Below are 115343 nucleotides of genomic sequence, written 5' to 3'. Positions count from 1 at the left end.
GCGAGACCCCGACCATCACCCAGCTGTAGAGGACGATCTGTCGGGCGACGACCTTGTTGCCCGCCACCGCCGGCAGCATCGGCACGCCGACCCGCTTGTAGTCCTCCGTGACCTTCATCGACAGCGGCCAGTAATGCGGCGGCGTCCAGAAGAAGATGACGAGGAAGAGGATGAAGGAGGCCCAGGAGACGGTGTTGGTCACCGAGGACCAGCCGATGAAGACGGGCATGCAGCCCGCGATGCCGCCCCAGACGATGTTCTGCGTCGTCCGCCGCTTGAGGATCATCGTGTAGACGACGACGTAGAAGAGCAGCGCCCCGAGGGAGAGCATCGCCGACAGCGGGTTGACGAGGTACCAGAACCACGCCGTGGAGCCGACCGCGAGGACGGTGGCGAAGACCAGGCACTCGCGCGGCGAGACCATGCCGGTCACCAGCGGGCGCTGGGAGGTGCGGTCCATCATCGCGTCGATGTCGCGGTCGAGGTACATGTTGTACGCCGCGGCACCACCGGCGGACAGGTAACCGCCGATGCAGGTGGCCAGCACCAGCCACAGGTCCGGCACACCGCCGGCCGCCAGGAACATCACCGGCACCGTCGTCATCAACAACAGTTCGATGACCCGCGGCTTGGTCAGCGCGATGAACGCCTTGACGCGGGCCCCGAACGGCCGGTTACCGGGACTCCCGGGGACCTGAGAGAGCCCCCCCGCAGGACGGGTTTCGACGGCCGTCACGCACACCCCTGGAAGTAACGTCTGCGGCCTGAGCCGCGGAGATAAGGCCAGCAAGCTCCGCCGGCGGTGAACACCCGGTAAAGGCTTGCGCTTACCACGCCACTTTAGACGTTGGCCATACGGCGACTCTCGCGGGGGTGGGGTCGTGTTGGGCGCCCGGCCGCGGGCCGGCGGTGGCGACAATGCGGGCGGGCCCGGCGACGGTTCGTCCGGAGCTCTCCCGGCCCGTTCACCCGGCGTTCGGGAGGCGGAGGCGCCCAGGGCCCGGCAGTCTGGTGCGTAGGGCGCTACCCGACGCCAGGAATGCCCCGAGCGCCGCTTTGGTTGCCCTAAGCGATAGATGATCCCGTGACAGCGACACCGCCCGCCGAGTGAGCGCCAGGACCGCCGACTGAGCACCGACTGAGCGTCGAAATCGCCGACTGAGCGTCGAAAAGGCGGGCGCATTCGCGGGGGTAGGCTCGACACCGCCTGGGCGGACATGCCGTCCGCGTTCGACATGTGGAGAGGAGCCCTGACTCAGGGTGAGCACCAAGCCGACCACCACAGTTTTCGAGTGGACCGAACTGGACCAGCGGGCTGTGGATACCGTCCGAGTCCTGGCCATGGATTCCGTGCAGAAGGTCGGTAACGGCCATCCGGGTACGGCCATGAGCCTGGCGCCCGCCGCCTACGTTCTCTTCCAGAAGCTGATGCGGCACGACCCCGCCGATGCGGACTGGACCGGCCGGGACCGGTTCGTCCTCTCCGCGGGCCACTCCAGCCTGACCCTCTACATCCAGCTCTACCTCGCCGGTTTCGGCCTGGAGCTGGACGACCTGAAGAGCTTCCGCACCTGGGGCTCGAAGACCCCCGGTCACCCGGAGTACGGCCACACCACCGGCGTGGAGACCACCACCGGCCCGCTGGGCCAGGGTGTCGCCAACGCCGTGGGCATGGCGATGGCGGCCCGCTACGAGCGCGGCCTGTTCGACCCCGAGGCCGCGGCGGGCACCTCCCCGTTCGACCACATGGTGTACGTCATCGCCGGTGACGGCTGCCTCCAGGAGGGCATCGCCGCCGAGGCGTCCTCCATGGCCGGCCACCAGAAGCTCGGCAACCTCGTCATGCTGTGGGACGACAACCACATCTCCATCGAGGGCGACACCGAGACCGCGGTCTCCGAGGACACCTGCGCGCGCTACGAGGCGTACGGCTGGCACGTCCAGCGCGTCGCGCAGCTGCCCAACGGCGACCTGGACCCGGCCGGTCTGGCCGAGGCCCTGGAGGCCGCCAAGGCCGAGACCGAGCGCCCGTCGTTCATCGCGGCCCGCTCGATCATCGCCTGGCCGGCTCCGAACGCCCAGAACACCGAGGCCGCGCACGGCTCGGCGCTGGGCGAGGAGGAGATCGCCGCCACCAAGCGCGTCATGGGCTTCGACCCGGAGCAGACGTTCGAGGTGGCCGACGAGGTGCTGGCACACACCCGTGGCGCCCTGGACCGCGGCCGCGAGGCCCGCGCCGAGTGGGAGAAGTCGTTCGCCGCCTGGCGCACCGCCAACCCCGAGCGCGCCGCCGAGTTCGACCGGATCGCCGCGGGCGAGCTGCCCGAGGGCTGGACGGACCACGTCCCGTCGTTCGAGACCGGCAAGTCCGTCGCCACCCGTGCCGCGTCCGGCAAGGTGCTGCAGGCGCTGGGCGCGGTCATCCCCGAGCTGTGGGGCGGCTCCGCCGACCTCGCCGGGTCGAACAACACCACGATCGACAAGACCTCGTCGTTCCTGCCGAAGGGCAACCCGCTGCCGGGCGCCGACCCGTACGGCCGCACCATCCACTTCGGCATCCGCGAGCACTCCATGGCCGCGGAGATGAACGGCATCGCGCTGCACGGCAACACCCGCATCTACGGCGGCACCTTCCTGGTGTTCTCCGACTACATGCGCAACGCCGTCCGGCTGTCCGCGCTGATGCACCTGCCGGTGACGTACGTGTGGACGCACGACTCCATCGGCCTGGGCGAGGACGGTCCGACCCACCAGCCGGTCGAGCACCTGGCCACGCTGCGCGCCATCCCGGGCCTGAACATCGTGCGCCCGGCCGACGCCAACGAGACCGCCCTCGCCTGGCGCGAGATCATGCGCCGCTGGACGAAGGAGTTCGGCGTGGGCGCCCCGCACGGCCTGGCGCTGACCCGTCAGGGCGTGCCGACGTACGAGGCCGACGAGAACACCGCCAAGGGCGGTTACGTCCGCTTCGAGGCCGAGGGCGGCGAGCCGCAGGTCGTGCTGATCGCCACCGGTTCCGAGCTGCAGCTGGCCGTCGAGGCCCGCGAGCAGCTCCAGGCCGAGGGCGTGCCGACCCGCGTGGTGTCGATGCCGTCGGTGGAGTGGTTCGAGGAGCAGGACCAGGCGTACAAGGACAGCGTGCTGCCGCCGTCCGTGAAGGCCCGGGTCGCCGTGGAGGCGGGCATCGGGCTGACCTGGCACCGCTACGTCGGCGACGCCGGTCGGATCGTGTCGCTGGAGCACTTCGGTGCCTCCGCCGACGCCAAGGTCCTCTTCCGCGAGTTCGGCTTCACCCCCGAAGCGGTGGCCGCCGCCGCCCGGGAATCGCTGGCCGACGCCGCGCGCTGACGCCCGTATACGACAAGTAGGAGATGCAGAACCCATGACAGACGCACTCAAGCGCCTCTCCGACGAAGGCGTGGCGATCTGGCTGGACGACCTGTCGCGCAAGCGCATCACGTCCGGCAACCTGGCCGAGCTGATCGACCAGCAGCACGTCGTCGGCGTCACCACCAACCCCTCGATCTTCCAGAAGGCGATCTCCTCGGGCGACGGCTACAGCCAGCAGCTGGCCGACCTGGCGGCCCGCAAGGTCACCGTGGACGAGGCGATCCGCATGATCACCACGGCCGATGTCCGGGACGCCGCCGACGTGCTGCGCCCGGTCTTCGACGCCACCGGTGGCCAGGACGGCCGGGTCTCCATCGAGGTCGACCCGCGGCTGGCGCACAACACCGTGGCGACCATCGCCGAGGCCAAGCAGCTCGCGTGGCTGGTGGACCGCCCGAACACGCTGATCAAGATCCCGGCCACCAAGGCGGGTCTGCCGGCGATCACCGAGGTGATCGGCCTGGGCATCAGCGTCAACGTCACGCTGATCTTCTCGCTGGAGCGCTACCGCGAGGTGATGGACGCCTACCTCGCCGGTCTGGAGAAGGCCAAGGCCGCGGGCCTGGACCTGTCCAAGATCCGCTCGGTGGCGTCGTTCTTCGTGTCCCGCGTGGACTCCGAGATCGACAAGCGCCTGGAGAAGCTCGGCACCGACGAGGCCAAGGCCCTCAAGGGCAAGGCCGCCCTCGCCAACGCCCGCCTGGCCTACCAGGCGTACGAGGAGGTCTTCTCCTCCGCGCGCTGGGCCGCCCTCGACAAGGCGGGTGCCCACAAGCAGCGTCCGCTGTGGGCCTCGACCGGCGTGAAGGACCCCGCGTACAAGGACACCCTGTACGTGGACGAACTGGTCGCCCCGGGCACGGTCAACACCATGCCGGAGGCCACCTTGGAGGCCACCGCCGCCCGCGGTGAGATCACCGGCGACACGGTGCGCGGCACCTACGCCGCCGCCCAGGCCGACCTCGACGCGCTCGGCGCGCTCGGGATCTCGTACGACGACGTCGTGCAGCTCCTGGAGGACGAGGGCGTGGAGAAGTTCGAGGCGTCCTGGAACGACCTGCTCAAGTCGACCGAGGCGGAGCTGGCGCGCCTCGCTCCCTCGGAGGGCTGATCCCCTTGACCGCTGTTCATGGAGCGAACCCGCTCCGTGACGCCGCGGACCGACGGCTCCCGCGCATCGCGGGGCCGTCGGGCCTGGTCATCTTCGGCGTCACGGGTGATTTGTCACGCAAAAAGCTGATGCCCGCGGTCTACGACCTCGCGAACCGGGGTCTGCTGCCGCCGGGCTTCTCGCTGATCGGCTTCGCCCGTCGCGAGTGGGAGGACGAGGACTTCGCGCAGGTGGTGTACGAGGCTGTCAAGCAGCACTCGCGCACCCCGTTCCGCGAGGAGGTCTGGCAGCAGCTGGTCCAGGGCTGCCGCTTCGTCCAAGGCAACTTCGACGACGACGTGGCGTTCGAGACCCTCAAGGACACCATCAACGAGCTCGACAAGGCCCAGGGCACCGGCGGCAACTACGCCTTCTACCTCTCGGTGCCGCCGAAGTTCTTCCCCAAGGTCGTCCAGCAGCTCAAGAAGCACGGGCTGGCCGAGCAGAAGGAAGGCTCCTGGCGCCGCGCGGTCATCGAGAAGCCGTTCGGCCACGACCTGAAGAGCGCCCAGGAGCTCAACCAGATCGTCCACGAGGTCTTCCCGCCCAACGAGGTCTTCCGGATCGACCACTACCTGGGCAAGGAGACGGTCCAGAACATCCTGGCGCTGCGGTTCGCCAACACGATGTTCGAGCCGCTGTGGAACCGCTCCTACGTCGACCACGTGCAGATCACGATGGCCGAGGACATCGGCATCGGCGGCCGGGCCGGCTACTACGACGGCATCGGCGCGGCCCGCGACGTCATCCAGAACCACCTCCTCCAGCTGCTCGCGCTGACCGCCATGGAGGAGCCCGCCTCCTTCGAGGCGGACGCGCTGGTGGCGGAGAAGACCAAGGTGCTGGGCGCGGTCCGGCTGCCCAGGGACCTGGGCAAGGAGACCGTCCGGGCGCAGTACGCCGAGGGCTGGCAGGGCGGCGAGAAGGTCGTCGGCTACCTCCAGGAAGACGGCATCGACGCCAAGTCGAAGACCGACACCTACGCCGCGATCAAGCTGGGGATCGACAACCGCCGCTGGGCGGGCGTCCCGTTCTACCTGCGGACCGGCAAGCGCCTGGGCCGTCGGGTGACCGAGATCGCGGTGGTCTTCCAGCGCGCTCCGCACTCCCCCTTCGACCACACCGCCACCGAGGAGCTGGGGCAGAACGCCCTGGTCATCCGCGTCCAGCCGGACGAGGGCGTGACCGTGCGGTTCGGCTCCAAGGTCCCCGGCACCTCCATGGAGGTGCGCGACGTGTCGATGGACTTCGCGTACGGCGAGTCCTTCACGGAGTCCAGCCCCGAGGCGTACGAGCGGCTGATCCTCGATGTGCTGCTCGGCGACGCCAACCTCTTCCCGCGGCTGGAGGAGGTCGAGCTGTCCTGGAAGATCCTCGACCCGATCGAGGAGTTCTGGGACAAGCACGGCAAGCCCGCACAGTACCCGTCGGGCACCTGGGGCCCCATCGAGGCGGACGAAATGCTCGCACGAGACGGACGGAGCTGGCGTCGGCCATGAAGATCGATCTGACGGAAACCACGGCCAGCGCGATCAACAAGGCACTGGTCCAGGGCCGCCGCGCCATCGGTACCCCGGCCATCGGCATGGTGCTCACCCTCGTCATCGTCACCGACGAGGAGAACGCCTACGACGCCCTCAAGGCGGCCAACGACGCGTCCCGCGAGCACCCCTCGCGCACCCTCGTCGTCATCAAGCGGGTCAGCCGGACGCCGCGCAACCGCGCCAAGGCCCGGCTCGACGCCGAGGTGCGGGTGGGCACGGACGCCGGCACCGGCGAGACGGTGCTGCTGCGGCTGTACGGTGAGGCGATCGACCACGCCCAGTCCGTGGTGCTGCCGCTGCTGCTGCCGGACGCCCCGGTCGTGGTCTGGTGGGCGGTCAACGCCCCGCTGAACCCGGCCAAGGACCCGCTCGGCGCGCTGGCCCAGCGCCGCGTCACCGACGCCTACGCCGCCGAGCAGCCCATCGCGGAGCTGACCGGCCGCGCCGACACCTACACCCCCGGCGACACCGACCTGTCCTGGACCCGGATCACCCCCTGGCGCTCGATGCTGGCGGCGGCGCTCGACCAGTCGCCGTGCAAGGTGACCTCGGCCGTGGTCGAGGGCGAGGAGTTCAACCCCAGCTGCGAGTTGCTCGGCATGTGGCTCGCCGGCCGGTTGGACGTGCCGGTGACCCGTACCGTCTCGCCCGGCCCCGGGCTCACCGAGGTGCGCCTGGAGACCACCGCCGGAACGATCGTCCTGGGCCGCCCGGACGCCTCGTTGGCCACGCTCGCCATGCCCGGCCAACCGGACCGGGCGGTGGCGCTCAAGCGCCGGGAGACCGCCGAGCTGCTCGCCGAGGAGCTGCGTCGGCTCGACCCGGACGACATCTACGCCGCCGCGCTGAAGTACGGCGTGGACCGGCTCCAGCTGCCGGGCGCCGGGACGCCCGCCGCCGACGGGCAGCCCGCGGCACAGGCCGGGGACGCGCCCGCCAAGCCGGCGGCGAAGAAGGCGCCCGCCAAGAAGGCAGCCGCCAAGTGAGCACACCCCAGGTCGTCGTCCACCGCGACAAGGAGCTGATGGCGAAGGCCGCCGCGGCCCGGCTGATCACCAAGATCGTCGATGCCCAGTCGGCCCGCGGCTCCGCCTCCGTCGTGCTGACCGGCGGGCGCAACGGCAACGGGCTGCTCGCGGCCCTGGCCGAGGCGCCCGCCCGGGACGCGATCGACTGGTCCCGGCTGGATCTGTGGTGGGGGGACGAAAGGTTCCTGCCCGACGGCAACCCGGAGCGCAACTACACCCAGGCCCGCGAGGTGCTGCTGGACAGCGTCCCGCTGGACCCGGACCGGGTGCACCCGATGGCGCCCTCGGACGGCCCGTTCGGTCATGACGCGGACGCCGCCGCCGAGGCGTACGCGGCCGAACTCACCGCCGTCGCGGGCCCGGAGGACCACGGCGCGGTGCCGTCCTTCGACGTCCTGCTGCTGGGCGTCGGCCCGGACACCCATGTCGCCTCGCTCTTCCCCGAGCTCCCCGCCGTCTACGAGCAGGAGCGGACGGTGGTCGGGGTGCACGGTGCCCCCAAGCCGCCGCCCACCCGGATCTCGCTGACCCTGCCCGCGATCCGCGCGGCACGGGAGGTCTGGCTGCTGGCGGCCGGCGAGGACAAGGCCAACGCCGCGGCCATCGCGCTCTCCGGCGCCGGCGAGGTGCAGGCCCCGGCGGCCGGCGCCCGCGGTCGCAGCCGGACGCTGTGGCTGCTGGACGAGGCCGCCGCAACCCGGTTGCCGCGCGACCTCTACCCCCCGGCGTCCTCCTGAGCCGGACGGCGCGCCGGCCCCACCGGCGCGCCGCGCACACGCCGACGGCCCCACCCCCGCGGGGGTGGGGCCGTCGGCGTCTTCGACTCAACGTCCGCGCAGCTCACGGTACTTGGCGACCAGCCCGGCCGTGGAGGCGTCCAGGCCCGGCACGTCCCCCGCCGCGCCAGCGGCCGAAGTCGACGTCTCGGTGAGCGCCGGCTCGACGCGCTTGGCGAGCACCTTGCCCAGCTCGACGCCCCACTGGTCGAAGGAGTTGATGTTCCACACCGCGCCCTGGACGAACACCTTGTGCTCGTAGAGCGCGATCAACTGGCCCAGCACCGACGGGCTGAGCTCCGACGCCAGGATCGTGGTGGTGGGGTGGTTGCCCTGGAAGGTGCGGTGCGGCACCAGTTCCTCGGCCACGCCCTCGGCGCGCACCTCGTCCGCCGTCTTGCCGAACGCCAGCGCCTGGCCCTGCGCGAAGAGATTGGCCATCAGCAGGTCGTGCTGGGGGACCAGATGCGGCTGGAGGTCCTCGACCGGGCGTGCGAAGCCCAGCAGATCGGCCGGGATCATCTTGGTGCCCTGGTGGAGCAACTGGTAGTAGGCGTGCTGGCCGTTGGTGCCGGGGGTGCCCCAGACGACCGGGCCGGTCTGCCAGCCGACCGGACGGCCCTCGCGGTCCACGGACTTGCCGTTGGACTCCATGTCCAGCTGCTGGAGGTAGGCGGTGAACTTGGAGAGGTAGTGGCTGTAGGGCAGCACGGCGTGCGACTGGGCGTCCCAGAAGTTGCCGTACCAGATGCCCAGCAGGCCCAGCAGCAGCGGGGCGTTCTCCTCCGGCGGGGCGGTCCGGAAGTGCTCGTCGACCAGGTGGAAGCCGGCCAGCATCTCGCGGAACCGCTCCGGACCGATCGCGATCATCAGCGACAGACCGATGGCGGAGTCGTACGAGTAGCGACCGCCGACCCAGTCCCAGAACTCGAACATGTTGTCCGTGTCGATGCCGAACTCGGAGACCTTCTCGGAGTTGGTCGACAGCGCCACGAAGTGCTTGGTGACGGCTTCCTGGCCGGCCCCGAGGCCGCTCAGCAGCCAGTCGCGGGCGGAGGTGGCGTTGGTGATCGTCTCGATGGTGGTGAAGGTCTTCGAGGCGACGATGAACAGCGTCTCGGCGGGGTCCAGATCGCGGACCGCCTCGTGCAGGTCGGCGCCGTCCACGTTGGAGACGAAACGGAACTGCATGTCCCGGTGGGTGTAGGCGCGCAGCGCCTCGTACGCCATCGCCGGGCCCAGGTCCGAGCCGCCGATACCGATGTTGACGACCGTCTTGATCCGCCGGCCGGTGTGGCCCTTCCAGTTGCCCGAGCGGACCCGGTCGGCGAAGGTGCCCATCCGCGTCAGGACGTGCTGCACGGCGGGGACGACGTTCTCCCCGTCGGTGGCGATGACCGCCGAGCCCGGTGCGCGCAGCGCGGTGTGCAGCACCGAGCGGTGCTCGGTGATGTTGATCTTCTCGCCGCGGAACATCGCGTCCCGCAGCCCGGCCACGTCGGTCGCGGCGGCGAGTTCGCGGAGCAGCCGCAGGGTCTCGTCGGTGACCAGGTGCTTGGAGTAGTCCAGGTGCAGATCGCCGACCTGGAGGGTGAAGCGCCCGGCGCGGCCGGGGTCCTTGGCGAACAGCTCGCGCAGATGCACCTCCCCCATCTGCTCGCGGTGCTTGCTCAACGCGGTCCACTCAGGCATCTGGTCGAGCCTGCCGCGGCCTTCTGCGTTCATTCGGACATCAGCCTTCTTCATCTCGTTAGCGGCCCCGCCACCCTCCAACCTAATTGATCAGAGCGCGGTATGAGGTATCTGTCCGCTGTTGGACGAGGTGCTGTCGCCGCCCCGAACAACCGGTATCAGCACCACGGCGCCCACCCCCAGCAGCGCGGCGGCCACCAGCGCCGGGGAGTTGGGCCCCCAGGCCGCCGCGGCCCCGCCGCCCAGCAGCGCCCCCAGCGGGGTCCCGGCTATCGAGACCGTGCGGAACGCGGAGCTGATCCGGCCCAGCATGGCCTCCGGTGCGCGCTGCTGCACCAGCGTGGTCTCCAGGACGTTCCACACCGTGCCGGCGAAGCCGAACAGGCCCAGCGCCAGGGCCGCGGGCCACAGCGCGCGCACCGTGCCGAACGCCACCAGCACCACGGCCTGTACCACTCCGGCGAGCAGCAGGGTGCGGAACCGGCCGCCCAGCGCTGCGACGACCCGGCCGACCAACAGCCCGCCGAGCACGGTGCCGGCGCCGTATCCCGTCGTCACCGCGACATAGCCGAAGTCCCCGGCGCCCAGCCAGTCCTTGACGACCACGACCAGCTCCGCGATCAGCGCGCCCACGCCGACGTTGCCCAGCGCCACCAAGAGGCAGAAGCCGCGCAGCACCCGGTCGCCCCACAACGCCCGTATGCCCTCGGCGATTTCCCGCCGCAGGGTGCGCCCGGAGTCGGCCGGCGGGCGGGGCGGGGCGCCGGTGCGCAGCGAGGCCACCAGGGCGGCGGCGATCAGATACGTCGCCGCGTCGACCGCGAAGGGCAGCGCGAGGCCCACCCCGATGAGCAGGGGCGCCACCGGTCCCCCGACGAACCGGCCGACGACCTCCTGGCCGGTCATCAGACGGGCGTTGGCGGAGGTCAGCGCCTCTCTGGGCACCACCGCCGGCAGCAGGGCCGTGGCGGCGTTGTCGAAGAGCGTCTGGAGGGTGGTGAGCGCGAAGGCCAGCGCCAGCAGCAGCCCGATGCCGGCCGCGCCGGCCGCCACCGCCAGGGCGAAGCCACCCATCAACAGCCCGCGCAGCACATCGACCGCCCACATCGCGCGCCGCTGGTCCACCCGGTCGGCGACCGCGCCGCCGAGCAGTCCGAAGAGCAGCCACGGCGCGAAGCCGCAGGCGGTGACCAGCGCGATCAGCAGCGGATCGGCCGTCAACGCATGGGCGAGCAGCGGGAGGGCGGTGCCCCTGAGCGCGTCGCCGAAGCGGGAGACCACCGCGGCGGACCACAGCCGCCCGAACCCGCCGCGCGGGCCGAACACGCCGACTCCCGTCGCACCGCCCACGTCCGTACGCGCCATCCCCGCCCCCGTACCGCGCATCCCCCGGAGCGGGATCCGCCTCGTGCCCACCGTACGGTCGGCCACTGACAGCGGGCCTGGGGCAACCTCCCCATCCCGCTCCTCAGATGCCGTGGGACGCGGCCGGGGAACGCGAACGGCCCGACGGGAAGGACGCGGTGTCCCTCCCGGCCGGGCCGGTGATGTCGAGCGAGGTGATCGTGCGGTGCGGTTCCGTCAGATCTCGCCGCGGAGCTTGGCGAGCGCCTCGGCCAGGATCGCCTCGCCGTCGGCGTCGCTGCGGCGCTCCCGGACGTAGGCGAGGTGCGTCTTGTACGGCTCGGTGCGCGGCGGGTCCGGCGGGCTGTCCCGGTCCTTGCCGGCCGGAAAACCACAGCGGGGGCAGTCCCAGGTGTCCGGCACCTGGGCATCGCCGGCGAAGCTGGGCTGCGTCTCGTGCCCGTTGGAGCACCAGAAGGAGATGCGGATGCGCGGCGCGGACTCGCCGCGCTCGGCCTCCCCCATCGGCCCCGCCCCGACCCGACTTCCTCGGATCGCGTTGCCACTTGCCACGGTCGTAACTCCCTGCGTAATGGTGCCGCGTGCCTCTCACAGCGACTGCGCTGCGGGCGCCCCAGTCTACGTAAGGCCCAACGCGCGTCCAGTGACACGAGTTACCGTCCCGGGACGCTGCCTTCATGATAGGCCGCGCCCCCGACGCCGTGTCAGCTGCCGAGCTTGACCAGGATGCCGAGCACCACGATGCAGGCGAACCACAGCAGACCGATCACGATGGTGATGCGGTCGAGGTTGCGCTCGGCGACCGAGGAGCCGCCGACCGAGGACTGCATGCCGCCGCCGAACATGTCGGACAGACCGCCGCCCTTCCCCTTGTGCATGAGCACCAGCATCATCAGCAGCACGCTGAAGACGATGAGGGCGATCGAGAAACCGATGACCACGGCTGGACCAACTCTCTGAGGACTTTCGGACGGAACGTGCCGACCGGCCGACGGGGCCGGACGGTGCGGGGCCGGGCGGTGCGCACGACACCGGACCCGGCCCCGACAGGGTACGACGGGCCGGGCCCGTCGTCATAGCTGCTACTGATCGCGGAAACGGACGATCTTCACGAATTCGTCCGCGTCCAGGGCAGCGCCGCCGACCAGGGCGCCGTCGACGTCCGGCTGCGCCATGATCGCCGCGACGTTGCCGGACTTGACCGAGCCGCCGTACTGGATGCGGACCTTGTCGGCCAGCTCCTGGCTGTAGAGCTCGGCGAGGCGGCCGCGGATGGCACCGCAGACCTCCTGCGCGTCCTCGGGCGTGGCGACCTCGCCGGTGCCGATGGCCCACACCGGCTCGTAGGCGATCACGATCGTCTCGGCCTGCTCGGCCGGGACGTCCTTCAGGCCGCCGTCGACCTGGGCGAGGGTGTGCGCGACCTGGTTGCCGGCCTTGCGGACGTCCAGGCCCTCGCCGACGCACAGGATCGGGGTCAGGCCGTGCTGGAACGCGGCCTTGACCTTGGCGTTGCAGATCTCCTCGTCCTCGCCGTGGTACTGGCGGCGCTCGCTGTGGCCGACGGCCACGTAGGCGCACTTGAGCTTGGCCAGCATGGCGCCGGAGATCTCGCCGGTGTAGGCGCCGGAGTCGTGCGCCGACAGGTCCTGGGCGCCGTACTTGATCTTGAGCTTGTCGCCGTCGACGAGGGTCTGCACCGAGCGCAGGTCGGTGAAGGGCGGCAGGACCGCTACCTCCACCTGGTCGAAGTCCTTGTCGTTGAGGGCGAAGGCGAGCTTCTGGACGTGTGCGATGGCCTCGAGGTGGTTGAGGTTCATCTTCCAGTTGCCCGCCATCAGCGGGGTGCGGTCACTCACGGTTGTTCAGTCCTCCAGAGCGGCGAGGCCGGGGAGCGTCTTGCCCTCGAGGTACTCGAGGCTGGCGCCGCCGCCGGTCGAAATGTGGCCGAAAGCATTCTCGTCGAAGCCGAGCAGGCGCACCGCGGCGGCCGAGTCACCACCGCCGACGACGGTGAAGGCGTCCGAGTCCAGCAGCCCCTGGGCGACGGCCTTGGTGCCGTTCGCGTAGTCGGGGTGCTCGAAGACGCCCATCGGGCCGTTCCAGAACACGGTGCCCGCGTCGGCGAGCTTCGCGGCGTAGAGCTCGCGGGTCTTCGGGCCGATGTCCAGGCCCTCCTTGTCGGCCGGGATGGCGTCCGCGGCGACGAGTTCGGGGTTGGCCGGGGCCTTGGTCTTCAGGTCCGGGAAGTCGGCCGACACCAGGACGTCGACGGGGAGCACGAACTCCACGCCGCGCTTCTCGGCCTCCGCCAGGTATTCCAGGCAGACCGGGATCTGGTCCTTCTGCAGCAGCGAGATGCCGACCTCGTGGCCCTTGGCCGCCAGGAAGGTGTACGCCATGCCGCCGCCGATCAGGATGCGGTCGGCCTTCTTGAGCAGGTTGTCGATGACGCCGAGCTTGTCGGAGACCTTGGCGCCACCGAGCACCACCACGTAGGGGCGCCGGACTTCCTCGGTGAGCTTCTTCAGCACGCCGACCTCGGTGGCGATCAGGTCGCCGGCGGCGTGCGGCAGCCGCTTGGGCAGGTCGAAGACCGAGGCGTGCTTGCGGTGCACGGCACCGAAGCCGTCGCCGACGTAGAGGTCGGCGAGCGCGGCGAGCTGGTCGGCGAAGGCGCCGCGCTCGGCGTCGTCCTTGCTGGTCTCGCCCGCGTTGAAGCGGAGGTTCTCCAGGACGGCCACCTCGCCGTCGGCCAGACCCGCGACCACGGACGCGGCGGACTCACCGACCGTGTCGGTGGCGAACGCCACGTCCTGACCGAGGAGTTCACCGAGCCGCCGGGCCGCCGGGGCCAGCGAGAAGGCGGGGTCCGGGGCGCCCTTGGGACGGCCCAGGTGGGAGGCGACGATCACCTTGGCGCCGGACGCGGCGAGCTTGGCGATGGTCGGCTGGACGGCGCGGATCCGGCCGTCGTCGGTGATGGTGCTGCCGTCCAGGGGAACGTTGAGGTCAGCGCGGACGAAGACCCGCTTCCCCGCAACGCCTTCCTGGACGAGATCGTCGATCGTCTTCATGTGAAGTGACTCCGTTGTAGTCCGTCAAGGGACTCTATCCGTCATGGGACGGGGCCCGTACGACGCGTTCCCGCGCCCTACGAGCCCCGTCTTCACGTTCCGGTGCCGTACCCGATGTCGGGCAGGCTCAGAGCTGGCCGCCGACGAACACGGTGAGGTCCACCAGGCGGTTGGAGTAGCCCCACTCGTTGTCGTACCAGCCGACGACCTTGACCTGCTTGCCCTGGACCATCGTGAGCTGCGAGTCGAAGGTGCAGGAGGCCGGCCAGTTGACGATGTCGGAGGAGACGATCGGGTCCTCGGTGTACTCGAGGATGCCCTTGAGCTGGCCCTCGGCGGCCTTCTGGAAGGCGCCGTTGATCTCGTCCTTGGTGACCTCGCGGTCGAGCTCCAGGACCAGGTCGGTGACCGAGCCGGTCGGGACCGGGACGCGCATGGCGATGCCGTCCAGCTTGCCCTTGAGCTGCGGGAGGACCAGGGCGGTGGCCTTGGCGGCACCGGTCGAGGTCGGGATGATGTTCTCCGCGGCGGCGCGGGCGCGGCGCAGGTCGGAGTGCGGGAAGTCCAGGATGCGCTGGTCGTTGGTGTACGCGTGGACCGTGGTCATCATGCCCTTGACGATGCCGAAGTTCTCGTCGAGGACCTTCGCCATCGGCGCCACGCAGTTGGTGGTGCAGGAGGCGTTGGAGATGACGTGGTGGTTGGCCGCGTCGTACTTTTCCTGGTTGACGCCCATCACGATGGTGATGTCCTCGTTCTTGGCCGGAGCCGAGATGAGGACCTTCTTCGCGCCGGCGGCCAGGTGCTTGGCCGCGTCCTCACGCTTGGTGAAGATGCCGGTGGACTCGATGACGATGTCGGCGCCGAGCTCGCCCCAGGGGAGGGCGGCCGGGTCGCGCTCGGCCATCGTCTTGAAGGTCATGTTGCCGACAGTGATCGTGTCGTCGGTGTGGCTGACCTCCTGCTTCAGACGACCCAGGATGGAGTCGTACTTCAGCAGGTGCACCAGGGTGGCATTGTCGGTCAGGTCGTTGACACCGACGATCTCGATGTCCGCGCCCTGCTCCAGGAGCGCGCGGAAGTAGTTGCGACCGATACGGCCAAAGCCGTTGATGCCTACGCGGATCGTCACGAACCGATCTCCTCGTTGGTACGCCGGTTTTGGATACCGGCGAGCTGTATGGGCTGTCCCCGACCGTCTACGACCCTACCCCCTAGAAGAGACGTACGTGACATTGACATCGGCGCCCAAAGATGCTCAAGTGAGCGGCTTCGAGCCCCTCTGACGCCCGCCCCTGCGCGGCGCCGCACGGCGCCCGCATGCACGCGCCCCCGACACCCTGTGTGGGTGCCGGGGGCGCGTGCGTGCGGAGGGCCGCCGTGGTTCAGCCGACCATGCCGTCCGCGAGTTCCTCGGTGAGGTTGGACTCGGTGCCGGGGATGCCCAGGTCCTGGGCCCGCTTGTCGGCCATCGCCAGCAGACGGCGGATCCGGCCCGCGACCGCGTCCTTGGTGAGCGGCGGGTCGGCGAGCGCGCCCAGCTCCTCCAGGGACGCCTGCTTGTGCTCCATGCGCAGCCGGCCGGCGGCGGCGAGGTGCTCGGGGACCTCCTCGCCGAGGATCTCCAGGGCGCGCTGGACCCGGGCGCCGGCGGCGACCGCGGCCCGCGCCGAGCGGCGGAGGTTGGCGTCGTCGAAGTTGGCGAGGCGGTTGGCGGTGGCCCGGACCTCGCGACGCATCCGCCGCTCCTCCCAGGCGAGCACCGACTCGTGGGCGCCGAGCCGCGTCAGCAGCGCACCGATCGCGTCACCGTCACGGACGACCACGCGATCGACGCTGCGCACCTCGCGGGCCTTGGCGCCGATGCCGAGCCGGCGGGCCGCGCCGACCAGGGCGAGGGCGGCCTCGGGGCCGGGGCAGGTGACCTCCAGGGAGGACGAGCGGCCGGGCTCGGTCAGCGAGCCGTGGGCCAGGAAGGCGCCGCGCCAGGCGGCCTCGGCGTCACAGGTCGCGCCGGAGACCACCTGCGGGGGCAGGCCGCGGATCGGGCGCCCGCGGCCGTCCACCAGGCCGGTCTGCCGGGCCAGCTGGTCGCCGCCGGCCACCACCCGGACGACGTAGCGGCTGCCGCGCCGCAGCCCGCCGGGGGCCATCACCACCAGGTCGGAGGAGTGCCCGAAGATCTCCAGGATGTCCTTGCGGAGCCGGCGGGCGGCGATGCCCGTGTCGAGCTCCGCCTCGATCACAATGCGGCCGCTGACCAGGTGCAGACCACCCGCGAACCGCAGGATCGACGAGACCTCCGACTTCCGGCAGCAGGTCCGGGTGACGGGGAGCCGGGAGATCTCATCCTTCACCGCAGCCGTCATCGCCATGGGCCGATCCTTCCATGCATCCGAAAAATACGGTCGTACGCGGCTGCCAGCAGTTCCGGATCGTGCCGGTCGGGGGCTCCCCCGGCGGACCGGGCGTCGTCTCCGCGTGCGGCGACCGCAGCCAGCTCGACCTCGCTGCCCACCAGTTGCTTGGCGGCAACCGTCAGACTGTCGACGTCGGGCACCGCGGCCTCGTCGGCCAGCACCACGTCAAAGGCGAGTTTAGGGGCGTGTCGGGCCAAAACCTCCAAATGACGCTGCGGGGAGAACCCCTCGGTTTCGCCCGGCTGGGGCGCGAGGTTGAGCGAGAGCACCTTCCGGGCCTGGGTCTCCTCCAGGGCCTCGCGCAACTCGGGCACGAGCAGGTGCGGGATGACGGAGGAGAACCACGAACCGGGACCCAACACCACCCAGTCGGCGTCGCGGACCGCGGCGACCGCCTCGGGGACGGCCGGCGGGTTCTCGGGGACGACGTGGACGGACTGCACCTCGCCGGGGGTGAGGGCGACCGTGGCCTGGCCACGGACCGTGCTGATCTCGTCCGGGTGATCCTTGTCCAGCCCCTTGACCTGGGCCTGGAGTTCCAGCGGCACCGCCGACATGGGCAGCACCCGGCCGTGCGCGCCGAGCAGCTTGCCGACCAGGTCGAGGGCCTGGACGTGGTCGCCGAGCTGCTCCCACAGCGCGACGATCAGCAGATTGCCCACCGCGTGGTCGTGCAGCTCGCCCTCGCTCTGGAAGCGGTGCTGGATCACCCGGGCCCAGGTCTGGCCCCAGTCGTCGTCGCCGCACAGCGCGGCCAGCGCCTTGCGCAGGTCGCCGGGGGGCAGCACGCCCAGCTCGTCGCGGAGCCGGCCGCTGGAGCCGCCGTCGTCGGCGACGGTGACCACGGCGGTCAGGTCACGGGTGATCCGGCGCAGCGCGGCGAGCGAGGCGGACAGGCCCATGCCGCCGCCGAGCGCCACCACCTTGGGGGTGGCGCCCCTCGTCGCGCGGCCACTGGGGACGAAGCGGCGGACCCGGCGCAGCCGCGGTGTACGGGAGGTCACTCGCGCCCCATGTCCCGGTGCACGACGACCGTTTCGACGCCCTCGGAGACCAGTCGGCGGGCCAGCTTCTCGGACATCGCGACGCTGCGGTGTTTGCCGCCGGTGCAGCCGACCGCGATCGTCACATAGCGCTTGCCCTCGCGGCGGTAGCCGGCCGCGACCAGCCGCAGCAGCTCGGTGTAGCCGTCCAGGAACTCCTTGGAACCGGGCTGGTTGAAGACGTAGTTGGAGACCTCGTCGTTCAGGCCCGTGAAGGGGCGCAGCTCGGGGACCCAGTGCGGGTTGGGGATGAAGCGGCAGTCGATGACCATGTCGGCGTCGACCGGCAGGCCGTACTTGAAGCCGAAGGACATGACCGTGGCGCGCAGCTCGGGGACCTCCTCCCCGGCGAACTGGGCGTCGAGCTTGGCGCGGAGTTCGTGGACGTTGAGGCTGGAGGTGTCGATGACCAGGTCGGCGTCGCCACGCAGTTCGCGCAGCAGGTCGCGTTCGGCGGCGATGCCGTCGACGATCCGGCCGTCGCCCTGGAGGGGGTGCGGGCGGCGGACCGACTCGAAGCGGCGCACCAGGGCCTCGTCGGAGGACTCCAGGAAGACGATGCGGCGCTTGACGTTCTGCGCGTCGAGGGTGGCCAGCGACTCCTTGAGATTGGCGAAGAAGCGGCGACCGCGGACGTCGACGACCACGGCGATCTTGGCGACGTTGCCCTGCGAGCGGGCGCCCAGCTCGACCATCGGCGGGATCAGCTCGGGCGGGATGTTGTCGACGACGAACCAGCCGAGGTCCTCCAGGCACTTCGCCGCCGTGCTGCGGCCGGCGCCGGACATGCCGGAGATGATCACCAGCTCGGGGATCGCGGCGCTCTCGCCCTGGTCGGCTTCGCGCATCGTGCCCGTACTCACCTGTGCACCGTCTCTCTCGGGTTCCTGCGTGTCGTGCGGTGTGCTCATCGGTCCTGCCCCCGTTCTGCTGACAACGCGGCCGGTGGGGCCCCGTCATCCTCAATGATCTCTCCTGTGGCGGTGTTCACCGCAGGGGCGGACGGAGCCGCGGTGGCCAGCGCCGCGGCGACCGTCTCGGCGGTCTTCCGGCCGACGCCCGGGACCTGGCAGATCTCCTCCACCGTGGCGGCCCGCAGCTTCTTCAGCGAGCCGAAGTGCTTCAGGAGCGCCTGGCGGCGGGTCTCGCCGAGCCCGGGGACGGCGTCGAGCGGGGAGGACTTCAGCCGCTTGCCGCGCTTGCTGCGCTGGTAGGTGATCGCGAAGCGGTGCGCCTCGTCGCGGACCCGCTGGAGGAGGTAGAGCCCCTCGCTGCTGCGCGGCAGCACCACCGGGTCGTCCTCACCGGGCAGCCAGACCTCCTCCAGGCGCTTGGCCAGGCCGCAGACCGCGACGTCGTCGATGCCCAGTTCGTCCATGGCCCGGCGGGCCGCCGCCACCTGCGGGGCGCCGCCGTCGACGACCACCAGCTGGGGCGGGTAGGCGAAGCGCTTGGGGCGGCCGTCCTCGTCGGTGAGGCGGTCGGTGGGGTCCGTGGAGTCGACGTCGGAGTCCACCGCGGGGTCCGCGACGGCGGCCGGCCCGGTGGCGGCCGCCACCCCGGCGGCCCCCGCTCCGTCGACGCCCTCGGTGGGCTCCTCGGTCCACTCCCCCGACTTCTGCTTCTCCTGGAGGTAGCGCTTGAAGCGGCGGCCGATGACCTCGTGCATGGAGCGCACATCGTCCTGGCCGGCGAATCCCTTGATCTGGAAGCGGCGGTATTCGCTCTTCCGGGCGAGGCCGTCCTCGAACACCACCATCGAGGCGACGACGTCCTCCCCCTGGAGGTGCGAGATGTCGAAGCACTCGATGCGCAGCGGGACGGTGTCCAGGTCGAGGGCCTGGGCGATCTCCTCCAGGGCGCGGGAGCGGGTGGTCAGGTCCGAGGCGCGCCTGGTCTTGTGCAGCGCGAGCGCCTGCTGGGCGTTGCGCTCGACCGTGGCCATCAGGTCCTTCTTGTCGCCTCGCTGGGGGATGCGCAGCGAGACCTGGGAGCCGCGGCGCTGGGTGAGCCACTGGGCGACCGGCTCCACCGGCTCGGGCAGCGCCGGGACCAGCACCTCCTTGGGGACCGCGTCGCCCTGCTCCTCGCCGTAGAGCTGCTGGAGGGCGTGCTCGACCAGATCGCCGGTGGTGACCGCCTCGACCTTGTCGGTGACCCAGCCGCGCTGGCCGCGCACCCGGCCGCCGCGGACGTGGAAGATCTGGACGGCGGCTTCGAGTTCGTCCTCGGCGAGGGCGATCAGGTCGGCGTCGGTGGCGTCGGCGAGGACCACCGCGCTCTTCTCCATGGCGCGCCGGAGCGCGCCTATGTCGTCCCGCAGGCGGGCGGCGCGCTCGTACTCCATCTCCTCGGCGGCCTCCTGCATCCCACGCTCCAGGCGGCGGAGGTGGGCGCCGGTGCGGCCGGCCATGAAGTCGCAGAACTCCTCGGCGAGTTCGCGGTGCTCCTCGGGGGAGACCCGGCCGACGCAGGGGGCGGAGCACTTGCCGATGTAGCCGAGCAGGCAGGGGCGGCCGATCTGGGCGGAGCGCTTGAAGACGCCGGCGGAGCAGGTCCGCACGGGGAAGACCCGCAGCAGCAGGTCGACGGTCTCGCGGATGGCCCAGGCGTGGGCGTAGGGGCCGAAGTAGCGCACGCCCTTCTTCTTGGCGCCGCGCATCACCTGGACGCGGGGGAACTCCTCGCCCAGGGTCACCGCGAGGTACGGATAGCTCTTGTCGTCGCGGTACTTGACGTTGAACCGCGGGTCGAACTCCTTGATCCAGCTGTATTCGAGCTGGAGCGCCTCGACCTCGGTGGAGACCACGGTCCACTCCACCGAAGCGGCGGTGGTCACCATCGTGCGGGTGCGCGGGTGGAGACCGGCCAGGTCCTGGAAGTAGTTGGCCAGGCGCTGGCGCAGGCTCTTGGCCTTGCCTACGTAGATGACCCGGCCGTGCTCGTCGCGGAATTTATAGACCCCCGGCGAGTCGGGGATCTGTCCCGGCTTGGGTCGGTAGCTACTGGGGTCTGCCATGCCCTCCACCCTACTGACCGCCACCGACAATCAGGGCCGAGGCGGCGGAGCCCGCCCCTCCGACACCCGGCGAAGGGGCGGAAGGACGGGCTCCGGTGGGGCGTCCGGTCAGCGGGTGCGGCGCCGGCGCACCGCCGCCCTGGTCGACAGGCCCAGGGCGAGCACGGCGGCGGCCCCCGCGACGGTCGAGGCGGCGGCCACCGGGAAGGTGTCGTCGGCCGTGGTGTCCGCGGTGTCCACCGGGCCGGCCGCGTCCGCGGCGAGCGGGTGCGGGGCACGGCCGGTGTCGGGGCCGGCCGGTGCGGCGCCGGGCCCGAAGCCGCCGGCCTCGCCGCGCTTGTCGTACGCGGAGCCCGGGAGCTTGTCGCCGTAGTCGTGGGCGACCCGCTTCTGGTAGGCGGCGACGGTGGTGCCGTGCGCGCCCACGGCCTTGCGGGCCGCGTCGTCCAGCGGCTCCACGCGGTCGCCGCGCTGGACGTACCAGGCGTCGATCTGCGGCTCGTGGAAAACCGTTCCGCCGCCCTGGCCGGCGCCGGCCGCGGCGTAGCGGGTCTCGTCGTCGCCGGTGGCGATGTTGACGACCTTCCAGGACGCGCCGCGGTGCGCGGTCCACACCGACGCCGTGCGGCCGTCGCCGGCGACGGCCTTGGTGGCCATGAACTCCAGCCGGGCGACGGGCGCGTCGGCCCTGCCGCGGACGAAGTCGGGCGAGAGGACGTAGACCGGGACGGTGGCGCCCTCGACGTGCGGGGCGGTCCGGGCCGGGGCGGCGAGTCCGGCGGCGCCCTTGCCGTCCTTGCCCGGGGCGGCGGCGAAGAAGCGGGCCAGGGTGTCCAGGGTCGCCGGGTCGGCGGCCGCGTCGTGGGCGGCGGCCACGCTGGTGCGGGCCGGGGCGGGCGGGGCCGGCACGGCGGCCAGGGCGGCGTGCGGGGCGAGGGCCAGGAGGGCGGCGGCGAGGGTGCCCGTGGCGGCGGCGCGGACGACGATGCGCTTCGTCATGCCTCAGGCTCCTATCTGGTAGAGGGAGTGGGTCCAGGAGAAGGAGCTTCCGTTCACGTAGTTGTCGAAGTCGCCCCAGTTGTAACGGTTGTTGGTGGCCCAGGGGTCGCCCCAGTACACCCAGTTGCGGGACGTGTCGAAACCGTAGATGACGTGCATGTGGCCGCCACCGGACGACCACTGGATGCGGGTCTCGATGGGCCGGTTGGCGTTGATCTCGTTCTGGACGGTGCTGTACCGGAGCCAACCGGTCACATATGAGCCAGGATTGATGCCCATCCAGTCGAGTGCGTTCTGCACATTGCCCAGCGTGGCCTGGTTGTTGGGGCAGGTGGTGCCCTGTTGGCGGTTGAATGCGGCGTTGCAGAACTGGTTCTGGCTGTAGTTCCGGCCGTACCAGGTCGCGATGGTGTTGCCCGAGCCGGCCCAGCACCAGTTGGTCTTCTCCTGGGCCTGCATCGTGATGTTCAGGCGGTTGGCCGACTGCGGGGCGGCGTTGGCGGCGCCGGGCAGCCCGGCCAGCGCCACGACGGTCAGCGCCGCGGCCGACAGCCATCTGCGGCGCCCGCGCGGGGCGAACAGAGAGTGGAGCATGGCGTTCCTCCCGTGAGGGGTGAGGGGGGGAGAGGAGCGCATCCGGATGCTGTTGAGGAGCATCAGGTGTTGTCGCAGGCAGGTCAACACGCTTCAATGCGAGGTGACATGGGGGTGTGGACGAGCGGGCCCGGATGTGAACGGCTGGTGCCCGGCGTCCTGCAGTGAACGAGCAGGGAGAGCGCGCGCCGTGCGTTCCGGTTGTGAACATTCACCGCGCGCGCCGGAGGATTGAGGCAATGGCACAGAACACTCCCGATACCGCGCAAAACCCTCACGTTTCGGCCGAACTGGCCCAACTGCTGCGGACCGGCCCGTTCCATCTCGCCCTGCGCAGCGCGCTCACCGCCCGCGGGCTGGCCCTCACCCGCGTCCAGCACAAGCTCGCCCAGCGCGGCATCACCATCGGCGTCACCAGCCTGAGCTACTGGCAACAGGGGGCCCGGCGCCCCCAGCGCCCCGAGTCGCTGCGCGCGGTCCGCGCCCTGGAGGACGTCCTCGGCCTGCCCGACCGGTCGCTGCACCGGCTCCTGGTGCCCGAGGGCGGCGCCCGCCCGGAGACCGAGCGGCCACCGGCCCGCTCGTACCGCTCCCTGGTGGCCCCGGCCGACTGCCTGCAACAGCTGTTCGCCGAGTTGGAGACCCCCGCGGACGGCGGGGTGCACACCGTCGGCCACCACGAGCGGGTACGGATCGGGGCCCGGCGCGAGCTGAGCGAACGCGAGTCGCTGCAGGTGGTGCGCGCCCACCGGGACGGGGTGGACCGCTATGTCGCCATCCACCGGGGCGACCCGGGCTGCGACCCGTCCCGGGTGCGGGTGCGGGCCATGGAGAACTGCCGGCTGGGACGGGTCCGCGGGGACGCGGCGAACGGCGTGATCGTCGCCGAGCTGCTCTTCGACACCCGGCTGCGGGCCGGCGACACCCACGTCTTCGGCTACGCCTTCGAGGACGGCAGCGGCGGCCCCAGCGCCGAGTACGTACGCGGCTTCAGCTTCGCCGGCGGCCAGTACGTCCTCCAGGTGCGGTTCGACGACGCGGCGCTGCCGGTGCGCTGCTACCGCTTCACCCAGGCGTCGGCCGGCGCCCCGCGCGCCGGCCGCCAGGAGCTGACGCTGAGCGGCCGGCACCACGCGGTGCACGTGGTCGAGCAGGGGGTGCGGCCCGGAATCCTGGGGATCGCCTGGGACTGGGGGTGAACGGGGCGACGGCTCAGCCCGCGACCAGCTTGCCGCCCTCGACCTTGACCGGGACCTCCTCCAGGGGGCTGGACGCCGGGCCCTGGGCGACCTTGCCGGTGGCCACCTCGAAGTGGCTGCCGTGCAGGGGGCAGACGGCCTGGCCCTTCTCGATCTTGTCCAGCGTCCCGCCCATGTGCGTGCATACGGCGCTGAAGCACTTGAACGCGCCCTTGGTGGGCTGCGAGACCAGCAGGCGCTGCGCGGCGTAGAGCTTGGCGCCGCCGACCGGCACCTCCGCGGCCGGGCCCAGCTCGACCGGCGCGTCCGAGGACGGCCGGGCGCCCGACCCCTGCTCCCCCGCGGCGCAGCCGGCGGCTCCGAAGCACGCGATGCCGGCGAGCGCGGCCCCGCGCAGCACGGTCCGGCGGTCCGGGGACGCACTCATGGGGAACCTCCTGGTCAGTGGGCGACGTCGGCCCCCGACGATACCGGGGCGGTCCGCTCGGCCGGACGGCGGTCCTGCCCGCCCCGGAGCAGCTCCGCCTCGATCTCCTCCAGGCTGCGGCCCTTGGTCTCCGGCAGCAGCCGCTGGACGAAGAGATACGCCAGCAGCGTCGTACCGGCGAAGAAGAGGAAGTTGACCCCGGCGCCCCAGGAGTGCAGCAGGGAGGGGAAGACCAGCGCCACGACCATGTTGAACAGCCAGTTGAACAGCACGCACAGGCTGACCGCGGCGGCCCGGATCCGCATCGGGAACAGCTCCGGCAGCATCACCCACTGCACCGGCCCCCAGGAGACCGCGAACGAGGCGATGTAGAGCGCGATGCCCAGCAGCGTCAGGGTGGAGAGCAGCGCGCCGTAGCCGAGCCCGGAGAGGTTGGTGGCGGCCAGCACCACCATGGCCGCGCACATGCCCAGCGCCCCGATCCGCAGCAGCGGCTTGCGGCCCCGGCGGTCGATCAGCCGCATCGCCGGCAGCGTCATCAGCATGTTGAGCAGGCCGATGCCGACGTTGGCGAGGATGGCGCCGCCGGACCCGAAACCGATGTCGGTGAGCAGGGTCGGTGCGTAGTAGATGATCGTGTTGATGCCGACGAAGTTCTGGAAGAACACCAGCAGCATCCCGACCGTGAACACCGGCCGCAGCTGCGGCGACAGCAGCCGGCGCAGGCTCAGCGGCTCGCCGGCCTCCCGTTCGGCGCGCTCGGTCCGCTCGATCTCGGCCAGTTCCTCGCCCGCCGCCGCGGCGTCCCCGCGCAGCCGCGTCAGCACCTCGCGGGCCTGTCCGCCCCGGCCCTTGCCCACCAGCCAGCGCGGGCTCTCCGGCTGGGTGAGGATGCCCAGCGCCAGCACCGCGGCCGGGACCACGCCCAGGCCGATCATCCAGCGCCAGGCCCCGGAGTCGGCGAGCAGGTAGTCGGTGACGTAGGCGACGAAGATGCCGACCGTCACCAGCAGTTGCATCAGCGAGGTGAGCCCGCCGCGCAGGTGCTTGGGCGCAAGCTCGGTGAGGTAGAGCGGGACGACGACGGAGGCGATGCCCACGCCGACCCCGATCACGAAGCGGAACGCGATCAGCGCGGCGGCCCCGGTGGCGCAGGCCGCGCCGAGGGTGCCGAGGATGAAGACCCCGGAGGCGACCAGGATCAATCGGCGGCGCCCCCAGGAGTCGGAGAGCCGCCCCGAGAGGCCGGCGCCGAGCATCGCCCCTACGAGGAGGCCGGAGACCACCAGCCCCTCCAGGAGCGGGGTGAGCGCGATATCGCGCTTGAGGAAGAGCATGGCGCCGGAGATGACACCGGTGTCGTAGCCCCAGAGGATGCCCCCGAGGGCGCCGAAGACCCAGATCAGCACGTTCTTGAAGGATGCGGGCACAGCCTTGACGGATGCGGGCACGGCGCTCAGCCCTTCTGCGGGGCGATGTGGATCTTGCGGCCGGTGCCGGCCCGGAAGCGGGCCACCGCCTCGTCGAAGTCGTCCAGCCCGTAGACGTCGGAGACCAGCGGGTCCAGATCGAGGCCGGCGGCCAGCAGGTCGACGGCCGGCTGGAAGCTGTTGTGCACCGCCATCGAGCCGATGATGTCGATCTCCTGGCTGTAGACGCGGTACGGCGAGAAGGACGCGCCGCGGGCCGGGTCGGCGACGCCGAACTGGAGGAAGGTGCCACCGCGGCGCACCCGGCCCAGACCGTCCTCGATGGCCGCGATCACCCCGGTCGCGTCGATCACCACCTCGAAACCGGGGGTCCGGTCGAGGGCGTCGGCACCGGTCACCGCCGCGTCCACGCCGAAGGACCGGGCGAACGCCAGCCGTTCCTCGTTGGGGTCCACGACGGAGACCGAGGCGGCGCCCGCGGTCCGCACCAGCGCGGCCATCATCAGGCCCATGGTGCCCGCCCCGTAGATCAGGTAGTGCTCGCCGGGGCGGCGCGGCAGCCGGTTGAGGCCGTGCACGGCGCAGGACAGCGGCTCGACGAGTCCGGCGGCGGCCTCCGAGAGGTGGGCCGGCAGGACGTAGCAGCAGCGGGCCGGGACGGCGACCAGTTCGGCGAAGCCGCCGGCCCGGGTGACGCCGATCGCGGTGTAGTCCTCGCAGAGGTTGCCGCGGCCGATCCGGCAGTAGTGGCAGGCGCCGCACGGCATGTTGGGGTCGACCGCGACCCGCTCGCCGACCGCCCGGTCCCGCACCGCCGAGCCCACCGCGACGATCTCGCCGGTCAGCTCGTGGCCGGGGACCAGCGGGTAGCCGACGACCGGCAACTCGCCGCCGAGGACGTGCATGTCGGTGCCGCACAGCCCGCAGGAGGTGACGCGGACGACCACCTCGTCGGGCTCCGGGCGGGGATCGGGCAGTTCGGTGACAGCGGCGGTGCCCCGGGGGCCCGGTGCGGTGACCACGAGAGCGCGCATCGGCGCCTCCTCACGACGTCGTGCGGATTGCGATGGCGGGGACACTACAGAAGAACCGCCATAACGTAAACGCTTACGCAAGCGTTTACGTTTGGCCTTCGGCGGACGTACTGTGATGGACTGCGGCGGACGGGCACGGAGGCCGACCGCCGGGAGCCGGCGCACTGAGCACCGGGGCGGCGGGGAGGAAAGAGCCGGATGACGACGATGGTGGATGTGGCACGGCGCGCGGGCGTCTCGGTCGCCACGGTCTCGCACGTGGTGAACGACACCCGGCCGGTGCGTCCGGACACCCGGGCCGCGGTGCTGGCCGCCATCGAGGAGCTCGGCTACACCCACAACACCCTCGCCCGCTCGCTGGTCACCTCCCGCACCCGCTCCATCGGCCTGGCGGTCTCGGCGATCAGCAACCCGTACTTCACCGAGATCCTCCAGGGCGTGGAGGCCGGCGCGCTGGAGGCCGGATACAGCCTGCTGATCGCCGATCCGCACGACGATCCGCGGCACGAGCGCAAGGTCGTCCAGCTGCTGCACGAGCGGCGGGTGGACGGCATGATCGTCGCGCCGTCCGCGGAGCCGGCCGAGATGGTCGACTATGTGACGAAGCGTCAGGTTCCTACGGTCTTTCTCGACCGGCTGGTCGGCGACGGCTTCGACCAGGTCTGCGCGGAGAGCGCCGGTCCGGTCCGCCGACTCGTCGAGCACCTGGCCGACGCGGGCCACACCCGGATCGGCCTGGTGGCGGGGCTGCCCGGGCTCAGCACCACCACCGAGCGGGTCCAGGGCTACCGCGAGGGGCTGCGCGCCCGCGGACTGCCGTTCACGCCCGAGCTGTTGGCCGGCGGCAACTCCGAGGCGGAGGGCGCCCAGGACGCCACCCGGCACCTGCTCGCCGCGCCGGAGCCGCCCACCGCGATCATCACCGCCAACAACGCGATGACCATCGGCGCCCTCCAGGCGCTGCGCGACCTGGGCCTGGAGGTGCCCCGGGACATCGCCCTGGCCTGCTTCGACGACTTCTCCTGGGCGGACCTCTTCACCCCGCGGCTGACCGCGATCGCCCAGCCCAGCAAGGAACTCGGCGCGGCGGCGGTCCGGCTGCTGCTGGAGCGGCTGGACGACCCGCACCGGCCGCCGCGCACCGTCCGACTGCCGTGCGCCTTCGTGCACCGCACCTCGTGCGGCTGCCCCGAGACCGCTTAGCGGCAGTCCGGTGGGCCGGGCACACCGCCCCGCCGGACGGCCCCAGGGCCCGGACGGGCCCCGCCCGCCACGCCCCGGCCGGCCCCGGCCGCCGCAGGAAAGGACCCGCACCCCGTGATCGTCGTCGCCGGCGAGGCCCTGATCGACCTCGTCCCCAGTCAACAGCCCTCCCCGGACGGGACGTTGCCGACGCTGCTGCCGCGGCGCGGCGGCGGGCCGTACAACACCGCGCTGGCGCTGGGGCGGCTGGGCTCGCCCGCCGCGTTCTGCTCGCGGGTCTCCACCGACACCTTCGGGGCGTCGCTGCTGCGCGGTCTGCGCGACGGCGGGGTGGACACCTCGTTGGTGCAGCGTGGCCCGGAGCCCACCACCCTGGCGGTCGCGGACATCAGCCCGGACGGCTCGGCCGGCTACGGCTTCTACGTGGAGGGCACCGCCGACCGGCTCTTCACCCTGCCGCCGGCGCTGCCCGAGGCGGTGCGGGCACTCTCCCTGGGCACCTGTTCGCTGGTGCTGGAGCCGGGCGCCGGGGCGTACGAGGCGCTGCTGCGCCGGGAGGCCCGGCGCGGGGTGTTCACCGCGCTCGACCCCAACGTCCGCCCGGGGCTGATCCCCGATGCGGACGCCTATCGGGCGCGCTTTCGCTCCTGGCTGTCGGACGTGGCGCTGCTGAAGCTGTCCGACGAGGACGCGCTGTGGCTGGCCGGGGCCGGTACGGGTGCAGGTGCGGACGCGGGCGCGCCGGGGGCGCCCGGGGCCGATCGGGCGGCGGCCCTCGCGGCGGCCCGGGAGTGGCTGGCCGTCGGGCCCGCGGCGATCGTGCTCACCCACGGCGGCGACGGGTTGACGGTGCTGACCCGGGGCGGCGGCGAGGTGGCGGTACCCGGCGAGCGGATCGCCGTCGTCGACACCATCGGCGCGGGCGACACCGTCAACGCGGCGCTGCTGCACCGGCTGGACGTCCATGGCGCGCTGTCGTACGCGGCGGTCGAGGCGCTCGGCGACGGCGACTGGGAGGACATCCTGCGCTTCGCCGCCCGGGCTGCCGCCGTCACGTGCTCCCGGGCGGGCGCCGAGCCGCCGTTCGCCGCGGAGCTGACGGAGCGAGGGGCCGACGGGCCCGTCGCCTGACGGGCCGCGGGCAGCACAGCGGGGGCGGAGCCCCGGGAAGAGGCTCCGCCCCCGCTGTGCCGCGTGCGGCGGTGTCGCGATACGGCGTCAGGAGGCCCGGCGGGCCCGCGTCGCCGTCTTCTTGGCCGCGGTCTTCTTCGCCGGGGCCTTCTCGGCCGTGGTCGCGGCGGCGTCCTTCTTGGCCGCGGTCTTCTTCGCCGTCGTCTTCTTGGCCGTCGTCTTCTTGGCCGCGGTCGAGGCGGTCACCGTCGTCTTCCCGGCGGAAGCGGCGGCCACGGCCTTCTTCGCCACGGCCTTCTTCGCCGCGGTCTTCCGGGCGGCCGGCTTCCGGGGCCCGCCGTCGACCAGCGCCGCGTCGCTGACCCGGTCGCCGAGGATGTCCCGCAGGAACTTGCCGGTGTGGCTGGCCGGGATCGACGCGACCTGCTCCGGGGTGCCCTCAGCGACGACCATGCCGCCGCCGCTGCCGCCCTCGGGACCCATGTCGATGACCCAGTCCGCGGTCTTGATCACATCGAGGTTGTGCTCGATGACGATCACCGTGTTGCCCTTGTCGACCAGGCCGGACAGCACCTTGATGAGCTTGCTGATGTCCTCGAAGTGCAGACCGGTGGTGGGCTCGTCCAGGACGTAGACGGTGCTGCCGGTGGAGCGCTTCTGGAGCTCGCTGGCCAGCTTGACGCGCTGCGCCTCACCGCCGGAGAGGGTCGGCGCGGACTGGCCGAGCCGGACGTAGCCGAGACCGACCTCGTTGAGCGTCCGCAGGTGGCGGGCGATGGTCGGCACCGCCTCGAAGAAGCTCAGCGCCTCCTCGATCGGCATGTCCAGCACCTCGGCGATGGACTTGCCCTTGTAGTGCACCTCCAGCGTCTCGCGGTTGTAGCGCGCGCCGTGGCAGACCTCGCACGGGACGTACACGTCCGGGAGGAAGTTCATCTCGATCTTGATGGTGCCGTCGCCGGAGCAGTTCTCGCAGCGACCGCCCTTGACGTTGAAGGAGAAGCGGCCCGGCAGATAGCCGCGGACCTTGGCCTCCATCGTCTCCGCGAAGAGCTTGCGGACGTGGTCGAAGACGCCGGTGTAGGTGGCCGGGTTGGAGCGCGGGGTCCGGCCGATCGGCGACTGGTCGACGTGCACCACCTTGTCGACGAGGTCGTCGCCGGCGACCCGGGTGTGCCGGCCGGGCACCGACTTGGCGCCGTTCAGCTCGCGCGCGAGGTGGGTGTAGAGGATGTCGTTGACCAGCGTCGACTTGCCGGAGCCGGAGACTCCGGTGACGGCGGAGAGCACCCCGAGCGGGAAGGAGACGTCGATGTCGCGGAGGTTGTTCTCCTTCGCGCCGTGGACGGTCAGCCGGCGGGACGGGTCGGTGGGACGGCGGACGTCCGGGGTCGCGATGGCCTTCTTGCCGGAGAGGTACTGGCCGGTGATCGAGTCCTTGTTGGCCAGCAGCTGCTTCATGGGGCCGCTGTGGACGACCTTGCCGCCGTGCTCACCGGCGCCCGGGCCGATGTCGACCACCCAGTCCGCGACCTTGATGGTGTCCTCGTCGTGCTCCACCACGATCAGGGTGTTGCCCATGTCGCGCAGCCGCACCAGGGTCTCGATCAGCCGGTGGTTGTCGCGCTGGTGCAGGCCGATCGACGGCTCGTCCAGGACGTAGAGCACGCCCACCAGGCCGGAGCCGATCTGGGTGGCCAGGCGGATGCGCTGGGCCTCGCCACCGGAGAGGGTGCCGGCCGCGCGGTTCAGCGAGAGGTAGTCCAGGCCGACGTCGACCAGGAACTTCAGCCGCTCGTTGACCTCCTTGAGGACCCGCTCGGCGATGGTCTTCTCGCGGGAGTTGAGCGTCATCGAGCGCAGGAAGTCGGCGCAGTCGCTGATCGACATGGCCGCGACCTCGGCGATCGACTTCTCCTGGACCGTCACGGCGAGCACGATCGGCTTGAGCCGGGTGCCCTCGCAGGTCGGGCAGGGCACCTCGCGCATATAGCCCTCGAAGCGCTCCCGGCTGCTGTCGCTCTCCGCCTCGCTGTGCCGCCGCTTGACGAACGGCACCGCGCCCTCGAAGGCGGTGGTGTAGGCCCGTTGGCGGCCGTAGCGGTTGCGGTAGCGGACCTCGATCTGGGTCTTGTGGCCGTGCAGCAGGGCCTTCTTGGCGCGCTGCGGCAGGCCGGCCCACGGGATGTCCGTGCGGAAGCCGAGGGCGTCGGCGAGTGCGCCGACCAGGCGGCCGAAGTAGTCCTTGGTGTGGCCGCCGGACCAGGGGTGGATGGCGCCCTCGTCGAGGGAGCGCTCCTCGTCCGGGATGATCAGATCGGGGTCGACCTCCATGCGGGTGCCGATGCCGGTGCAGTCCGGGCAGGCGCCGAAGGGCGAGTTGAAGGAGAAGGAGCGGGGCTCCAGCTCCTCGAAGGAGAGGTCGTCGTAGGCGCAGTAGAGGTGCTCGGAGTACATCCGCTCGCGCTGCGGGTCGTCGGCGTCGAGGTCGACGAAGTCGAGGATGACCATGCCGCCGGAGAGCCCGAGGGCGGTCTCGACGGAGTCGGTCAGCCGGCGCTTGGCGCTCTCCTTGACCGTGAGGCGGTCGATGACCACCTCGATGGTGTGCTTCTCCTGCTTCTTCAGCTTCGGCGGATCGGTGAGCTGGATGGTCTCCCCGTCGACCCGGGCGCGGCTGTAGCCCTTGGTCTGGAGGTCGGAGAAGAGGTCGACGAACTCGCCCTTGCGCTCGCGCACCAGCGGCGAGAGCACCTGGAAGCGGCTGCCCTCGGGGAGCTCCAGGACCTTGTCGACGATGGCCTGCGGCGACTGCCGGGCGATCGGCCGCGCGCACTGCGGGCAGTGCGGCTTGCCGATCCGGGCGAAGAGCAGCCGAAGGTAGTCGTAGACCTCGGTGATCGTGCCGACCGTCGAGCGCGGGTTGCGCGAGGTCGACTTCTGGTCGATCGAGACCGCGGGGGACAGCCCCTCGATGAAGTCCACATCGGGCTTGTCCATCTGCCCGAGGAACTGCCGGGCGTACGAGGAGAGCGACTCGACATAGCGCCGCTGCCCCTCGGCGAAGATCGTGTCGAAGGCGAGCGAGGACTTGCCCGACCCGGAGAGCCCCGTGAAGACGATGAGGGAGTCGCGGGGGAGGTCGAGCGAGACGTTGCGGAGGTTGTGCTCGCGAGCGCCACGGACGATGAGACGGTCGGCCACGCCGGTCGGCACCTTTCTTGGAGAGGGGCGGAAGCCACGGGCTGCGTCCACCGCGCGGTGAGCGAGCAGAGGCGGCGGAGCGGAGCGGGCCCCGGACCAAGGGTATGGGGGCCGCCGCGGCACTGTCTTTGGGATGCCACACACGAGCCTATAGCACGCGCATTCGATTTACGGGCCTCGCAAGCCCTCTTCACCCAAACGTGTGGCGGCCCCGCACCCTTCCCACCGCGATGACCAGCCGTTACACCGTTCAGCGGCCGGCACCCCGGGGCACGCCCGCGCTCAACCCCGCCCGAGCCCCCCGTCGGGCAGCGCCCGCGCCAGCACGTCGAACGTGTGCCGGATCACTGCTTCGTGGTCAACGGCCACCTCGTCCGCGGGGTCACCCTCCAGTTGCCGGACGACGGCCTCCACGAAGAACGTCCGCCAGCCCGCGATGATCAGCGCCGCGGCCAACCGGGCGTCCCGACCGGGCCGCGCGGGGTCGCCGCCGGCCGCCTCGGCGAGCGCCCCGGCCAGCGCGGCCTCGACCTCCTGCACCGCCTCCCGCGCCCGCGCCCGCAGCGAGGGCGCCTCCAGCACGGTCCGGTAGAAGTGCTCGAACCCCTCCCCCGGCCCGCCCAACGGGTGCCGCCGCGCCAGCAGCTCCAGCGCCAGCCGGCGCAGCGCGGCCAGCGGCGTCTCGTCCGCGCCGCGCCCCCGCACCGCGCCGACGACCAGCTCGACGGCCTCGGGGACCCGGTCGAGGAAGAGGTCCTCCTTGCGCGGGAAGTAGTTGAAGACCGTCATCGTGGACACCCCGGCGGCCTGGGCGACCTCGGCGACGGCGACGTTGTCGAAGCCGCGCTCGATGAAGAGCAGCGTGGCCTCGCCGGAGATCCGCTGTCGGGTGAGCAGCTTCTTGCGCTCGCGCAGGCCCAGCCGCCCGTCGTCGTCCGCACTCCCGGCCGCCGACCGCACCACCGGCCGCCCCGACTCCCGCTCCCCCGTCGACTTCTTCTCCGCCACCGTCTCTCCTTCCGAAAGGAAAAATTGTAGCGAGAATAAATTTTTAGTCACTACACTCTTGCTCATGAAGCGCGACGCAGACGTAGTAGTGGCAGGGGGCGGCCCGGTGGGGCTGATGCTCGCCTGCGAATTGGCACTGGCGGACGTCTCGGTCGTCGTCCTGGAGCGACTGACCGAGGTGGACACCACGATCAAGGCGGGGGCGATCAACACCCCCAGCGCGGAAGCCTTCTACCGGCGCGGACTGCTGCCGGCCCTGGTGGAGGTGCAGGAGGCCGCCATGGCGCGGTTCGGCGCGTTCGCCCGGCAACGGCAGGCGGCCGGCGCCGCCGCACCGGGGCCGGCGCCGAAGTTCGCCGGGCACTTCGCGGGCATCATGCTCCGCGGGGACCTGCTCGACGAGTCGGACCCGGACTTCGGCGACAGCGGCCCGGCCGGCGAGGTCGGCCTGATACCCCAGGAGGCCCTGGAGCGGGTCCTCGGCGAACGCGCCGCCGAACTGGGCGTCACGGTGCGCCGCGGGGTGACCCTCACCGGCCTCGACACCGACGACACCGACGGCGGCACCGTCCACGTCCACACCTCGGAGGGGTCGCTGCGCGCCGGCTGGCTGGTGGGCTGCGACGGCGGTCGCAGCACGGTGCGCCGGCTCGCCGGCTTCCCCTTCCCCGGGACCGACCCCTCGATCACCGGCCACCAGGCCCTCGTGGAGCTGACCGGCGCCGACGCCCTGGGGGCCGGCTGGAACTGGACCGACACCGGGACGTATGTGCACGGGCCGATGCCCGGCCGGATCCTGACCGTGGAGTTCGACGGCCCGCCGAAGGACCGCGAAGCCCCGATCACCGCCGAGGAGTTGCAGACCTCGCTGCGCCGGGTCTCGGGCGTCCCGGACGTGACGGTCACCAAGGTGATCTCGGCGACCCGGTTCACCGACAACGCCCGACAGGCGTCCACCTACCGCCGCGGCCGGGTGCTGCTGGCCGGCGACGCGGCCCATGTGCACTCGCCGTTCGGCGGCCAGGGCCTCAACCTCGGCATCGGCGACGCGATGAACCTCGGCTGGAAGCTGGCCGCCACGGTGCACGGCCGGGCACCCGAGGGGCTGCTCGACACCTACACCGCCGAGCGGCACCCCATCGGCGCGTGGGTGCTGGACTGGACCCGGGCCCAAGTGGCGCTGATGCGGCCGGAGTCGCACGCCGGGGCGCTGCGCCGGGTGATCGCCGAGCTGTCCGGGACGACCGACGCCACCACCTTCTTCGTCAAGAAGATCTCCGGCGTCTGGCAGCGCTACGACCTGCCCGGTACGCACCCGCTGACCGGCCGCAGCGCCCCCGACCTGGAGCTGTCCGACGGCCGTCGGCTCGCCGACCACCTGCACGGCGGCCAGGGCCTGTTGCTCGACCTCGCCGACGACCCGGCGCTGCGCGAACGCGCGGCCGGCCACCGCGACCGGGTGCGGATCGTGACCGCGGGCTGCCCGGACCGGCCCGACCTGGCCGGCCTCCTGGTGCGCCCGGACGGCTGCACCGCGTGGGCGGCCGACGCGCCCGGCGGCGACGAGGAGTTGGACGCGGCGCTGGGCCGGTGGTTCGGGGTGCCCGCCCAGGTGCCGGCATAGATCGGGTCCGCTGTACGGGCACGCCCCATGCCGGCGTACAGGCGTGGGAAGGGCGGTACCCCGTCCGCCCCTTCCACGCCCGCGCGCACCACTCGTGCCACCGGGCACCACCTCATTGCCACCCGGAAGGTTTGCGTCCGTCTCCCGGACCCGCCCGGGCGGCGCTAGCGTCGAACCATGACCATCCCTCGTGATTTCGCCCGCGACGTGGCCGCCGTCCACGACTCCGCCGACCGTCTGCTGGTCTCCCTGGGCAAGCTCGACGACGACGCGGTCGGCGAGCCGTCGCTGCTCCCCGGATGGACCCGGGGCCACGTCCTGGCCCATCTGGCCCGCAACGCCGACGCCCTGGTCAACCTCCTGAACTGGGCGCGGACCGGCGTCCCCACACCGATGTACGCCAGCGCCGCGGCGCGCGACGAGGACATCGAGCGGGGCGCCGACCGTCCGCTGAAGGTCCACCTGGACGACCTCGGGGAGAGCGCGGCCCGCTTCGAGGCCGCGGCGCGGGCCCTGCCGGAGAACCGCCGGGCGTACGAGGTCGAGATGCGCAACGGCGTCGTCGAGCGGGCCGATCGGCTGGCGCTGCGCCGGCTGGCCGAGGTGGAACTGCACCACGTCGACCTGGGCGTCGGCTACACCGTCGAGCAGCTGCCGGACGACTTCGTGGACAGCGAGTTGGACTTCCTCACCGGGATCAAGTTCGCCCGCCACCCGAAGCTGACGGCACTGGAGCTGCACGCCGACGACGGCCGCCGATGGCGGACCGGAGGCCACGGTTCGGGCGACGGGGCGTCAGCCGGGCCGGTGGTGGTGAGCGGCTCGGCGCGGGACCTGGTCGGCTGGCTGACCGGGCGCGCGGACGGCGGTCTGCTGGACACCCACGGCGCGCCGCTGCCGGTCATCCCCCCGCTCTAGAGTTGGTGCCATGACCTACAGCGGAGCAGTGAAGGTCGGCGGACCGGCCGACGTGCACGAGCTGACCGACCTGATGATCTCGAAGGTCGCGGTCGGTCCCACGAACAACAACGCGTACGTACTGCGGTGCCGGGCCACCGACGAGCAGCTGCTGATCGACGCGGCCGCCGAGCCGCACACGCTCCTCACCCTGATCGGTGACAGCGGTCTGGCGTCCGTGGTCACCACGCACCAGCACGGCGACCACTGGGGCGCGCTGCGCGAGGTCGTCGACGCCACCGGCGCACGGACGTACGCCGGGCGGTACGACGCCGAGGGCATCCCCGTCCCCACGGACGTACTGGTCGAGGACGGCGACACGTTGACCGTCGGCCGCGTCCGGCTGACCGCACGTCATCTGGTCGGGCACACCCCGGGCAGCATCGCGCTGGTCTACGACGACCCGCACGGGCACCCGCACGTCTTCACCGGGGACTGTCTCTTCCCCGGCGGGGTCGGCAACACCTGGGGCGATGCCGAGCGGTTCGGCACGCTGCTCGACGGCGTGCGGCGCAAGCTCTTCGACGCGTTGCCGGACGAGACCTGGGTCTATCCGGGCCACGGCTCCGACACCACGCTCGGCGCCGAGCGGCCGCACCTCGCCGAGTGGCAGGAGCGCGGCTGGTAGCGGCCGAACGCCCGGTTCCGGGCCCGGCGGGCGGATAGTCGCCCGCCGGGCCCGGGCCGTTATCGGCGGGTGTCCGACCGGTCCGCGACCGCCGGCGCCGCAGGCTCCCCGGTCTCCGGCCCGGCCGCCGCGGCGCGGCGCGAGGCCCGCAGGCTGGTCACCGTCGTGATGGCCAGCACCGCACAGATCACGCCCAGCGAGACCGGAATGCTGATCTCCGGGACGGCCACTCCCGACTCGTGCAGGGCGTGCAGCACCAGCTTGACGCCGATGAACCCGAGGATCACCGACAGGCCGTAGGAGAGGTGGACCAGCTTCTTCAGCAGCCCGCCGATCAGGAAGTACAGCTGCCGCAGGCCCATCAGGGCGAAGGCGTTGGCGGTGAAGACGATGTACGGGTCCTGGGTCAGGCCGAAGATCGCCGGAATCGAGTCCAGGGCGAACAGGACGTCGGTGGTGCCGATCGCCAGCATGACGATCAGCATCGGCGTCATCAGCCGCCGGCCGTTCTCCACGATGAACAGCTTGGTGCCGTGGTACCGGTCGGTGGACGGGAAGCGGCGCTCGACCGCCTTCAGGAAGCGGTTCTCCTCGAACTCCTCGTCCTCCTGGCCGGCCCGCGCCTCCTGGATCAGCTTCCAGGCGGTCCAGATGAGGAACGCGCCGAAGAGGTAGAACACCCAGGAGAAGTTGGCGATGATCGCCGCGCCGGCGCCGATGAACCCGGCGCGCAGCACCAGCGCGATCAGCACCCCGACCATCAGCACCCGCTGCTGGTAGACGGCCGGCACCGCGAACTTGCTCATGATCAGGACGAAGACGAAGAGGTTGTCGACGCTCAGCGACTTCTCGGTGATGAAGCCCGCGAAGAACTCGCCGGCCGGCGCGCTCCCGCCGAACACCAGCAGGCCGAGCCCGAACAGCACGGCGAGTCCCATCCAGACACCGGTCCAGACACCGGCTTCCTTGAGGGACACCTCATGGGGTTTGCGTCCGCCGATGAAGAAGTCGACGGCGATCAGGGCGCACAGACCGAGGATGGTCAGCACCCACAGGTTCAGGGAAACGTCCACTGCTCCTCCGGCAGGGTCATACGGCACACACAGCGTCGTCGCTGCCGGGGGACTCCGACGCCCCTCCGTACAAGAAATGGTAAAGGAGGTTCATGAAATGGCAAAGGAAAGGGTAAAGCCGCTGGTGAGGGGCTTGACCTTGAGCTGGCGAGGTCGGTGTCAGCCGGTCTGCGGGTCCGCGGCTCGGCGGGCCTCGGCGACGCGGTCCAGCACCCGGCGGATCACCTCGCTGCGCCGGGGCGCGAGTGGCGGCTCGTATATCCAGGCGTGGCCGACCCACGGATCGGCGAGATGGGTGTCCGGGACCGGCGTGAGCCGCAGCAGGGCGCGCCAGAGCGGGTCCAGGACCGGGCCGTACTCCCGTGCCCGGCTCCGGTCTGCGACCATCATCAGGTGGACCCCGACCGCGGGGCCCTCGTCGGCCAGATAGCGCAGCTGGTTCAGCGCGCGGTCGTCGAAGCCGTGCGGGAAGTCATGGACGATCAGCAGCTGCTCGGCCGGGTCCAGCTCCGGCGGCAGGGCCTCCGTCGCACGGTGGCGCACCGCCATCTGGAGGAGATCGACCCGCCGGGTCAGCGCCTCCAGCACCGCGGCCACGCCCCGGGCACCGGCGGCCGGAGGCTCGGGCAGCGCGCCGCTCTCCCGCAGCGGGGCCAGCGCCGGCCCGGCCGAGCCGGCGGGGTCGAGGACCCGGACGGCATACCCGCCCGGCGGGTGGGCGGCCAGCAGCCGGGCGGCGACCGCGACGGCGGTCTCCAGGGCGAGCCGCCCCAGCTCGGCCTCGTCGGGCGCCGCGTCGGTCAGCGCGCCGCCCAGCTCCCGGCGGCCGAACTCCCGCTCGGGGTCCCGCCCGGCACGGGGATACGGCCCGGGACCGCTGTCGATCCACAGTCCGCGCTCCAGGGGGAGCCGGACGAGCAGCGGAATGCGCAGCTCCGGGGCCTCGGGGAGGTGCAGATCGCCCAGTCGGACGGCCATCGGGGGCTGCCGCGGCACCTCGTAGGCGTGCCACACCGGGTTGTCCCAACGGGCGAGCGCGGGTGGCAGCGCGGGCTCCACCACCTCCGACTCGGCGGCGAGCTGGGCCAGGTCGCGGTCGAGGACGGCGCGGGCCCGGCCGATCAGGTCGGCGTGCCGGTCCCGGGCGGCGACGCGGGCGGCCTCTGTGGCGCCGCCCAGACGGGCGCGGGGGTCGGCGAGCGCCTCGTCGAGCTCCCGCTCCAGACGGGAGGCGGCGAAGCCGGCGGCGCCGCGGTACGCCGCGACCGACCGGGCCAGGTCCTCGAACATGCCCCGGACCTGGTTGTAGAGCCGCTCCTCCATGCTCCAGCCGTTGGCGTCACCGGCGACCGGGACGGCCGGGCCGTCCCCGCCTCCGGCTGCCGCGGGCGGGGCGGGAGCGGGCGGGGCCACGGGGGCGGCCGCGGAGGCGGCGGGGCGTCGGGGATGGCGGTAGTCGAGGCGGGCGCCGGCCGGCGGGGCACCGAGGTCGACCGCCGGGGCGTCGGGGGCACCGGGAGCACCGAGGGCCCCGGCGAGCGACTCGGCCTCCGGGGCGAAGGTGGTGGGCCCGGGGGCCGGTCGCTCGGGGCGGATCGCCGGCACCGGGTCGGGCGCGGCCGACGGGTCGGGGGCGGCCACCGCCGGGGCGCGTGAGGTGCCGGTCGCCTCCTCGATCCGCGCGGCCAGCTCCGCGGCCCCCGGCAGCCCCTGGTCGCGCAGCAGCTCCGCCAGCCCGCCGGCGTACCCCTGGCCCACGGCACGGATCCGCCAGGCGCCCCGTCGTCGGTACAGCTCCACGGCGACCAGCGCGGATTCGGGGCCCAGGCCGGTGACGGTGTACCCGGCGAGGGGGATGCCGTCGGGGGTCGTCACGGCGACGGACGGCGCGGCGGCGGCGCCGAAGCCGCGCGGTGCGCCGGGCCCGACCGGCAGCGCCAGCAGCACGCTCACCCGGTGCACCGCGCCGGGCAGCGCGCCGAGATCGACGGTGATGCGCTGTACGGCGGCCGGCCCGGAGGGCACCTCGACGCCCACGCGGCGGGGCGCGCCCGGATGGGCCACCGCCTCGGCGCCCGACAACCGGCCCTGTTCGTCGCCGAGCGTGACCCCGGCCAGGACGGGCCCGTCGGCCGCGATCCGGATCTCCACACGGGTGCGGTCCAGCGGGTGGTTCTGCCCCCGGACCAGCTCCGCCGCCATCGTTCTCCCCTTGCGTGTCGTACGGGTCGCTTCTCGCCGCCCGCGCCCCACCGGTCCGACGGCCCTGTCCCCGACCTTATGCAGGGGGCCGGGCCCGAGCGCGCCGAGCCCGGCCATCGTGGCGGATCTGCAACACATCCGGGCAGGTCCGCGGCCCGCCCGGTGCCCCGGGTCGGGCCGCCGCCGCTCCGCCGGTGCTCCCGCCGCTACTTCAGTCCGGCCTCCCTCATCTGCCGCAGCTCCCTCTTCAGCTCGCTGACCTCGTCCCGGAGCCGGGCCGCGACCTCGAACTGCAGCTCCGCGGCGGCGGCCCGCATCCGCTCGGTCAGCTCCTCGATCGTGTCGGCGAGTTCGGCGGCGGGCCGGTCCGTCAGGGCCTCGCCGCCCTTGCCGGCCTTGCCCTTGGCGGCCTTGCCCGCCTTCCCGGCCTTCCCGCCGAGCGCCGGGACCGGCGCCTTGCCCTTGCCGTCCTTGTCGCCGGGCTTGCGGTAGCCGCTGCCCAGCAGCTCCTGGGTGTCGATCTCCTCGCGGGCGAGGGTGGCGACGATGTCACCGATCTTCTTCCGGAGCGGCTGCGGGTCGATGCCGTTCTCCTTGTTGTACGCCAGCTGCTTCTCCCGGCGGCGGTTGGTCTCGTCGATGGCCTTCTCCATCGCCGGGGTGATCTTGTCGGCGTACATGTGGACCTGGCCGGAGACGTTACGGGCCGCCCGGCCGATGGTCTGGATCAGCGAGGTGCCGGAGCGCAGGAAGCCCTCCTTGTCGGCGTCCAGGATCGCCACCAGGGAGACCTCCGGCAGGTCCAGGCCCTCCCGGAGGAGGTTGATGCCGACCAGCACGTCGAACTCGCCGGACCGCAGCTCGCGCAGCAGCTCCACCCGCCGCAGGGTGTCCACGTCGCTGTGCAGGTAGCGGACCTGGATGCCGAGCTCCAGGAAGTAGTCGGTGAGGTCCTCCGCCATCTTCTTGGTGAGGGTGGTGACCAGGACGCGCTCGTCCTTCTCGGTGCGCTTGCGGATCTCGTGCACCAGGTCGTCGATCTGCCCGTCGGTGGGCTTGACCACCACCTCCGGGTCGACCAGGCCGGTCGGCCGGATGATCTGCTCCACGAAGCCGTCGCCGCGGGACAGCTCGTACGGGCCGGGCGTCGCGGAGAGGTAGACCGTCTGACCGACCCGGCCCAGGAACTCCTCCCACTTCAGCGGCCGGTTGTCCAGCGCGGAGGGGAGCCGGAAGCCGTGGTCGACGAGGGTGCGCTTGCGGGAGGCGTCGCCCTCGTACATGGCGCCGATCTGCGGGACGGTGACGTGCGACTCGTCGATGACCAGGAGGAAGTCCTCCGGGAAGTAGTCCAGGAGGGTGTTGGGCGCCGAGCCCGGCTCACGGTCGTCCAGGTGCATCGAGTAGTTCTCGATGCCCGAGCAGGAGCCGATCTGCCGCATCATCTCGATGTCGTACGTGGTGCGCATGCGCAGCCGCTGGGCCTCCAGCAGCTTGCCCTGCTTCTCCAGGGTGGCGAGCCGGTCGGCCAGCTCGGCCTCGATCCCGGCGATGGCCTTCTCCATGCGCTCGGGGCCGGCGATGTAGTGGCTGGCGGGGAAGACGTACAGCTGCTGGTCCTCGCTGATCACCTCGCCGGTGAGCGGGTGCAGGGTGGACAGCGCCTCGATCTCGTCGCCGAACATCTCGATCCGGACGGCCAGCTCCTCGTAGACCGGGAAGATCTCGATGGTGTCGCCGCGGACCCGGAAGGTGCCCCGGGTGAACGCCAGGTCGTTGCGGGTGTACTGAATGTCGACGAAGCGGCGCAGCAGTTGGTCGCGGTCGATCTCGTCACCGACCCTGAGGGGGACCATCCGGTCGACGTACTCCTGGGGCGTGCCCAGACCGTAGATGCAGGACACCGAGGCGACGACGACCACGTCCCGCCGGGTGAGGAGCGAGTTCGTCGCGGAATGGCGCAGCCGTTCGACTTCCTCGTTGATGGAGGAGTCCTTCTCGATGTACGTATCGGACTGCGGGACGTACGCCTCGGGCTGGTAGTAGTCGTAGTAGGAGACGAAATACTCGACGGCGTTGTTCGGCAGCAGTTCGCGGAACTCGTTGGCGAGCTGCGCCGCGAGGGTCTTGTTGGGCGCCATCACCAGCGTCGGGCGCTGCAGCTTCTCGATCATCCACGCGGTGGTCGCCGACTTGCCGGTACCGGTCGCGCCCAGCAGGACGACGTCCTTCTCACCACCGCGGATGCGCCGGTCCAGCTCGGCGATGGCCGCCGGCTGGTCGCCACTGGGCTGGTAGGAGCTGACGACCTCGAAGGGCGCCACCGTGCGTTCGATCTTTGAAACGGGCCGCATGGGATCCACCGTACGACCCGCCACTGACAATCGGTGCCGCATCGGATCTGACCTGCGGTTTCCCGAGGGCTTGCGGAGCGGCGGGGCGAGCGGACCGGCCGGCGGCCGGACAGTGGGGAACGCCGCCCGGCGCGATCATGACAGCCGGGGAGACGACCGAGGACCGGTGTCGCCGCGGCCGGCCAGGGGGTATGCCCGGGACTCGGCCGGCAAAAACGGTCATATGCGCGACGGGTGACTCACCGTCGGCCGAGATGCGCGGATGCCGCGGCTCCGGCAAGTTGGACGACGTCGGGACGTATGTCTGCTGCACGGCCATTTCGGGCACCCTGCAACTGCGACGCTCCGCACGGAATACCGGCCATTCTTCGTTCAGCGTCCGTCCACCGCACATCCCCCTCCCCCTCCGGCCCGGCTGCGAGCCTCCGACCGTCCGCCCCGTTCACCTCACTTCACGTCAGCTCACTTCCACGACGTCACGAGGAGTCCGTATGCGTATCCGCCCCGTCGTCGCCGTCGCCGGCGCGCTCATGGGTCTGTCCGCGTTCGCCCTGCCCGCCACCGGCGCGGCCGCGGCCCATGGGCATCCCCCTGTGGTGGTCGGCCATCGCGGCGCCGCGGCGTACGCGCCCGAGAACACGCTCGCCTCGGTCGACACGGCCGGCCGGCTCGGCATCGCCTGGGTCGAGAACGACGTCCAGCGCACCAAGGACGGCGAGCTGGTCGTCCTGCACGACACCTCGCTGGCGAGGACGACCAACGTCAAGAAGGTCTTCCCGGACCGCTCCTCGTGGAACGTCGGCGACTTCACCCTCCGTGAGATCGAGAAGCTGGACGCGGGCAGCTGGTTCGGTGCGAAGTTCAAGGGCGAGCGGGTGCCGACCCTGGAGGAGTACCTGGAAGAGGTCGAGGACAACGGCCAGAACCTGCTGATGGAGCTGAAGAACCCCGAGCTCTACCCGGGGATCGAGCGGCAGGCGCTCCGGGAGCTGCGCCACGACGGTTGGCTCGACCAGGAGCACCTCAAGCGCCGCCTGATCGTCCAGAGCTTCAACGCCGACGCGATCAAGAAGGTCCACCGCCTGAACCCGGCGATCAAGACGGGCTTCCTGGGCAGCCCCTCGGTGGCCGACCTGCCCAAGTACGCCGCCTACTGCGACCAGATCAATCCGCCCCACACGGCCGTCACCCGTAAGTACGTCAAGGCGGTGCACGCGCTCCAGGGCCCGCACCACAGGCGGCTGGAGCTCTACACCTGGACTGTCGACGACGCCAAGGCCGCGGTCAGCATCGCCGACCTCGGCGTCGAGGGGCTCATCAGCAACAAGCCCGACGTGGTGCGCAAGGCGCTCGGCGGCACCGACTCCTGACCGTCCCGGCGCGGCGGGAAGCGGGTTCGGCGGTGGCCGTCGGACCGTTCCCCGCCGCGTTGTCAGTGGCCGGTCCTAGTCTGGGCACGTGACGAACACAGAGCACGGTCCAGCGCCGGCCGCGGCGCCGGACGCCGCCCCGGAGGCGGCCGTCCCGGCCCGCCGCGACTGGGCCTGGGCGCACCTTCGGACCCCGATCGGCCCGCTGCTGCTCGCGGCGACCCGGGAGGGCCTGGTCCAGGTCGTCTTCCATGCCGACGAGCGGAAGGCCCGGCGGGCACTGGCCCGTCTGGAGTACGCCTTCGGCGGGCCGCCGCTCCCGGAGATACCGCATCTGGCGACGGCCGCCGCCGAGCTCGCCCGCTACTTCGCCGGCGAGCTGCGCACCTTCACGGTCCCGCTGGACTGGTCGCTGTCCGGGGGCTTCAACGCCCGGGTGCTGCACGCGCTGGCCGACGGCGTGGCGTACGGCAGCGTGGTCGGCTATCAGGACCTCGCCGACCGGGTCGGGGAGCCGGGCGCGGCCCGGGCGGTGGGCGCGGCGATGGGTTCCAACCCGCTTCCCGTGGTCGTCCCCTGCCACCGGGTCGTCGCCAGCGACGGCGGGATCGGCGGCTTCGGCGGCGGTCTGGAGACCAAGCGGCTGCTGCTGGCCCTGGAGGGCGTGCTGCCCGCTCCGTTGTTCTGAGCGCCGGCCCGGCCGCCGTCCGGCCGCTTCCGTCCCGTATCCCGTCCGTGCCACCGGAATCCGTCCCGCCGGCCGGCACCGTGCCACGAAGGGCCGCGCATGTCCCGTCAGATCGCCCTGCTCCGCGGTATCAACGTCGGAGGCCACAACTCCTTCCCCAAGGCCCGCCAGCTGGAGCTGGCCCGCTCCCTGGGGCTGGCGGACGTCACCGTCCTGCTGCAGACGGGCAACATCGTCTTCGCCGATCCGGGGAGGCCGCCGGAGGAGACCGCCCGGCGGTTCGAGGAGCGGATCGCGGCCGAGCTGGGCCTGACGGTGCCGGTGCTCGTGCGGACCCGCGACGAGCTGGCCGCCACGGTCGCCGGGAATCCGTTCCCGTCGGCCGTGCCGGAGCCCAAGACCCTGCACGTGACGTTCCTGTCGGAGGCACCGACCGACACCGCCCGGCTGGACGCGCTCGACCAGGACGCCTACGCGCCGGATCAGTTCCGGTTGATCGGCCGCGAGCTGTTCCTGTGGTGCCCGGGCGGCATCGGGCGCTCCAGGCTCGCCGAGGCGGTCGGCCGCGCCCGGCTCGGGGTGACGGCCACCGCGCGCAACTGGAACACCGTCACCAAGCTGCTGGCGCTGGCCGACGCCTGACCACCCGGCCGACGCGTCCCGACCCGCCGGGCCTCAGTGCCAGCCGTGGAGTTCCCGCAGCCGGTTGGCGACGAGGTTGAAGCGGCCCCGGTCGAGCGCGCACGCCTCCCGCCGCATGCCGTGCGGGTGGACCCGCAGCACCCGGTCCACGGCGACCCAGGAGTCGCGCCCCGCGCGGTCCCAGGGGCCGGCGCCGATCGCCACCCAGTCCCGGTCCTCGTTGTGCCGCTTGCTCGACAGCTGCACGGCCAGCAGCGTTCCCGCCGTCTCCCGGGCCACGACCAGGACCGGTCGGTCCTTGCCGCGTCCGTCGTTCTCCTCGAACGGGACCCAGGTCCAGACGATCTCGCCGGGGTCCGGGTCGCCGTCCGGGTCGGGCGCGTAGGCCATCGCCACGGCGCCGACGGCGCGCGGCGGGACCTCGACGGTGGCGGTGGGCCCCTGGCTGCCGGGCAACGGCGCGTGCTCGTCTGCTGCGTTGAACGAAGTGGTCATCCCCCGCACGCTACCGGCCGCGCCGAACGCCCTGATCAGCGGGGAGCGTTCGGCCGTCCACGGTCGACTGTCAGTGGTCGGCCGTACGGTTTTTTCAGCGGGGCGGTCGCCGGGACCGCCCGGGAGGGGGCGCGATGTACGGGGCCAGGACGCATCCGGAGTTATCTCAAGAGGGCCGCAGGGCAGAGGAGTCGGGCGGGGACCGTGCGCACGGCACCGCGGTCGCGGCCCGTCCCGGGCGGTTCGCGCACCGGCCGTTCGCCCGGCGGCCCGACCGGTCAGCCGGGCGCTCCGCTCCAGGCCGGCCGGCGGGGGTCGTCGGCCCGGACGACGACGTCCGCGGACTCCTCGGGCCGGACCTCGGCTTCGTAGCGGGCGAACGCCGGCAGCGTCCAGCGCTGGTCCTCCGGGGTGCGGCGGGCGAGCGCCCCCGGCGACAGCTTCAGGTGCACCGAGAGGTCGAAGGGGAACCACTGCCCGAGCAGCAGCGGGCCGTGCAGCAACACCAGGCCGCCGGGCGGCAGTTCCACGTAGGCGCTGCGCGTCGCCCGGTCCGCCTCCGGGTCCCACAGGTCGGGGAGCACCCGCCCGGTGCCGCCCGGCTCCAGCGGCTGGAAGATCTCGCGCCACAGGGCCCGCCGGTCGAACCACTCGTCGTAGTAGGCGTCCGGGTCCTCACGGCCGTACTCCAAGCGCAGCGAGGCGGGCCGCAGGAAGCCGTGGGCGCCGGCCTTGTGCACCGCACGCCCCCGGAGGCGCAGCGCCTCGGCGAGCCGATCGGCGAGGTCGCCGGGGGCGGCTGCGGGAGCCCCGTCAACCGCCACCCGCAGCCAGGGGCTCCCGTCGTGCGCCGTCAACGCGTCGATGCGCGCGGCGAGCGCGTCGGTGAGCCGTTCCCAGGTGATCGCTTCGAGCCGCACCCGGCCATTCTGCCCCGCCGGCGGACGGCGGGCCGCCGGGGTCAGCGGGATTGCGGTCCGCCGGGCGGGGTGCCGCGGTGGTCGAAGACGACACCGGCCTGCACCACGGGGCCGGTCATCACACCGCCGCTGATCGTGTTGTGCACGTCCCGCACGACGCTCTGGGTGCCCTGGGGCGCCATCTCGTCGAGCAGTCGGCGCAGTTCGGCCGCCGCGGCCGGGTCCTCCGCGAGCAGTCGCCGCAGCCGGGCCTTCCAGACCACGGCCACCCCCTGGGGCACCTCCTCGTCGCCGTCCTCCCGGGCGCTGATGACGTCGGTGCGCGCCTGGTCCAGCTCGCGTTCGACCTCCGCCTCCTCCTCCGCGCCGCGGCGGCGGGCGAGCACGGCGGCCATCCGCCGGCGGACCGTGGCCCAGCCCTCGGTCGCCATCTGCTGCACCAGCGTCGTCGCCCCGGCCGTGGCGAGCGCCACCAATTCCGCTTCCATCGGACCCCCTTGGATGTCGTGCGCGCCGTGTGCCGCGCGTGGTGCCACGGTAGAGAGGCGGACGGCCTCATGAACAGCCGCCCGGCCGTGCGCCGCGATCCGGGTTCAGCTGTGCGTCGGCCCGGCCGCTCCGTCGCGGCTGAGCACGGCCGCCGCCTCCTTCGTCGCCTCGACGACGCTGTCGGGGGCTTCCGGCATCACGGTCTTCTGCTTGAGCAGCAGCACCGCGCCCATGATGGCCCCGTCCCACATGATCGGTGCCGCGCAGGAGTTCCAGCCGGCCATGCACTCCTCGTAGCCGAGCGCGTGGCCGAGGTCGCGGACCTCCGCCAGGGAGGCGAGCAGCGCGTCGTTGTCCCGGTAGACGCCCGGGCCGGCCTGTTCGGGGACGGGCTCCGCCAGCACCCGCTGCTGGAGGACCTCGGGGAGGTAGGCGAGGATGGTGCGCCCGGAGGCGCCGGTGCGCAGGGAGCGGGTCACGGACAGCACGTCGCGCGGTGTCATGCCCAGTTCGGCGAGGTCGGAGTCGCCGACGGCCATGTCGACGCACTGCCGCTGCGCGCCGGAGAACGGCGCCACCATGTAGAGGAAGACCAGCCCGTTGTCGCTCGCCTCGCGCAGTTCGGCGAGGACCGTCTGCGCGCCGTCGAGCCGGTGGTCGAGCGCGGTGAAGGCGAGCTGGGCGGCGGAGGTCCGCAGCCGGTAGAGGCCGCGGTCCACCCGCTCGAAGATCCGCTGGTAGATGCCGGACTGCAGGATGCGGTAGACGACGGAGTCGTCCAGGCCGGTGAACTCCGCGATCTCACCGGGCCCGTGGGCGGATCCGCCCAGCTCGGCGAAGGCCGTCTGGACGAGGAAGACCCGTTCGGCATGGCCGGATCCCGACGTCCGGGAGCCGGCGGCGGCCGCGCTCCTGGATGCCTGGCCGGTGCGCTGCGCGGCCTCCGGAGCCGTGGACTGCGACGCTGCGGTGCGATGGCCCATCGTGTGCTCTCTCCCTTGGCAGTGATCCGCGCCCGAAGGCGCACGGCGTGTGCGGTGCTCGGTGTCCCACCCCTGAGGGCACCGGCGTCAGCGGGTGACGTCGAGGGCGAGTTTCCCGGTCGGTGTGCGGGCGGCGAGGTCGTGGTGCGCCTGCACCGCGTCCCCGAGCGCGTAGGTGGCGCCGGTCAGTGTCGTGAGGGAGCCGTCGGCGACGGCGTCGAACAGCGCCCGCATGGAGGTCGGCAGCGCCGTCCGGTCGGCGTAGAGCTGAGGCAGCCAGAAGCCCGAGACGGTGAGCGAGCGCTCCATCAGTTCCCGGGTGGAGACGTTCGCCAGCTCGCCGCCGGCGAAACCGTAGACGGCGAGCCGGCCGCGCGGTGCGACGGCGGCCAGGGTCCGGGCGAAGGTGGCGCCGCCGGTCATCTCCAGCGCCGTCTCGACCGGGCCGCCGGCCGCGTCCAGGATGCGCTCGGTGAGGTCCTCGGCGGTGGAGTCGACGACCGCGTGGGCGCCCAGGTCCAGGGCGAGTCGACGCTTGGCCGCGGTGCCGGCGAGGCCGATGACCTTCGCGCCGGCGCGCGCCGCGAGCTGGACGGCCAGCGTGCCGACCCCGCCGGCCGCAGCCGGGACGACGACGCTCTCGCCCTCGGTGAGGCGCAGCGCGGTGAAGAGCAGGTGCCAGGCGCTGTTGCCCTGGAGGGCCAGCGCGACCGCCTGCTCGTCGCTGACGGCGTCGGGGATGTCCCAGGTGACGCGGCGGTGCAGCAGGGCCCGTTCCGCGTATCCGCCGCCGCGGGTGAGCCCGACCACGCGCCGGCCGCCGTCGACGGTTCCGACGACCTCGTTGCCGGGTATGTAGGGAAGTTCGACCGGGGCGAGGTAGGTGTCGCCGCGGACGTGCACATCGGCGTAGTTGACACCGGCCAGGGTGACGTCGACGAGCGCGTGCCCGGCGCGGGGCGTCGGCTCCGGGGCGTCCTCCAGGCGGAGCACGTCCGGGCCGCCGAATTCTCGCATCACGATCGCGCGCACGACTCTCCCTCAGATTCTCCGGTGCGGTGCCCGCACAGGGTAGGCACGGCGGCGGCCGGCCCGCCGCATCCCGATCATTTCGCGCCAACCCTTCGGACTTTTCGGGACCGATGGACTTCCGGCCGCCCCCGATTCCCGGAGGTTTTCTCGCTACGCGAGAAAACAGGGGAGCGTTTTCAGTCCATTGCACCGTTTTGGTGTAGATCTACCCGGCGGTATGCGGCGGGTGGCTCCCACACATCTCTCACTCGATTCCGGCTACCAGAAGTGATCGCCGCCGCCTACGATCCGGACGTGTGTCCGCCGTTGACGAGATCCGACGGCCGCGTTCCCCAGGGCGGAGCATGGCGCGCGAGGCAGCGGTGCCGGCCCGTCCCACCCGGTGATCCGGGTGGGGAGTGGCGGAGGACGGGGCTCGGGTCTCGCCGGGGCGGGCACGGCCTGAGGGGGAATCATGATGGGGAAATCGGGGGGCGGCAGGCCGGCGTTCGCGCCGGCCTGCCGGGACCCACAACGGGCTCTGCCTCTTCCGCCGGCGCCTCTGCGCATGCTGCGGACCGCGTCTGCTTCCCTGCCGTCGCTGACCATACGGGTCACCGACGCCGCCGACGCCGTCATCGCCGCCGCGCGCCGTCACACCCGGCCATACGCCGCGCCGCCCTTTCTGGACGCGGCCCGGCCCCGCCGGGGGCTCGCGCGCCACCGCCGAGAAAGGGACCGCCCATGAACGCGTCGAGCAGTACGCCCAGCGCCGGGCTCCAATTCACGCACCCGTACCTCGCCGTGGTGCTCGGCGGCGGATTCACCGGCATGCTCGCCGCCGCCGCGCTGTCCGAGTACGCCGATGTGGTCGTGGTCGAGCGGGAGCAGCTGCCGCGCACCCCCGTGCTGCCCACGGATCTTCCGCAGCCGCGGCACACCCACTTACTGGCGGCGGACGGCGCCCGCGTCGTGGAGAGCCTGCTGCCCGGCACCATCGACGGCTGGCTGACCGCGGGCGCCCGTCTGCTCCCGATGCCGTCGGAGCCCACCGGTCCACTGCTGCCCGGCCGGCCCGTCCGACGGGCCCGTACCCGGCAGGTGTTCGCCTGTTCCCGTGATCTGCTCGACCGGGTCCTGCGCGAGCAGGTGCCGGCCCTCCCTGGGGTGCGGGTCCTCGACGGCACGGACGCCGAGCGGCTGACCGGCACCGCCGAACACGTCACCGGCGTGTGGGTCCGGGACACCACCAGTGGCGAAACGTACCGCCTGGACGCCGATCTCGTGGTCGACGCCACCGGCCGCTCCTCCACCACGCCGGACCGGCTGTCGGCGCTGGGGCTGCCCACCGTCCCCGAGGACGTCCGGGACCCCGGCATCGTCTGCGCCACCCGCGTCTTCCGCGTCCCGGCCGGATACGAGAACTGCTCGGTGCTCACCGCCCGTTCGGGCCCCGGTCGGGCCGGCGGCGCGGCCGGCAGCGCCCCCGCCCCCGAATCGCCGGTCCCGACCGCCCGGACGGCGACGCTGGTCCCCATCGAGGACGGACGCTGGCTGGTCACCCTCACCGGCGCCGGCGAGGAGAGCCCCTCCGAACGCGCCGACCGCTTCGTGCCGTTCGCCCGCGGGGTCCACACGGCCATCGCCGACCTCGTCACCGACGCCGAGCCGCTGAGCGAGGTGCGGCTGACCCGCGGCACCTCCAGCCGCCGCCACCGCTACGAGCAACTGGCGCACTGGCCCAGCGGGTTCCTCGCCCTCGGCGGCGCCGTGGCCTCGGTCAACCCGGACTACGGCCAGGGGCTGTCGCTCGCCGCCCATGGCGCCGCCGCGCTGCGCGCGGCGCTGCGGCGGTACGGCCTGGACGATCCGACGCTGGCCCGCAGGGTGCAGCGCACCGTCGGCGGGCTCGTCGAGGCACCATGGGTGCTGGCCACCGGCGCCGAACCGGTGCCGTCCCCGCGCCCCGGCGCGCCCCGGACGTCGCTGGCCATCCGCGTCGTACGCGGCGCCATGAGCGGACTGCGCACCCCGGCCGCCGGCCTGCCACCGGTCTGCCGCGCCTACGTCGACGTGGTCACCCCCGCCGTCCCGGTCGCGCGTCTGCCGCGCCCGTTCACCCCGCCAGCGGCGTCCGCGGTGCGGTCGCCGGACCTCGACACCCCGGACAGCACGGACGCGCCGTCCGATCTGCCGTCCCTGTTCACCGCCCCCGCCGCGGCGCTCACCGTGCCACCGGCCCCGGCCGCGCCTGCCGGCCCCGGGCCCGGCCCCGACGTCGAGCGGGCTCCCCGCCGGCTGCCCCGCCCCCTCGGCTTCGGCCCGGCGTCGCTGCGGCTGCGTCGGCTCAACGGCGGCAGGCGGAAGCCCGACGGCGCCTGAGGCCCGGACCGGGCCCCGGCGCGGCGCCGGGCCTGAACTACCGTGGGCCCCGGACACGCCCGCTCACCGGTGGCCCGGCCGTCGGTGAGCGTCACCATAAAGGGGTTGCGGAATACGGTGATACGCGCTAATCGCAGTCTGGCCGCGAACCGCGAACCGCGAACCGCGAACCGCGAACCGCGAACCGCGAACCGCGAACCGCGAACCGCGAACCGCGAACCGCGAACCGGGGATGGGGCGGGCGGAGGCGGCGGCGCCGGTGGAGGGGCGTCCGGGGCTGCGGCTGACACCACCCACGGGCTGCTGCCGCCGCTGCGGGTGCCGGTGGGCGACGATCCCGAACGGTGGCGGACCTTCCCCGGCGAGCGGCTGGTCGTCGCCATCGCCCGGACCGTCACCTCCACCGTCCGGGTCCTCGACGTCCTCCGCCCGGTGCTGCGCGACGACCCGCGGGTCCATCTGGTCTTCGCCTTCGACCCCACCTCCGCCTTCAACGACGGCGTCCACGCCCTGCTCCGCTCGGTCGGTGCCCGGGTGCTGCCGTGGCACCAGCTCCCCCGGATCGATCCCCACCTGATCATCACGGCGACCGAGAACGCCGACCTCACCACCGCGCCCCACACCTGCCCGGTACTGGTGCTGCCGCACGGCGTCGGCTTCCACAAGGTCGTCCCCGACTCCCGCAGCGACCGGGACCGGCTGGCCGGCGTCGTCCCGGACGAGCTGCTGCGCAGTGGCCGCGCCCGGCTCGCGATCTCCCACCCGGACCAGGCGGCCCAGCTCGCCGCCGCCCACCCCGCGACCGCCGGTCGCACCCTGCTCGTCGGCGACCCCTGCTATGACGCGCTGCTCGACGGACGGGCCCTGCGCGGACAGTACCGCCGGGCGCTCGGCGTCGAGGACGGGCGCCGCCTGATCATGCTCAGCTCGACCTGGCGCGACCACTCGGTCCTGGGCCGGGACGCCGCCCTCCCGGCCCGTCTGCTCGCCGAACTCCCGTTGGACGACTACGCCGTGGCACTGGTCACCCACCCCAACATCACCTCCGCCCACGGCCGTCACGCCCTCCGGTCGCACCTCGACTCCGCGCACGACGCCGGACTGCTGACCATTCCACCGACCGCCGGCTGGCAGGCCACCCTGCTCGCCGCCGACCTGCTGATCGGCGACCACGGGTCGGTGACCTTCTACGGAGCGGCGCTCGGCACCCCCCTGCTGCTCGGCGCGTTCGGCGACGACGAGGCCGTCGCCGGAACCCCCATGGCGGAGCTGGGCCGGATCGCCCCGCGCCTGGGTTCCGACGCGCCGCTGCGACCGCAGATCGAGCGGGCACTCGGCATGGGCCGGGCGGCCGGCGACGACACCGCAGAGCGGCTGCGCAAGGTCGGCGAGAGCGCCTTCGCCGCCCCGGGTCGGGCGCTGGCGCTCCTGCGATCGGCCGTCTACGACCTGCTGGACCTCTCCGAGCCGGCCGGCCCGCCACCGCGCCGCGCACCAGAGCCACCGGTCCCGCAGGACCGCCCGGAACCGACCACCGCCTGCCACGTCCACACCTCCCTCACCGAGGACCCCGACGGGACGGACGGCCCGCGGATATCCGTCGAACGCACCCCGGCCGCGGTGGCCGCCCACTCGTGCGGGGCGCGCGGCGATGCCCCCGAGGGCCCGTTCCGCCATCTGTCCTGCGCGGACGACGAGCGCGACCGGCAGTGGCCGGAGAGCGCATCCGTCCTGGTCCGCCGGGATCCGGCCGACACCGTCGTGGCCGCCGACCGGTGGATCGACGACACGCTCGCCCGCTACCCCGGCTGTCTGCTCGCCGCCGTCACCGTCGGCGGTCGCGGCTGTCGGGCCGGTCTGCGCGACGGCCGGACGGTCGAGGTGACCGCCACCGGCCGGTTGGACGACGTCACCGTCCTGGCCTCCGCCGTCTACGCCTGCCTGCGCACCGGACGGCCGCCGGAGGGCTTCGCCACCCTCGCGCTCGGCGAGCGCACCGAGGACGCGGTGCTCCGCCTCACCCGACGGGCGAGCCGGCCGCGCCCCGGCGACTGACGGACCCGCGTGCGGAGGGGCGCTCCCCCGGTGCTCCGGCCCGCCGCTCCGTCCGCGTCATTCCTTGGTGCCGTCGGCGGTGGCGTCCGTCAGCCTGCGGCGCAGTTCCGCGGCGCGCGGGCCGCCGCCCGCCTCGTATATCTCCAGGGCCCGGGTCAGATGGCGCCGCCAACGCTCATGATCACCGCACTCCTCGGCCAGCTCCGCCAGCGTCTCGCACACCTGCGCCTCGTAGTGGACGGCGCCGCGCTCGCGCAGCATGGCGACGGCCTCCTCCAGGGCCGCCACGGCCTCCGCGATCTGCCCCAGGTCGCGGCGTACGCCCCCGATGGCGGCCAGCGCACGGGCGCCCATCCGCCGGTCGTCGAGGGCCGTGAACCCGTCGTAGGCGTCCTGCAGGGTGGCCCGGGCCTCCTCGGTGCGGCCGACGGCGTGTTGGGCGCAGCCCATGAAGAAGCGGCCGATGGCGATGCCGCGCTCGTCTCCCGCGGCGCGGTAGTAGACCATCGCCTCCTCGTAGGTGGTCACGGCGCGGGCCGGGTCGCAGCGGTCCCAGTAGCGGCCGTGGAACTCCCGGACGGAGGCGCGCAGCAGGGTGTGGCCGGACTCGTCCGCCCGGGCGACGGCGGTCTCCAATTCCCGGCGGGCCCGGCGCAGTTCGTCGCGGTCCATCAGAGGGCGGGACAGCAGTGCGCGCAGTCGGGCCTCGGCGGCGGGGTTGCCGTCCTCGGCGGCGTGCCGGGCGCCCAAGTCGCCGCTTCTGACCCAGTCATTGAGGTATCTGCGGTTGAGGAAGAGCGCGGTCAGCGCCTCGGCGAGCTCCCACACCCGACGGTGCCATCCGTGGTCGGCGGCGGCCTGCTGGGCGGACAGCAGCTCGCCGCGCCAGGCGTCCAGCCAGTCGAGCGCCTCGCCCCGGTGGGCGAAGGCGGTGGCCCGGTCGGCCTCGCCCAGCCGATCGGTGTAGGCGCCGATGCGCATCCGGCGACCCATGACGGCGAGATCGGCCTGGGCGGCGCGGGTGAGCAGGTGGTCCACGACGCGGGCCACGGCGGCCGTGCGCTCGGCCTCGTCGTCGTCCTGGGCGGCCCGTTCGCGGGCGTGCAGGCGCACCAGGTCGTGGAACTCGTAACGCCCGTCGGCGGTCATCGTGATCAGGCTCGCGGTCTCCAGGACGTCGAGCTGCTCGGCGGCGTGGGCGACGGTCGTCCCGGCTGCCGCGGCGGCCGATCCGGCGTCCCAGTGGCGTCCGGGATGCAGGCCCAGCAGGCGGTAGAGCCGCGCGGCGGGTACGGGCAGTGCCGCATAGGCCACGCCGAAGACAGTGGACACGGTGCGCTCCCCTCCCCGGCGCAGGGCGTCCAACCGGCGCCGGTCGTCGGCCAATTCCTCGGCCAGCGCGGCCACCGGCAAACGTGGATGCATCACCAATCGCGCGGCGGCGACCTGCAGGGCCACCGGCAGTCCGCCGCAGCTCGCGACGATCCGCCGGGCCGCGGCCTCACCGCCCGCCGCGATGCGCTCCTCCCCGCACAGCCGGCGGAGGAGTTGCAGCCCGTGCTCCGGCGACAGCGGTTCCAACGGCATCAGGCGGGCGCCGTCGCCGAGCAGTTCCCCGAGCATCGACTGGCTGGTCGCGAGGACCACGCTGCCGGGGGCGCCCGGGAGCAGCGCCCGCACCTGCGCCGGTTCGGTGACGTCGTCGAGGACCATCAGCACCCGCTTGTCCGCCGTCAGGGTGCGCAGCATGCCGGTCAACTCGCCCAGGCTGGCGGGCAGATAGCGGTCCTCGACGCCGAGTGCCCGCAGGCAGCGGCTCACCCCGGCCGAGACGTCGCCGCCCGCCTGGGCCCGCAGCTCGGCGAAGTCCACGTAGAACTCGCCGCCGGGGAACCGGCCGCGCTCCTCGTGCGCCCATCTCCGTACGGTCGCGCTCTTGCCCACCCCGGGCAGGCCGCTGAGCACCGCCAGGCCGCCGCCGGCGCCCACCCAGCCGTCGATCTCCGCCAGCACCGGCTCGCGGTCGACGAACTGCGGCGACCCGGCCGGCACCTGCCGCGGCACCGGTTGCTCCGGCCGCGGCATCTCGATCCGCACGCCGCCCTCGATCACCCCGGCCTGGATCACCGGGCCGTGCGCGGTGCCACTGAAGTCGTTCCGGACGCGCTCGGCGTCCGCGCCGTCGTCCCCCACGCCGGTCCCCCTCATCTTGGTCGACTCCGTACGGGAAAACGCTACTTGACGCCACTGACAACGCGGCGCGGCGGTGCGTCGCGCGGACACCGCCTTCGTCTCCCTCCCCCAGCTCCCGATCGCAACCGGTCGACAGCGGGAAAATCGGTCGCCGGTCGACAGCGGCTCGATCACAGTGGATCCGGGACTCCGGCCGGGCGACGCCCGGCACGGAGCGCCTCACCACGGAAACAGCAACGGGAAACGGGGGGACGGCATGTCGACGCTGCGCGTCACGGTCGAGGAACTGACGGTCCATGAGCATCCCAACGCCGACGCGCTGGAGCTCGCGCAGGTGGGCCTGTACAGGGCGGTCGTCGCCAAGGGGGCCTACCGGACGGGTGACTTCGCGGTCTACATACCGGAGCAGGCGGTGCTCCCGGAGGGGCTGCTGGCCGAGCTGGGCCTGACGGGCAGGCTGGCCGGCGCCGCCGCCAACCGGGTCAAGGCGATCCGTCTGCGCGGCGAGCTGTCCCAGGGCATCGTGTGCCGCCCGCGGGCGCTGGCCGGCGTCGATCTGGCCCGCGCGCACCGGGACGGCACGGACTTCGCGGCGGAGCTCGGGATCGTGAAGTGGGTCCCGCCGGTGCCGATTTCGATGAGCGGGGACGTCGAACCGGCGCCGGATCTGCTGCCGTGGATCGACATCGAGAACCTGAAGCGGTATCCGACGGCGTTCCCCGAGGGCGAACCGGTGGCGGTCACCGAGAAGGTGCACGGCACCGCCTGCAGCCTGACCTACCACACCGGCGACGGCCGGGTACAGGTGACGTCCAAGGGGCTGGGCGCCCAGCGACTGGCGCTGGCCGAGGCCCCCGGGAACCTGTACTGGCGGGCGGTGCGCGGGCACGGCCTCCCGAAGGTCGCCGCGGAACTGGCCGGGGAGCTGGGGGCATCGCGGGTCGGCATCTTCGGCGAGGTGTACGGCGACGGCGTCCAGGACCTCGGCTACGGCGCGGACGGCCGGCGGGGAGTTCCGGGGTACGCGGTCTTCGACATCGCGGTGGCCGACGGCGACGGGGTGCGGTGGCTGGATCCACAGGAGTTGACGAGGGTCCTGAACGGGCGGCTTCCGGTGGTGCCGACGCTGTTCAGCGGCCCGTACGAGGCACAGCGGGTACGGGAGTTGGCCGAGGGCCGCGAGACGGTGTCCGGGCGGGCGGTGCACCTCCGGGAGGGGGTGGTGATCCGTCCGCTGTCCGGCCGCCACAGCACGGAACTGGGCGGACGGGCCATCGCCAAGATGGTCGGCGACGCCTATCTGACCCGCAAGGGCGGCACGGAGTACGAGTAGCCGGGCGACGCCCCGCCCGCGCCGCCCGCGCCTCCTTCGACGCCGCGGGGCGGATCAGCTGCTTCCACTTGTGGTGCTCTCCTGGGACGCCGCCCGGTGTCCCAGGAGGCGCCGGGCGAGGGCGAGCGTGGCGTGCGGATCGCGGGCGGGGCCGGGCGCCGCCGTGCGGTGGACGGGGAGCCGTTCGACGGTGGCGGCGCCGGTGCCGGCCTCCAGCGCGGGGGCGTAGCCCGCGGCGCGCAGGGCGTCCAGGGTGGCGGCCGGCGGGCGGGCACTGACCAGGACGGTCGGGGCGAGGGCACGCAGCTCCAACGCGCGCAGGGCGTGGTGGGCGGCGAGTTCGGCGATCAGGGACTCGTCGTCGGAGCGGATGCAGCAGGCGGCGGGCACCACCCGCATCCGGCCGTGGGTGCGGGCGGTGTCCTGGACGAGGTAGCCGAGGGGCTGCGGCAGGGTGCCGGTGGCCGAGGCGGCGGTGAGGGCGTCGCGGAGGGTGGCGGCGGTGTGGCCGGAGTCCAGCGCGCGGCGGACGGACCCGGGGGTGAAGCGCCAGGTCACGGCATGGCCCTCGGACTCGCGGTCGGCTGCGGAGGTGAGCAGGTCGGCGAGCGCGGGGGCGGGCCGGCCGGGCACGACGGCGGTCAGGTCGGCCTGGAGATGGGCCTGTTCGACGGGCGGCGGGAGCAGGTCGCGCAGCGGCTCGTCGAGGTCCGTCGGGTCGGCGAGCAGGGCCCGGCCGAGCGGGGTGAGGGTGCCGTGGGCGGTGAGCCCGAGGGAGGCCGCCTCGTGGAGGGTGTGGAGGGCGCGCTCCTCGGCCGTCGGCTGCTCGGTGACGGCGAGCGGACGGTGCCAGTCCGCCGTCCTGAGCAGGTGCCGCAGGGACACGAGGACGGCCTCGTCCTCCGGTGAGCCGGGCAGCGGCAGGGGCGGGCACGTCGGGCCGGCGGCGCCCGTGGGGACCTCGGCCAGGGCGGCGAGGAGGGCGTGCCGGAGCGCGGGGGCGTGCCGGTCGTGGCCACGGATCAGGGCGGTCGGGGTCTCGCCGAACGGGGTGTGGGTGGGGACGTCCCAGAGGGCGTACCAGGCGGCCAGGACGGGCGCGAGGCGGGCGCCGGGCGGGCGGCCGAGCCAGTCGTCGTAGGCGTGGGTGGGCAGCGCGGTGATCCCCGACGGGCTGCGGGTCAGCGCGATCAGGCCCGCGGCCAGGGCGAGATCGAGCAGGAGTCGGGTGTGCGGTTCGGTGGCGCCGGCCGCCTTGGCCAGGCGCTTGACCTCGCGGACGGTCAGCCCGCCTGATTTGCGGAGCGTGGCGGGCTCGGTGGCCAGGGAGGCGAGCAGCCGCTCCACAGTGGCGGCCAGGTGCGCCGCGGACGCCTGGGACTCGTCGTGCGCCGAGGTCCGCGGGGCGGGCACGGTCGGGGCGCCGGGACGCCGGTCGTGCGGCGCGGCGCCCTCGGGGAAGGGCGCCGGGGCGTGCGGCGTGAACGGGCCGAGGTCGTGGGCGGCGAGGAGTTGCGGGACGCGCGGCGGCACGACGACGGCGCCGTCCTCGGTGGCGGCGGCGAGGCCGTCCATGCAGAGGGCGTCCAGGGCGGCTTCGGCGACGCTCCGCCCGGCTCCGGGGGCGGTGGCGCCGAGCGCCGCGTAGATGTCCTCGGGGAGGACCGGTTCACTGGCCAACTGCGGGAAGGACAGTCGGTGGGCCATCAGGGACTGGTAGTCGGCGCCCGGGGCGGGGGCGGCGGGCGCGGCGGCGTCCCGGGCGGCCCGCTGCTGGCTGATGCGGGCCGCGGTGGCGAGCACCTGCAGCCGGGGGTGATCCAGGTGCAGCACCACGTGGTGGAGGGTTTCGTAGGACCACAACGCGCCTGCCAGACCGCGGAGTTCGGTGGGCGCGGGCCGGCGGGCGAGCGGCTCGGCGTGCCGGGTGAGGAGTGCGGCGAGCTGTTCGGGGGTGCGCTGCGCGAGCGAGCGGGTGAGTGCGTCGAGACCTTCCACGACCTTGAGGTTAGTCATCGTGCCAGCAGGGTGGTCAGGGCGCCCACGGGGTCCGGTGCCGCGGGGCCGGTGGGCCACCAGTCCTCGGCCCCGGGCTCGGACTCGTAGGGATACCAGCGGTGGTCACGGCCGAAGCGCAGCTGAAGGCCGCGGACGGCGTCGGTGAGGTGGTTGTGGTGCGGACGCAGCGCCGGCAGTCCGGCGGCCAGGAGGGCGCTGCGGGCCCGATCGAAGTCGCCGGCCGGGGGATTCCAGGTGCGCTCCAGGAGGGCGAGTCCCTCGGGGCCGCCCTGTCGCCAGGCGGCGACGGAACGCGCGATGTCCGCGGGGGTGCGGCCGGTCGCCGCCGCGACCTCGCGGTACAGGGCGCGCGTGGTGGCGGTCAGACCGGCCGTGGGGTGGGCCGTCGCGGCCAGCCGGACGGCGTCCTCCCAGACGGGCAGCGTCGCGAACGGACCGGGGCCGGCCGGACCACCGCCCCCGGCGGGCCCGGCGGCGGCCAGGAAGGCATGGGCGCGTGCCACGGCGTCGGCGGCGAGGAGTTCGAGAGTGGCGGCGTCGAACGGGAGATCGCCGGTGTCCGGGAGGGCCGGTGGCCGACCGGGCTCGGCCGGCAACGCCGCGGGCGGCGGAAGCGACGGCCGGGGCCGATCGGCGAGCGCCTCCCGGGCGAGGACACCGCGGGGTGCGGCCGCCGGTGACGCGGTCCGTCCACCGCTCTCGACGGCCGTTCCGGACCGCACCGCACCGGGCGATGCGGAGCGGTCCACCGCTCCGCATCCGGGCGCACCGGCAACGCCGGGCCCGGACGCGGGCGCGCGCCCGGTCGCCGAGGGGCCCCCTGGCTCCGCACCGGACGCGGGCTCCGAGGACGCCCCCCCGCTCCCGGATGCCAGGGCGGCCAGGGCCGCGGCCCGTCCCCGGTCCTCCCGCGCGCCGTGACCGGCGTTGCGGCGCGCGAGCTCGTCGAGGAGCTCGCGCTCGCCCCGGCCACGGATCAGCAGCAGGACGAAGGGGTCGGCGTCCAGCAACCGGGCCACCTGGAAGCAGAGCGCTGCGGCGTGCTTGCAGGGCCGGCCGCTGTCCGGGCACGAGCAGCGGGGCGTCAACTCCCCCGGCCCCGGGAGGAGCGGCACCTCCCCCTCGGCCAGCGCGCGGGGCAACTCCTTGGCCAGCAGCGCGGTGAGCCGGTCGGGACGGGCGGCGACGCCGTCCAGGAGGGCGTCCCACTCCTGCTCGGTCAGCGTCCTGACGCGGACCTCGGCGCTGTACGGGCGGGGGCGGCTGCCTCGTACGGTGGCGATCACCCGGCCCGGGGTGATGTTGATCGTGTCGACGTGCCCGTCGCGGGCGTAGGCCCGGCCCCGGCCCAGGCGGGCGGCGTCGAGCGCACTGCTCTCCAGCGCCGTCAGCCAGGACCGGCCCCACCAGGATTCCGTCTGCGACCCGTCGGGGCCGTCGGGGCCCGGCAGCGGCGGGAAGGTGCGCGAACGGTCGGCGCGGACCAGCCGGTCCGCCGCCGCGGCACGCCCCGGGGCCACGGCCCGGCGCAGGTGTCCGGGACTCATCCGGCCCTCCTCAGGGAGACGAGATCGGCGAGTTCGGCGTCGGTCAGCTCGGTGAGTGCGCCCTCGCCACCGGAGAGCACCGCGTCGGCGAGCGCCTTCTTGGCGGTGAGGAGTTGGGCGATGTTGTCCTCCACGGTGCCCTCGGTGATCAGCCGGTGGACCTGGACGGGTTGGGTCTGGCCGATGCGGTAGGCGCGGTCGGTGGCCTGCTCCTCCACCGCCGGGTTCCACCAGCGGTCGTAGTGGATGACGTGTCCGGCGCGGGTGAGATTCAGGCCGGTGCCGGCCGCCTTCAGGGACAGCAGGAAGACCGGCGTCCGGCCCGACTGGAAGCGCTCGACCATCCTCTCCCGTTCGGCCACCGGAGTTCCCCCGTGCAGGAGTTGGTGGGGGACGCCCCGGACCGCGAGATGGCGTTCGAGCAGCCGAGCCATCCCGACGTACTGCGTGAAGACCAGGGTGGCGCCGCCCTCCGCGAGGATGGTGGCCAGGAGTTCGTCGAGCAGTTCGAGCTTCCCGGAACGCGCGGCGAGTCCCGGAGCGGTCTCCTTGAGGTACTGCGCGGGGTGATTGCAGATCTGCTTGAGGGCGGTGAGCAGCTTCATCACCAGGCCGCGCCGCGCCATGCCCTCGGCGCTCTCGATCCGGGCCAGGGTCTCGCGCACCACGGCCTGATACAGGGCGGCCTGTTCGCGCCCCAGCGGGACCGGATGGTCCGTCTCGGTCTTGGGCGGGAGTTCGGGCACGATCCCGGGGTCGGACTTCTTGCGGCGCAGGATGAACGGCCGTACCAATCGGGCCAGTCGTTCCGCCGCGCGCGGGTCCTCGCCGCCCTCGACCTCCCGGGCGTGCAGCGCACGGAACGTCTTGAGCGGGCCGAGCAGCCCGGGGGTCGTCCAGTCCAGCAGCGCCCACAGCTCGGAGAGGTTGTTCTCGACGGGCGTGCCGGTGAGCGCGATCCGCGCGGGGGCCTTGATTCCGCGCAGCGCCCTGGCGGTCGAGGAACGCGGGTTCTTCACGTGCTGCGCCTCGTCGGCGACGACCCATGCCCAGCTACGGCCGCCCAGTTCGGTGGCGCTGCCGCGCATCGTCCCGTAGGTCGTGAGCACGAAGCCGCCGTCCACGCCGTCGAGGCTGCGGCCGGCGCCGTGGAAGCGACGCACGGGCGTGCCGGGGGCGAAGCGCTCGATCTCGCGCTGCCAGTTGCCGAGCAGGGAGGCGGGGCAGACGACGAGGACGGGCGCGGAGGGCCGCCGGTGGAGGTGGAGTGCGATGACGGTGATGGTCTTGCCCAGGCCCATGTCGTCGGCCAGGCAACCGCCCAGCCCGGTCGAGACCATGGTGTCGAGCCAGGCCATGCCGCGCAGTTGGTAGTCGCGCAGGGTCGCGCGGAGTCCGGGCGGCTGGGGCAGCGGACGCTCCTGGGTGGTGAGCCGGGAGCGCAGGGCGGCGAGCGCGCCCAGGGGCACCACCTCGACCTTCTCGCCGTCCACCTCCGCGGTGCCGTCGAGCGTCGCGGCGAGCGCTCCGGCCGGGTCCAGATAGCCCAGTTCGCGTTTGCGTGCCTTGCGGACCAGCCCGGGGTCGACCAGGACCCACTGGTCGCGCAGCCGCACCATCGGGCGGTGCGCCTCGGCGAGGGCGTCCATCTCCGCCTCGCTGAGCGGCACGCCGTCCATGGCCAACTGCCATCGGAACTGTGCCAGTTGACCGGCGTCGAAGAAGCCGAAACCGTCCGCCGCCGACCCCGGCGCGGGTCGCAGCACCGCCGCCGCCGTCAGGCCGCGGGTCAGCTCCCTGGGCCAGTGGACGGCCACCCCGGCGGCGCCGAGGCGCCCCGCCGCCTCGGCCAGCAGGTCGTACAACTCGTCCTCGCTGAGCGGGAGCACGTCGGGGACGGGGCGCTCCAGAAGGCGGCCGAGCGGAGGCCAGACACGGGTGGCCCGGCGTAGCGCGAGGAGCGTGTCGGCGCAGGACCGCGGGCCGAAGGGGTCGGGCGCCTCACCCTCCCACAGCTGTCGGGCGTCGGCCACCAGGGTCGGGTCGGTGCGGCTGTGGACCTGGAGGACGGCCGCCCCGGCGCGGCGCTCCTCGGCGGCTCCGGACGTGGCCGCTCCTCCGGCCCGGCCCGGCACGCCCTCCTCCGCGGGCGTGTCCTCCCCCCTGCCGTCGAAGAGCTGGTGCGGAGCGAGGTCGAGGCGGAGCGAGAGCCCCACCCCGGCGTCGGTACCGGCCGCGACCTCGGCCGCCCACTCCCGGGCGGCGGGGAGGTGCTGCGGCGCCGTCGCGGCGAACGGGGCAGCGGCCACCAGTGCCGCGGCCGGAGTACGCGGCAGGGTGTCCACGACGGCGTCGACGAACGCTCGCACCAGGGCGGCCGGATCGGGGAGTTGCAGTGGCCGGCTGCCGGGCAGCGGTGCGGCGTACGCCTCTCCCGGCATGGCGGCGGCGATGGCCCGCAGGTGCGCGACGTCGTCCGGGTCGAGCGGGCCGGCCCGCCAGGCGTCGGCGTCCTCTCCGGTCAGCCCCGGCAGCAGGCGGCCGCGGGCGGCGAGGTGCAGGGCGTGCAGGGTGGCCGCGCCCCAGCAGGCCGCGGCGGGGTGGGCGTCGGGGGCGTGCCGGGCCCGGACCAGCACCGGAACGGCCTCGGGCAGGGGAAGCACCAGGGCCGGCACCGTACGGCTCCGCGCCCCGTTGCCGTGCCGCCGGGCGACGGTCAGTTGCGCGACCTCGCCCTGCGGCCTCGCCTCCTGGTGGCCGGCGTCCCCCTCGGTCGCACCGGCCACGGTGTCGGGCAGCGGCCCACCGTCCGGCCGCCAGAAGGCGACCGCCCCGGCGCGCGGCGTCCGGGCGGGCAGGAAGATCGCGGCACACCCCGTCACGTCGGGGGCCGCCCCGTCTGCCGCACGCCCCGCCATGGGCGCTCCCTCGGCAGGGGTGATCGACGGCCGAGGCGCCCCTCTCGACGCCTCCTGCCACCTCGCCATGCCGTCCCCTGCCGTCGGATCCTTCGACGCCGGTAACGGCGCCCACCGGGCCCCTCGTGCCCGCTTGCCTTCTGTTACGTCCCCGACCTGCGAGTCTACGGTCGTCGCCATGTCGCCCTCCCCCGTCGTTCTCCGGCGGCCGCGGCGATCACCGACGGCCGCGGCGCGTTCCTCGGACGGCCGCCCCACACCTCCCTGCCCGGCTCGCTTCCGCCCTCCCCTTGTCTCTCTTGGTGCACTTGCGGTTCCGTCGCGGCCTTCCGCGGCGCTTCCGCCGCCGCGGCTCTGCGTGATGTCGAGCAAAGCAGACGCCACTGACAATCCGCCGCGCCCAGCCTCCCGCGCAGCTCGCACGCAGCGCCGCGGCACGCCGGTCACCCTCCAACCACACCCGTCCGACCAGCACAAAGACGCATCGGCGGCGCCCATCGGACGACACGCGGAAGCACCACGACGAAGTTATCCACAGGTTGAAGACGCCCCGCCCGCCCCCGCGCCAAGTCGATTACATTCAGTGACGAAATCGCTCGCGGGGTGGCCACCCCGCGACACCCGCCGGCTCACCGCAGCTCACGGCAAAGCACCGCCGCCCGCGGCTGCCCACCACACACCACCACGACCCACCGCGACCCGTCACAACCACCGCAGCCCGTCGACCGAACCCGATGAGGAGTCCCCATGCACACCCCCACCCCCGAGCAGACCGCCGCGGCCGAAGCCTTTCCGACCGGCGCCCATCTCGTGATCCAGGCCGGCGCCGGCACCGGGAAGACGACGACCCTCGCGATGCTGGCGCACACCGCGCGCCGACAGCGCCGCACCGGCCGCTACCTCGCCTTCAACCGCGCCGTCGCCCGCCACGCCACCCGTACCTTCCCCGCCGAGGTGACCTGCGGAACCGCCCACGCCCTCGCCTACACCGCGGTGGGCAGGCACTACCAGGCGCGCCTGAACGCCCCACGCCAGGCGGGCTGGCGCACCGGCGCCGCCCTCGGCATCAAGGAGGGCATGTGCTTACGCATCGGCCCGCGCAAGGTCAACAACAAGGCCCTCTCCTACACCGTCCTGCGCACCATCACCCGCTTCTGCCAGTCCGCCGACAAGGAGATCGCCCACCATCATGTCCCCCCGCTGCGCGGAGCCGAGTCCGAGCCGCTGCACACCCAGCTCGCCGGCCTCGCCCTGCCCTACGCCCGCAGAGCCTGGGCCGATCTGCACCATCCCGAGCACGGCGTGGTCCGCTTCGAGCACGACCACTACCTCAAGATGTGGGCACTGAGCGCCCCCGTCATCCCGGCCGACTTCCTCCTCCTGGACGAGGCCCAGGACACCAACCCGGTCGTCGAGCAGGTCCTCACCGCGCAGCGCGCCCACGCCCAGCTGGTCCTGGTCGGGGACTCCGCGCAGGCCATCTACGGTTGGCGCGGCGCCCGCGACGTGATGACCGGCTTCGACGGCACCCACCTGAGCCTCTCGCGATCCTTCCGCTTCGGCCCCGCCCTGGCGGCCGAGGCCAACCGCTGGCTGACGATCGTCGACGCCCCCATCCGCCTCACCGGGTCGCCCCGCCAGGAGACCGAGTTGTGCCGGCTCGCCACGCCCGACGCGATCCTGTGCCGGACGAATGTGGGCGCCATGGTGGAGGTGATACGGCAGTTGGACGCCCATCGGCGGGTCGCGCTCGCGGGCGGCGGTGAACCCCTGAGCGCCTTGGCCCGTGCCGCGCACGATCTCGCATCGGGCCGGCGCACCGCTCACCCCGAGCTGATGCTCTTCGAGAGCTGGTGCGAGCTGCGCGAGTACGCGGAGTTTGACCCGGCCGGACGCGACCTGCTGCCTCTGGTGGAGCTGATCGACGAACACGGCGCGGACACCGTGCTGGGTGCCCTGGACCGGCTCTCGCCCGAGGCGTCCGCCGAGGTCACGGTGTCCACGGCCCACCGCGCCAAGGGCCGCGAATGGTCGAGCGTACGCATCGCCGACGACTTCACCTGCCCCGACGATCTCGACGAGCGCGACGAGGACGGCACGCCGCTGCCCGGCCCGATCGACCTCGACGAGGCCTGCCTGGCCTATGTCGCGGTGACCCGCGCCCGCTCGCAGCTCGACATCGGCGGGCTGTCCTGGATCAACACCCACCCGGCCGGCGATCCCCGCCCCGAAGGCGGCGCCCCGCCGAGGAGGGAAGGACGACGGGCGAGAGCGGCGGCCGGGAAGGGGGGACACGACACATGACAGGCGTATCGATCCGGAGGATGCTGGAGGGAGGAGATGGGGAGCGATGCGCTCGGGTGATGAGCCTCTTCACGCACGCAGCCCACTGAGAATTCGGTGCGGGCTGGCACTGTGGGGGCTTTTGTGGGCCGTCGCCGGCACCGTGGCCTTCGTGATGGCCGGCCGGCCGCAGTGGGCGGCCGCCTGCGCGGCACTCGCGGCGATCGCCGCCGCGGACCTCGTCATGGTGATCCGACACATCCGCCAGGGGCCGCACTACCAGCCCGGCAGGAACATTCCGCCCTACGAGCCCGACCGGGGACGCAACGAGATACGCCGCGCCGCCGGCAGACGGCGCGACTCCAGGCCGTAGTCGCGACCGTCACCGGCGGTGGGTGACGCGCTCATGGGCGGTGCTTACGGAACTCCGTCGTCGGGGCCGACCGCTCGGTCACCGTTGCCCCGGCCCGGCGCGAAGCGGGCCGCTTCGAGGAATTCGGGGCGCGGTTCGAGGGCCGCTGCCAGGCGGAAGTGACGCAGGGCCTCGTCGGGCCGGCTGCCGCGTTCCAGGGTGCGGGCGAGGGCGAAGTGCGCGAAGGCGTTGTCCGGCTCGCGTTCCAGCACGATCTGGAACTCCAGCTCCGCGGCACGGAGTTGGGCGGCGAGAAAGAAGGCGCGGGCGCGCAGCAGTCGGGCTGCGGTGTTCTCGGGGTGTGCGGTGATGACGGAATCGAGCAGCCGGATCGCGCCTCGTGGATCACGGGCGGCCAGCAGCTGCTCGGCGGCACGGTAGTCGATGACGTGCGTCGCGGGACTGCGCTCGGGCACGGACCGTCTCCTCTCCGGGTGTCGTCGGGCATGCCAGGGATGACCATGCTCCGTACCGCGATCTGTGCGGTGCAACAACCACGTCGTTAACACTCGGGTTTGTTGCCGCATTCCCGGTCCGGCGGTCTCGTCCCGTCGGGTGCCCGGCCACCGGTGACGCGTCCCGCACCGACGTCAGCCCCTCACGCTGACGCCGATGCACCCGCCGCTAGAGGCTGATGTGGTAGGCCTTGCGCAGCGTCTCGTGCACCGTCCACCGGGTGCGGTCGCCCTCGCGCAGGACGCAGGCGTCGCCCGGTCCCACCTCGAGTACCTGACCACCCTCGACCTCGATGGTGGCGCGTCCGCTGACGACCACGAACAGTTCGTTGGCCTCGGTGTCCGTCACCACGCCCGGCGTGATCTGCCAGATGCCCCTGATCTGGCTGCCGTCCGGCGACTCCCACAGCACCTTGCCGGTCACCACCGGGTCGCCGGAGACGACCTGTTCGGGGTCGAGGGGCTCGGGCTCCAGGTCGGCGTCGGCGAGGCCGGGGACGTTCACCACGAAGGAGGCGGGAGCGGCATCGGCACCGCCGACGGCAGGGCCGGACGCCGCGGCGGCGGGGGTCTCGGGATCGAGATCGGTAGTTGTCATGGCGGTGAGGCTACCGCCCGGTCTCAGGCGCCCCGCAGGCGCTCCCACACCTCGCGGACCTGGGGCTCCAGCGCCTCCAGCGGGCCGTCGTTGTCGATCACCAAGTCGGCGACGGCCAGGCGTTCCTCGCGGGTGGCCTGCGCCGCCATCCGCCGCCTCACCTCGTCCTCCGCCATACCGCGCAGCCGCACCAACCGGTCCAGCTGGGTCTGCGGTGTCGCGTCGACGACCACCACCAGGTCGTAGAGCGGCGCCAGACCGTTCTCGGTCAGGAGCGGCACGTCGTGGACGACCACGGCGTCCGGCCCGGCCGACGCCTCGAGTTCGGCCGACCGCGCGCCCACAAGCGGGTGCACGATCGCGTTGAGCGCCTTCAGCTTCTCCTGGTCGGAGAAGACCAACGCGCCCAGCTTCGGCCGGTCCAGGGTGCCGTCAGCCGCGAGGACCTCCGCCCCGAACTCCTCGACCACGGCCGCGAGTCCAGGGGTTCCCGGCTCGACGACCTCGCGTGCGATCTTGTCCGCATCCACGATCACCGCGCCGTACGACGCCAGCAGCCGCGACACTTCACTCTTGCCGGCACCGATCCCGCCGGTCAGCCCCACCTTCACCATGGCCCCACGCTATACGCCTGCCCCGGCGGCAGAACTCCCGGGCGGTGCTCCACGCCCGACCGGCGCCCACTCCCCCACCAGCGAGCCGCACGAACCGTGCGCGGGTATCGCCGGCGAACAGAGGGCACGGGCGAGACAATGGTCCGGGAGCGAACCGCCTTGGGCGCCGCCCCGCCGAAAGTCGCCCGGCCCTGCCCCGCACCCGCCTCAGATCGCGCCCCCGCCGCCTTCGGCCTCGCGCTCCGCCAGGAATCGTTCGAATTCCCGGCCGATCTCGTCGGCCGACGGGAGTTCCACCGGCTCGGCGACGAGGTTGCCCCGGGTCTCCGCCCCGGCCACCGCGTCGTACTGGTGCTCAAGGCCGCTGACCAGGGCGACCAGTTCCTCATCGCCCTCGGAGATCTGTCGCTCGATCTCCTCCTGCGTCCGCAGCGCCTCCGTGCGCAGCGCGTGCGCGGCGTTCGGCAGCACCAGTCCGGTGGCGGCGGTCACCGCCTCCAGGGCGGTCAGCGCGGCGTCCGGGTACGCGGATCGGGCGATGTAGTGCGGCACGTGCGCCGCCACGCCCAGGACATCGTGCCCCGCCTCGGCCAGCCGGAACTCGACCAGGGACTCCGCGCTGCCGGGCACCTGGGCCTCGTCGAAGAAGCTGCTGTGCCCCGGCATCAGGTCCGTGCGGTTGCCGTGCGGGGTGAGCCCCACCGGCCGGGTGTGCGGCACACCCATCGGGATGCCGTGGAAGTTGACCGACAGCCGGACGCCGAGCCGCTCCACTATCTGGCGCACCGCCGCGGCGAACCGCTCCCACTCCACGTCCGGTTCGGGCCCGGACAGCAGCAGGAAGGGCGCCCCGGTGGCGTCCTGGACCAGGTGCAGTTCGATGCGCGGGGCCTCATACGAGGTCCAGCGGTGCCGTTCGAAGGTGAGCAGCGGCCGGCGCGCACGGTAGTCGACCAGCCGGTCGTGGTCGAAGCGCGCCACGACCCGGTGCGGCAGGCCGTCCAACAGCCTCTCCACGATCTGGTCGCCGGTCTCGCCGGCGTCGATGTAGCCGTCGAAGTGGTACAGCAACACCAGACCGGCGGAGTCCCTGGCCGTGATCGCCTCGACCGCCGCGAGCCCGCTCGGCTCCCATTCGTACAAACCCTGGGGATCCAACACAGTGACCGCTCCTCCTCGTGTCCAAGAGCAAGAACGTCCCGGATGGGCCCCGGCATTCCCGAGCCAGCATTCCCGACCCCTTTCTCCGGAACTCGCTCACGTCCGCCCCCTCCCGTCCACCCCTCCGCGATCACCCGGGCCCCCTCCCGCTCCGGCAGTCCCCCACCAACGCCAACGCCCCGTCGTTCACGTCAAGGAACCCCCGCGCCTCCCCGCCCAGTTGCCGCACCGCGCCTTCACTCCCGCCCCACCTCACTCCACCCCCTCCAGGCCACCCCACCCCAGGCCACCCCACTCCACCCCGAACCCTTGACGCCCCTGGGTCCGTACCTCCAGCTTCGCCACCGCTCCAGCGATTCACATTCCCGCCCAAGGTTCCTATGTGGAACGACAGTTGAATGCGTACCGGACCCCTCACCGCCCTCGCCGCCGCCATGCTCCCGCTCATGGCCTGCTCCCTGGCCACCGCCCAGGGAGCGCCCACCCCGCCCCGGCCGGCGCCACCGCCACCGCCTCCGTCTCCGTCTCCGCGACGTCCTCCCCCGCCCGCATCGTCGAGGTCTCGAACGCCGCACAGCTCAAGAGCGCGCCGGCCGCCGCCGCACCCGGCGACACCATCCGGCTCACCGACGGCACCCACCGCGGCAACTTCTCGTCCGCCACCGCCGGCAGCGCCGCATCCCGCATCCCGCATCCCGCATCCCGCATCCCGCATCATGCTGACCGGTTCGGGTCAAGGCCGTGCTCACCGTCAGCGGCGGCTACGGCCTCCATCTGGACGGGGCGTCCTACCGGACCGTCCAGGGCATCACCGTCGCCGGCGGCCAGAAGGGCATCGTGATGGACTCCGCGAACCGCGTGGTGATCGGCACGGTCACCGTCCACGACCTGGCCATGGAGGGCGTGCGCTTCCGCACGTCCGGCAAGGACGGGATCATCCGGAACTGCGCCATCCGTGACACCGGCAAAAACGGCCGGGGAACGGGCGAGGGCGTCTATGTGGGCGGCACGGACGACAGGAGCGACAACGTCCAGATCCTGGACAACACCACCGGCGCGGGCCGCCACGGCTTCGACATCGCCGACTACGACGCGGGCGGTTGCCCGGTCACCATCGCGGGCGACAACACGGTCAGCGGCGGCCGGGGCGTCGCCGACCCGGGAATCCCCGTCGGCCAGCGCGCCTCGCCCGACCAGCGACGCGCGCCCACCCCGCGGCCGATCCGACGCATTCCGATCCATTCCGGCCCACCGGCACCGGAACCGGCTCACTCCATGACGAAGGCCCGCCCCCCGAAGGGAGCGGGCCTCGCGTCTTCAGCTACCTCAACCGGCTAGCGCTGACGGGTGGAACCGTTCAGCTCTGGCCGCCGGCCAGCTTCTCGCGGAGCGCGGCAAGGGCCTCGTCCGACGCCAGGGCGCCGGAGTTGTCCGCCGACTCCGAGGAGTACGAGCCACCGGAGACGTTGCCGCCACCCTGGCCACCGGCCGCCGGAGCGGCAGCGCCCTCGGCCGCAGCCTGCTCGTCGGCCTCGCGGGACTTGATGACCTGGGCCTGGTGCTGCTCGAAGCGCTGCTGCGCCTCGGCGTACTGCTGCTCCCACGCCTCGCGCTGGGCCTCGTAGCCCTCCAGCCAGTCGTTGGTCTCCGGGTCGAAGCCCTCGGGGTAGATGTAGTTGCCCTGGTCGTCGTAGGACGCGGCCATGCCGTACAGGGTCGGGTCGAACTCGACCGCCGACGGGTCGGCGCCGAAGGACTCGTTGGCCTGCTTCAGCGAGAGGCTGATGCGGCGGCGCTCCAGGTCGATGTCGATGACCTTGACGAAGATCTCGTCGTTGACCTGGACGACCTGCTCCGGGATCTCCACGTGGCGCTCGGCCAGCTCGGAGATGTGGACCAGACCCTCGATGCCCTCGTCCACGCGGACGAACGCACCGAACGGCACCAGCTTCGTGACCTTGCCGGGCACGACCTGGCCGATCTGGTGGGTGCGGGCGAACTGCTGCCACGGGTCTTCCTGGGTCGCCTTGAGCGACAGGGAGACGCGCTCGCGGTCCATGTCGACGTCCAGGACCTCGACCGTGACCTCCTGGCCGACCTCGACAACCTCGGACGGGTGGTCGATGTGCTTCCAGGACAGCTCGGAGACGTGGACGAGACCGTCGACGCCACCCAGGTCCACGAAGGCACCGAAGTTGACGATGGAGGAGACGACGCCGGAGCGCACCTGACCCTTCTGGAGGGTGGTGAGGAAGGTCTGACGGACCTCGCTCTGGGTCTGCTCCAGCCAGGCGCGGCGGGACAGGACCACGTTGTTGCGGTTCTTGTCCAGCTCGATGATCTTGGCCTCGAGCTCCTTGCCCACGTAGGGCTGAAGGTCGCGGACACGGCGCATCTCGACCAGGGAGGCCGGGAGGAAGCCGCGGAGGCCGATGTCGAGGATGAGACCACCCTTGACGACCTCGATGACGGTACCGGTGACGATCCCGTCCTCTTCCTTGATCTTCTCGATGGTGCCCCAGGCACGCTCGTACTGGGCGCGCTTCTTCGAGAGGATCAGGCGGCCTTCCTTGTCCTCCTTCTGAAGGACAAGGGCCTCGATCTCGTCACCGACGGCGACGACCTCGTTGGGGTCGACGTCGTGCTTGATCGAGAGCTCACGGCTCGGGATGACGCCTTCGGTCTTGTAACCGATGTCGAGCAGGACCTCGTCCCGGTCGACCTTCACGATGACGCCGTCGACGATGTCGCCGTCGTTGAAGTACTTGATCGTCTCGTCGATCGCGGCGAGGAAAGCTTCCTCGTTACCGATGTCGTTGACCGCAACCTGCGGGGTGGTGGCGGTGGTCTCGGTGCTGCTCGTCATGTGGGAAAGGGCTCCGGTACGGACATTGAAGTCGTAGGTACTGCTACGCCGAGAGCCCGTATCGCCTCTGCATCAGACCGGACAGCGTCTAAGGCGCATCCTCCGGACGCCCCGCAAAACCGGAGCAACCCGAAACGCCTCAAAACCGAGGGGACATTCATACAGATGCGAGCGCGGCCTGCTCCGTCCGAGGCGCGCAGGCCCGCAGCGCAACTTGTAGCATACGGGGGCAGCCGGACAGGGTCAATGCGCGAAAGGCGCACACCGGGGACAGAACGCCCCATAACCGGCGCACGCGATGTTCCGCGAGGCCGCACGGCCTCACAGTCCCCCGCTGCGACAAGCACAGCGAAGACTACGACGACGGGCGCGATGAGCCAATACGTGGAAGACAGCGAGCCGGAGGCGACTCGCCGTGACACCTCGGACGCCGAGAGCAGCCGGGCCAGCCGAGGCTGGTGGGACCGCAATGCGGACGAGTACCAGAGGGAGCACGGCGCGTTCCTCGGCGACGACCGGTTCGTCTGGGGCCCGGAGGGGCTCGACGAGGCGGACGCCGCGCTCCTGGGGCCGGCCGCCGAACTGAAGGGACGACGCGTCCTGGAGATCGGCGCCGGCGCGGCGCAGTGCTCCCGCTGGCTGGCCGCCCAGGGGGCGCACCCGGTGGCCCTGGACCTCTCCCACCGGCAGCTCCAGCATGCGCTGCGGATCGCCGGCGGGACGGCCGACGGCACCGTCGACCTGGTGGAGGCGGACGCGGGCGCGCTGCCGTTCCGCGACGACTCCTTCGACCTGGCGTGTTCCGCCTACGGGGCGCTGCCGTTCGTCGCCGAGCCCGTGCAGGTGCTGCGCGAGGTGCGGCGGGTGCTGCGGCCGGGCGGGCGGTTCGTCTTCTCGGTGACCCATCCGATCCGCTGGGCGTTCCCCGACGAGCCGGGGCCGGAGGGGCTGTCGGTGGCGGCCTCGTACTTCGACCGCACGCCGTACGTCGAGCAGGACGAGAACGGGCGGGCGGTGTACGTGGAGCACCACCGGACGCTGGGCGACCGGGTGCGGGACGTGGTGGCGGCCGGCTTCCGGCTGGTGGACCTCGTCGAACCGGAGTGGCCGGAATGGAACACCCAGGAGTGGGGCGGCTGGTCGCCGCTGCGGGGGCATCTGATCCCGGGGACGGCGATCTTCGTGTGTGCGGCGGACGGGGCGTGACGCTTCCGGGGCGGGCGGCCGGGGCGGAGCAGCCGGGCGGCAGACTGGAGCGGTGAGCCTCAGCCCTTCCCCGGCCGCCGGGACGCCCGGCGCCGCCCTCGCCCAGCTGCCCGTCCGCAGTGCGCTGCCCACGCTGCGCGACGCCCTCGACACGACCGGTGCCGCGGTGCTGTGCGCGCCGCCGGGCACCGGCAAGACGACCCTGGTGCCGCTGGAGCTCGCCGGGCTGACCGGCGAGGGGCCGCGGCGGCGGGTGGTCGTCGCCGAGCCGCGCCGGATCGCGGCCCGCGCGGCGGCCCGGCGAATGGCGTGGCTGCTGGGCGAGCGGGTGGGCGACCGCGTCGGCTTCACCGTGCGCGGGGAGCGGCGGGCCGGGCCGCGTACGGCGGTGGAGGTGGTGACCACCGGGGTGCTGTTGCAGCGGCTGCAGCGCGATCCGGAGCTGGCCGGGGTGGACGTCGTGGTGCTGGACGAGTGCCACGAGCGGCATCTGGACGCCGACACCTGCGCGGCCTTCCTCTTGGACGTACGGGCGGCGCTGCGTCCGGAGCTGCGGCTGCTGGCGGCCTCCGCGACGACCGACGCGGAGGGGTGGGCGCGGCTGCTGGGCGGCGGTGAGCCGGCTCCGGTGGTGGCCGCGACGGGGGTCTCGCACCCGGTGGAGGTGGTGTGGGCGCCGCCGGAGCGGCCGGTCGCGCCGCCGCACGGGATGCGGGTGGATCCGGCGCTGCTGGCGCACGTCGCCGCCGTGGTGCGGCGGGCGCTGCGGGAACAGGCCGGTGACGTGCTGTGCTTCCTGCCCGGGGTCGGCGAGATCGCACGGGTGGCGGGGCAGTTGGCGGGGGTGGACGCCGAGGTGCTGCAGGTGCACGGGCGGGCGTCGGCCGAGGTGCAGGACGCGGTGCTGGCGGGCGGTGGGGGTACCTCTCGTTCGAGCGAAGCCGAGAACGGGGGAAGGGCCCGCCGGGTCGTCCTGGCGACCTCCGTGGCGGAGTCCAGCCTGACCGTGCCCGGGGTGCGGGTCGTGGTGGACAGCGGGCTGGCGCGGGTGCCGCGGATGGACCACGCGCGGGGGCTCGGCGCGCTGACGACCGTCCGCGCCTCTCGGGCGGCGGCGCGGCAGCGGGCCGGGCGGGCCGGCCGGCAGGAGCCCGGGGTGGTCTACCGCTGCTGGGCCGAGGGGGAGGACGGACGGCTGCCGCGCTTCCCGGATCCGGAGATCAAGGTCGCCGACCTGACCGCGTTCGCCCTGCAGACGGCCTGTTGGGGCGATCCGACGGCGAGCGGGCTGGCGCTGCTGGACGCACCGCCGGCCGGGGCGCTGGCCGCGGCCCGGGAGGTGCTGACGGCGATCGGCGCGGTGGACGCGGCGGGCCGGGCGACCGAACGGGGCGTGCGGATGGCCCGGCTGGGACTGCACCCCCGGCTGGCCCGCGCGCTGCTGGACGGCGCGACCGAGGTCGGTGTGCGGCGCGCGGCGGAGGTGGTGGCGCTGCTGAGCGAGGAGCCGCCGCGGTCCTACGGGGACGATCTGGCGGCCGCGTGGCGCACCGCACGCCGGGGCGGCGACGCCTACGCCGCGCGGTGGCGGCAGGAGGCGCGGCGACTGGCGGCGGCCGCCGGGGAACCGGAGCGGGACCCCGGGGAGCGGCGGGGGCCGGCGGCCGGGGGCGTCGCGTCCGAGGACGCGGTCGCCGGACTGCTCGCGGCGCTGGCCTTCCCGGAGCGGGTGGCCCGGGCGCGCGGGGCCGGCAGTTACCTGATGGCGTCCGGGACCGGGGCCGACCTGGCCGGGGCGGGGGCCGGGGGCCGGGCCGGGGACGGATCGCGGCTGCGGGACGCGGCCTGGCTGGCGGTCGCGGTGGCGGACCGGCCGGTCGCCGCGGCGTCCGCACGGGTCCGGCTGGCGGCCGTGATCGACGAGGAGACCGCCCACGCCGCGGCCGGGGCGCTGTATTCCTCCGGGGAGGAGGTGCACTGGGCGGACGGCGAGGTGGTGGCCCGACAGGTGACCCGGCTCGGCGCGATCGAGCTGTCGGCCCGTGCGCTGACCGCGCCGGATCCCGGGCTGCTGCGGGACGCGGTCGTCGAGGGCCTGCGGCGGGAGGGGCTCGGGCTGCTGCGGTGGACGGCCGGGGCGACCGCGGTGCGGCAGCGCATGGCCTTCCTGCACCGGGAGTTGGGCGCGCCGTGGCCGGAGGTGTCGGACGCGGCGCTGCTGGAGCGCGTCGAGGACTGGTTGGGGACCGAGCTGGGGCGGGCCCGGCGGCGGGCCGATCTGGCGCGGGTGGACGCGGGACAGGCGCTTGCCCGGCTGCTGCCGTGGGCGACCGGTGAGGCGGCGCGCTTCGAGGAGCTGGCGCCGGAGCGGATCGAGGTGCCGAGTGGTTCCCGGGTGCGGGTGGACTACGGCGGCGAGCAGCCCGTACTGGCCGTCAAGCTGCAGGAGTTGTTCGGACTGCGGGAGTCGCCGCGGGTGGCGGGCGGGCGGGTGCCGGTGCTGGTGCACCTGCTCTCGCCGGCGGGGCGGCCGGCGGCGGTCACGGCGGACCTGGCCTCTTTCTGGCGGGACGGCTACCGGGCCGTCCGGGCGGAGCTGCGCGGTCGCTACCCCAAGCACCCCTGGCCGGAGGACCCTTCGACGGCCGAACCGACCCGGCACACCTCGGCGCGGCTGCGGCGGGGGTGAGAGCCCGCCGGGCGGGGCGGTCCCGCCGCGTGCCGGACGGGCCCGCGCGCCCGCTCCTCCCCCGACGTCAGGGGTGTGCGGGTACGTCAACTCCCTTCGGCAGGGCGGCGTTCGGAGCTTCTGCGGACGGTTCGTCGGTGTCATGTCTCCACGCTACGGCCCGCCACTGACAACGCCCTCGACCGCCGGTTGCGCCGGGGCCTCCGGGCGGGAGCGCCGGCCGCGCGCCTCGAGGTGCAGGCTGACGGCGAGGAGGAGGGCGCCCAGGGCCAGGAAGCCCCAGGGAAGGTAGCTGGTGAGGAGCAGGACGAGGGGGCGCTGGGACTTCACCAGGGCCAGGGTGGAGTCGACGTAGTCGGCGCGCATCTTGACATGGCCGGCGAAGGCGGTGACCTTGCCGCCGCCGGGGAGCAACTGGCCGCCGCGCAGCTCTTCCTTGTGGATCTCCTCGCCGTTGACGGGGGCGCCGGTGACCGGGTCGACCCAGAACATCCGCGTGGTGGAGTACCAGCGGGTGGTGCCCATCTTCTGGACGGCCTCCGGGGTGATGCCCTTGACCGGCATCTTCTTGGGCAGCGGGACCCTGGTCCAGGGGATGGTCTGCTCGAAGTAGTAGACCTCCAGGCCGTGGAAGGTCCGGGTCCCCTTGTAGTGGATGGGGGCCGAGGTGCGGGTCTGGGCGTCGAAGTAGGCGTAGTCGCGTTTCTCGGTGAGGAACGGCCACTTGTACTCGATGCCGGAGCGGCGCACGGGGTCGCCGTCGACCATCTCGCCGGCGGCGTGGACGGGTTCCTGGGAGTGCGCGTCGAAGACGTAGCGCTCGGGGATCTCGGAGACCATCCTGCCGTCGGGGCCGGCCACGAAGGAGAGGGCGTCCCAGACCACGACGTCGCGGCCGGTGGCCCGCTCGACCCGGTGGGCCTCGGCGACGTTGCCCTTGAGGGTCTGGACGATGGTGACCTCGGGGACCTGTCGGGCCTTCATGGTGCCGTAGTCGAGGAGGGTGGCGGGCCTGGCCTCCAGGACCATGGCCTGGTACTGGCTGGGCGGGATCTCGGCGAGGCGGGGGAAGGCGTACCAGCGCATCAGCGGGGACAGCGCGGTGAAGAAGGCGGCGAGGCCGAGCAGGACGAGGCTCGCGGTGCGGCGCATCCCTCTCCGCGGCTTCGACGCGTGCGCCCCGGTGCCGGGCGGGGTTCGGCGCATGGCGGTGGCGTCCCTCCCTCAGGGGTGTGCGGGGACGGTGGTCAGCAGCGGCTCGGGGGACGTCCGGCCCTCGGGGGCGCCGATCGCGGTGACGGTGAAGATGAGGGCGAGCGCCGCGGCCAGGCCGATCGCGGCTGCTGTCAGGGCGCGCATGGCCGTCCTCCCGGAGAACTGAACTGATGCAGCGTCAGGGCGGGGGCACGGTAGCAACGGGCGGCCGAGATGAGAACACGTTTCACTGCCACCGCCGTCCCGCCCGGGTGTACGGGCGGGACGGCGGTGGCAGTGCGGCCACGAGGGCCGGGGACGGGGACCGGGCGGTCAGGAGGCGGCGGGCGGTGCCGTCACGGTGAGGGTGACCGTCAGCACGGTGCCGTCGGCGGTGGTCAGCCGGAGCCGGAAGGTGCCCGGGTGGGAGTCGGTGTAGAGCTTCGGGAGGGTGAGCAGGCCGTTGGCGTCGGTGGTGAGTCCGGTGAGGGTGCGGACCGGCTTGTCCTTGTCGGCGCCGGTGGCCTTGGGGTCCTTGAAGTAGGGGCCCCGGTCGTTCTCGACGGGCTTCTTCGGGTCGTCGGTGACCAGGGCGGCGGTGATCGGGACGCCGGCCGCGGCCTTGCCCTGGTAGGTCGCCTTGATCTGGACGGCGTCGTCGGCGTACGCACCGCCGGCCGCCGTGGTCAGCGCCATGTCGGAGGTCCGGGCGAGGGCGTCGGCCTTCGGCGCGGGCTTGGCCGTGACCGTGCCGGCGAAGTCGACCGGGCGCACGTCGCGGACGGCGGCGGTGGCACGGACGGTGAACGGGCCCGCGGTGTCGCCGGCGTGCAGCGTCGGGGCGGTGGCCAGACCGTCCTTGTCGGTGGTGACGGTGACCGTGGTGGCGCCGCCAGGGGCGGGGGAGAAGCCGAGACCGTGAGGGAGGGTGCCGGTGAGGGTGAAGCGGACGGTGGCGCCGGCCACCGGCTTGCCGTCGGCGTCCTTGGCGCGGACCCGCGGCGTGGTGGCGAAGTCGGTGCCCACGGTGGCCGTCAGGCGCTTGCCGTCCTTGTCGGCGACGGCTTCCAGGGCGGTGAGCGGGGCCGGCTTCGTGGGCGGCTTCGGCTTCGGGTCCGGGGTGGGCTTGGGGTCCGGCGTGGGCTTCGGCTTCGGGGACGGCGCGGGGACCGTCGTGCCGCCGTCATGGCCGGGACCGGTGGGGCCGGTGGTTCCGGACGGACCGCCCGGTGTCGCCGGCTCGTCGGGCTTGCGCTGTCCGCCCTTGCCGCCGGGGGCCGGGGGCGTGCCCTTCGCCTCGTCGCGGCGCTGGTTGCCCGGGCCGCCGACGGTGTCGGAGGTGCGGCCGCGGTGGACGGGGAGCGGCCCCTTGCCGTCCGGTACCTCGAACGTGCCGTTCCGGTAGAACGTGTACCAGGACAGCACCAGGTTCAGGTACGCGGTGGAGTCGTTGTAGCCGAGCACCGCCCGGTCGAGGTCGGTCCGGTCGGACAGGTCGCGGCCGTTGGCGCAGAGGTAGCGGCCGGCGGCGAGGGTCGCGTCGAAGACGTTGTTGGGGTCCTTGATGCCGTCCCCGTTGCCGTCGGCGCCCCAGCCCGTGCCGAGGGGCCCGCCCTGGGACCAGGTGGAGGGGATGAACTGCATCGGGCCGACGGCGTGGTCGTGGGTGGTGTCGCCGTCGTAGCGACCGCCGTCGGTGTCGGTTATCAGGGCGAAGCCACGGCCGTTGAGCTGGGGGCCGAGGATCGGCCGGAGGGTGGTGCCCTGCGCGTCGACCGCGCCGCCGCGGGCGTGGCCGGACTCCACCTCGCCGATCGCGGCGAGCAGTTGCCAGGGCAGCCGGCAGCTCGGGTCGGAGGCCCGGAGGTCCGCCTCGGCCTTCTTGTAGGCGGCCAGGACGGTGGCCGGGATGCCCGCCTCGGACGGGGCGTGCGTCCCGCCGCCGGCGTCGCCGGAGTGGCCGGAACCTTTCGGCGGGGCGGGGGTCTTGAGGGGCGGCCGGTCGGTGAAGTACGACGAGCCGCCGTCGATGGGGAGGTCGGCGGGCGGTGCGGGGCTGCGGTCGGCGCGGGCCGCCGGATGTTCGGCGGCACCGGGCGCCTGAGAGGCGGTCAGCGCGGCCAGCGCCGCTGCCGCCACGGCCGTCGAGGCCGCTCCTCTTTGGAGCCGCCGCCGGAATGTGGCTGCCATACCTGGTGTCCCCTCCGTGTCGACCTACCGCGTGCACACCTGATCGCCGGTGCCTGGCTGCTTCTGTGTGACGCCGTATCGCGCTCCCCAGCGCCTCAACTCCGGCGACACTACGACAACTCGGGCCGCACAGCCACCACTCCCATCAGCCACATAATGATCCTAATCGATCAAGGAGGGGCAGATGCCGTTCACGCCGAGTCATGCCGCCGCCGTCCTGCCACTGATCCGCCGCACCGGTGCGGCCCACGGCCCCTTGGTCGCCTCGGCGTTGGTCGCGGGGTCGTTCGCACCGGATGTGACGTACTACGCGGGCACGGTGGTTCCGGGCGGCATGGCGTTCGGTGCGTTCACGCACTCGCTGCCCGGCGTGCTGACGGTGGACGTGCTGCTGACCGCGGGGCTGGTGGGCGGCTGGCTGCTGGTGCGCGAACCGCTGCTGGCACTGTTGCCGCGGGCCGGGCGGGAGCGGCTCGGGGCGTTCCTCCGGGGCCGGCCCCGGACGCCGGGCCCGGTCCGCGAACGGGCCGCGTCGGCAGGCTGGTTCGTCGCCTCGGCGGTGCTCGGTGCGGTGTCCCATGTGGTCTGGGACGCCTTCACCCATCCCGGACGCTGGGGCACCCGCTTGCTGCCCGCGCTCAACACCGTGGTGGGCGACCGGCCGCTGGCCATGTACCTGCAGTACGCGACCTCGGCACTGGCCCTGGTGGGGATCGGATGGTTCCTGTGGTCGGCGCTGCGGGTCGCGCCCGCGGCCGGGGCCGGCAGCACCGGAGGCGTGGCACCCGAACTGCCCGTGCGGCTGCGGCTGTTGCTCACCGCCCCGGTGGTCCTGGCGGTGCTGCTCGGCGCCGCGTACCGCACGCTGCGGGCGTACGCCGTCCACGGGGCGGCGGTGGGGTGGTTCGACTACCTGCCGGACGCGCTCTTCGGGGCGGGCGCCGGTCTCGTGCCGGGGCTGCTCGTCAGCGCCGGGGCGATACGGCTGCTGGGCCGGCGGGCACGGCGGGACGGGGCCGCGGCGGACGGCGGCGCGCCGGGCCGGCCGGCGGGCGCGGGGGCCGAGGCGGCCTGACGGGCGCGGACCCGCCGGGGTGCGTACGGCACGGACTCCGTACGCACCCCGGGGCGGCGGTCAGTGCGCCGCCGACTCCCAGTCCGCGCCGGCGCCGATCGAGACGTCGAGCGGGGCGCGGAGTTCGACGGCCGCGGCCATCTCCTTGCGGACCAGCTCCTCGACCTGGGCGCGCTCGCCGGGGGCGACCTCGACCACGATTTCGTCGTGGACCTGGAGCAGCATCCGGGAGGACAGCTCCGCCGCGCGCAGCGCCGCGTCGACCCGCAGCATCGCGATCTTGACGATGTCGGCGGCGGTGCCCTGGATGGGGGCGTTCAACGCCATCCGCTCGGCCATCTCGCGGCGCTGGCGGTTGTCGCTGTTGAGGTCGGGCAGATAGCGGCGACGGCCGAGGATCGTCTCGGTGTAGCCGGTGGCGCGGGCCTCCTCGACGACGCGCTGGAGGTAGTCGCGCACCCCGCCGAACCGCTCGAAGAAGTTGTCCATCAGCTTGCGGGCCTCGTCGGGCTGGATGCCCAGCTGCTGGGAGAGACCGAACGCGGACAGCCCGTAGGCCAGGCCGTACGACATCGCCTTGATCTTGCGGCGCATCTCCGGGTCGACCTCGGTCTTGGCGACCGAGAAGACCTGGGAGGCGACGGTGGTGTGCAGGTCCTCGCCGGAGGTGAACGCCTCGATCAGGCCCTCGTCCTCGGAGAGGTGCGCCATCACCCGCAGCTCGATCTGGCTGTAGTCGGCGGTCAGCAGCGACTCGAAGCCCTCGCCGACGACGAAGCCGCGGCGGATCGCCCGGCCCTCGTCCGTCCGCACCGGGATGTTCTGCAGATTGGGGTCGGTGGAGGACAGCCGGCCGGTGGCCGCGACGGTCTGGTTGAAGGTGGTGTGGATCCGGCCGTCGGCGGCGATGGTCTTGATCAGGCCCTCGACCGTGGTGCGCAGCTTGGCCTGCTCCCGGTGACGGAGCATGATCACCGGGAGTTCGTTGTCGGTCTGGGAGGCCAGCCAGGCCAGGGCGTCGGCGTCGGTGGTGTAGCCGGTCTTGGTCTTCTTGGTCTTGGGCAGGCCCAGCTCGCCGAAGAGGACCTCCTGGAGCTGCTTGGGCGAGCCGAGGTTGAACTCGTGGCCGGCCGCGGCGTGCGCCTCCTTGACGGCCTGCTGCACGGCGCCGGCGAACTGCTGCTCCATGCGCTCCAGCCAGCCGCGGTCGGCGGCGATCCCGGCCCGCTCCATCCGGGCCAGCAGCTCGCTGGTGGGCAGCTCCACGTCGCACAGCAGATCGGCCGCGCCGACCTCGGCCAGCTTCGCGCCGAACGCCGTCCCGAGGTCGAGGACCGTGCGGGCCTGCCCCATCAGGGCCTCCGCCTCGGCCTCCTCGTCCGCGCCGAACGCCAGCTGGCCGTCCCCGGCCGCGGCCGGGGCGAGATCGCGGCCCAGGTACTCGACGGAGAGGGCGTCCAGGGCGAAGGAGCGGCGGCCGGGCTTGACCAGATAGGCGGCGAGGGCGGTGTCCATGCCGACGCCGTCGATGCGCCAGCCGTGCTCGCCGAAGACCCGCATCAGGCCCTTGGCGTTGTGCATCACCTTGGGCCGGGCCGGGTCGGCGATCCAGGCGGCGAAGGCCCGCTCGTCGGCCTCGTCCAGCTGCGCCGGGTCGAACCAGGCGGCCGGGCCGTGCCCGGTGGCCAGCGCCACCTCGGCGACGCTGCCGCTGCCCAGCGTCCACACGTCGACGGTGGCCACGCCCAGCGGCCCGGTGCCGTGCTCGGCCAGCCACGGGGCCAGCTCGCCGGTGCCCAGGACCGCGCCGTCCACCTCGACGCCGGCGGCCGGCTCGGCGCTCTCCGCGCTCTCGGCGGCACCGGGGTCCACGGCCAGGAGGCGGTCCCGCAGGCCCTGGTTCCGGATCTCCAGGGCGTTCAGGAAGACCTTGAGGGCCTCGCGGTCGTAGGGCTGGCGGGTGAGCTCGGCGGGGCCGCAGGACAGCTCGACGTCGCGGACCATCTCCGTCAGGCGGCGGTTGAGCTTCACCGACTCCAGGTGGTCGCGGAGGTTCTGCCCCGCCTTGCCCTTGACCTCGTCGGCGCGCGCCACCAGCTCGGCGAACGAACCGAACTGGTTGATCCACTTGGTGGCGGTCTTCTCGCCGACGCCGGGGATGCCGGGGAGGTTGTCCGACGGGTCGCCGCGCAGCGCGGCGAAGTCCGGGTACTGGGTGGGGGTCAGGCCGTACTTTTCGGCGACCTTCTCCGGCGTGAAGCGCGTCAGCTCGGAGACGCCCTTGGTGGGGTAGAGGACCGTGACGTCCTCGGAGACCAGCTGGAAGGAGTCGCGGTCGCCGGTGACGATCGCCACCTCGAAGCCCTCGGCGGTGGCCTGGGTGGCCAGGGTGGCGATGACGTCGTCGGCCTCGAAACCGTCCACCGCGAAGCGCTTGACGTGCATCGCGTCCAGCAGCTCGCCGATCAGCTCGACCTGCCCCTTGAACTCGTCGGGCGTCTTGGAGCGGTTCGCCTTGTACTCGGGGAACTCCTCGGAGCGCCACGTCTTGCGGGAGACGTCGAACGCCACCGCGAAGTGGGTGGGCGCCTCGTCACGCAGGGTGTTCGCGAGCATCGACGCGAAGCCGTAGATCGCGTTGGTCGGTTGCCCGGTCGCGGTGGTGAAATTCTCCACGGGCAGGGCGAAGAACGCCCGGTATGCCATGGAATGCCCGTCCATCAGGAGCAGGCGAGGACGGCCGCCCGCCGCCTCGGTGCCGGTCGCTTCGCTCATCTTCACTGCCTTTCCTGCCACGCCCCCGATCCTGCCACGCCCCACCGACAATCCCCGCCGCGCCGGGCGACACCGGGCCGCCCGACCCACCGCGCCGCACCCACCGCCGCGCACTCCCCTTACTGGCCCGCCCCGGTCCGTGACAGGATCTGAGACGCACCCATCAGATGCGCACGGCAACGATCCGCCCCACCCCCGGCGGCCCGCCGGCACACGACCCCAGGGAGAGCGCATGGCAGGCAAGCCGCCCGCGTCGGACCCCGTCCAGGACGCGCCCGAGGTCGGCGCGCCCCAGCACTCCGCGGTCGGCATCCCGGCCATCACCCACGCGCTGAAGATCTCCCAGCAGCAGATGGGCGTCCGCCGCACCGCCCTCACCCTGCTGCGGGTCAACCAGAAGAACGGCTTCGACTGCCCCGGCTGCGCCTGGCCCGAGGACGACAAGCGGCACGCCGCCGAGTTCTGCGAGAACGGCGCCAAGGCCGTCGCCGAGGAAGCCACCCTGCGCCGGGTCACCCCGGACTTCTTCGCCGCCCACTCCGTCGCCGACCTCGCCTCCCGCAGCGGCTACTGGCTCGGCCAACAGGGCCGCCTCACCCACCCCATGTACCTCCCCGAGGGCGCCGACCACTACCAACCCGTCACCTGGGACCGAGCCTTCGACCTCATCGCCGAGGACCTCACCGCCCTCGCCTCCCCCGACGAGGCCGTCTTCTACACCTCCGGCCGGACGAGCAACGAGGCCGCCTTCCTCTATCAGCTCTTCGCCCGCGAGTTCGGCACCAACAACCTCCCGGACTGCTCCAACATGTGCCACGAGTCCTCGGGCTGCGCACTCACCGCCACCCTGGGCGTCGGCAAGGGCAGCGTCCTCCTGGAGGACCTCTACAAGGCCGACCTGATCATCGTCGCCGGCCAGAACCCGGGCACCAACCACCCGCGGATGCTCAGCGCCCTGGAGAAGGCCAAGGCCGGCGGCGCCAAGATCATCTCGATCAACCCGCTGCCCGAGGCCGGCCTGGAACGCTTCAAGAACCCCCAGACCCCGCGCGGCCTGGCCGGCGGCGGCACCGCCCTGACCGACCTCTTCCTCCAGGTGCGCATCGGCGGCGACCAGGCCCTCTTCCGCGCCCTCAACCGCCGCATCCTGCAGACCGAAGGCGCCCTCGACGAGGACTTCATCCGCGACCACACCCACGGCTTCGAGGAGTTCGCGGACCTGGTCCGCGCCGGCGACGACGCCGACGACACGCTGCGCGCCACCGGACTCACCCACGACGAGATCGAACGCGCCGCCGCCATGGTCCTCGCCTCCCGCCGCACCATCGTGTGCTGGGCGATGGGCCTGACCCAGCACAAGCACTCCGTCCCCACCATCCAGGAAGTCGTCAACTTCCTGCTGCTACGCGGCAACATCGGCCGCCCCGGAGCCGGCGTCTGCCCCGTACGCGGCCACAGCAACGTCCAGGGCGACCGCACCATGGGCATCTTCGAACGGCCCGCACCGGCCTTCCTGGACGCCCTGGAGAAGGAGTTCGGCTTCGCGCCGCCCCGCGAGCACGGCTACGACGTCGTCCGCGCCATCCGCGCCCTGCGCGACGGACAGGCCAAGGTCTTCTTCGCCATGGGCGGCAACTTCGTCTCCGCCACCCCCGACACCGACGTCACCGAAGCCGCCGTCCGACGCGCCCGCCTCACCGTGCACGTCTCCACCAAGCTCAACCGCTCCCACGTCGTCACCGGCGCCCGCGCCCTCATCCTGCCGACCCTGGGCCGCACCGAACGCGACCGCCAGGCGAGCGGCGACCAGTTCGTGACCGTCGAGGACTCCATGGGCATGGTGCACGCCTCCCGCGGCCGCCTCGAGCCCGCCGGCCCCCGACTGCTCTCCGAACCCGCCATCGTCGCCCGCCTCGCCCACCGCGTCCTCGGCGACCGCAGCAACACCCCCTGGCAGGCGTTCGAGAAGGACTACGCCACCATCCGCGACCGGATCGCCCGCGTCATCCCCGGCTTCGAGGACTTCAACGCCAAGGTCGCCCGCCCCGGCGGCTTCGCCCTGCCGCACGCCCCCCGGGACAGCCGCAGCTTCCCCACCGCCACCGGGAAGGCCAACTTCACCGCCGCCCCCGTGGAACACCCCACCGCCCCCGAAGGGCGCCTGCTCCTCCAGACACTGCGCTCCCACGACCAGTACAACACCACCATCTACGGCCTCGACGACCGCTACCGCGGCATCAAGAACGGTCGCCGCGTCGTCCTCGTCCACCCCGACGACGCCCACCACCTGGGCTTCGCCGACGGCTCCTACGCCGACCTGATCAGCGAATGGACCGACGGCAGCGAGCGGCGCGCCCCCGGCTTCCGGGTGGTGCACTACCCCACCGCCCGGGGCTGCGCCGCCGCCTACTACCCCGAGACCAACGTCCTGGTCCCGCTGGACCACACCGCCGACACCAGCAACACCCCCGCCTCGAAGTCCCTGGTCATCCGGCTGGAGGCCACACGGGAAGGCTGACCGCCGGCCGCGCGGCACGCGGCCGGCACCGGCGCTCGGGCACCCCGCGGCGGGCGCCCGGGACGCGGCCTGATAGGAACAGGCACAGATCCACGACGATCAAGGGCACAGACACGGCCACGTTCAAGGGCGAGCGAAACGGAGCAGTCCATGGGTGAGCAGAGCACGACCACGTTCCCGCAGGAGATCCTCGATCAGTGGGCCGGCATCGGGGTCGACCTGCCCGCCCTGTTCTCCGCCGGGCACCTCGGCGAACGCATGAGCGTCCAGGTCACCGAGGCCGCTCCGGAGCGCGTCGTCGGCACCATGCCCGTCGAGGGCAACACCCAGCCCTACGGGCTGCTGCACGGCGGCGCCTCCGCCGTCCTGGCCGAGACCCTCGGCTCCGTCGGGGCCATGCTGCACGGCGGCCCCACCAAGGCGGCCGTCGGCGTCGACCTCAACTGCACCCACCACCGCGGCATCCGCTCCGGACTGGTCACCGGCGTCGCCACTCCCGTACACCGCGGCCGGTCCACCACCACCTACGAGATCGTCATCACCGACGAGCAGGACAAGCGGGTCTGCACCGCCCGTCTGACCTGTCTGCTGCGCGACGCCGACCCCGCCATGTACCGCGCCTGACGTCGCATATCAGCCACCCGGCCGGCGCCCCGCCGCCCGCCGCCACGGCCCCGCACCCGGACCCCCGGGAGCGGGGCCGTCCGCATTTCCGTAACGCAGCGTCACAGTCGCGCCCCGCGCCCGCCGCGCCGGACGCCCGCCACCTCCGTCAATCGGACACCGGTCCCGCGCCGCACCGACACACCGTCAAATCACCGCCAGAAGTGCGAGTTCGCCCTCCGCTCAGCACCCGACCGCCCTGTAAGGACCATAACGGCAAAACGCTCATCGAAGGTCATAACAAGAGCGTCACAAGCTCGACGGCGTCAGTTCCGACCCGGCGGTCGGCACTCTAGAGTTCACCGCCAGTCACCGCACCGCCGGGCGCGCTGCGAGCACGGAACCTGTACCGCACCGTACGGCCCGGCGCGCGAACCGGCCAGGCGTGCAGCCGCGGCCGCGGCCAAGGAAAGGACTGATCGTGCGTCACCGTTCCTTGCTCCTCCTCACCACCGCACTCACCACCGGCGCCCTCACCCTCACCGCCTGCGGATCCCGCGGCGACAACAAGAACGCCGACGGCCACCACACCACCGTCGTCATCGGCCTCGACGCCCCGACCACCGGCGAACTCTCCGCCCTCGGCCTCGGCATCCGCAACTCCGCCCAACTCGCCGTCGACACCGCCAACAAGAACGGCGAAATCAAAGGCGTCACCTTCAAACTCGAACCCCTCGACGACAAGGCACTGCCCAACGTCGGCCAACAGAACGCCACCAAACTCGCCGGCGACAAAGACGTCCTCGGCATCGTCGGCCCGCTCAACTCCGGCGTCGCCCAATCCATGCAACAAGTCTCCCAACAAAACGGCCTCACCCTCATATCCCCCGCCAACACCACCCCCGACCTCACCCAGGGCAAGAACTGGAAACAGAACAAACGCGCCAGGCAATTCCCCACGTACTTCCGCACCGCCACCACCGACGAAGTACAAGGCGCCTTCGACGGCCAATACGCCTGGGAGAAAATGAAGGCCAAGAGGGCCTACGTCATCGACGACCAGAAGACCTACGGAACCGGCCTCGCCTCCTCCTTCAAGGACCAGTTCACCAAACTCGGCGGCACCGTCGTCGGCACCGAACACATCAGCCCCGACGACCGCGACTTCAAAGCCGTGGTCTCCAAGGTCCGCTCAGCCACCCCCGACATGGTCTTCTACGGCGGCGAATACCCTGCCTCCGGCCCCCTCAGCCAACAACTCAAGGACGGCGGCGTCACCGCCCCCCTCATGGGCGGCGACGGCATGTACAGCGCCGACTACATCAAACTCAACAAAAAAGCCCAGGGCGACTACGCCTCCTCGGTCGGCAAACCCGTCGAACAACTCGCCTCCGCCAAGAAGTTCATCGACGACTACAAAGCCGCCGGCTTCAAAGAAGCCTACGAGGCATACGGCGGCTCCACCTACGACGCCACCTGGGCCCTCATCCAAGCCGTCAAGAAAGTCGTCGCCGACAACAACGGCAAACTCCCCGACGACGCCCGCAAGAAAATCCCCACCGCCCTGAACACCGTCGCCTTCGACGGCGTCACCGGCCACGTCGCCTTCGACAAATACGGCGACACCACCAACACCATGATCACCGCCTACCAGGTCGACAAGGGCGCCTGGGTCTCCCGCTTCAGCGCCGAATTCAAGAAATTCGACAAGAGCTGACCGCCCCACCAGCGCCCCGGGCCGCGCCCCACGCCGGCGCGGCCCCCCGCACCACGGCACCACGGAAACGCCCACCTTCCCATCCCACGGAGGCCCCGCGGTGACCGAACTGCCGCAACAGCTGGCCAACGGACTCATCCTCGGCGCGATGTACGGCCTCATCGCGATCGGCTACACGATGGTCTACGGCATCGTCCAGCTCATCAACTTCGCCCACGGCGAGATCTTCATGGTCGGCGGATTCGGCGCCCTCACCGTCTACCTCGCCCTCCCCACCAACACCACCCTCGCCCTCGCCCTCCCCGCCATGCTCCTCGGCGGCATCGCGATATCCGTCCTCATCGCCATCGCCGCCGAACGCTTCGCCTACCGCCCGCTCCGCGGCGCCCCCCGCCTCGCCCCCCTCATCACCGCCATCGGCCTGTCCATCGCCCTCCAACAGGCCATCTGGAAGTGGTACCCCGACGGCAAACAGGCCCGCGTCTTCCCCCAGTTCAAAGGCCACGCCCTCGACATCCTCGGCGCCACCGTCCAACGCGGCGACCTCTTCGTCCTCATCGCCGCCCCCCTGTGCATGACCGCCCTCGGCCTCTACGTCACCCGCACCCGCAGCGGCCGCGCCATGCAAGCCACCGCACAGGACCCCGACACCGCCCGCCTCATGGGCATCAACACCGACCGCATCATCGTCCTCGCCTTCGCCATCGGCGCCGCCTTCGCCGGCATCGCCGCCGTCGCCTACGGCCTGCGCACCGGCGAAGTCCAATTCCGCATGGGCTTCATCATGGGCCTCAAAGCCTTCACCGCCGCCGTCCTCGGCGGCATCGGCAACATCTACGGCGCCATGCTCGGCGGCATCGTCCTCGGCATCGCCGAAGCCCTCGCCACCGCCTACATCGAACACATCCCCGGCATGCAGCAATTCGGCGGCGGCGCATGGAAAGACGTCTGGGCCTTCGTCCTCCTCATCCTCGTACTCCTCCTGCGGCCCCAGGGGCTCCTGGGCGAACGCGTCGCGGATCGGGCGTGATACCGATGACCACCACCACCGCCCAACCCAAGGGCCTCCTCCCCCTCCCCGCCCGCACCGCCCACCTCACCACCGCCACCGGCGCCCTCGCCACCGCCGCCACCACCGGCCTCGCCTGGACCTGGACCAGCGACTTCCCCGGCGACCTCACCTATTACGGATCCCCCGCCGGCCTCCAACTCGTCACCCTCACCGGCGCCCTCCTCACCCTCCTCCTCGCCACCTCCGCACACGGCCTCCCCGGACTGCGCTGGCTCACCCCCGCCGGCCGCACCGCCCCCACCCTCTTCGCCGCCCTCGGCACCTTCGCCACCACCGCCTTCACCCTCACCGCCATCGCCGTCCAACTCGGCGGCCTGGTCAACCTCGAACCCGGCGGCTACCTCGCCGGCGCCACCGCCCTCCTCACCCTCATCGGCGCCCTCGGCCTACCCCCCGACCACCCCACCGACCCCACCCCCACCACCCCACGACAACGCCTCACCGCAGCCCTCACCGCCGGCCCCCCACGCCCCGCCACCCGCCAACTCCCCACCTGGGCCGAGCACCTGACCATCACCGCCGCCTTCGCCGCCGCACTCCTCGCCTTCACCTACGGCATCGACACCGACGACGGCGCCCCCTTCATCGGCTACCTCCTCCTCGTCGCCCTCGCCGTCCCCGCCCTCCACCGCGCCGGACTCCTCGCCCGCCTCACCGACCTCACCCACCGACACCGCGGCACCGCCCTGGCCGCCGCCTTCCTCGCCGCCACGGCCTTCCCCTTCACCCAGGACACCGACCAATACACCCTCATCGGCGCCAACATCCTGATCTTCGCCACCGTCGCCCTGGGCCTCAACGTCGTCGTCGGCCTCGCCGGACTCCTCGACCTCGGCTACGTCGCCTTCCTCGGCGTCGGCGCCTACGCCGCAGCCCTCGTCTCCGGCTCCCCCGAATCCGCCCTCGGCCTCCACTTCCCCTTCTGGGCAGCCCTGCTCACCGGCGCCGCCGCCTCCCTCGCCTTCGGCGTCCTCATCGGCGCCCCCACCCTCCGCCTCCGCGGCGACTACCTCGCCATCGTCACCCTCGGCTTCGGCGAGATCTTCCGCATCGCCATGCTCAACCTCAACGGCACCACCGGCCCCGACATCACCAACGGCGCCATGGGCATCCCCAACATCCCCAACCTGGAAATCCTCGGCTTCAACTTCGGCGAACCCCACCACCTTCTCGGCATCCCCCTCGCCCCCTACGGCAACTACTACCTGCTGATGATCCTCGTCACCGCCCTCGTCGTCCTCGTCTTCCGCCGCGCCGCCGCCTCCCGCATCGGCCGCGCCTGGATCGCCATCCGCGAGGACGAAACCGCAGCCGTCGCCATGGGCATCAACAGCTTCCGCCTCCGCCTCCTCGCCTTCGCCCTCGGCGCCACCCTCGCCGGACTCGCCGGAACCGTCCATGCACACGTAGTAACCACCGCCACCCCCGAACAATTCCAGTTCGCCGGCCCCCAACCCCCCAACTCCGCCTTCCTCCTCGCCGCCGTCATCCTCGGCGGCATGGGCACCCTCAGCGGACCCCTCGTCGGCGCCGCCCTCCTCTTCCTCATCCCCGCCAAACTCGACTTCCTCCAGGACTACCAACTCCTCCTCTTCGGCATCGCCCTCGTCCTCCTCATGCGCCTCCGCCCCGAAGGACTCATCCCCGACCGCCGCAAACGACTCGAATTCCACGACACCGACCGACCCGACACCCCCGACCCCGGAAACCCCTCGACCGGACGCGACGGGAGCCCCACCGACCCCACCGGCCCCCTCGGCACCGCCCAGGCAAAGGGGTGACCCCCATGACCACACCCACACCCACCACCGACCCCACCCCGACCCCCGCCACCAACCCCCTCCTCCGAGCCACCGACGTCACCATGCGCTTCGGCGGCCTCACCGCAGTCCAAGGCGTCGACCTCACCGTCCACACCGGCGAAATCGTCGGCCTCATCGGCCCCAACGGCGCCGGCAAAACCACCTTCTTCAACTGCCTCACCGGCCTCTACACCCCCACCGAAGGCACCGTCGCCTACCGCGGCACCCGCCTCTCCCGCAAACCCCACCTCGTCACCCAGGCCGGCATCGCCCGCACCTTCCAGAACATCCGCCTCTTCGCCAACATGACCGTCCTCGAAAACGTCCTCGTAGGACGCCACACCCGCACCAAAGAAGGACTCTGGTCCGCCCTCCTCCGCACCCCCGCCTTCACCCGCGCCGAACACCACAGCACCCAACGCGCCCTCGAACTCCTCGACTTCACCGGCCTCGCCCCCAAACGCGACCACCTCGCCCGCAACCTCCCCTACGGCGAACAACGCAAGCTCGAAATCGCCCGCGCCCTCGCCAGCGAACCCGGACTCCTCCTCCTCGACGAACCCACCGCCGGCATGAACCCCCACGAGACCCGCGCCACCCAGGACCTCGTCCACGCCATCCGCGACCACGGCACCGCCGTCCTCGTCATCGAGCACGACATGCGCTTCATCTTCAACCTCTGCGACCGCGTCGCCGTCCTCGTCCAAGGCCGCAAACTCACCGAGGGCACCCCCCGCACCGTCCAGGCCGACGCCCGCGTCATCGCCGCCTACCTCGGCACCACGGACGACCCCACCCCGGGCGACCCCACCGGAGACACCCCATGACCACCCCGCTCCTCGAAGTCGAGGACCTCCACGTCGCCTACGGCAAGATCGAAGCCGTCAAAGGCATCTCCTTCACCGTCCACGCCGGCCAGGTCGTCACCCTCATCGGCACCAACGGCGCCGGAAAAACCACCACCCTGCGCACCCTCTCCGGCCTCCTCACCCCCCACACCGGAAAAATCACCTTCGACGGACACCCCCTCAACGACGTCCCCGCCCACAAAATCGTCGAACGCGGCCTCGCCCACTCCCCCGAAGGCCGCCGCCTCTTCCCCCGCCTCACCATCGCCGAGAACCTCCGACTCGGCGCCTTCCTCCGCAAGGACACCCACGGCATCGCCGCCGACATCCAACGCGTCTACGACCTCTTCCCCGTCCTCGGCGAACGCCACCGCCAACCCTCCGGCACCCTCTCCGGCGGCGAACAACAAATGCTCGCCATGGGCCGCGCCCTGATGTCCCGCCCCAAACTCCTCATGCTCGACGAACCCTCCATGGGCCTCTCACCGATCATGATGCGGAAAATCACGGACACCATCCGCGCCCTCCGCGACCAGGGCACCACCATCCTCCTCGTCGAACAGAACGCCCACGCCGCGCTCTCCCTCGCCGACGAGGGCCACGTCATGGAGACCGGCCGCATCGCCCTCTCCGGCACCGGCGCCCACCTCCTCCACGACGAATCCGTCCGCAAGACCTACCTCGGCGAGGACTGACCCCACCCCCGCACGGCGCCCCGACCGCACCCACCAGGCCATCGACGCACCCACAAAAAACGCCGACGGCGCCCACAGGCACCGCCGGCGATCAACCCCGGAACGGGACTTCGGACCTACTGGCCCTTCCCCTGCTCCTTCGACTGCTCCTTCTGCTGTTCCTTCTGCTGTTCCTTCTGCTGCTGACGCTCCGCCGCATCCTGGATGACCGCCTCGGCCACCTGGTGCATCGACAGCCGCCGGTCCATCGACGTCTTCTGGATCCACCGGAACGCCGCCGGCTCCGTCAACCCGTACTGGGTCTGCAGAACGCTCTTCGCCCGGTCCACCAGTTTCCGGGTCTCCAGCCGCTGGGTGAGGTCGGCGACCTCCTGCTCCAACGCCCTCAGCTCGGTGAAGCGCGACACCGCCATCTCGATCGCGGGCACGACGTCGCTCTTGCTGAACGGCTTCACCAGATACGCCATGGCGCCCGCGTCCCGGGCCCGCTCCACCAGTTCGCGCTGCGAGAACGCGGTCAGCATCAGGACCGGCGCGATGCTCTCCTCGGCGATCTTCTCAGCCGCCGAGATGCCGTCCAGGATCGGCATCTTCACGTCCAGGATCACCAGATCGGGGCGATGCTCGCGGGCCAGCTCCACGGCTTTCTGGCCGTCCCCGGCCTCACCGACGACGGTGTAGCCCTCCTCTTCCAGCATCTCCTTGAGGTCGAGGCGGATGAGTGCCTCGTCCTCGGCGATCACGACGCGCGTGGTCAGCGGCGGGACATGCGACTGATCGCCATCGGCGACAGGCTGCTGGGGCTCGGCGGCGCTCAAGGGGACTCCTCGTTCCAGGCAGGTGGTGCCATTGCAGCCTACCTAGGGGCGGTCATCGTTACTTACACGGTATGGTGTCTCGTGCCGCCGGCCGGGTTGGTGGAACGGTATACACGGATGTCTCAAACACATCTGCCTGAAAGGGCATGCGGGTTCGAATCCCGCACCCGGCACTCACAGATCAAGCGGAGTTTCACGTTCTCGTGAAACTCGAGGTGAACCATTCCCTCCGCGCGCTCCGTCACGCACAGTGACGGTATGCGATTTCACGACACGAACGTACGACATGACGCAGTCGCCCGACTCCGCGCGGGGGCGAAGAACGCAGACGTCGCCCACGCCCTGGGTGTCCCCCTCGGAACCATCGGCTATTGGCGACACATGGACCGCGCCAAACGCGGAGAGTGTCCGGGACGCCATGATCCCCGGTGCCCTCGCTGTGACGGCTGCGAGCTCGACGAGACGGCCTACGCCTACCTCCTGGCCCTCTACCTCGGTGACGGCCACATCAGCCAGTACTCGGGGCACCGCGTACCGAGCCTCATGATCACGTGTGACGACAACTGGCCCGGCCTCACGGACGACTGCGAGACCGCGATGCGGTCGGTCTTCCCCGGGAACTCGGTATGCCGGGCCACCAAGAAGGGCTGCCACAACGTGAAGGTCTACTCCAAGCACTTATGGTGCATGTTTCCTCAGCACGGCCCTGGCAAGAAGCACGAGCGGCCGATCGTCCTTGAAGGATGGCAGCAGCGGATCGTTGATGAGCATCCCTGGGAGTTCATCAGGGGGTTGATCCACTCCGACGGGTGCCGGGTCACCAACTGGACGACCCGGATAGTCGGCAGCGAGCGCAAGCGCTACGAGTACCCGCGGTACTTCTTCGCCAACAAGTCCGACGACATCCGGGGACTGTTCTCGGACACCCTCACCAAGGTCGGTGTGGAATGGACCGTCCTGGCGCGCGGCAGCGAACCGTTCAACATCTCCGTGGCCCGCAAAGCCTCCGTGGTGCTCATGGACCAACACATCGGGCCGAAGTACTGACAGGGACGGCAGTCAGGTACCTCGGCCCAGCTCTTCGTGGTGCGGTGTGTCGCAGTGTGTGGTGGCGCGGGGTTACCGCGGGGGGTGGATGTCGTCCTCGCCGATGTGGTGGACGCGGACGAGGTTGGTGGAGCCGGGGACCCCGGGCGGGGAGCCGGCGGTGATGATGACGACGTCGCCCTTCTTGCAGCGGCCGATCTTCAGGAGTTGCTCGTCGACCTGGGCGACCATCTCGTCGGTGGAGTCGACGGTGGGGCCGAGGAAGGTCTCCACGCCCCAGGTGAGGTTGAGTTGGGAGCGGGTGGCGGGGTCGGGGGTGAAGGCGAGGAGGGGGATGGGCGAGCGGTAGCGGGAGAGCCGGCGGACGGTGTCGCCGGACTGGGTGAAGGCGACGAGGAACTTGGCGCCGAGGAAGTCGCCCATTTCGGCGGCGGCTCGGGCGACGGCACCGCCCTGGGTGCGGGGCTTGCTGCGTTCGGTCAGCGGCGGGAGTCCCTTGGCGAGGATGTCCTCCTCTGCGGCCTCGACGATGCGGCTCATGGTGCGGACCGTCTCGGTGGGGAACTTGCCGACGCTGGTCTCGCCGGAGAGCATCACGGCGTCGGTGCCGTCGATGATCGCGTTCGCCACGTCGCTCGCCTCGGCCCTGGTGGGGCGGGAGTTGTCGATCATCGAGTCGAGCATCTGGGTGGCGACGATGACCGGTTTGGCGTTGCGCTTGGCGAGTTTGATGGCGCGCTTCTGGACGATCGGCACGGTTTCCAGGGGCATTTCGACGCCGAGGTCGCCGCGGGCGACCATGATGCCGTCGAAGGCGGCGACGATGTCGTCGATGTTCTCGACGGCCTGGGGCTTTTCGACCTTGGCGATGACGGGGAGGTGGCGGTCCTCCTCGCGCATGATGCGGTGGACGTCCTCGATGTCGCGTCCGCTGCGGACGAAGGAGAGGGCGATCACGTCGGCGCCGTAGCGCAGGGCCCAGCGGAGGTCGTCCTGGTCCTTGGTGGAGAGGGCGGGGACGGAGACGGCGACGCCGGGGAGGTTGAGTCCCTTGTGGTCGGAGACCATGCCGCCTTCGATGACCTTGGTGTGGACGCGGGGTCCTTCGACGGCGGTGACTTCGAGGGTGACCTTGCCGTCGTCGACGAGGATGCGTTCGCCGGGGGTGACGTCGCCGGCGAGGCCGGGGTAGGTGGTGCCGCAGGTCTGTCGGTCGCCTTCGATGCCGTCTTCGACGGTGATGGTGAAGGTGTCGTCGCGTTCAAGGAGTACGGGGCCTTCGCGGAATCGGCCCAGGCGGATCTTCGGGCCTTGAAGGTCGGCGAGGATTCCGACGCTGCGGCGGGATTCTTCGGATGCTTTGCGGACCCGGTCGAAGCGCGCTTCGTGGTCGGCGTAGGTGCCGTGGCTGAGGTTGAAGCGGGCGATGTCCATTCCGGCGTCGACGAGGGCTTTGATCTGCTCGTACGAGTCGGTGGCGGGTCCCAGTGTGCAGACGATCTTTGCTCGGCGCATGGTTCGACCCTATGACTTACCCGGCGGTAGGGAACTGTGGAGACATGACTGCTCAACGACCGCTTGGTGAAAGGCTGTTGACAAGTTTTGGAATGGGCGCGAAGCCGCTCCGATGAGCGGAAATTCGGCTTCGCGGGGTGTCGTCTCACAGTGCGGGACGGGTCATGGTGAAGCGTGCGTTGACGCTGGCGTGGACGGTCTGGCGGCGGGGTTCGAGGTCGAGGGCGGGGGTGGATTCGAGGGTGCCGCCGCGGGCGCCGGCGGGGGCCGCGTAGCCGTAGCCCTGTTGGTGGGGCTGGCCCTCGGCACCGACGTCGGCGATTTCGAGGACGGCGTCGAGGTGGGCGCCGAGGGCCTCGGCGTACTCACGGGCGCGTTGGACGGCTTCGTGGACGGCTTGGGTGCGGGCGCTGCGGTGGGCGGGCGAGTCGGGGCGGAGGGCCCACCAGGGGCCGTCGACGCGGGTGAGTTCGAGGTCGGCGAGGCGGGTGGTGAGTTCGCCGAGGGCGGTGAAGTCGTTGAGGGTGGCGGTGAGGGTGACGCGTCCGTGGTAGGCGCGGATGCGTTCGTGGCGGCCTTTGTCGGTGAGTTCGGGGGTGAGGGTGAAGCTGCCGGTTTCGAGTTGTTCGACGGCGTCGCCGTAGCTCTTGATGAGGGTGAGGGCGTGTTCGTTGCGGCGGGTGAGGTCGGTGAGGGCGGTGGCGCGGTCGGTGCCGCGGGCGCTGACGGTGACGGTGATGCGGGCGATCTCGGGGTCGACTTCGAGGCGGGCTTCGCCGCGTACGGCGAGGCGGGGGGCGTCGGGAGTGCCGTAGGGGAGGGCCGGGGTGGGTTGGGTCATGGCGTCAGCTTGCCAGCTGGTGCCGGTCTTTCGGTGGGCCGGTAACCGGGGAGTCACCTGTTCGCAATGTCGTGGGGCTGTTGCGGTGGGGGTGGTTGGGTCCAGAATCTACGCGCGAAATCTACGCGCGTTGCCCTGAAGTGGCAGTGCCACTGGGTGCATTGAGACCATTTGACCTCCTTGGGGGAATCGATATGTCGTTCAACCGCCGGAAGTTTCTGGGGCGTTCGGCCGCGGCCGGCACGGGCGTGGCGCTCACGGGGGCGCTGCCGCGGGCCGCGCAGGCGCAGGGGCGGGAGGAGGGCCGGCGGCCGGGGAGCGGGCGGGGCAAGCGGGTCCCGTTCCGGGTGCTGGGCACGACGGATGTGCACGGGCACGTTTTCAACTGGGACTATTTCACCGACAAGGAGTATGACGACGCGACGCACAATGATGTCGGGCTGGCGAAGATCTCGACGTTGGTGGAGGCGGCCCGCAAGGAGGCGGGGCGGCATCGTACGCTGCTGATCGACGCGGGTGACATCATTCAGGGCACTCAGCTGTCGTATTACTACGCGCGGGTCGATCCGATCACCGCGCCGCATGGTCCGAAGCATCCGATGGCGCTGGCGATGAACAGGATGAAGTACGACGCGGCGGCGCTCGGAAACCATGAGTTCAATTACGGGATTCCGGTGCTGCGGAAGTTCCAGGAGCAGTGTGATTTCCCGTTGCTGGCGGCGAACGCGTTGGATGCGCGGACGTTGAAGCCGGCGTTTCCGCCGTATGTGGTGAAGCGGATCAAGGTGCCGGGGCACCGGGATATCCGGGTGGGGATTCTGGGGCTGACGAATCCTGGTATCGCGGTGTGGGACAAGGCCCATGTGCAGGGGAAGATGACGTTTTCGGGGCTGGTCGAGCAGGCGAAGGTGTATGTGCCGAAGCTGCGCTCGCTCGGCTGTGACGTGGTGGTCTGTACGGATCATTCGGGTCTGGACGGTGCGACGTCGTACGGGGACGCGCTGCCGTATCCGGAGAACGCGTCGTCGCTGGTGGCGGAGCAGGTGCCGGGTATCGACGCGATTCTGGTGGGCCATACGCACAAGGAGGTCGCGTCCCGGACGGTGGTGAACAAGGAGACGGGGCGGAGTGTGGTGCTGTCCGAGCCGCTGATGTGGGGGATGCGGCTGAGCGTCTTCGATTTCGAGGTGGAGTGGTGCCGGGGCCGCTGGGAGGTGGTGTCGGTGAAGGCGGAGGTGCGCAACGCCAACACGGCGGCGGAGGATCCGCAGATCGCGCGGCTGGTGCGGCGTGAGCACCAGGCGGTGGTGAAGTACGTGAACCAGGTGGTCGGGACGTGCAAGGCGGCGATGTCGGCGGCCGAGGCTCCGTACAAGGACACGCCGATCATCGACTTCATCAATTTCGTGCAGGTGGACACGGTGAAGGCGGCGTTGGCCGGTACGAAGTACGCGTCGCTGCCGGTGCTGTCGCAGGCGGCGTGTTTCTCGCGGTCGGCGGCGATTCCGGCGGGCAAGGTGTCGCTGCGTGATGTGGCGGGGTTGTATGTGTACGAGAACACGTTGGATGCGCGGTTGATGACGGGTGCGCAGCTGCGGGACTATCTGGAGTTCTCGGCGCGGTATTTCGTGCGGACGGCGCCGGGTGCGCCGGTGGATCCGAAGAATCTGACGAACGCGGACAACACGCCTGACTTCAACTATGACGTGGTCGGTGGGCTCACGTACGACATCGACATCGCGAAGCCGGCGGGTTCGCGGATCGCGAATCTGCGGTACGGGGGAAAGCCGTTGGATGACAAGGCGCAGTTCGTGCTGGCGGTGAACAACTACCGGGCGAACGGCGGTGGTGGTTTCCCGCATGTGGCGAAGGCGACGTCGGTGTGGTCGAACTCTGACGAGATCCGGAACACGATCATTGCGTGGGTGAAGGCGAAGAAGGTGATCGATCCGGTGGTGTTCGCTTCGGCGGGGTGGCGGTTGACGCGGGACGGGGTGCCGGTGTTCTGAGGTCTCGGCGCCGGTGTGCGGCCGCCCCTCTCCCCCGGTCCGGGTTGTTTCGGTCGGGTGGGAGGGGCGGTGGCGTTCAGTGGCGCGGGACGAGCGTGGAGCCCTGGCGGGGGACGGTGCCGGTGCGGCGGGTCGGGGGGTGGGCGAGGCCGAAGGTGGTGAAGGCGGTGCGGTGCGGGAGGGGGTAGGTGGGCTTGGCGGTCAGGGAGTTGAGGATGGTGGCGCTGCGCCAGGCGGCGAGGCCGAGGTCGGGGGTGCCGACGCCGTGGGTGTGGCGTTCGGCGTTCTGGACGTAGAGGGAGCCGGTGATGGCGGGGTCGAGGACGAGGCGGTGGTGTTCGTCGATGCGGGGGCGTTCGGAGGCGTCGCGGCGGAGGTAGGGGTCGAGGGCGGCGAGGAGGGTGTCGAGGCGGCGTTCGCGGTAGCCGGTGGCGAGGACGACGGCGTCGGTGGTGAGGCGGGAGCGGCTGCCTTGTTGGGCGTGTTCGAGGTGGAGTTCGACCTTGGTGGTGCCGACGCGGCCGGCGGTGCGGACCTGGACGCCGGGGGTGAGGACGGCGTTGGGCCAGCCGCCGTCGAGGGTGCGGCGGTAGAGCTCGTCGTGGATGGCGGCGAGGGTGTCGTGGTCGATGCCCTTGTAGAGCTGCCATTGGGCGGGGAGGAGCTCGTCGCGGGCGCGTTCGGGGAGGGCGTGGAAGTAGCGGGTGTAGTCGGGGGTGAAGTGTTCCAGGCCGAGTTTGCTGTATTCCATGGGCGCGAAGGCGGGGGTGCGGGCGAGCCAGTGGAGGTTTTCGCGGCCGGTGGGGCGGGCGCGGAGTTGGTCGAGGAAGATTTCCGCGCCTGATTGGCCGGCGCCGATGACGGTGAGGTGGTCGGCGGCGAGGAGGCGTTCGCGGTGGTCGAGGTAGTCGGCGGAGTGGATGACGGGGACGGTGGGGGCCTCGGCGAGGGGGCGGAGGGGGACGGGGATGTGGGGTGCGGTGCCGATGCCGAGGACGAGGTTGCGGGCGTAGGTGCGGCCGAGGGCTTCGGCTTCGCCGTCGGCGTCGAGTTGGGTGAAGTCGATTTCGAAGAGGTTGCGTTCGTGGTTCCAGCGGACGGCGTCGATGTGGTGGCCGAAGTGGAGGGAGGGGAGGTTTTCGCTGACCCAGCGGCAGTAGGCGTCGTATTCGGCGCGGTGGATGTGGAAGCGCTCGGCGAAGTAGAAGGGGAAGAGGCGTTCGCGGGTTTTGAGGTAGTTGAGGAAGGTCCAGGGGCTGGTGGGGTCGGCGAGGGTGACGAGGTCGGCGAGGAAGGGGACTTGGAGGGTGGTGCCGTCGATGAGGAGGCCGGGGTGCCAGTGGAAGGCGGGGTGCTGGTCGTAGAAGGCGGTGCGGAGCTGGGTGAGGGGGTGGGCGAGGGCGGCGAGGGAGAGGTTGAACGGGCCGATGCCGATGCCGGCGAGGTCGAGGGGTTCGTCGGGGCCGGGGGTGTCGGTGGCGGTGCCGGGCTCGGTGTGCGGAGGGGTGTTCATCGGGGGGTGTGGCCTTCCACGAGTTTGAGGAGGGTGGTGAGGTCTCCGGGTTGGGTGTGGGGGTTGAGGAGGGTGGCTTTGAGCCAGAGGCCGGTGGGGGTGGTGGCACGGCCGAGGACGGCGTGGCCTTCGGTGAGCAGGGTGCGGCGGATGGTGGCGAGGGTGGTGTCGTCGGCGCCGCGGGGGCGGAAGAGGACGGTGGTGAGGGTGGGGCGGGAGTGGAGTTCGTAGCCGGGGTGAGCGTCGATGAGGTCGGCGAGGGTGCGGGCGGCGGTGAGGGTGCGGTCGACGAGGTCGCCCAGGCCCTGGCGGCCGAGGGCCTTGAGGGTGACGGCGATCTTGAGGATGTCGGGGCGCCGGGTGGTGCGCAGGGAGCGGCCCAGGAGGTCGGGGAGGCCGGCTTCGGTGTCGTCGTCGGCGTTGAGGTAGTCGGCCTGGTGGGCGAGGGGGGTGAGGGTGGTCGGGGTGGGTACGGCGAGGAGGCCGGCGGCGACGGGTTGCCAGCCGAGTTTGTGCAGGTCGAGGGTGACGGTGTGGGCGCGGTCGAGGCCGGTCAGGGCGGTGCGGTGGGTGTCGCTGAAGAGGAGCGGGCCGCCGTAGGAGGCGTCGATGTGGAAGCGGGCGCCGTATTGGTCGGCGAGGTCGGCGAGGGCCGGGAGGGGGTCGAGGGCGCCGGCGTCGGTGGTGCCGGCGGTGGCGGTGAGGAGTACCTGACCGGTGCGTCCGGCGAGTTCGGCGAGGCAGGTGTGGACGGTGGCGGGGTCGAGGGTGCCGTCGGGGGTGGGGAGGGTGACGGGCTCGGGGAGGCCGAGGAGCCAGGCGGCGCGGTGGATGCTGTGGTGGGCGTTGGCGCCGCAGACGATCCGTAGGGGGCCGGTGGTGTGCGGTGGGCGGGGGGCTTCGCGGGCGAGCAGGACGGCGAGTTGGTTGGACTCGGTGCCGCCGGTGGTGACCAGGGCGTCGGGCTGGTCGGCCGCGGGGTAGACGAGGCCGGCGAGGGCGCGGGCGGTGAGGACTTCGAGTTCGGAGGCGGCCGGGGCCTGGTCCCAGGAGTCCATCGAGGGGTTGAGGGCGCCGGCGGCGAGGTCGGCCGCGGTGGCCAGGGCCAGTGGGGGGCAGTGCAGGTGGGCGGCGCAGTGCGGGTCGGCGGGGTCGGCAGCGCCGGCGGCGAGGGTGTGGACGAGGGTGCGCAGTGCGGTGTGCGGGCCGGCGCCCTGTTCGGGGAGGAGGGGGAGGCAGGCGTCGCGGACGGCCCGGGCGACGGCGTCCGGGCCGCCGGGTGGGAGGGGGCCGGAGCGGTCCTGGGCGCCGGTGGTGAGGGCGTCGAGGACGGTGTCGAGGAAGGGGCGGAGTGCGCGGGGGCCGTCGGTGCCGCCTGCGAGGGCGGTGCCGGCAGGGGCGACTGACATCAAGGGGCTCTTCTTCAAAGGGAGTTGGGTGCATGGCACCGGGTCTTAGGCCGCCCTAAGTTACTGTCCCGGTACGGCAGGTATCCACCCGTTCCGCCGGTATCACCCGTTCGTGGGATGGGTGTCCCGCAGGTGTTCGGTTGCCTGCGGTCTTGCGCACCGTCGAGGAACGGGTGCCGGGAAGGTGACGCGGAGGTGGCGCGGGTGCCGTCGGCGGCCCCTGTGGGCCGACGGCACCCGCGCTCCGCGCGTCCGGTGGGCTACCGCTGCGCGTCGGCCGCCCGCACCTTCAACGCCCGGCGCAGGTCGTCGAGTTGGTCGTCGAGGGTGCGTCGCAGGGCCGGTGTCGGGTCGCCCTCGGCCAGGCAGCGCTCGCCGTGGTGGAGGGTGGCGTCCTCGACGAGGACGGCGGGGAAGGCGTGGCGTCCGGCGGCCTTGGCGAGGGCGGGTCCGCGGCGGGCGGCGAGGGCGGGGACCTCGGCGAAGTAGCGGGCGACGTAGGGGCGGAGCAGGTCCTGCTGCTCGGGGGCCCAGAAGCCGGCGGCGGTGGCGGTGAAGAGGTAGTTGGAGAGTGCGGACTCCTCGTCGGTGGTGAACAGGGCGTCCCAGGCGGCCTGTTTGGCGGCCGGGTCGGGGAGTGCGGCGCGGCAGCGGGCGGCGCCCTCCTGGCCGGTGGCGCTCTGGTCGCGGGCGAGTTCGGCGGCGATGGCGTCCTCGGTGGTGGCACCGAGGGTGGCGAGCCGGCCGAGGATGCGCCAGCGCAGTTCGTGGTCGAGGTCGGGGCCGCCGGGGACGCTGCCGTCGTGGAGCCATTCCTGGATGCTCTCGGGGCCGGTGGCGCTGTCGACGAAAGCGCGGACGGCGGTCAGCCGCAGTCCGGCTTCGGGGCCGTGGCCGGGGCCTTCGGTGCGGCGCAGGAGGTCGCGGCTGAGGGCGGTGAGCGTGGTCAGGGCGGTGTGTCGGGCGGTGCGGGGGGCGCCCTGTGCGGGCGGGGTGGTGGGTGTCGGGGAGGGGAGGTAGCGGTCGGCGATCTGGGTGCGGGCGAAGGCGAGGACGCCCTGGACGATGGCGAGGTCGGTCTCGTGCGGGAGGTGGGCGCGGGCGGCGTCCAGGTAGGCGGTGGGCGGCAGTTCGCCGTCGCGGACCAGGTCGCGGGCGGCGTTCCAGACGACGGCGCGGGTCAGCGGGTCGGGCAGTCCGGACAGGGCGCGGGCGGCGGTTTCCCAGGAGGCGGCGTCGAAGCGGACCTTGGCGTAGGTGAGGTCGCCGTCGTTGAGGACGACGAGGGCGGGGGCGGCCTGGGGGAAGGTGTGGCGGGCGGGGTGGCCGTCGGCCGGGATGTCCACGTCGAAGCGGTCGCGCAGGGCAAGCCGGTCGGGGTGGCCGGGGTCCGGGTCGTAGGCGCCGACGGCGATGCGGTGCGGGCGGTTGCCGGTGTGTGCGATGTCCAGGTGCCAGGTGCCGGGTTCCTCGGCGACGGCCGGGGTGAGGGTGTCGACGCCGGTGGTGCGCAGCCAGCGTTCGGCCCAGGCGTGGACGTCGCGGTCGGTGGAGCGGGCCAGGGAGTCGATGAAGTCGGCGAGGGTGGCGTTGCCGAAGCGGTGTCGGGCGAAGTGGTCGTTGATGCCGGCGAGGAAGTCCTTCTCCCCCATCCAGGCGACGAGTTGGCGCAGTGCGGAGGCGCCCTTGGCGTAGGAGATGCCGTCGAAGTTGAGGAGGGCGGAGGCGGTGTCGGGGACGTCCCGGGGGGCCGGGGCGACGGGGTGGGTGGAGGGGCGCTGGTCGGCGTCGTAGCCCCAGCCCTTGCGGGCGATGGCGAAGTCGGTCCAGGTGTCGGTGAAGCGGGTGGCTTCGGAGAGCACCTGGTAGCCCATGTACTCGGCGAAGGACTCGTTCAGCCAGATGTCGTCCCACCACTGGAGGGTGACGAGGTCGCCGAACCACATGTGGGCCATCTCGTGCGCGATGACCATGCCGCGGGTCTGGCGCTCGGTGTCGGTGACGGCGGAGCGGAAGACGAATTCGTCGCGGAAGGTGACCAGGCCGGGGTTCTCCATGGCGCCGGCGTTGAACTCGGGGACGAACGCCTGGTCGTAGGAGTCGAAGGGGTAGGGCTCCTGGAAGATCTGGTGGTAGCGGTCGTAGCAGCGGCGGGTGAGGTCGAGGATCTCCTCGGCGTCGGCGTCGAGGTGGGGGGCGAGGCTGGCCCGGCAGTGGATGCCGAACGGGAGGCCGGCGTGTTCGGTGCGGACGGAGTGCCAGGGGCCGCCGGCGACGGCGACGAGGTAGGTGCTGATGCGCGGGGTGGTGGCGGCCTGCCAGGTGCCGTCGGGGAGTTGTTCGGTGCGGCCGTTGGCGAGCACGGTCCAGGTGGGCGGGGCGGTGACGGTCAGCGCGAAGGTGGCCTTGAGGTCGGGCTGGTCGAAGGCGCCGAAGACGCGTTGGACGTCGTCCATGAAGAGCTGGGTGTAGACGTAGCTCTCGCCGTCGGCGGGGTCGGTGAAGCGGTGCATGCCCTCGCCGGTGCGGGAGTAGCGCATGGTGGCGTCGAGGCGCAGTTCGTGGGGGCCGGGGGTCAGGCCGGTCAGCGGCAGGCGGTTGTCGTCGAGGGCGGCGGGGTCCAGGGGGTGGCCGTCGAGGGTGGCGGTGTGGAGTGTGGCGGGTCTGATCTCGACGAAGGTGTCGCCGGCGGTGCGGGCGGTGAAGTGGACGGTGGTGCGGGAGGCGAACTCCTCGTCGCCGTGGGTGAGGTCGAGGGCGATCTCGTAGTGGTCGACGTGGAGCAGTTGGGCGCGGGCTTCGGCTTCGGGGCGCTTCAGTACGGGCATGCCGTGCAGCTTCCCACGCCGGGGTTGGGGTGGTGCGGGGTATTTCGGCGGCCGGGGCCGGGTGCGCGGGGCGGCGCCTGGCGGGGTGTGCCCGGGGTGGTGGCCGGCGGTGTCATTCCACCCTCGGGGGGTGGGCGGGGTCGGGTATCCGGGTCGACCAGCCGCCGGGGACGCGGCGGTGCTGGCGGTCGCGGAAGCGGGCCGGGGCGAGGCCGACGCGGCGGGTGAACAGGCGGCTGAAGTAGGCGGGGTCGTCGTAGCCGACGCGGCGGGCGACGGCGGCGACGGGGAGTTCGGTGGCGACGAGGAGTTCCTTGGCGCGGCCCAGGCGGATGCCGAGGAGGTAGTCCTTGGGGCTGCAGCCGGCTCCGCGGCGTACCGCGGTGCGCAGTTCGGCGGGGGTCATGCCGTGGCGGGCGGCGTGTTCGGCGACCGAGAGCGGGAGGAAGGCGTCGCGGGCGAGGGCGGCCAGGACGGGTTCGCCGTCGGCGTCGGTGTCGGCGCGGGCGCGGCGCAGGGCGACGAGGAGTTCGTGGACGGCGGCGGCGGTCTCGACGTCCAGGAGGGGGTTGTCGCGGCGTGCGGCTCGGGCGATGCGGCCGATCGCGGTGCGGGCGGGGCCGGTGTCGGCGAGCGGGACGAGGGGGTGGTGCGGGTCGATGTAGCCGAGTTCGGTGTAGGTGGCGGCGGCGGGGCCGGTGAAGTCGACGAAGCTTTCGTCCCAGCCGGTGTCGGGGTCGGCGCCGTAGTGGTGGGGGACGTCGGGGAGGAGCCAGAGGAGGGCGGGGGCGGTGACGGTGCGGCGGTGGCCGTCGGGGGTGGTGAGCCAGCCGCGGCCGGCGCTGATGACGACGGCGACGTGGTGGTCGAGGGTGCGGGGTCCGACGGGGGGCAGGGTGCCGTGTTGCAGGCCGACGCCCAGGCAGACCAGGCCGAGCCGGTGGTGGAGCGGGCTGGGGGTGAAGTAGCGCATCCAGGTGTGGTACATGCCGGCGGGCCTCCCGTCGCCGTGCGCCGCCGCACCGTCCGTACGGCGGCGGTCCGCCACTGTGTCCGGACGGTCGACCGGTCTGCCGCTGTGTCGATCCGTCCAACGGGCATCGATCTTTGTCCATGGACCGGCGGGCCGCCAGGGGGCGAGGGTGTGGGCGATCGGGGGCGGGCGGGGCGTGACGATCCGGGAGGCGTGCGGTGCGGTTTGCCGTTGGGGAGCGGGACTTCGAGGTGGACGGGCGGCCGGTGCGGCTGCTGTCGGGGGCGTTGCACTACTTCCGGGTGCACGAGGCGCAGTGGGGGCATCGGCTGGCGATGTTGCGGGCGATGGGGCTGAACTGTGTGGAGACGTACGTGCCGTGGAACTGGCACGAGCCGCGGCCGGGCGAGGTGCGGGACGTCGGGGCGCTGGGGCGGTTCCTGGACGCGGCGGGGGCGGCGGGGTTGTGGGCGATCGTGCGGCCGGGTCCGTACATCTGCGCGGAGTGGGAGAACGGGGGGTTGCCGGCGTGGTTGACGGGGGCGTTGGGGCGGCGGGTGCGGACCCGGGACGCGGCGTTCCTGCGGGCGGTGGACGGTTGGTGGGAGGTGCTGTTGCCGCAGGTGGTGGCGCGGCAGTGCGACCGGGGTGGGCCGGTGGTGCTGGTCCAGGTGGAGAACGAGTACGGGTCGTACGGGTCGGATGCCGCGTATCTGGCGCATCTGGCGGGGCGGTTGCGCGGGTTGGGGGTGACGGTGCCGCTGTGTACGTCGGACGGGGCGGAGGACCACATGCTGACCGGCGGGAGCGTGCCGGGGGTGTTGGCGACGGTGAATTTCGGGGCGGGGGCGCGGGCGGCGTTCGCGGCGTTGCGCCGGCATCGGGCGCGGGGGCCGTTGATGTGCATGGAGTTCTGGTGCGGGTGGTTCGCGCACTGGGGGCGGACGGGGGTGCCGCGGGCGGCGCGGGACGCGGCGGAGGCGCTGCGGGAGGTGTTGGAGTGCGGGGCGTCGGTGAATGTGTACATGGCGCACGGCGGGACGAGCTTCGGTGGTTGGGCGGGGGCGAACCGGGCGGGTGAGGTGCAGGACGGGGCGTTGTTGCCGACGGTGACGTCGTACGACTACGGGGCGCCGGTGGACGAGCGGGGGCGTCCGACGGAGAAGTTCTGGCGGATGCGGGAGGTACTGGCCCGGTTCGCGGAGGGGCCGCTGCCGGCGGTGCCGGAGCCGGAGCCGGTGGTGGCGGGGCCGCTGGAGGTGGCGCTGTCGGGGTGGCTGTCGGCGGATGCGGTGGTGGCGGCGTTGGGGGATCCGGAGGTGTGCGCGGGGGTGCCGCCGACGTTCGAGGAGTTGGGGGTGGATCGGGGGGTGGTGCGGTATCGGGTGGCGGTGCCGGGTCCGCGTGCGGCGTACCCGTTGCGGGTGTCCGGCCTGCGGGACCTCGCCACCGTGTACGTGGACGGGGTGCGGGCCGGTGTGCTCACGGAGGACGAGCCGGTCCTCGCGGGGCCGGTCGCGGGGCCGGCGGAGGTGGAACTGTGGGCGGAGTCGCTGGGGCGGGTCAATTACGGGCCGCGGCTGGGTGAGGCGAAGGGCATCACGGGCGGGGTGCTGCACGAGCGGCAGTATCTGCACGGGGTGCGGGCGCAGGGGTTGCGGCTGGCGGTGCTGGACGGGGCGGCGGGGGCCGCGGCGGTGGCCGGCCTGGGGTTCGGTGCGCCGGCGGCGGGGGCGCGGGGGTTGCACCGGGGCACGGTGACGGTGCCGGTGGGCGGGGTGGGGGATGCGGTGCTGGAGTTGGAGGGGTGGACGCGGGGGTTCGCGTGGGTGGGGGGTTTTCCGGTGGGGCGGTACTGGTCGGCGGGGCCGCAGCGGGGGTTGTTCGTGCCGGGCCCGGTGTTGCGGGAGGGGGTGAACGAGGTGTTGGTGCTGGAGCTGGAGGGGCCGGAGGGCGCCGACGGGGCCGCGGGGGCGCCGCGGCTGGTGCCGTGAGGCGGGCCGGGTGCCGGGGGCGGGTGCGGCTCCCGGCGCCCGGTCCGCCTCGGTTCACGCCTCGGTTCACGCCTCAGTGACGTGGAAGGCGTCGAGGACGAACTCGGCGGTGCCGTCGCCGCCGGTCTTGCGCAGGCCGACCCAGGCGTCGCCGCTCTGGGGCGCGGTGAACTCGTAGGCGAGGGTGGTGGGTCGGGTGGCGACGGGCAGCGGCTGCCGGCGCAGTTCGCGGGCGGTGGGCTCGTCGACGGCGGTGATCCAGGCGTACTGGCCGGCCTTCTCGTTCTCGTAGCGGAAGGTGACGCGGTAGCGGCGGCCGGGGGTGAAGCGGACGGTGTGCGGGACGGTGCGGTAGACCAGGCCGGTGTTCTCGCCGCGGGACTTCAGGGACTGGCCGCCGTCGATGACGTCGTCGATCGCCTTCCCATTCCAGCCGCGCTGGGTGTAGGGGGCGTGGCGCTGGGCGAGGTGGGTGCGGGGGTCGGTGGAGCCGCCGGCGTCGCCCTTGACGAACGGGCCCCAGCCCTGGGGGACGTGCGCGAAGTCTTCGTGGACGAGGGTGGCGGGGGTGCCGGGGGTGCCGGGCGGGGTGGTGGGTCGGGGCGCGGCGACGACGCGGACGTTGTCGAAGCGGATCCGGGCCCGGCCGGGGGCGGCGGTGAGGGCGAGGGTGGCGGGGCCGCCGCCGTCGGGCACGGTGAAGCGGGTGGTCATGCGCTGGAAGCGGGTGCCGGTCTTGCGGTCGGCGGCGACGTGGTTGGTGGCGGTGGAGGTGTCGGTCCAGTTGGTGGCGGTGACGCCGTCGGCGGTGCGGACCGTCAGGCCGGCGCGGCGCCGCTCCCCCGCCGTGGCGCCGACCTCGACCTGGACGGAGGCGGCGTAGTCGCCGGGGGCGAGGCGGGCCAGGCGTTGGGCGACGGTGGCGGCGGCGCCGGGGCCGATGACGAGTTCGTAGTCGCCGCGGTCGTTGATCTCGACGGTGGCGGGGCCGGTGGTCTGCCAGGCGGCGAGGTCGCCGGCGTGGAAGCCGGGGTCGGCCAGGGGGGTGCCCTCGCCCCAGTGGGGGTCGGGTGGGGTGGGGGCCTCGGTGCGGTAGACGACGTAGGCGGTGCCGGGGCGGGCGGTGAGGGTGATCTGCCCGTCGGTGACGGGGATCCGGGTCCGGTCGGTGCGGCCCTGGTCGGTGAGCCGGTAGGCGTGGACCGCAGGGGTGCCCGACCAGCCGCGGGGGAGCCGCCAACTGCTCTGTCCGCCACGGGGGTTGTAGTGGTAGAGCTTGGTGGGGTCGGTGGCGCGGCGGGGTTCCCAGGGCAGCAGGTAGCTGCCGCCGTCGTAGACGAGGCGGCCGTCGGTGGTGATGCGGCGGGTGCCGTCGGTGTCGGTGACGGCGGTGCGGGTGGGGCCCTCGAAGGTGATCTCGTGGTCGGTCCAGGTGCGGATGGGGTACGCCTGGAGGTATTTGGCGGGCAGGGCGTCGTTCCAGACGATGGTGTGGAAGGCGTGCCAGTCGTTCTTGCCGGTCCAGCCCTCGAAGTTGCCCATGCGGGGGGCGCCGAGGAGGGTGGGCCACTTGTCGGCGAAGACGTCCTTCTGGTGGTTGCGGAGGAAGCGGATGAGGCGGGAGTTGATGCCGCGGGAGGTGTCGGGGCCGTAGTCGGTCTCGTTGGCCCAGTGCGACCACAGGGCGGAGCGTTCCAGGCCGTGGCCCCATTCGGTGGCGATCTGCCAGCCCTGGTCGCGCAGATGGCGTTGGAGGCGGTCGGAGTTCCAGCCGGATTCGCGGAAGACGTCGAGGTAGACGGTGTTCAGGGCGGGGTCGGTCTCCTTGCGGAGCTGGGCGAAGCGGGCGGCGATGGTGCCGGCGGTCAGGTCGTGGCGGGCGTTGATCCGGTAGGACTGGTCGAGCCAGTCCCACTGCTTGTCGTCCTTGTCGACGAGCGTCTCAGAGAAGGCGTGCGCGACGGGGTAGGACTCGGTGGCGTTGACGTGGACGGCGAAGTCGCTGTGCCACTTCTTCCCGGCGCGGAGCAGGGTGTTGAGGTCGGCCAGGCCGCCGGCGCGCGCGTTGTAGTTGCCGCCGTAGTCGGGGTGGGCGGAGTCGTGGCCTTCGGACTGGTAGCCCTTGAGGAGGGTGAACTGGCGCAGGCCGTCGGTGGCCAGGGCGATCCGTTTGACGTTGTCGAGGGTGGCGAGGAACGGGTTGGTGGCCTGGCTGGCGAAGTTGAAGGGGATGTGCGGGACGACGCGGAGGTGCTGTTCGTCGGCGCCGAGCGGCTCGACCATGATGGCGCGCAGTGCGAGGGCGGCGTCCTGCCAGTCGGTGCGGCCGTCGCCGTTGCGGTCGCGGGTGAGGACGACGGTGGCGTACGGGAGGGGTTCGGTGGCGTCGGTGGGTTGGCCGGCGGCGCGGTGGGTCCATTGGCCGGGGGCGAGTTGGGCCTTGAGGTAGCCGTCGCCGCGCAGGGTCTGCCGCCAGAGTCGGCCGTTCTCCCAGCTGGTGGCAGCGGTGGGGGTGTCGTAGACGGTGTTGGTCTCGATGCCGGCGGCGAGCTGGTCGGTGGCGACGACGGCGTAGGCGCAGCCGGTGGGGGCGGGCTCGGCGGGGGTGTCGGGGGTGACGCGGACGAGGGTGTCGCCGCTGGTGGCCTTGTCGAGTTGGAGGCAGGCGGCGAGGAGGTGGGCGCCGGGTTGGTCGCTGCGGACGCTGAGCAGGGCGAGGCCGGGTATCTGGAGGGTGCCGACGCGCAGCGCGGGGGTGTCGTCGATGGCGGTCAGGCGCCAGGTGACCTGCCAGCCGTCGACGGCGATCTCGGCGGTGAGGGTGGTGCCGCCGTCGAGGGCGAGGGTGTAGGTGGCGCGGTCGGCGCGGGCCCGGTGGGTGACGCGGGGGGTGTGCGCGGTGCCGTCGACGAGGATCTGGGTGACGGGGGTCTCCTGGCCGTGCAGGACGGCGCCGGTGGCGCGGTCGGTGTAGGAGACGATGCGGGGGAAGGCGGGGTCGACGCGGACGTCCAGCGCGGTGGAGCGCAGGACCACCTCGCCGGCGCGCGGGGCGGCGGTCGCGGTGCGGCTGCCGAGGGGGAGGGTGGTGGCGACGCCGGCGAGTGCGGTGGCGGCGACGAGTTGTCTGCGGCTGGGCCCTGGCTGTGCGGTCACGCGCGTCCTCCTCGGTGGCGGTGCGGCCTGTCGGCGGACAGCGTGCGGGGCGGGCGGGGCGCAGGCCCATGGACTAAGGCGCGGGAGGTGTTGGACAGATGTGCGGCGGCGGTTGCGCGGTCAGGTGTCGTCCGGGCCGCTCGTGGGGAGGACGGCGACGACCTCCCAGCCGCCTTCGGGCGCGGGGCCGGCGGTGAGGGTGCCGCCGAGGGCCTCGGCGCGTTCGGTGAGGCCGGCCAGGCCGAAGCCTCCGCCGCGGGCCTGCTCGGACAGGCGCGCGGCGGCGCCGCCGTCGTTGGCGATGCGCAGTTCGGTGCCGTGGGGGACGGTGTGCACGGTGATCCGGACGGCGGTGGCGTCGGCGGCGTGCTTGCGGACGTTGGTGAGGGCCTCGCGGACGATGCGGGGGAAGGCGGCGGCCACCTCGGGGGGCAGGGTGCGGTCCAGGCCGGGTTCGAGGTCCAGGACGACCGGCGGGCCGGTGCGGGCGAACGTGTCGGCGAGGGTGCGGACCTCGGCGAGTCCGGCGACCGGGGCGGTGCGGGCCTCGCCCTCGCGCAGCACCCGCACCAGGCGGCGCATGGCGCCGAGCGCCTCGCCGCCGGAGGTCTCGATCCGGGCGAAGGCGGCGCCGGCCCGCGGCCCGTCGAGGGCGGTGAAGCGGGCGGCGCGGGCCTGGACGACGATGCCGGTGACGTGGTGGGCGACGACGTCGTGCAGTTCCCTGGCCAGTTCCAGGCGTTCGGCGTCGCGTACGGCGGCCAGGTCGCGCAGCCGGCCGGCGTCCTGCCAGCGCAGGATCAGCGAGTAGGCGGTGACGACGACGGTGAGGACGCCGTAGACGACGGTGAAGATGCCCATCCGGATGTCGCGCATGGGGGCCAGGACGCAGGCCAGGCCGAGCAGGGGGCCGAGGACGGCGGCGGTGCGGCCGGGGGCCCCGCGGACCACGGCGGTGAGCAGGACGAGCAGGGCGATGCCCTCGCCCAGGCCCCAGACCCGCAGGGCGTGCTGGCCGGCGATCAGGACGGCGGAGGCGGCCAGGGACACCGCGACCGCGATCCGGGCCCGGGTGGTGAGCGGGATCCGGCGGTAGGGGACGGCGCAGAGGCAGACCACGACGGCGGCCGCGACGACGACGGCGTGCGGGCGGGTGGGCTGTTGGGTGAGGACCACCGCCTCCACGCCGACGAGGAAGAGCAGGACCCCGGCGAGGGCGACCTTGGCTGCGGCGGCCTTGTGGGGGTGGCTGCGGGCCCACCCGGACATCGGGCTCATCCGCCGGTGGCCAGCCCGGTTTCCCAGGCCCAGGCGGCGATCTCGACGCGGTTGCGGGCGGCCAGCTTGGCCTGCACGTTGGCGAGGTGGGTCTTGACGGTGGAGAGCGAGACGAAGAGTTCGTCGGCGATCTCGGCGTTGGTGCGGCCGGTGGCCAGGGCGCGGACGACCTGTTCCTCGCGGTCGGTGAGCGGCTCGGAGGGGGCTTTGGCGGCGCGGCCGGCGGTGGGGGCCATCGTGCGCAGCAGCCGCAGGGTGATGGCGGGCGAGACCAGGGCGTCGCCGGCGGCCGCGGCGCGGACGCCCTCGACGAGCAGGGCGGGGCTGGCGTCCTTGAGGAGGAAGCCGCAGGCACCGCCGTGCAGCGCGGCGTGCACGTACTCGTCGAGGTCGAAGGTGGTGACGATGACGATCCTGGGGCGGTCGTGGTGCTCGGGGTGGGTGGCGGCGCGCTCGGCGAGCCGGCGGGTGACCTCCAGGCCGTCCGGTTCGGGCATCCGGATGTCGAGCAGGAGCACGTCGGGCTGGAGCCGTTCGACGGCTTCCAGGGCGGCGGCGCCGTCGGTGACGTCGTCGAGGACCTCGATGTCGGGCTGGCTCTCCAGGATCATCCGGAAGCCCGTCCGGACCATCTCCTGGTCGTCGGCGATGACCACGCTGATCGGCATGGCTCCATCGGACCCGGGACGGCCGGGGCCCGCAAGCCGCGGCGGCGGATGGCGGAGGGGCCGGGGCCCGGTGGTGTGCCCGGGCCCCGGCCGTCGGTGGTGCGGGCGGGTCAGCCGCCGAGCCCGGCAGCGGCCTTCTCGATGTCGGCCGCGAAGGCGCTCACCTCGGTGTAGACGCCGGGCTTGCCGGGGCGGGCGCAGCCCTCGCCCCAGGAGACGATGCCGACCTGGAGCCACTGGCCGGCGTCGTCCTTGCGGAACATCGGGCCGCCGGAGTCGCCCTGGCAGGTGTCGACGCCGCCGGTGTCGAGCTTGCCGGCGCATATCTCGTCGCCGGGCGTGAGGGAGTCGCCGTACGCCTGCTGGCAGGTGGCGTCGTCGACGAACGGGACGGTGGCCTTGAGCAGGTAGCGCTGCTGGTCGCCGCCTTCCTTGTCGGCGCCCCAGCCGGCGATGGTGAAGTCGCCCTTGTTGTAGGTGTCGTTCTCGGCGATCTTCAGGGTGGGCTGGTCGATGGGCTTGGCGAGCTTGATGAGGGCCCAGTCCTTGCCCTTGCCGTTGTAGCCGGGGGCCTGGAGGACCTGGGTGGAGTTGACCTTGACGGCGGCCGAGTCCTCCAGGTCGACGACGCCGCCGGTGGCGGTGATGGAGGTGTCGTTGCTGCTGCCGTCGACGCAGTGCGCCGCGGTGAGCACGATGTCCTTGGTGTAGAGGGCGCCGCCGCAGCCCATCGACAGCCGGACCATGAAGGGGAATTCCCCCTGGTCGGCGCGGGTGCCGCCGACGACGTGGGTGTGCACGGAGCCGCCGGGGGTGGGCGCGGGGGCGGCCTGCGCCGCGGCCGGCTGGAGGCTGACGGCGGCCAGGGCGATCGCGCCGGCGGCGGTGGTTCTCTTGAGGTGCTTCCGGGTGCTGCGCAACGGACTGTTCCTTTCGTGGGGGGTCGCGTAGCGCAATGACAGGGTCATGCCAACCCCAGCGCCGGGCATGGCCGTCGCAAAATGCGCACGGACGACGGCAGCACACCGCAAAGCCTTCGGGCATCCAGGCAATGAACCCGTAAAGCGCCCTGTGATTATGTGGAGTGGGGGATCAGAGTGACAAGGGTCAACATCCGGCCAACTCCCCTACCCCATACGCCCCGTACGCCCCGTGCCGTCGGCCCGGGCGCCGGTCGTACAGTGTCCGGATGACCACCGGCGGCAGCGGGATCGCACACGGCTTCCCCCATCTCGACACGGTCCGCGCGGCCCTCACGGCGCTCTTCCGGCGCCTGTCCCACGACACCGTGAGCACCTTCCCCACCAGCGTCCTCCCGGTGGACGTCGCCTTCGACGACACCGAGGACGTGCACCTGGGCGCGCAGCGGATCGCCCGCGCCATGGTCCGCCAGCTGCACCTGCCGGACGCCCGGATCGTGATCACCTTCCGCGAGATGGAGCACGCCGCGACCGTCGAACTGACCGCGGGACCGGAGTACTTCGTCGAGCTCAACGACCGCTTCCGGCGGCACCGCAAGGACATCGGCGCCGCCCTCGCCCACGAGGTGACCCACGTCTGGCTGCACCGGCTGGACCTGTCCTTCCCCGGCACCCGCGACAACGAGATCCTCACCGACACCGCCGCCGCCTACCTCGGCGCCGGCTGGCTGCTGCTGGACGCCTACCGCGAACACGGCCCGTTCTCGCAGAAGTTGGGCTATCTGACGCCCGAGGAGTTCGGCTACGTACTGGCCAAGCGCGCCGACTTCTTCGCCGAGGACCCGGCACCGTGGTTCACCAGCCCGCAGGCGTACGACGCCTACACCGCCGGGCGGGCGCGGGCCCGGCAGGACGCCCGCCGGCCACCGCTCGCCGGCGCCGGCTGGGCCGCCCGGCTCCGCTACGCCAAGGACCGCCGCGCCGCCCAGGACCCGCACCGCACCGCCGGGCCCGCCGCCCGCCCCGGTGACGGCTACGCCTTCGAGCCCGCCGCCGGCGCCGGGGCGCCGCTGCGGGTGTCGTTCCCCTGTCCGACCTGCTGGCAGCGGATCCGCGTCCCGGTCCGCGGCCACCTCCAGGCCCGCTGCGGCCTGTGCAAGACCCTGCTGGACTGCGACACCTGACGGAGCATCACCCCGGCACCCCGGCACCCCGGTACCCAGGTACCCCGACGCCCCGGGCCCGCCGGACGGCCCGCGGGATCAGATCCAGCCCTCCAGCCCGGCCAGGAACCCCGGCAGGTCGTCCCGGTGGATGGTGTGCCCGGCACCGTCCACCGTGCGCACCTCGAAACCGCGGCCGGCGAGCTCCTTGCCCGCCTCCTCGCTGAAGAGGAACCCCTTCCCCGCGATCTGCACCAGCGACGGCACCACCGGCCGCTCCGGCGTCCGGTCCCGCAGCCCGCCGCCGGACAGCGCCAGCGCCGTCCCGGTGTCCCAGTCCGCGAGGGTGGCCAGCTCGATGTCGACGTCGACGTCGTCCCAGCGCGGGTTGAAGTACCGCACCACGGTGGGGTCGGCGTTCTTGAACGTCACGAACACGGCCGGGTCCACGGTCTGCCGCGCGCCCGTCAGCGACCACGCCGGATCGCTGTAGATCACGCGCCGCGGCCGCAGCCGCTCGACCGCCAGGGACAGCGCCAGCCCGCCCAACGAGTGCCCCAGGGCGACCTCGACGCCGACCGGCAGGGTGTCCACCAGGTCGTCGGCGAAGAGCTCGGGGCCGTAGTCGCCGCGCGGGCTGCGGCCGTGGCCGCGCAGATCGACGGCGATGACGCGGTAGCCCCGCTCGGCGAGGGCCGGGCCGACCCGGTGCCAGGTGCGGTGGTCGGACATGATCCCGTGGATCAGCACCGCGATCCGCTCACCGGCGCCCCACTCGTGGGTGTGCAGCTGCATCCGTGCCCCTCTTCCGCTCGTCTCCCACCCGCGCCGGGCGCCGGTGCGCCGCACGTCGGGCTCCAGCGGCCGTCCGGCACGGCCGCGCGAGCGACCGAAGTTACACGTGTCAGTCGTCGGGAGAGCGTAAGCGGTGCCACACACCGCCGGCCCGCATCCGCTGTGCGAGGATGCCCCCCAGCATGACCGACCCAGCCGGCCCCGAGGCCACCCCAACGCCCCCGACCAGCACGGCCGTTGCCCGCCGTGCCGGGGTGTCGCGCGCGACCGTCTCGTACGTGCTCAACGGCCAGGCCGCCGGGCGCGTCGGGGCCCGCACCCAGGCCCGGGTGCGGGCCGCCGCCGAGGAGCTGGGGTACGTGCCGCACGCGGCGGCGCGCAGCCTGCGGGCCGGCCGGGGCCGGATCGTGCTGCTGGCCGCACCGGCCGACGCGGTGCCCGCGTTCGGCCCGCTGTTCGCCGACTTCCTGGCCGGGTTCCAGACCGCGCTGCACCACCTGGGCTACACCGGTGTGCTGCACGGCGCGCCCGCCGACTCCCCGCTGGCCGCCGCCCGCGACTGGGCCGAGCTGCGGCCCGCCGCCGTACTGGCGCTGCACGGACCGCCGTTGGACGCCGCCGCCGTCGAGGTGCTGAAGCGGTCCGGGACCGCGGCGGTGCTCACCACCGGCCCGCAGGCGCCGCCCGGCGCCCACGCCCTGCTGCTGGACCAGCGCGAGGCCGGCCTGCGGGCCGGTGCGCACCTGATGGCCGCGGGCCGCCGTCGGATCGGGGTGGTGCTCCCGGCCGATCCCCGCCTGACCGCCTTCGCCGAGCCGCGGCTCGCCGGCGTACGGGACGCGGCCGCCGCACACCCCGGCGCCGAGGTCCGTCCCCTGGTCCTGGCGCGCACCGAGGAGTCCGCGGCCCGGCTCGCCGCACGGTGGCCGGCGCTCGACCTGGACGCGGTGTTCGCCTACAACGACGAGTACGCGATGCTGCTGCTGCGCGCCCTCCAGGACGCCGGCCACGCCGTGGGCGCGACCCC

General features: G+C 72.5%; 88 protein-coding genes and 1 tRNA gene (2 of these 89 running past the window's edge). 36 read left to right on the top strand and 53 right to left on the bottom strand.

The window, feature by feature from the left end; all coding sequences use genetic code 11:
* A protein-coding gene (locus SNOUR_RS29445) for a heme o synthase (protein ID WP_039641890.1) crosses the window boundary here: on the bottom strand, positions 1–736 show its 5' portion. The gene continues 215 nt to the left of window position 1, outside the view; 736 of the gene's 951 nt are visible here — the first part of the coding sequence; it begins with the start codon at positions 734–736; its stop codon lies off the left edge, out of view.
* A 524-nt stretch (positions 737–1260) separates the two neighbouring features.
* On the opposite strand from SNOUR_RS29445, the gene tkt reads away from it, so the two are divergent.
* Genes tkt through pgl form a run of 5 tightly spaced genes read left to right on the top strand, consistent with a single transcriptional unit; the run spans position 1261 to position 7849 of the window.
* On the top strand, positions 1261–3348 hold the full coding sequence (gene tkt, locus SNOUR_RS29440) for a transketolase (RefSeq protein ID WP_067352903.1): 2088 nt from the start codon (positions 1261–1263) through the stop codon (positions 3346–3348).
* A 34-nt stretch (positions 3349–3382) separates the two neighbouring features.
* Positions 3383–4501 (top strand): transaldolase, encoded by a 1119-nt coding sequence (tal, locus tag SNOUR_RS29435; protein ID WP_067352900.1) that lies wholly within the window; start codon positions 3383–3385, stop codon positions 4499–4501.
* A 5-nt stretch (positions 4502–4506) separates the two neighbouring features.
* Complete coding sequence (gene zwf, locus SNOUR_RS29430; RefSeq protein WP_067352890.1) at positions 4507–6039, top strand: glucose-6-phosphate dehydrogenase; 1533 nt, start codon at positions 4507–4509, stop codon at positions 6037–6039.
* Positions 6036–7070: a glucose-6-phosphate dehydrogenase assembly protein OpcA gene (opcA, locus tag SNOUR_RS29425; RefSeq protein ID WP_067352889.1), complete on the top strand. Its 1035-nt coding sequence runs from the start codon at positions 6036–6038 to the stop codon at positions 7068–7070. Before zwf ends, opcA begins: the two co-directional genes overlap by 4 nt.
* On the top strand, positions 7067–7849 hold the full coding sequence (pgl, locus tag SNOUR_RS29420) for a 6-phosphogluconolactonase (protein ID WP_067352887.1): 783 nt from the start codon (positions 7067–7069) through the stop codon (positions 7847–7849). Before opcA ends, pgl begins: the two co-directional genes overlap by 4 nt.
* 87 nt (positions 7850–7936) lie before the next feature.
* Here the strand turns inward: pgl and pgi are convergent, their stop codons facing one another.
* From pgi to SNOUR_RS29355, 13 genes are all read right to left on the bottom strand, one after another.
* Positions 7937–9613 carry a glucose-6-phosphate isomerase gene (gene pgi / locus SNOUR_RS29415; RefSeq protein ID WP_067352884.1) on the bottom strand — a complete coding sequence of 559 codons (1677 nt, stop codon included), beginning with the start codon at positions 9611–9613 and terminating at the stop codon, positions 7937–7939.
* 57 nt (positions 9614–9670) lie between these two features.
* A complete protein-coding gene (locus tag SNOUR_RS29410) occupies positions 9671–10945 on the bottom strand; it encodes an MFS transporter (RefSeq protein WP_067352882.1) in 1275 nt (424 codons plus the stop codon).
* Positions 10946–11161: 216 nt separating this feature from the next.
* Positions 11162–11497, bottom strand: coding sequence for an RNA polymerase-binding protein RbpA (locus SNOUR_RS29405; protein ID WP_016578660.1), 336 nt, complete (start codon positions 11495–11497; stop codon positions 11162–11164).
* A gap of 152 nt (positions 11498–11649) precedes the next feature.
* Positions 11650–11886 (bottom strand): preprotein translocase subunit SecG, encoded by a 237-nt coding sequence (gene secG, locus SNOUR_RS29400; protein WP_039637546.1) that lies wholly within the window; start codon positions 11884–11886, stop codon positions 11650–11652.
* A 141-nt stretch (positions 11887–12027) separates the two neighbouring features.
* Positions 12028–12804 carry a triose-phosphate isomerase gene (gene tpiA, locus SNOUR_RS29395; RefSeq protein ID WP_039637545.1) on the bottom strand — a complete coding sequence of 259 codons (777 nt, stop codon included), beginning with the start codon at positions 12802–12804 and terminating at the stop codon, positions 12028–12030.
* Positions 12805–12810: 6 nt separating this feature from the next.
* Positions 12811–14022: a phosphoglycerate kinase gene (locus SNOUR_RS29390; protein ID WP_067352879.1), complete on the bottom strand. Its 1212-nt coding sequence runs from the start codon at positions 14020–14022 to the stop codon at positions 12811–12813.
* Positions 14023–14149: 127 nt separating this feature from the next.
* Positions 14150–15154, bottom strand: coding sequence for a type I glyceraldehyde-3-phosphate dehydrogenase (gap, locus tag SNOUR_RS29385; protein ID WP_067352877.1), 1005 nt, complete (start codon positions 15152–15154; stop codon positions 14150–14152).
* 253 nt (positions 15155–15407) lie between these two features.
* On the bottom strand, positions 15408–16397 hold the full coding sequence (whiA, locus tag SNOUR_RS29380) for a DNA-binding protein WhiA (protein WP_039637542.1): 990 nt from the start codon (positions 16395–16397) through the stop codon (positions 15408–15410).
* Positions 16388–17446, bottom strand: coding sequence for a gluconeogenesis factor YvcK family protein (locus tag SNOUR_RS29375; RefSeq protein WP_067352874.1), 1059 nt, complete (start codon positions 17444–17446; stop codon positions 16388–16390). Before SNOUR_RS29375 ends, whiA begins: the two co-directional genes overlap by 10 nt.
* The gene (gene rapZ, locus SNOUR_RS29370; protein WP_286160284.1) at positions 17443–18396 is read right to left on the bottom strand and encodes an RNase adapter RapZ; all 954 of its coding nucleotides are present in this window, start codon (positions 18394–18396) and stop codon (positions 17443–17445) included. The genes SNOUR_RS29375 and rapZ overlap by 4 nt, the downstream gene beginning before the upstream one ends.
* On the bottom strand, positions 18393–20504 hold the full coding sequence (gene uvrC, locus SNOUR_RS29365) for an excinuclease ABC subunit UvrC (RefSeq protein WP_067352872.1): 2112 nt from the start codon (positions 20502–20504) through the stop codon (positions 18393–18395). Before uvrC ends, rapZ begins: the two co-directional genes overlap by 4 nt.
* 108 nt (positions 20505–20612) lie before the next feature.
* Entirely contained in the window at positions 20613–21503 is an 891-nt protein-coding gene (locus tag SNOUR_RS29360) for a hypothetical protein (protein WP_067352869.1), read from the bottom strand.
* 3 nt (positions 21504–21506) lie between these two features.
* Positions 21507–22097, bottom strand: coding sequence for a papain-like cysteine protease family protein (locus SNOUR_RS29355; RefSeq protein ID WP_067352866.1), 591 nt, complete (start codon positions 22095–22097; stop codon positions 21507–21509).
* 239 nt (positions 22098–22336) lie between these two features.
* On the opposite strand from SNOUR_RS29355, the gene SNOUR_RS29350 reads away from it, so the two are divergent.
* Positions 22337–23296: a hypothetical protein gene (locus SNOUR_RS29350; RefSeq protein ID WP_067352864.1), complete on the top strand. Its 960-nt coding sequence runs from the start codon at positions 22337–22339 to the stop codon at positions 23294–23296.
* Between the two features lie 13 nt (positions 23297–23309).
* Here the strand turns inward: SNOUR_RS29350 and SNOUR_RS29345 are convergent, their stop codons facing one another.
* From SNOUR_RS29345 to SNOUR_RS29335, 3 genes are read right to left on the bottom strand one after another with little or no spacing between them, the layout of a single operon-like run.
* The gene (locus tag SNOUR_RS29345) at positions 23310–23723 is read right to left on the bottom strand and encodes a Rieske (2Fe-2S) protein (protein ID WP_067352861.1); all 414 of its coding nucleotides are present in this window, start codon (positions 23721–23723) and stop codon (positions 23310–23312) included.
* A 14-nt stretch (positions 23724–23737) separates the two neighbouring features.
* Positions 23738–25174, bottom strand: a complete 1437-nt coding sequence (locus SNOUR_RS29340) for a sugar porter family MFS transporter (RefSeq protein WP_312634149.1) — start codon at positions 25172–25174, stop codon at positions 23738–23740.
* 5 nt (positions 25175–25179) lie between these two features.
* Positions 25180–26187, bottom strand: a complete 1008-nt coding sequence (locus SNOUR_RS29335; protein ID WP_067352857.1) for a zinc-dependent alcohol dehydrogenase family protein — start codon at positions 26185–26187, stop codon at positions 25180–25182.
* A gap of 198 nt (positions 26188–26385) precedes the next feature.
* Here SNOUR_RS29335 and SNOUR_RS29330 point away from each other — a divergent pair, with 198 nt between their 5' ends.
* On the top strand, positions 26386–27390 hold the full coding sequence (locus SNOUR_RS29330; RefSeq protein ID WP_067352855.1) for a LacI family DNA-binding transcriptional regulator: 1005 nt from the start codon (positions 26386–26388) through the stop codon (positions 27388–27390).
* Positions 27391–27504: 114 nt separating this feature from the next.
* Complete coding sequence (locus tag SNOUR_RS29325) at positions 27505–28521, top strand: carbohydrate kinase family protein (protein ID WP_067352852.1); 1017 nt, start codon at positions 27505–27507, stop codon at positions 28519–28521.
* A gap of 87 nt (positions 28522–28608) precedes the next feature.
* On the opposite strand, the gene uvrA is transcribed toward SNOUR_RS29325, so the two are convergent.
* Together uvrA and SNOUR_RS29315 are read right to left on the bottom strand one after the other, a co-directional pair.
* Complete coding sequence (uvrA, locus tag SNOUR_RS29320; protein ID WP_067352849.1) at positions 28609–31725, bottom strand: excinuclease ABC subunit UvrA; 3117 nt, start codon at positions 31723–31725, stop codon at positions 28609–28611.
* Positions 31726–32007: 282 nt separating this feature from the next.
* On the bottom strand, positions 32008–32733 hold the full coding sequence (locus SNOUR_RS29315; RefSeq protein ID WP_376738551.1) for a TetR/AcrR family transcriptional regulator: 726 nt from the start codon (positions 32731–32733) through the stop codon (positions 32008–32010).
* Between the two features lie 64 nt (positions 32734–32797).
* Here SNOUR_RS29315 and SNOUR_RS29310 point away from each other — a divergent pair, with 64 nt between their 5' ends.
* The 3 genes from SNOUR_RS29310 (at position 32798) to SNOUR_RS29300 (ending at position 35942) form a co-directional block, all read left to right on the top strand.
* On the top strand, positions 32798–34357 hold the full coding sequence (locus tag SNOUR_RS29310) for an FAD-dependent monooxygenase (RefSeq protein WP_067352846.1): 1560 nt from the start codon (positions 32798–32800) through the stop codon (positions 34355–34357).
* 177 nt (positions 34358–34534) lie between these two features.
* A complete protein-coding gene (locus SNOUR_RS29305; RefSeq protein ID WP_067352843.1) occupies positions 34535–35275 on the top strand; it encodes a maleylpyruvate isomerase family mycothiol-dependent enzyme in 741 nt (246 codons plus the stop codon).
* Between the two features lie 10 nt (positions 35276–35285).
* Complete coding sequence (locus SNOUR_RS29300; protein ID WP_067352840.1) at positions 35286–35942, top strand: MBL fold metallo-hydrolase; 657 nt, start codon at positions 35286–35288, stop codon at positions 35940–35942.
* Positions 35943–36001: 59 nt separating this feature from the next.
* Here SNOUR_RS29300 and SNOUR_RS29295 read toward each other — a convergent pair whose 3' ends face one another.
* The 3 genes from SNOUR_RS29295 to uvrB form a co-directional block, all read right to left on the bottom strand.
* A complete protein-coding gene (locus SNOUR_RS29295) occupies positions 36002–37015 on the bottom strand; it encodes a TerC family protein (RefSeq protein WP_067352838.1) in 1014 nt (337 codons plus the stop codon).
* A 159-nt stretch (positions 37016–37174) separates the two neighbouring features.
* Entirely contained in the window at positions 37175–39217 is a 2043-nt protein-coding gene (locus SNOUR_RS29290; protein ID WP_067352837.1) for a TerD family protein, read from the bottom strand.
* A 206-nt stretch (positions 39218–39423) separates the two neighbouring features.
* The gene (gene uvrB, locus SNOUR_RS29285; protein ID WP_067352835.1) at positions 39424–41571 is read right to left on the bottom strand and encodes an excinuclease ABC subunit UvrB; all 2148 of its coding nucleotides are present in this window, start codon (positions 41569–41571) and stop codon (positions 39424–39426) included.
* A 491-nt stretch (positions 41572–42062) separates the two neighbouring features.
* Between uvrB and SNOUR_RS29280 the strand changes: the two genes are divergently transcribed.
* The 3 genes from SNOUR_RS29280 (at position 42063) to SNOUR_RS29270 (ending at position 44271) form a co-directional block, all read left to right on the top strand.
* Positions 42063–42941, top strand: a complete 879-nt coding sequence (locus SNOUR_RS29280) for a glycerophosphodiester phosphodiesterase (protein WP_067352833.1) — start codon at positions 42063–42065, stop codon at positions 42939–42941.
* Between the two features lie 88 nt (positions 42942–43029).
* Positions 43030–43629, top strand: a complete 600-nt coding sequence (locus SNOUR_RS29275; RefSeq protein WP_067352831.1) for a methylated-DNA--[protein]-cysteine S-methyltransferase — start codon at positions 43030–43032, stop codon at positions 43627–43629.
* 99 nt (positions 43630–43728) lie between these two features.
* On the top strand, positions 43729–44271 hold the full coding sequence (locus SNOUR_RS29270) for a DUF1697 domain-containing protein (protein ID WP_067352829.1): 543 nt from the start codon (positions 43729–43731) through the stop codon (positions 44269–44271).
* Positions 44272–44304: 33 nt separating this feature from the next.
* Here SNOUR_RS29270 and SNOUR_RS29265 read toward each other — a convergent pair whose 3' ends face one another.
* The 5 genes from SNOUR_RS29265 to SNOUR_RS29245 all read right to left on the bottom strand — a co-directional run bounded on the left by SNOUR_RS29265 (position 44305) and on the right by SNOUR_RS29245 (position 48190).
* Positions 44305–44766, bottom strand: a complete 462-nt coding sequence (locus SNOUR_RS29265; RefSeq protein WP_067352827.1) for a type II toxin-antitoxin system PemK/MazF family toxin — start codon at positions 44764–44766, stop codon at positions 44305–44307.
* 278 nt (positions 44767–45044) lie between these two features.
* A complete protein-coding gene (locus SNOUR_RS29260) occupies positions 45045–45686 on the bottom strand; it encodes a nucleoside/nucleotide kinase family protein (protein ID WP_067352824.1) in 642 nt (213 codons plus the stop codon).
* Positions 45687–45727: 41 nt separating this feature from the next.
* A complete protein-coding gene (locus SNOUR_RS29255) occupies positions 45728–46174 on the bottom strand; it encodes a hypothetical protein (RefSeq protein WP_067352822.1) in 447 nt (148 codons plus the stop codon).
* A gap of 105 nt (positions 46175–46279) precedes the next feature.
* Positions 46280–47158 carry an IclR family transcriptional regulator domain-containing protein gene (locus SNOUR_RS29250; RefSeq protein ID WP_067352820.1) on the bottom strand — a complete coding sequence of 293 codons (879 nt, stop codon included), beginning with the start codon at positions 47156–47158 and terminating at the stop codon, positions 46280–46282.
* A gap of 87 nt (positions 47159–47245) precedes the next feature.
* Positions 47246–48190: a quinone oxidoreductase family protein gene (locus SNOUR_RS29245; protein ID WP_067352819.1), complete on the bottom strand. Its 945-nt coding sequence runs from the start codon at positions 48188–48190 to the stop codon at positions 47246–47248.
* Positions 48191–48913: 723 nt separating this feature from the next.
* On the opposite strand from SNOUR_RS29245, the gene SNOUR_RS29240 reads away from it, so the two are divergent.
* Both SNOUR_RS29240 and SNOUR_RS29235 read left to right on the top strand, forming a co-directional pair.
* A complete protein-coding gene (locus SNOUR_RS29240) occupies positions 48914–50551 on the top strand; it encodes an NAD(P)/FAD-dependent oxidoreductase (RefSeq protein ID WP_067352818.1) in 1638 nt (545 codons plus the stop codon).
* Positions 50552–50875: 324 nt separating this feature from the next.
* On the top strand, positions 50876–52606 hold the full coding sequence (locus SNOUR_RS29235; RefSeq protein WP_067358914.1) for a CDP-glycerol glycerophosphotransferase family protein: 1731 nt from the start codon (positions 50876–50878) through the stop codon (positions 52604–52606).
* A 57-nt stretch (positions 52607–52663) separates the two neighbouring features.
* On the opposite strand, the gene SNOUR_RS29230 is transcribed toward SNOUR_RS29235, so the two are convergent.
* Complete coding sequence (locus tag SNOUR_RS29230) at positions 52664–54799, bottom strand: NB-ARC domain-containing protein (RefSeq protein WP_079142950.1); 2136 nt, start codon at positions 54797–54799, stop codon at positions 52664–52666.
* A gap of 256 nt (positions 54800–55055) precedes the next feature.
* Here SNOUR_RS29230 and SNOUR_RS29225 point away from each other — a divergent pair, with 256 nt between their 5' ends.
* Positions 55056–56132, top strand: a complete 1077-nt coding sequence (locus SNOUR_RS29225) for an RNA ligase (ATP) (RefSeq protein ID WP_067352814.1) — start codon at positions 55056–55058, stop codon at positions 56130–56132.
* Between the two features lie 54 nt (positions 56133–56186).
* Here the strand turns inward: SNOUR_RS29225 and SNOUR_RS29220 are convergent, their stop codons facing one another.
* The 3 genes from SNOUR_RS29220 to SNOUR_RS29210 are packed head-to-tail and all read right to left on the bottom strand — an operon-like array spanning position 56187 to position 62616.
* Positions 56187–58148 carry a helicase-associated domain-containing protein gene (locus SNOUR_RS29220; protein WP_067352813.1) on the bottom strand — a complete coding sequence of 654 codons (1962 nt, stop codon included), beginning with the start codon at positions 58146–58148 and terminating at the stop codon, positions 56187–56189.
* Complete coding sequence (locus SNOUR_RS29215) at positions 58145–59698, bottom strand: SWIM zinc finger family protein (RefSeq protein WP_067352810.1); 1554 nt, start codon at positions 59696–59698, stop codon at positions 58145–58147. Before SNOUR_RS29215 ends, SNOUR_RS29220 begins: the two co-directional genes overlap by 4 nt.
* Positions 59695–62616: an SCO1167/SCO6262 family helicase gene (locus tag SNOUR_RS29210; protein WP_067352807.1), complete on the bottom strand. Its 2922-nt coding sequence runs from the start codon at positions 62614–62616 to the stop codon at positions 59695–59697. Before SNOUR_RS29210 ends, SNOUR_RS29215 begins: the two co-directional genes overlap by 4 nt.
* A 747-nt stretch (positions 62617–63363) precedes the next feature.
* On the opposite strand from SNOUR_RS29210, the gene SNOUR_RS29205 reads away from it, so the two are divergent.
* Together SNOUR_RS29205 and SNOUR_RS29200 are read left to right on the top strand one after the other, a co-directional pair.
* Positions 63364–64920, top strand: a complete 1557-nt coding sequence (locus SNOUR_RS29205; protein WP_067352804.1) for a UvrD-helicase domain-containing protein — start codon at positions 63364–63366, stop codon at positions 64918–64920.
* 46 nt (positions 64921–64966) lie between these two features.
* Entirely contained in the window at positions 64967–65272 is a 306-nt protein-coding gene (locus SNOUR_RS29200; RefSeq protein ID WP_067352802.1) for a DUF6343 family protein, read from the top strand.
* Between the two features lie 44 nt (positions 65273–65316).
* On the opposite strand, the gene SNOUR_RS29195 is transcribed toward SNOUR_RS29200, so the two are convergent.
* From SNOUR_RS29195 to SNOUR_RS48525, 5 genes are all read right to left on the bottom strand, one after another.
* Entirely contained in the window at positions 65317–65727 is a 411-nt protein-coding gene (locus tag SNOUR_RS29195; RefSeq protein ID WP_067352799.1) for a tetratricopeptide repeat protein, read from the bottom strand.
* Positions 65728–65935: 208 nt separating this feature from the next.
* Positions 65936–66364: a cupin domain-containing protein gene (locus SNOUR_RS29190; protein WP_099055736.1), complete on the bottom strand. Its 429-nt coding sequence runs from the start codon at positions 66362–66364 to the stop codon at positions 65936–65938.
* A 23-nt stretch (positions 66365–66387) separates the two neighbouring features.
* On the bottom strand, positions 66388–66978 hold the full coding sequence (gene coaE / locus SNOUR_RS29185) for a dephospho-CoA kinase (protein ID WP_067352796.1): 591 nt from the start codon (positions 66976–66978) through the stop codon (positions 66388–66390).
* 207 nt (positions 66979–67185) lie between these two features.
* On the bottom strand, positions 67186–68139 hold the full coding sequence (locus SNOUR_RS29180; RefSeq protein WP_067352795.1) for a PAC2 family protein: 954 nt from the start codon (positions 68137–68139) through the stop codon (positions 67186–67188).
* Between the two features lie 444 nt (positions 68140–68583).
* Positions 68584–68847 carry a hypothetical protein gene (locus SNOUR_RS48525; protein WP_067352793.1) on the bottom strand — a complete coding sequence of 88 codons (264 nt, stop codon included), beginning with the start codon at positions 68845–68847 and terminating at the stop codon, positions 68584–68586.
* Between the two features lie 33 nt (positions 68848–68880).
* On the opposite strand from SNOUR_RS48525, the gene SNOUR_RS29170 reads away from it, so the two are divergent.
* Positions 68881–69477 (top strand): right-handed parallel beta-helix repeat-containing protein, encoded by a 597-nt coding sequence (locus tag SNOUR_RS29170; RefSeq protein ID WP_067352790.1) that lies wholly within the window; start codon positions 68881–68883, stop codon positions 69475–69477.
* Between the two features lie 19 nt (positions 69478–69496).
* On the opposite strand, the gene rpsA is transcribed toward SNOUR_RS29170, so the two are convergent.
* The gene (rpsA, locus tag SNOUR_RS29165) at positions 69497–71005 is read right to left on the bottom strand and encodes a 30S ribosomal protein S1 (protein ID WP_018536792.1); all 1509 of its coding nucleotides are present in this window, start codon (positions 71003–71005) and stop codon (positions 69497–69499) included.
* 372 nt (positions 71006–71377) lie between these two features.
* Between rpsA and SNOUR_RS29160 the strand changes: the two genes are divergently transcribed.
* Both SNOUR_RS29160 and hrpB read left to right on the top strand, forming a co-directional pair.
* Complete coding sequence (locus SNOUR_RS29160) at positions 71378–72211, top strand: class I SAM-dependent methyltransferase (protein ID WP_067352788.1); 834 nt, start codon at positions 71378–71380, stop codon at positions 72209–72211.
* Between the two features lie 52 nt (positions 72212–72263).
* The gene (gene hrpB, locus SNOUR_RS29155; protein ID WP_067352787.1) at positions 72264–74900 is read left to right on the top strand and encodes an ATP-dependent helicase HrpB; all 2637 of its coding nucleotides are present in this window, start codon (positions 72264–72266) and stop codon (positions 74898–74900) included.
* Between the two features lie 153 nt (positions 74901–75053).
* Here hrpB and pgfA read toward each other — a convergent pair whose 3' ends face one another.
* From pgfA to SNOUR_RS29145, 3 genes are all read right to left on the bottom strand, one after another.
* Complete coding sequence (pgfA, locus tag SNOUR_RS29150; RefSeq protein WP_067352785.1) at positions 75054–76052, bottom strand: cell envelope lipid trafficking protein PgfA; 999 nt, start codon at positions 76050–76052, stop codon at positions 75054–75056.
* A 72-nt stretch (positions 76053–76124) separates the two neighbouring features.
* On the bottom strand, positions 76125–76259 hold the full coding sequence (locus tag SNOUR_RS45515) for an SPW_0924 family protein (RefSeq protein ID WP_107080348.1): 135 nt from the start codon (positions 76257–76259) through the stop codon (positions 76125–76127).
* 168 nt (positions 76260–76427) lie between these two features.
* Positions 76428–78284: a lytic transglycosylase domain-containing protein gene (locus SNOUR_RS29145; protein ID WP_067352784.1), complete on the bottom strand. Its 1857-nt coding sequence runs from the start codon at positions 78282–78284 to the stop codon at positions 76428–76430.
* Positions 78285–78468: 184 nt separating this feature from the next.
* Here SNOUR_RS29145 and SNOUR_RS29140 point away from each other — a divergent pair, with 184 nt between their 5' ends.
* On the top strand, positions 78469–79359 hold the full coding sequence (locus SNOUR_RS29140; RefSeq protein WP_067352782.1) for a DUF4184 family protein: 891 nt from the start codon (positions 78469–78471) through the stop codon (positions 79357–79359).
* A 60-nt stretch (positions 79360–79419) separates the two neighbouring features.
* Here the strand turns inward: SNOUR_RS29140 and polA are convergent, their stop codons facing one another.
* Entirely contained in the window at positions 79420–82134 is a 2715-nt protein-coding gene (gene polA / locus SNOUR_RS29135; RefSeq protein WP_067358912.1) for a DNA polymerase I, read from the bottom strand.
* Between the two features lie 232 nt (positions 82135–82366).
* Here polA and SNOUR_RS29130 point away from each other — a divergent pair, with 232 nt between their 5' ends.
* The 7 genes from SNOUR_RS29130 to SNOUR_RS29100 all read left to right on the top strand — a co-directional run bounded on the left by SNOUR_RS29130 (position 82367) and on the right by SNOUR_RS29100 (position 91389).
* Complete coding sequence (locus SNOUR_RS29130; protein WP_067352780.1) at positions 82367–84652, top strand: FdhF/YdeP family oxidoreductase; 2286 nt, start codon at positions 82367–82369, stop codon at positions 84650–84652.
* A 150-nt stretch (positions 84653–84802) separates the two neighbouring features.
* Positions 84803–85276, top strand: coding sequence for a PaaI family thioesterase (locus tag SNOUR_RS29125; protein WP_039637501.1), 474 nt, complete (start codon positions 84803–84805; stop codon positions 85274–85276).
* A gap of 475 nt (positions 85277–85751) precedes the next feature.
* Complete coding sequence (locus tag SNOUR_RS29120) at positions 85752–86972, top strand: branched-chain amino acid ABC transporter substrate-binding protein (RefSeq protein ID WP_067358911.1); 1221 nt, start codon at positions 85752–85754, stop codon at positions 86970–86972.
* 100 nt (positions 86973–87072) lie between these two features.
* The gene (locus SNOUR_RS29115) at positions 87073–88002 is read left to right on the top strand and encodes a branched-chain amino acid ABC transporter permease (RefSeq protein ID WP_067352777.1); all 930 of its coding nucleotides are present in this window, start codon (positions 87073–87075) and stop codon (positions 88000–88002) included.
* 5 nt (positions 88003–88007) lie between these two features.
* Entirely contained in the window at positions 88008–89825 is a 1818-nt protein-coding gene (locus SNOUR_RS29110; RefSeq protein ID WP_067352775.1) for a branched-chain amino acid ABC transporter permease, read from the top strand.
* 5 nt (positions 89826–89830) lie between these two features.
* Complete coding sequence (locus SNOUR_RS29105) at positions 89831–90673, top strand: ABC transporter ATP-binding protein (protein ID WP_067352773.1); 843 nt, start codon at positions 89831–89833, stop codon at positions 90671–90673.
* Positions 90670–91389 (top strand): ABC transporter ATP-binding protein, encoded by a 720-nt coding sequence (locus tag SNOUR_RS29100; RefSeq protein WP_067352770.1) that lies wholly within the window; start codon positions 90670–90672, stop codon positions 91387–91389. Before SNOUR_RS29105 ends, SNOUR_RS29100 begins: the two co-directional genes overlap by 4 nt.
* A gap of 116 nt (positions 91390–91505) precedes the next feature.
* Here SNOUR_RS29100 and SNOUR_RS29095 read toward each other — a convergent pair whose 3' ends face one another.
* On the bottom strand, positions 91506–92207 hold the full coding sequence (locus SNOUR_RS29095; protein WP_067352767.1) for an ANTAR domain-containing response regulator: 702 nt from the start codon (positions 92205–92207) through the stop codon (positions 91506–91508).
* 90 nt (positions 92208–92297) lie between these two features.
* On the opposite strand from SNOUR_RS29095, the gene SNOUR_RS29090 reads away from it, so the two are divergent.
* Positions 92298–92380: transfer RNA gene (locus SNOUR_RS29090), tRNA-Leu, on the top strand.
* Between the two features lie 85 nt (positions 92381–92465).
* A complete protein-coding gene (locus SNOUR_RS29085) occupies positions 92466–93254 on the top strand; it encodes a hypothetical protein (RefSeq protein ID WP_067352764.1) in 789 nt (262 codons plus the stop codon).
* 72 nt (positions 93255–93326) lie between these two features.
* On the opposite strand, the gene pyk is transcribed toward SNOUR_RS29085, so the two are convergent.
* Together pyk and SNOUR_RS29075 are read right to left on the bottom strand one after the other, a co-directional pair.
* On the bottom strand, positions 93327–94769 hold the full coding sequence (gene pyk / locus SNOUR_RS29080) for a pyruvate kinase (RefSeq protein WP_067352762.1): 1443 nt from the start codon (positions 94767–94769) through the stop codon (positions 93327–93329).
* 145 nt (positions 94770–94914) lie between these two features.
* Entirely contained in the window at positions 94915–95610 is a 696-nt protein-coding gene (locus SNOUR_RS29075; RefSeq protein ID WP_067352760.1) for an SIMPL domain-containing protein, read from the bottom strand.
* A 194-nt stretch (positions 95611–95804) separates the two neighbouring features.
* Here SNOUR_RS29075 and SNOUR_RS29070 point away from each other — a divergent pair, with 194 nt between their 5' ends.
* Positions 95805–97619 carry a bifunctional metallophosphatase/5'-nucleotidase gene (locus tag SNOUR_RS29070; RefSeq protein WP_067352758.1) on the top strand — a complete coding sequence of 605 codons (1815 nt, stop codon included), beginning with the start codon at positions 95805–95807 and terminating at the stop codon, positions 97617–97619.
* Positions 97620–97695: 76 nt separating this feature from the next.
* On the opposite strand, the gene SNOUR_RS29065 is transcribed toward SNOUR_RS29070, so the two are convergent.
* From SNOUR_RS29065 to SNOUR_RS29050, 4 genes are all read right to left on the bottom strand, one after another.
* Positions 97696–99132 carry a lysine N(6)-hydroxylase/L-ornithine N(5)-oxygenase family protein gene (locus SNOUR_RS29065; protein WP_067352756.1) on the bottom strand — a complete coding sequence of 479 codons (1437 nt, stop codon included), beginning with the start codon at positions 99130–99132 and terminating at the stop codon, positions 97696–97698.
* Positions 99129–100541: a pyridoxal phosphate-dependent decarboxylase family protein gene (locus tag SNOUR_RS29060; RefSeq protein ID WP_067352753.1), complete on the bottom strand. Its 1413-nt coding sequence runs from the start codon at positions 100539–100541 to the stop codon at positions 99129–99131. The genes SNOUR_RS29065 and SNOUR_RS29060 overlap by 4 nt, the downstream gene beginning before the upstream one ends.
* Before the next feature lie 260 nt (positions 100542–100801).
* A complete protein-coding gene (pepN, locus tag SNOUR_RS29055) occupies positions 100802–103369 on the bottom strand; it encodes an aminopeptidase N (protein WP_067352752.1) in 2568 nt (855 codons plus the stop codon).
* A gap of 112 nt (positions 103370–103481) precedes the next feature.
* On the bottom strand, positions 103482–104357 hold the full coding sequence (locus SNOUR_RS29050) for a helix-turn-helix domain-containing protein (RefSeq protein WP_067352749.1): 876 nt from the start codon (positions 104355–104357) through the stop codon (positions 103482–103484).
* Between the two features lie 203 nt (positions 104358–104560).
* Here SNOUR_RS29050 and SNOUR_RS29045 point away from each other — a divergent pair, with 203 nt between their 5' ends.
* Positions 104561–106336, top strand: a complete 1776-nt coding sequence (locus SNOUR_RS29045) for a beta-galactosidase (RefSeq protein WP_067352746.1) — start codon at positions 104561–104563, stop codon at positions 106334–106336.
* A 66-nt stretch (positions 106337–106402) separates the two neighbouring features.
* Here SNOUR_RS29045 and SNOUR_RS29040 read toward each other — a convergent pair whose 3' ends face one another.
* The 4 genes from SNOUR_RS29040 to SNOUR_RS29025 all read right to left on the bottom strand — a co-directional run bounded on the left by SNOUR_RS29040 (position 106403) and on the right by SNOUR_RS29025 (position 112358).
* Entirely contained in the window at positions 106403–109492 is a 3090-nt protein-coding gene (locus SNOUR_RS29040; protein ID WP_067352743.1) for an endo-alpha-N-acetylgalactosaminidase family protein, read from the bottom strand.
* 120 nt (positions 109493–109612) lie between these two features.
* Positions 109613–110761 (bottom strand): sensor histidine kinase, encoded by a 1149-nt coding sequence (locus SNOUR_RS29035; RefSeq protein ID WP_067352740.1) that lies wholly within the window; start codon positions 110759–110761, stop codon positions 109613–109615.
* A 5-nt stretch (positions 110762–110766) separates the two neighbouring features.
* Positions 110767–111438 (bottom strand): response regulator, encoded by a 672-nt coding sequence (locus SNOUR_RS29030; RefSeq protein ID WP_067352737.1) that lies wholly within the window; start codon positions 111436–111438, stop codon positions 110767–110769.
* Positions 111439–111548: 110 nt separating this feature from the next.
* Positions 111549–112358, bottom strand: a complete 810-nt coding sequence (locus tag SNOUR_RS29025) for a S1 family peptidase (protein ID WP_067352734.1) — start codon at positions 112356–112358, stop codon at positions 111549–111551.
* A 269-nt stretch (positions 112359–112627) separates the two neighbouring features.
* On the opposite strand from SNOUR_RS29025, the gene SNOUR_RS29020 reads away from it, so the two are divergent.
* Complete coding sequence (locus tag SNOUR_RS29020) at positions 112628–113542, top strand: hypothetical protein (RefSeq protein ID WP_067352731.1); 915 nt, start codon at positions 112628–112630, stop codon at positions 113540–113542.
* Positions 113543–113620: 78 nt separating this feature from the next.
* Here the strand turns inward: SNOUR_RS29020 and SNOUR_RS29015 are convergent, their stop codons facing one another.
* Entirely contained in the window at positions 113621–114316 is a 696-nt protein-coding gene (locus tag SNOUR_RS29015; protein WP_067352729.1) for an alpha/beta fold hydrolase, read from the bottom strand.
* Positions 114317–114498: 182 nt separating this feature from the next.
* On the opposite strand from SNOUR_RS29015, the gene SNOUR_RS29010 reads away from it, so the two are divergent.
* Positions 114499–115343: the 5' portion of a LacI family DNA-binding transcriptional regulator gene (locus SNOUR_RS29010; RefSeq protein ID WP_067352727.1), read on the top strand. It continues 199 nt past the right edge of the window; the window shows 845 of its 1044 coding nt (coding positions 1–845); the start codon lies at positions 114499–114501; the stop codon falls past the right edge of the window.

It is taken from the genome of Streptomyces noursei ATCC 11455 (genome assembly GCF_001704275.1).
Lineage (GTDB): Bacteria > Actinomycetota > Actinomycetes > Streptomycetales > Streptomycetaceae > Streptomyces > Streptomyces noursei.
This window is presented reverse-complemented; position numbering and strand designations above follow the sequence as displayed.

Excerpts from the sequence above, each read along its gene's own strand:
- SNOUR_RS29335 (WP_067352857.1), bottom strand. The coding sequence starts at position 26,187 with ATGCGCGCTCTCGTGGTCACCGCACCGGGCCCCCGGGGCACCGCCGCT.
- SNOUR_RS29250 (WP_067352820.1), bottom strand. The coding sequence starts at position 47,158 with ATGGGCCATCGCACCGCAGCGTCGCAGTCCACGGCTCCGGAGGCCGCG.
- SNOUR_RS29305 (WP_067352843.1), top strand. The coding sequence starts at position 34,535 with ATGACCATCCCTCGTGATTTCGCCCGCGACGTGGCCGCCGTCCACGAC.
- SNOUR_RS29200 (WP_067352802.1), top strand. The coding sequence starts at position 64,967 with ATGCGCTCGGGTGATGAGCCTCTTCACGCACGCAGCCCACTGAGAATT.
- rapZ (WP_286160284.1), bottom strand. The coding sequence starts at position 18,396 with ATGAGCACACCGCACGACACGCAGGAACCCGAGAGAGACGGTGCACAG.
- SNOUR_RS29210 (WP_067352807.1), bottom strand. The coding sequence starts at position 62,616 with ATGGCGGGGCGTGCGGCAGACGGGGCGGCCCCCGACGTGACGGGGTGT.
- SNOUR_RS29140 (WP_067352782.1), top strand. The coding sequence starts at position 78,469 with ATGCCGTTCACGCCGAGTCATGCCGCCGCCGTCCTGCCACTGATCCGC.
- SNOUR_RS29215 (WP_067352810.1), bottom strand. The coding sequence starts at position 59,698 with ATGAGTCCCGGACACCTGCGCCGGGCCGTGGCCCCGGGGCGTGCCGCG.
- SNOUR_RS29125 (WP_039637501.1), top strand. The coding sequence starts at position 84,803 with ATGGGTGAGCAGAGCACGACCACGTTCCCGCAGGAGATCCTCGATCAG.
- SNOUR_RS29030 (WP_067352737.1), bottom strand. The coding sequence starts at position 111,438 with ATGCCGATCAGCGTGGTCATCGCCGACGACCAGGAGATGGTCCGGACG.
- SNOUR_RS29085 (WP_067352764.1), top strand. The coding sequence starts at position 92,466 with ATGCGATTTCACGACACGAACGTACGACATGACGCAGTCGCCCGACTC.
- SNOUR_RS29355 (WP_067352866.1), bottom strand. The coding sequence starts at position 22,097 with ATGCTCCACTCTCTGTTCGCCCCGCGCGGGCGCCGCAGATGGCTGTCG.
- pgfA (WP_067352785.1), bottom strand. The coding sequence starts at position 76,052 with ATGCGCCGCACCGCGAGCCTCGTCCTGCTCGGCCTCGCCGCCTTCTTC.
- SNOUR_RS29220 (WP_067352813.1), bottom strand. The coding sequence starts at position 58,148 with ATGACTAACCTCAAGGTCGTGGAAGGTCTCGACGCACTCACCCGCTCG.
- SNOUR_RS29280 (WP_067352833.1), top strand. The coding sequence starts at position 42,063 with ATGCGTATCCGCCCCGTCGTCGCCGTCGCCGGCGCGCTCATGGGTCTG.
- SNOUR_RS29390 (WP_067352879.1), bottom strand. The coding sequence starts at position 14,022 with ATGAAGACGATCGACGATCTCGTCCAGGAAGGCGTTGCGGGGAAGCGG.
- SNOUR_RS29360 (WP_067352869.1), bottom strand. The coding sequence starts at position 21,503 with ATGACGAAGCGCATCGTCGTCCGCGCCGCCGCCACGGGCACCCTCGCC.
- SNOUR_RS29075 (WP_067352760.1), bottom strand. The coding sequence starts at position 95,610 with ATGACCCAACCCACCCCGGCCCTCCCCTACGGCACTCCCGACGCCCCC.
- SNOUR_RS29300 (WP_067352840.1), top strand. The coding sequence starts at position 35,286 with ATGACCTACAGCGGAGCAGTGAAGGTCGGCGGACCGGCCGACGTGCAC.
- coaE (WP_067352796.1), bottom strand. The coding sequence starts at position 66,978 with ATGGTGAAGGTGGGGCTGACCGGCGGGATCGGTGCCGGCAAGAGTGAA.
- SNOUR_RS29065 (WP_067352756.1), bottom strand. The coding sequence starts at position 99,132 with ATGAACACCCCTCCGCACACCGAGCCCGGCACCGCCACCGACACCCCC.
- whiA (WP_039637542.1), bottom strand. The coding sequence starts at position 16,397 with ATGGCGATGACGGCTGCGGTGAAGGATGAGATCTCCCGGCTCCCCGTC.
- pyk (WP_067352762.1), bottom strand. The coding sequence starts at position 94,769 with ATGCGCCGAGCAAAGATCGTCTGCACACTGGGACCCGCCACCGACTCG.
- SNOUR_RS29190 (WP_099055736.1), bottom strand. The coding sequence starts at position 66,364 with ATGACAACTACCGATCTCGATCCCGAGACCCCCGCCGCCGCGGCGTCC.
- SNOUR_RS29015 (WP_067352729.1), bottom strand. The coding sequence starts at position 114,316 with ATGCAGCTGCACACCCACGAGTGGGGCGCCGGTGAGCGGATCGCGGTG.
- SNOUR_RS29100 (WP_067352770.1), top strand. The coding sequence starts at position 90,670 with ATGACCACCCCGCTCCTCGAAGTCGAGGACCTCCACGTCGCCTACGGC.
- polA (WP_067358912.1), bottom strand. The coding sequence starts at position 82,134 with ATGAGCGAAGCGACCGGCACCGAGGCGGCGGGCGGCCGTCCTCGCCTG.
- rpsA (WP_018536792.1), bottom strand. The coding sequence starts at position 71,005 with ATGACGAGCAGCACCGAGACCACCGCCACCACCCCGCAGGTTGCGGTC.
- SNOUR_RS29270 (WP_067352829.1), top strand. The coding sequence starts at position 43,729 with ATGTCCCGTCAGATCGCCCTGCTCCGCGGTATCAACGTCGGAGGCCAC.
- opcA (WP_067352889.1), top strand. The coding sequence starts at position 6,036 with ATGAAGATCGATCTGACGGAAACCACGGCCAGCGCGATCAACAAGGCA.
- SNOUR_RS29050 (WP_067352749.1), bottom strand. The coding sequence starts at position 104,357 with ATGTACCACACCTGGATGCGCTACTTCACCCCCAGCCCGCTCCACCAC.
- SNOUR_RS29240 (WP_067352818.1), top strand. The coding sequence starts at position 48,914 with ATGAACGCGTCGAGCAGTACGCCCAGCGCCGGGCTCCAATTCACGCAC.
- SNOUR_RS48525 (WP_067352793.1), bottom strand. The coding sequence starts at position 68,847 with ATGCGGGATGCGGGATGCGGGATGCGGGATGCGGCGCTGCCGGCGGTG.
- SNOUR_RS29290 (WP_067352837.1), bottom strand. The coding sequence starts at position 39,217 with ATGGCGGCGGAGCTGGTCCGGGGGCAGAACCACCCGCTGGACCGCACC.
- SNOUR_RS29035 (WP_067352740.1), bottom strand. The coding sequence starts at position 110,761 with ATGTCCGGGTGGGCCCGCAGCCACCCCCACAAGGCCGCCGCAGCCAAG.
- SNOUR_RS29020 (WP_067352731.1), top strand. The coding sequence starts at position 112,628 with ATGACCACCGGCGGCAGCGGGATCGCACACGGCTTCCCCCATCTCGAC.
- uvrC (WP_067352872.1), bottom strand. The coding sequence starts at position 20,504 with ATGGCAGACCCCAGTAGCTACCGACCCAAGCCGGGACAGATCCCCGAC.
- SNOUR_RS29060 (WP_067352753.1), bottom strand. The coding sequence starts at position 100,541 with ATGTCAGTCGCCCCTGCCGGCACCGCCCTCGCAGGCGGCACCGACGGC.
- SNOUR_RS29330 (WP_067352855.1), top strand. The coding sequence starts at position 26,386 with ATGACGACGATGGTGGATGTGGCACGGCGCGCGGGCGTCTCGGTCGCC.
- SNOUR_RS29345 (WP_067352861.1), bottom strand. The coding sequence starts at position 23,723 with ATGAGTGCGTCCCCGGACCGCCGGACCGTGCTGCGCGGGGCCGCGCTC.
- SNOUR_RS29350 (WP_067352864.1), top strand. The coding sequence starts at position 22,337 with ATGGCACAGAACACTCCCGATACCGCGCAAAACCCTCACGTTTCGGCC.
- SNOUR_RS29205 (WP_067352804.1), top strand. The coding sequence starts at position 63,364 with ATGCACACCCCCACCCCCGAGCAGACCGCCGCGGCCGAAGCCTTTCCG.
- SNOUR_RS29410 (WP_067352882.1), bottom strand. The coding sequence starts at position 10,945 with ATGGCGCGTACGGACGTGGGCGGTGCGACGGGAGTCGGCGTGTTCGGC.
- SNOUR_RS29310 (WP_067352846.1), top strand. The coding sequence starts at position 32,798 with ATGAAGCGCGACGCAGACGTAGTAGTGGCAGGGGGCGGCCCGGTGGGG.
- pgi (WP_067352884.1), bottom strand. The coding sequence starts at position 9,613 with ATGAACGCAGAAGGCCGCGGCAGGCTCGACCAGATGCCTGAGTGGACC.
- SNOUR_RS29105 (WP_067352773.1), top strand. The coding sequence starts at position 89,831 with ATGACCACACCCACACCCACCACCGACCCCACCCCGACCCCCGCCACC.
- SNOUR_RS45515 (WP_107080348.1), bottom strand. The coding sequence starts at position 76,259 with ATGCGCGCCCTGACAGCAGCCGCGATCGGCCTGGCCGCGGCGCTCGCC.
- tal (WP_067352900.1), top strand. The coding sequence starts at position 3,383 with ATGACAGACGCACTCAAGCGCCTCTCCGACGAAGGCGTGGCGATCTGG.
- SNOUR_RS29070 (WP_067352758.1), top strand. The coding sequence starts at position 95,805 with ATGTCGTTCAACCGCCGGAAGTTTCTGGGGCGTTCGGCCGCGGCCGGC.
- uvrB (WP_067352835.1), bottom strand. The coding sequence starts at position 41,571 with ATGCGGCCCGTTTCAAAGATCGAACGCACGGTGGCGCCCTTCGAGGTC.
- SNOUR_RS29130 (WP_067352780.1), top strand. The coding sequence starts at position 82,367 with ATGGCAGGCAAGCCGCCCGCGTCGGACCCCGTCCAGGACGCGCCCGAG.
- SNOUR_RS29255 (WP_067352822.1), bottom strand. The coding sequence starts at position 46,174 with ATGGAAGCGGAATTGGTGGCGCTCGCCACGGCCGGGGCGACGACGCTG.
- SNOUR_RS29265 (WP_067352827.1), bottom strand. The coding sequence starts at position 44,766 with ATGACCACTTCGTTCAACGCAGCAGACGAGCACGCGCCGTTGCCCGGC.
- SNOUR_RS29145 (WP_067352784.1), bottom strand. The coding sequence starts at position 78,284 with ATGGCAGCCACATTCCGGCGGCGGCTCCAAAGAGGAGCGGCCTCGACG.
- SNOUR_RS29160 (WP_067352788.1), top strand. The coding sequence starts at position 71,378 with ATGAGCCAATACGTGGAAGACAGCGAGCCGGAGGCGACTCGCCGTGAC.
- pepN (WP_067352752.1), bottom strand. The coding sequence starts at position 103,369 with ATGCCCGTACTGAAGCGCCCCGAAGCCGAAGCCCGCGCCCAACTGCTC.
- SNOUR_RS29225 (WP_067352814.1), top strand. The coding sequence starts at position 55,056 with ATGTCGACGCTGCGCGTCACGGTCGAGGAACTGACGGTCCATGAGCAT.
- SNOUR_RS29110 (WP_067352775.1), top strand. The coding sequence starts at position 88,008 with ATGACCACCACCACCGCCCAACCCAAGGGCCTCCTCCCCCTCCCCGCC.